The organism is Streptomyces sp. NPDC046900 (assembly GCF_040644975.1).
Lineage (GTDB): Bacteria > Actinomycetota > Actinomycetes > Streptomycetales > Streptomycetaceae > Streptomyces.
This window is the reverse complement of sequence record NZ_JBEYXD010000029.1, coordinates 1-101774: the sequence shown is the minus strand read 5'-3', so window position 1 is coordinate 101774 and position 101774 is coordinate 1. Positions and strand designations below refer to the sequence as shown.

Annotated in this window: 87 protein-coding genes and 7 pseudogenes; 46 read left to right on the top strand and 48 right to left on the bottom strand. The window is 69.3% G+C overall.

What is annotated here, in order from left to right; translation table 11 throughout:
* The 3 genes and pseudogenes from ABZ904_RS26270 to ABZ904_RS26260 all read right to left on the bottom strand — a co-directional run.
* Positions 1 to 249, bottom strand: a 249-nt coding sequence (locus ABZ904_RS26270) for a DUF2975 domain-containing protein (protein ID WP_361825827.1), incomplete at its 3' end; no start/stop codon positions are given.
* Positions 241 to 510: pseudogene (locus ABZ904_RS26265) on the bottom strand (transposase domain-containing protein); the annotation flags it as partial. The gene ABZ904_RS26270 and the pseudogene ABZ904_RS26265, both read right to left, overlap by 9 nt.
* A gap of 261 nt (positions 511 to 771) precedes the next feature.
* Positions 772 to 1863: pseudogene (locus tag ABZ904_RS26260) on the bottom strand (integrase core domain-containing protein).
* Between the two features lie 127 nt (positions 1864 to 1990).
* Between ABZ904_RS26260 and ABZ904_RS26255 the strand changes: the two are divergent.
* Positions 1991 to 2278: a hypothetical protein gene (locus ABZ904_RS26255; RefSeq protein WP_361006032.1), complete on the top strand. Its 288-nt coding sequence runs from the start codon at positions 1991 to 1993 to the stop codon at positions 2276 to 2278.
* Between the two features lie 481 nt (positions 2279 to 2759).
* Here ABZ904_RS26255 and ABZ904_RS26250 read toward each other — a convergent pair whose 3' ends face one another.
* Both ABZ904_RS26250 and ABZ904_RS26245 read right to left on the bottom strand, forming a co-directional pair.
* Positions 2760 to 3665, bottom strand: coding sequence for an NAD(P)H-binding protein (locus ABZ904_RS26250; RefSeq protein WP_359411733.1), 906 nt, complete (start codon positions 3663 to 3665; stop codon positions 2760 to 2762).
* A gap of 364 nt (positions 3666 to 4029) precedes the next feature.
* Positions 4030 to 4200, bottom strand: a complete 171-nt coding sequence (locus ABZ904_RS26245; RefSeq protein ID WP_361825820.1) for an integrase core domain-containing protein — start codon at positions 4198 to 4200, stop codon at positions 4030 to 4032.
* 373 nt (positions 4201 to 4573) lie between these two features.
* On the opposite strand from ABZ904_RS26245, the gene ABZ904_RS26240 reads away from it, so the two are divergent.
* Positions 4574 to 5239, top strand: coding sequence for a DUF2690 domain-containing protein (locus tag ABZ904_RS26240; protein ID WP_361825818.1), 666 nt, complete (start codon positions 4574 to 4576; stop codon positions 5237 to 5239).
* A 79-nt stretch (positions 5240 to 5318) separates the two neighbouring features.
* On the opposite strand, the gene ABZ904_RS26235 is transcribed toward ABZ904_RS26240, so the two are convergent.
* Entirely contained in the window at positions 5319 to 5723 is a 405-nt protein-coding gene (locus ABZ904_RS26235; protein ID WP_361825816.1) for a plasmid pRiA4b ORF-3 family protein, read from the bottom strand.
* Here ABZ904_RS26235 and ABZ904_RS26230 point away from each other — a divergent pair.
* Both ABZ904_RS26230 and ABZ904_RS26225 read left to right on the top strand, forming a co-directional pair.
* Positions 5653 to 5799 (top strand): annotated as a pseudogene (locus ABZ904_RS26230) (IS630 family transposase); the annotation flags it as partial. The gene ABZ904_RS26235 and the pseudogene ABZ904_RS26230 overlap by 71 nt on opposite strands.
* Before the next feature lie 52 nt (positions 5800 to 5851).
* A complete protein-coding gene (locus tag ABZ904_RS26225; RefSeq protein ID WP_361825829.1) occupies positions 5852 to 6109 on the top strand; it encodes a hypothetical protein in 258 nt (85 codons plus the stop codon).
* Positions 6110 to 6216: 107 nt separating this feature from the next.
* Here the strand turns inward: ABZ904_RS26225 and ABZ904_RS26220 are convergent, their stop codons facing one another.
* From ABZ904_RS26220 to ABZ904_RS26210, 3 genes are all read right to left on the bottom strand, one after another.
* Positions 6217 to 6612: an MmcQ/YjbR family DNA-binding protein gene (locus ABZ904_RS26220; RefSeq protein WP_361006377.1), complete on the bottom strand. Its 396-nt coding sequence runs from the start codon at positions 6610 to 6612 to the stop codon at positions 6217 to 6219.
* Between the two features lie 124 nt (positions 6613 to 6736).
* Positions 6737 to 7387 carry a nitroreductase family protein gene (locus ABZ904_RS26215; RefSeq protein WP_361825814.1) on the bottom strand — a complete coding sequence of 217 codons (651 nt, stop codon included), beginning with the start codon at positions 7385 to 7387 and terminating at the stop codon, positions 6737 to 6739.
* A 137-nt stretch (positions 7388 to 7524) separates the two neighbouring features.
* Positions 7525 to 8058 carry a carboxymuconolactone decarboxylase family protein gene (locus ABZ904_RS26210; RefSeq protein ID WP_361825812.1) on the bottom strand — a complete coding sequence of 178 codons (534 nt, stop codon included), beginning with the start codon at positions 8056 to 8058 and terminating at the stop codon, positions 7525 to 7527.
* 332 nt (positions 8059 to 8390) lie between these two features.
* Between ABZ904_RS26210 and ABZ904_RS26205 the strand changes: the two genes are divergently transcribed.
* A complete protein-coding gene (locus tag ABZ904_RS26205) occupies positions 8391 to 8831 on the top strand; it encodes a TetR family transcriptional regulator C-terminal domain-containing protein (RefSeq protein WP_361825825.1) in 441 nt (146 codons plus the stop codon).
* A gap of 239 nt (positions 8832 to 9070) precedes the next feature.
* On the opposite strand, the gene ABZ904_RS26200 is transcribed toward ABZ904_RS26205, so the two are convergent.
* Positions 9071 to 9328 carry a transposase gene (locus ABZ904_RS26200; RefSeq protein ID WP_361825810.1) on the bottom strand — a complete coding sequence of 86 codons (258 nt, stop codon included), beginning with the start codon at positions 9326 to 9328 and terminating at the stop codon, positions 9071 to 9073.
* A gap of 52 nt (positions 9329 to 9380) precedes the next feature.
* Positions 9381 to 9527, bottom strand: a pseudogene (locus ABZ904_RS26195) (IS630 family transposase); the annotation flags it as partial.
* Here ABZ904_RS26195 and ABZ904_RS26190 point away from each other — a divergent pair.
* Entirely contained in the window at positions 9457 to 9861 is a 405-nt protein-coding gene (locus ABZ904_RS26190; RefSeq protein ID WP_361825808.1) for a plasmid pRiA4b ORF-3 family protein, read from the top strand. The pseudogene ABZ904_RS26195 and the gene ABZ904_RS26190 overlap by 71 nt on opposite strands.
* Positions 9862 to 10616: 755 nt before the next feature.
* Here the strand turns inward: ABZ904_RS26190 and ABZ904_RS26185 are convergent.
* The 4 genes and pseudogenes from ABZ904_RS26185 to ABZ904_RS26170 form a co-directional block, all read right to left on the bottom strand.
* Positions 10617 to 11567 carry a hypothetical protein gene (locus tag ABZ904_RS26185; protein ID WP_361825806.1) on the bottom strand — a complete coding sequence of 317 codons (951 nt, stop codon included), beginning with the start codon at positions 11565 to 11567 and terminating at the stop codon, positions 10617 to 10619.
* A gap of 438 nt (positions 11568 to 12005) precedes the next feature.
* Positions 12006 to 12476 (bottom strand): annotated as a pseudogene (locus ABZ904_RS26180) (substrate-binding domain-containing protein); the annotation flags it as partial.
* 1081 nt (positions 12477 to 13557) lie between these two features.
* Complete coding sequence (locus ABZ904_RS26175) at positions 13558 to 14808, bottom strand: hypothetical protein (protein ID WP_361825804.1); 1251 nt, start codon at positions 14806 to 14808, stop codon at positions 13558 to 13560.
* 564 nt (positions 14809 to 15372) lie between these two features.
* The gene (locus ABZ904_RS26170) at positions 15373 to 16200 is read right to left on the bottom strand and encodes a hypothetical protein (RefSeq protein ID WP_361825802.1); all 828 of its coding nucleotides are present in this window, start codon (positions 16198 to 16200) and stop codon (positions 15373 to 15375) included.
* A 158-nt stretch (positions 16201 to 16358) separates the two neighbouring features.
* On the opposite strand from ABZ904_RS26170, the gene ABZ904_RS26165 reads away from it, so the two are divergent.
* The 17 genes from ABZ904_RS26165 to ABZ904_RS26085 all read left to right on the top strand — a co-directional run bounded on the left by ABZ904_RS26165 (position 16359) and on the right by ABZ904_RS26085 (position 39256).
* Positions 16359 to 16493: a hypothetical protein gene (locus ABZ904_RS26165; protein WP_361825800.1), complete on the top strand. Its 135-nt coding sequence runs from the start codon at positions 16359 to 16361 to the stop codon at positions 16491 to 16493.
* 1836 nt (positions 16494 to 18329) lie between these two features.
* The gene (locus ABZ904_RS26160; protein ID WP_361825798.1) at positions 18330 to 20702 is read left to right on the top strand and encodes a lantibiotic dehydratase; all 2373 of its coding nucleotides are present in this window, start codon (positions 18330 to 18332) and stop codon (positions 20700 to 20702) included.
* Entirely contained in the window at positions 20699 to 21877 is a 1179-nt protein-coding gene (locus ABZ904_RS26155) for a hypothetical protein (RefSeq protein WP_359406401.1), read from the top strand. The genes ABZ904_RS26160 and ABZ904_RS26155 overlap by 4 nt, the downstream gene beginning before the upstream one ends.
* A gap of 5 nt (positions 21878 to 21882) precedes the next feature.
* Positions 21883 to 23469, top strand: coding sequence for a hypothetical protein (locus ABZ904_RS26150; protein ID WP_361825796.1), 1587 nt, complete (start codon positions 21883 to 21885; stop codon positions 23467 to 23469).
* Positions 23469 to 25367: a TOMM precursor leader peptide-binding protein gene (locus ABZ904_RS26145; protein ID WP_361825794.1), complete on the top strand. Its 1899-nt coding sequence runs from the start codon at positions 23469 to 23471 to the stop codon at positions 25365 to 25367. Before ABZ904_RS26150 ends, ABZ904_RS26145 begins: the two co-directional genes overlap by 1 nt.
* A 10-nt stretch (positions 25368 to 25377) precedes the next feature.
* Entirely contained in the window at positions 25378 to 27093 is a 1716-nt protein-coding gene (locus ABZ904_RS26140) for a thiopeptide-type bacteriocin biosynthesis protein (protein WP_361825792.1), read from the top strand.
* Positions 27090 to 28334, top strand: a complete 1245-nt coding sequence (locus ABZ904_RS26135; RefSeq protein ID WP_361825790.1) for an amidohydrolase family protein — start codon at positions 27090 to 27092, stop codon at positions 28332 to 28334. Before ABZ904_RS26140 ends, ABZ904_RS26135 begins: the two co-directional genes overlap by 4 nt.
* Positions 28334 to 28906: a hypothetical protein gene (locus ABZ904_RS26130; RefSeq protein ID WP_361825788.1), complete on the top strand. Its 573-nt coding sequence runs from the start codon at positions 28334 to 28336 to the stop codon at positions 28904 to 28906. Before ABZ904_RS26135 ends, ABZ904_RS26130 begins: the two co-directional genes overlap by 1 nt.
* 26 nt (positions 28907 to 28932) lie before the next feature.
* Positions 28933 to 30588 carry a hypothetical protein gene (locus ABZ904_RS26125; RefSeq protein WP_361825786.1) on the top strand — a complete coding sequence of 552 codons (1656 nt, stop codon included), beginning with the start codon at positions 28933 to 28935 and terminating at the stop codon, positions 30586 to 30588.
* Positions 30585 to 31232 (top strand): nitroreductase family protein, encoded by a 648-nt coding sequence (locus ABZ904_RS26120; protein ID WP_361825784.1) that lies wholly within the window; start codon positions 30585 to 30587, stop codon positions 31230 to 31232. The genes ABZ904_RS26125 and ABZ904_RS26120 overlap by 4 nt, the downstream gene beginning before the upstream one ends.
* Positions 31233 to 31282: 50 nt before the next feature.
* A complete protein-coding gene (locus ABZ904_RS26115; RefSeq protein ID WP_361825782.1) occupies positions 31283 to 32974 on the top strand; it encodes a hypothetical protein in 1692 nt (563 codons plus the stop codon).
* A 1-nt stretch (position 32975) separates the two neighbouring features.
* On the top strand, positions 32976 to 34478 hold the full coding sequence (locus ABZ904_RS26110; protein WP_361825780.1) for a hypothetical protein: 1503 nt from the start codon (positions 32976 to 32978) through the stop codon (positions 34476 to 34478).
* A gap of 122 nt (positions 34479 to 34600) precedes the next feature.
* Entirely contained in the window at positions 34601 to 35692 is a 1092-nt protein-coding gene (locus tag ABZ904_RS26105) for a cytochrome P450 (protein WP_361825778.1), read from the top strand.
* Positions 35693 to 35732: 40 nt separating this feature from the next.
* Complete coding sequence (locus ABZ904_RS26100; protein WP_359406368.1) at positions 35733 to 36623, top strand: ABC transporter ATP-binding protein; 891 nt, start codon at positions 35733 to 35735, stop codon at positions 36621 to 36623.
* Complete coding sequence (locus ABZ904_RS26095; RefSeq protein ID WP_361825776.1) at positions 36620 to 37354, top strand: ABC transporter permease; 735 nt, start codon at positions 36620 to 36622, stop codon at positions 37352 to 37354. The genes ABZ904_RS26100 and ABZ904_RS26095 overlap by 4 nt, the downstream gene beginning before the upstream one ends.
* 231 nt (positions 37355 to 37585) lie before the next feature.
* Positions 37586 to 37765, top strand: a complete 180-nt coding sequence (locus ABZ904_RS26090; protein WP_359406362.1) for a thiazolylpeptide-type bacteriocin — start codon at positions 37586 to 37588, stop codon at positions 37763 to 37765.
* 87 nt (positions 37766 to 37852) lie between these two features.
* Entirely contained in the window at positions 37853 to 39256 is a 1404-nt protein-coding gene (locus ABZ904_RS26085; RefSeq protein WP_361825774.1) for a SagB family peptide dehydrogenase, read from the top strand.
* Positions 39257 to 39798: 542 nt separating this feature from the next.
* On the opposite strand, the gene ABZ904_RS26080 is transcribed toward ABZ904_RS26085, so the two are convergent.
* Both ABZ904_RS26080 and ABZ904_RS26075 read right to left on the bottom strand, forming a co-directional pair.
* Entirely contained in the window at positions 39799 to 40926 is a 1128-nt protein-coding gene (locus tag ABZ904_RS26080) for a metallophosphoesterase (protein WP_359406416.1), read from the bottom strand.
* A 752-nt stretch (positions 40927 to 41678) separates the two neighbouring features.
* Positions 41679 to 42762: pseudogene (locus tag ABZ904_RS26075) on the bottom strand (integrase core domain-containing protein).
* 556 nt (positions 42763 to 43318) lie between these two features.
* On the opposite strand from ABZ904_RS26075, the gene ABZ904_RS26070 reads away from it, so the two are divergent.
* Positions 43319 to 44104, top strand: coding sequence for a hypothetical protein (locus ABZ904_RS26070; protein WP_361825772.1), 786 nt, complete (start codon positions 43319 to 43321; stop codon positions 44102 to 44104).
* Positions 44105 to 44327: 223 nt separating this feature from the next.
* On the opposite strand, the pseudogene ABZ904_RS26065 reads toward ABZ904_RS26070, so the two are convergent.
* From ABZ904_RS26065 to ABZ904_RS26045, 5 genes and pseudogenes are all read right to left on the bottom strand, one after another.
* Positions 44328 to 44561: pseudogene (locus ABZ904_RS26065) on the bottom strand (hypothetical protein); the annotation flags it as partial.
* A 150-nt stretch (positions 44562 to 44711) separates the two neighbouring features.
* Entirely contained in the window at positions 44712 to 45155 is a 444-nt protein-coding gene (locus ABZ904_RS26060; RefSeq protein WP_361825770.1) for an IS3 family transposase, read from the bottom strand.
* A gap of 116 nt (positions 45156 to 45271) precedes the next feature.
* Entirely contained in the window at positions 45272 to 45490 is a 219-nt protein-coding gene (locus tag ABZ904_RS26055; RefSeq protein ID WP_361825768.1) for a hypothetical protein, read from the bottom strand.
* Positions 45491 to 45809: 319 nt separating this feature from the next.
* Positions 45810 to 47306, bottom strand: coding sequence for a carboxylesterase family protein (locus ABZ904_RS26050; RefSeq protein ID WP_361825766.1), 1497 nt, complete (start codon positions 47304 to 47306; stop codon positions 45810 to 45812).
* Between the two features lie 122 nt (positions 47307 to 47428).
* Entirely contained in the window at positions 47429 to 48076 is a 648-nt protein-coding gene (locus tag ABZ904_RS26045) for a TetR/AcrR family transcriptional regulator (RefSeq protein ID WP_361825764.1), read from the bottom strand.
* A gap of 359 nt (positions 48077 to 48435) precedes the next feature.
* On the opposite strand from ABZ904_RS26045, the gene ABZ904_RS26040 reads away from it, so the two are divergent.
* The 3 genes from ABZ904_RS26040 (at position 48436) to ABZ904_RS26030 (ending at position 49845) form a co-directional block, all read left to right on the top strand.
* Positions 48436 to 48918, top strand: coding sequence for a hypothetical protein (locus tag ABZ904_RS26040; RefSeq protein WP_361825762.1), 483 nt, complete (start codon positions 48436 to 48438; stop codon positions 48916 to 48918).
* The gene (locus ABZ904_RS26035) at positions 48845 to 49396 is read left to right on the top strand and encodes a PHB depolymerase family esterase (protein WP_361825760.1); all 552 of its coding nucleotides are present in this window, start codon (positions 48845 to 48847) and stop codon (positions 49394 to 49396) included. Before ABZ904_RS26040 ends, ABZ904_RS26035 begins: the two co-directional genes overlap by 74 nt.
* Positions 49397 to 49491: 95 nt before the next feature.
* On the top strand, positions 49492 to 49845 hold the full coding sequence (locus tag ABZ904_RS26030; protein ID WP_361825758.1) for a recombinase family protein: 354 nt from the start codon (positions 49492 to 49494) through the stop codon (positions 49843 to 49845).
* A gap of 71 nt (positions 49846 to 49916) precedes the next feature.
* Here the strand turns inward: ABZ904_RS26030 and ABZ904_RS26025 are convergent, their stop codons facing one another.
* Together ABZ904_RS26025 and ABZ904_RS26020 are read right to left on the bottom strand one after the other, a co-directional pair.
* Entirely contained in the window at positions 49917 to 50126 is a 210-nt protein-coding gene (locus ABZ904_RS26025) for a hypothetical protein (RefSeq protein WP_360995161.1), read from the bottom strand.
* A complete protein-coding gene (locus ABZ904_RS26020) occupies positions 50123 to 50500 on the bottom strand; it encodes a DUF6415 family natural product biosynthesis protein (RefSeq protein ID WP_360995164.1) in 378 nt (125 codons plus the stop codon). Before ABZ904_RS26020 ends, ABZ904_RS26025 begins: the two co-directional genes overlap by 4 nt.
* Before the next feature lie 146 nt (positions 50501 to 50646).
* On the opposite strand from ABZ904_RS26020, the gene ABZ904_RS26015 reads away from it, so the two are divergent.
* Positions 50647 to 50922, top strand: coding sequence for a winged helix-turn-helix domain-containing protein (locus ABZ904_RS26015; protein WP_361825755.1), 276 nt, complete (start codon positions 50647 to 50649; stop codon positions 50920 to 50922).
* Between the two features lie 1234 nt (positions 50923 to 52156).
* Here the strand turns inward: ABZ904_RS26015 and lpdA are convergent.
* Positions 52157 to 53569: a dihydrolipoyl dehydrogenase gene (lpdA, locus tag ABZ904_RS26010; protein ID WP_360995176.1), complete on the bottom strand. Its 1413-nt coding sequence runs from the start codon at positions 53567 to 53569 to the stop codon at positions 52157 to 52159.
* 322 nt (positions 53570 to 53891) lie between these two features.
* Between lpdA and ABZ904_RS26005 the strand changes: the two genes are divergently transcribed.
* Positions 53892 to 54533 carry a class I SAM-dependent methyltransferase gene (locus ABZ904_RS26005; RefSeq protein WP_359400474.1) on the top strand — a complete coding sequence of 214 codons (642 nt, stop codon included), beginning with the start codon at positions 53892 to 53894 and terminating at the stop codon, positions 54531 to 54533.
* 159 nt (positions 54534 to 54692) lie between these two features.
* Here ABZ904_RS26005 and ABZ904_RS26000 read toward each other — a convergent pair whose 3' ends face one another.
* Positions 54693 to 55259: a TetR family transcriptional regulator gene (locus tag ABZ904_RS26000; protein WP_361825753.1), complete on the bottom strand. Its 567-nt coding sequence runs from the start codon at positions 55257 to 55259 to the stop codon at positions 54693 to 54695.
* Between the two features lie 122 nt (positions 55260 to 55381).
* Here ABZ904_RS26000 and ABZ904_RS25995 point away from each other — a divergent pair, with 122 nt between their 5' ends.
* Entirely contained in the window at positions 55382 to 56311 is a 930-nt protein-coding gene (locus tag ABZ904_RS25995) for an SDR family oxidoreductase (RefSeq protein WP_361825751.1), read from the top strand.
* 231 nt (positions 56312 to 56542) lie between these two features.
* Here the strand turns inward: ABZ904_RS25995 and ABZ904_RS25990 are convergent, their stop codons facing one another.
* Entirely contained in the window at positions 56543 to 57760 is a 1218-nt protein-coding gene (locus ABZ904_RS25990; protein WP_361825749.1) for a saccharopine dehydrogenase C-terminal domain-containing protein, read from the bottom strand.
* 133 nt (positions 57761 to 57893) lie between these two features.
* Here ABZ904_RS25990 and ABZ904_RS25985 point away from each other — a divergent pair, with 133 nt between their 5' ends.
* Positions 57894 to 58598, top strand: coding sequence for a TetR/AcrR family transcriptional regulator (locus ABZ904_RS25985; RefSeq protein ID WP_361825747.1), 705 nt, complete (start codon positions 57894 to 57896; stop codon positions 58596 to 58598).
* Positions 58599 to 58846: 248 nt separating this feature from the next.
* Positions 58847 to 60067: a transposase gene (locus tag ABZ904_RS25980; protein ID WP_361825745.1), complete on the top strand. Its 1221-nt coding sequence runs from the start codon at positions 58847 to 58849 to the stop codon at positions 60065 to 60067.
* A 95-nt stretch (positions 60068 to 60162) separates the two neighbouring features.
* Here the strand turns inward: ABZ904_RS25980 and nrfD are convergent, their stop codons facing one another.
* The 4 genes from nrfD to ABZ904_RS25960 form a co-directional block, all read right to left on the bottom strand.
* Positions 60163 to 61218, bottom strand: a complete 1056-nt coding sequence (nrfD, locus tag ABZ904_RS25975; protein WP_361825743.1) for an NrfD/PsrC family molybdoenzyme membrane anchor subunit — start codon at positions 61216 to 61218, stop codon at positions 60163 to 60165.
* Positions 61215 to 62234: a 4Fe-4S dicluster domain-containing protein gene (locus ABZ904_RS25970; RefSeq protein WP_359400495.1), complete on the bottom strand. Its 1020-nt coding sequence runs from the start codon at positions 62232 to 62234 to the stop codon at positions 61215 to 61217. Before ABZ904_RS25970 ends, nrfD begins: the two co-directional genes overlap by 4 nt.
* Positions 62231 to 65521 carry a formate dehydrogenase gene (gene fdh / locus ABZ904_RS25965; protein WP_359400498.1) on the bottom strand — a complete coding sequence of 1097 codons (3291 nt, stop codon included), beginning with the start codon at positions 65519 to 65521 and terminating at the stop codon, positions 62231 to 62233. The genes ABZ904_RS25970 and fdh overlap by 4 nt, the downstream gene beginning before the upstream one ends.
* Positions 65522 to 65618: 97 nt before the next feature.
* Positions 65619 to 66680 carry an NAD(P)-dependent alcohol dehydrogenase gene (locus ABZ904_RS25960; protein WP_361825741.1) on the bottom strand — a complete coding sequence of 354 codons (1062 nt, stop codon included), beginning with the start codon at positions 66678 to 66680 and terminating at the stop codon, positions 65619 to 65621.
* A 101-nt stretch (positions 66681 to 66781) separates the two neighbouring features.
* On the opposite strand from ABZ904_RS25960, the gene ABZ904_RS25955 reads away from it, so the two are divergent.
* From ABZ904_RS25955 to ABZ904_RS25935, 5 genes are all read left to right on the top strand, one after another.
* Complete coding sequence (locus ABZ904_RS25955) at positions 66782 to 67453, top strand: TetR/AcrR family transcriptional regulator C-terminal domain-containing protein (RefSeq protein ID WP_361825739.1); 672 nt, start codon at positions 66782 to 66784, stop codon at positions 67451 to 67453.
* Between the two features lie 171 nt (positions 67454 to 67624).
* Positions 67625 to 68038 carry an SRPBCC family protein gene (locus tag ABZ904_RS25950; protein WP_361825737.1) on the top strand — a complete coding sequence of 138 codons (414 nt, stop codon included), beginning with the start codon at positions 67625 to 67627 and terminating at the stop codon, positions 68036 to 68038.
* A 250-nt stretch (positions 68039 to 68288) separates the two neighbouring features.
* On the top strand, positions 68289 to 68432 hold the full coding sequence (locus ABZ904_RS25945; protein WP_359400510.1) for a hypothetical protein: 144 nt from the start codon (positions 68289 to 68291) through the stop codon (positions 68430 to 68432).
* A 140-nt stretch (positions 68433 to 68572) separates the two neighbouring features.
* On the top strand, positions 68573 to 69817 hold the full coding sequence (locus ABZ904_RS25940; protein ID WP_361825735.1) for a PP2C family protein-serine/threonine phosphatase: 1245 nt from the start codon (positions 68573 to 68575) through the stop codon (positions 69815 to 69817).
* A gap of 451 nt (positions 69818 to 70268) precedes the next feature.
* Positions 70269 to 71510, top strand: coding sequence for an acyltransferase (locus ABZ904_RS25935; RefSeq protein ID WP_361825733.1), 1242 nt, complete (start codon positions 70269 to 70271; stop codon positions 71508 to 71510).
* Between the two features lie 321 nt (positions 71511 to 71831).
* Here ABZ904_RS25935 and ABZ904_RS25930 read toward each other — a convergent pair whose 3' ends face one another.
* Positions 71832 to 73340 (bottom strand): lysyl oxidase family protein, encoded by a 1509-nt coding sequence (locus ABZ904_RS25930; RefSeq protein ID WP_361825731.1) that lies wholly within the window; start codon positions 73338 to 73340, stop codon positions 71832 to 71834.
* A gap of 465 nt (positions 73341 to 73805) precedes the next feature.
* Here ABZ904_RS25930 and ABZ904_RS25925 point away from each other — a divergent pair, with 465 nt between their 5' ends.
* The gene (locus ABZ904_RS25925; RefSeq protein ID WP_361825729.1) at positions 73806 to 74357 is read left to right on the top strand and encodes a DUF4232 domain-containing protein; all 552 of its coding nucleotides are present in this window, start codon (positions 73806 to 73808) and stop codon (positions 74355 to 74357) included.
* A gap of 115 nt (positions 74358 to 74472) precedes the next feature.
* Here the strand turns inward: ABZ904_RS25925 and ABZ904_RS25920 are convergent, their stop codons facing one another.
* The gene (locus ABZ904_RS25920; RefSeq protein ID WP_361825727.1) at positions 74473 to 75390 is read right to left on the bottom strand and encodes an SGNH/GDSL hydrolase family protein; all 918 of its coding nucleotides are present in this window, start codon (positions 75388 to 75390) and stop codon (positions 74473 to 74475) included.
* Between the two features lie 377 nt (positions 75391 to 75767).
* On the opposite strand from ABZ904_RS25920, the gene ABZ904_RS25915 reads away from it, so the two are divergent.
* Positions 75768 to 76772: an aldo/keto reductase family protein gene (locus ABZ904_RS25915; RefSeq protein WP_359400528.1), complete on the top strand. Its 1005-nt coding sequence runs from the start codon at positions 75768 to 75770 to the stop codon at positions 76770 to 76772.
* Between the two features lie 190 nt (positions 76773 to 76962).
* Here ABZ904_RS25915 and ABZ904_RS25910 read toward each other — a convergent pair whose 3' ends face one another.
* From ABZ904_RS25910 to ABZ904_RS25885, 6 genes are all read right to left on the bottom strand, one after another.
* Positions 76963 to 77814, bottom strand: a complete 852-nt coding sequence (locus ABZ904_RS25910) for an NmrA/HSCARG family protein (protein ID WP_361825725.1) — start codon at positions 77812 to 77814, stop codon at positions 76963 to 76965.
* Between the two features lie 184 nt (positions 77815 to 77998).
* Positions 77999 to 78427 carry a universal stress protein gene (locus ABZ904_RS25905; protein WP_360995216.1) on the bottom strand — a complete coding sequence of 143 codons (429 nt, stop codon included), beginning with the start codon at positions 78425 to 78427 and terminating at the stop codon, positions 77999 to 78001.
* Between the two features lie 159 nt (positions 78428 to 78586).
* Positions 78587 to 79525: a nitronate monooxygenase gene (locus ABZ904_RS25900; protein ID WP_361825723.1), complete on the bottom strand. Its 939-nt coding sequence runs from the start codon at positions 79523 to 79525 to the stop codon at positions 78587 to 78589.
* Entirely contained in the window at positions 79522 to 80211 is a 690-nt protein-coding gene (locus ABZ904_RS25895) for a hypothetical protein (RefSeq protein WP_361825721.1), read from the bottom strand. The genes ABZ904_RS25900 and ABZ904_RS25895 overlap by 4 nt, the downstream gene beginning before the upstream one ends.
* 525 nt (positions 80212 to 80736) lie before the next feature.
* Positions 80737 to 82245, bottom strand: coding sequence for a M48 family metalloprotease (locus ABZ904_RS25890; protein WP_361825719.1), 1509 nt, complete (start codon positions 82243 to 82245; stop codon positions 80737 to 80739).
* A gap of 169 nt (positions 82246 to 82414) precedes the next feature.
* Positions 82415 to 82882, bottom strand: a complete 468-nt coding sequence (locus tag ABZ904_RS25885) for a helix-turn-helix domain-containing protein (RefSeq protein WP_360995224.1) — start codon at positions 82880 to 82882, stop codon at positions 82415 to 82417.
* Positions 82883 to 82971: 89 nt separating this feature from the next.
* Here ABZ904_RS25885 and ABZ904_RS25880 point away from each other — a divergent pair, with 89 nt between their 5' ends.
* The gene (locus ABZ904_RS25880; RefSeq protein WP_359400543.1) at positions 82972 to 83466 is read left to right on the top strand and encodes a PaaI family thioesterase; all 495 of its coding nucleotides are present in this window, start codon (positions 82972 to 82974) and stop codon (positions 83464 to 83466) included.
* Between the two features lie 78 nt (positions 83467 to 83544).
* On the opposite strand, the gene ABZ904_RS25875 is transcribed toward ABZ904_RS25880, so the two are convergent.
* The 4 genes from ABZ904_RS25875 to ABZ904_RS25860 all read right to left on the bottom strand — a co-directional run bounded on the left by ABZ904_RS25875 (position 83545) and on the right by ABZ904_RS25860 (position 88372).
* Positions 83545 to 84069, bottom strand: a complete 525-nt coding sequence (locus ABZ904_RS25875) for a GNAT family protein (protein ID WP_359400546.1) — start codon at positions 84067 to 84069, stop codon at positions 83545 to 83547.
* Between the two features lie 80 nt (positions 84070 to 84149).
* Positions 84150 to 86495 carry a glycosyl hydrolase family 65 protein gene (locus ABZ904_RS25870; RefSeq protein WP_360995229.1) on the bottom strand — a complete coding sequence of 782 codons (2346 nt, stop codon included), beginning with the start codon at positions 86493 to 86495 and terminating at the stop codon, positions 84150 to 84152.
* Positions 86492 to 86683: a hypothetical protein gene (locus tag ABZ904_RS25865; RefSeq protein WP_359400552.1), complete on the bottom strand. Its 192-nt coding sequence runs from the start codon at positions 86681 to 86683 to the stop codon at positions 86492 to 86494. The genes ABZ904_RS25870 and ABZ904_RS25865 overlap by 4 nt, the downstream gene beginning before the upstream one ends.
* Positions 86684 to 86839: 156 nt before the next feature.
* Positions 86840 to 88372, bottom strand: a complete 1533-nt coding sequence (locus tag ABZ904_RS25860; RefSeq protein ID WP_361825716.1) for a CYTH and CHAD domain-containing protein — start codon at positions 88370 to 88372, stop codon at positions 86840 to 86842.
* A 326-nt stretch (positions 88373 to 88698) separates the two neighbouring features.
* On the opposite strand from ABZ904_RS25860, the gene ABZ904_RS25855 reads away from it, so the two are divergent.
* Together ABZ904_RS25855 and ABZ904_RS25850 are read left to right on the top strand one after the other, a co-directional pair.
* A complete protein-coding gene (locus tag ABZ904_RS25855) occupies positions 88699 to 90198 on the top strand; it encodes a glycoside hydrolase family 47 protein (protein WP_361825714.1) in 1500 nt (499 codons plus the stop codon).
* Positions 90199 to 90377: 179 nt separating this feature from the next.
* Positions 90378 to 90725: a DUF1330 domain-containing protein gene (locus ABZ904_RS25850; protein ID WP_359400561.1), complete on the top strand. Its 348-nt coding sequence runs from the start codon at positions 90378 to 90380 to the stop codon at positions 90723 to 90725.
* Between the two features lie 57 nt (positions 90726 to 90782).
* Here ABZ904_RS25850 and ABZ904_RS25845 read toward each other — a convergent pair whose 3' ends face one another.
* Positions 90783 to 91568: a polysaccharide deacetylase family protein gene (locus tag ABZ904_RS25845; protein WP_361825712.1), complete on the bottom strand. Its 786-nt coding sequence runs from the start codon at positions 91566 to 91568 to the stop codon at positions 90783 to 90785.
* Positions 91569 to 91817: 249 nt separating this feature from the next.
* Positions 91818 to 92249 carry a MarR family transcriptional regulator gene (locus ABZ904_RS25840; RefSeq protein ID WP_361825823.1) on the bottom strand — a complete coding sequence of 144 codons (432 nt, stop codon included), beginning with the start codon at positions 92247 to 92249 and terminating at the stop codon, positions 91818 to 91820.
* Positions 92250 to 92390: 141 nt separating this feature from the next.
* On the opposite strand from ABZ904_RS25840, the gene ABZ904_RS25835 reads away from it, so the two are divergent.
* Both ABZ904_RS25835 and ABZ904_RS25830 read left to right on the top strand, forming a co-directional pair.
* Positions 92391 to 93797 (top strand): DHA2 family efflux MFS transporter permease subunit, encoded by a 1407-nt coding sequence (locus ABZ904_RS25835; RefSeq protein ID WP_361825710.1) that lies wholly within the window; start codon positions 92391 to 92393, stop codon positions 93795 to 93797.
* Positions 93798 to 93980: 183 nt separating this feature from the next.
* A complete protein-coding gene (locus ABZ904_RS25830; RefSeq protein ID WP_360995249.1) occupies positions 93981 to 94265 on the top strand; it encodes a hypothetical protein in 285 nt (94 codons plus the stop codon).
* Between the two features lie 270 nt (positions 94266 to 94535).
* Here ABZ904_RS25830 and ABZ904_RS25825 read toward each other — a convergent pair whose 3' ends face one another.
* Both ABZ904_RS25825 and ABZ904_RS25820 read right to left on the bottom strand, forming a co-directional pair.
* Positions 94536 to 97076 carry a discoidin domain-containing protein gene (locus tag ABZ904_RS25825; protein ID WP_361825708.1) on the bottom strand — a complete coding sequence of 847 codons (2541 nt, stop codon included), beginning with the start codon at positions 97074 to 97076 and terminating at the stop codon, positions 94536 to 94538.
* Between the two features lie 342 nt (positions 97077 to 97418).
* Complete coding sequence (locus ABZ904_RS25820) at positions 97419 to 98804, bottom strand: FAD-binding oxidoreductase (RefSeq protein ID WP_361825706.1); 1386 nt, start codon at positions 98802 to 98804, stop codon at positions 97419 to 97421.
* Between the two features lie 597 nt (positions 98805 to 99401).
* On the opposite strand from ABZ904_RS25820, the gene ABZ904_RS25815 reads away from it, so the two are divergent.
* Both ABZ904_RS25815 and ABZ904_RS25810 read left to right on the top strand, forming a co-directional pair.
* Positions 99402 to 100043: a DUF3566 domain-containing protein gene (locus ABZ904_RS25815; protein WP_361825704.1), complete on the top strand. Its 642-nt coding sequence runs from the start codon at positions 99402 to 99404 to the stop codon at positions 100041 to 100043.
* 5 nt (positions 100044 to 100048) lie between these two features.
* Positions 100049 to 100546 carry a GNAT family N-acetyltransferase gene (locus ABZ904_RS25810; protein WP_359400582.1) on the top strand — a complete coding sequence of 166 codons (498 nt, stop codon included), beginning with the start codon at positions 100049 to 100051 and terminating at the stop codon, positions 100544 to 100546.
* A 48-nt stretch (positions 100547 to 100594) separates the two neighbouring features.
* On the opposite strand, the gene ABZ904_RS25805 is transcribed toward ABZ904_RS25810, so the two are convergent.
* The gene (locus ABZ904_RS25805; RefSeq protein WP_361825702.1) at positions 100595 to 101707 is read right to left on the bottom strand and encodes a transposase; all 1113 of its coding nucleotides are present in this window, start codon (positions 101705 to 101707) and stop codon (positions 100595 to 100597) included.
* Between the last annotated feature and the right edge of the window lie 67 nt (positions 101708 to 101774).

Sequence of the window (101774 nt, the reverse complement as noted above, 5' to 3'; positions counted from 1 at the left end):
GAAGGCGGCATGGGAGAACACGGTTCCGCGTCGCACCATCGTCACCAGCCGCCATACGCAGACCAGGGCGACCTGGGCCGACACCATGCCCAGGACGGTGATCACGCGCAGCGGCGTCAGCGGGAGCGATCCGTCCTCCGGGTCGTTCCCGCTGACCAACGCCCACACCATCCCTGCCTGTACGAACACGGTGCCGGCGAGCACCACCACGAGCACGGCGCGCAGCGACAGGCGCCTGAGCGGGGGCACGCCGACTCGCCGACGCAGATCTCGAAGTGCCTTCTCTGACGGCTGCGGCACTCTGGCGGCCAGTCCGGCCACGAGCTTGCCCCACACCAGCCCGGCCCCCAGATGCTCGAACAGTCCGAGCGCGAGCACGAAGTACACCTCGACGCGAGAGGGGAGCCTTCGTAGTCGTCGCTCGCGAGCCTCGCTCTCGTGCAGTACCGCATCCACCAACTCGGGCGGGATGACCTGCGTTGACTCACCGATATGACCAGGCGCGAACACGTCATCGGTTCCGCGCGTGACAGACTGAGCCACTGGGCCTCTGTTTTCTCAGGAAGATCTTGGTCGATCCCCTGGATAGCAGAGGCCCTTTCGCATCCCGCCCACGCTTGACACCGCCGCTGAGCTCTTAACTTCGTGGCATTGGACGCTGGACGCGATCCGGTACCTGGTCGCGGGTGGGATCTCCTGGCGGGCGATGCCCGCGGACTTCCCCGGCTGGGGCCGGATCTACTGCGGGTGCCGATGAATCATCCGGTCTGCTCAAGCGACATGTTGGTACTCGTGCAGGGTTCCGCCGAGCCGGTCTCGTCGGCGGACCTCAAGGTGCCTGGTCCGCTCTGGCACGTTGATCGGTGTGGGCAGTGGGCGCAGCGGCGCGGCTTGTGCCAGGGCTCGGTATGGTCGGTGGCAGTTATAGAAGGTCTCGAACTCGCCGAGCGCGCGCAGAAGGTGGCTCTGGTTCCAGATCAAGGTGCGGGCCAGCAGCTCACGTCGGCACGTCTGTATCCAGCGCTCCATGAGGGAGTTCATCCGCGGTATCCGGATGCCGGTGATGACAACGTTCAGCCCGTCGTCGGCCAGGAGGTTGTCGAAAGCGGCCGTGAATTTCGAGTCATGGTCGCGGATCAAGAACCTGGCCCTGCTGCCCGCGTCCTGGAGGTCCATGAGGAGATTACGTGCGAGTTGCACGATTCAATTCGCCGTCGGGTGTGCGGTGGCGCCCAGGATCCGCACGCGCTGGGTGGCGTGCTCGATCACCGCGAAGACGTACAGGCGCGCCCCGGTCAGGGTGCGGACCTCGAACAGATCGCAGGCGAGCAGAGCTTCTGCCTGGCTGCGTAGGAAGTCGGCCCAGGTGGTGCTCTGCCGTTCAGGCGCTGGTGGGATGCCGTGCTTCTTGAGGATCTCCCAGACGGTGGAGGCGGCGACCTTGATGCCGAGTGCCGCGAGCTCGCCGTGGACGCGCCGGTAGCCCCACGAGGTATTCCAGCGCGCCAGACGCACGACCAGGGCGCGGATCGAGCGGACGGTGGGCGGACGGCCCCGGCGCTTGGGCATGCAGGGCGCAGCGTGGTGCCGTTTGAGCAGGTCGCGGTGCCAGCGCGGGAGCGTGTCCGGGCGGACCAGCAACAGGAGGTATCGCAGCTTGTCCATGGGGAGGTGGTTGAGCAGGCGGGCGAGGACAGCGCGGTCGGTGCCGGTGAACGTGGGCGGGCTGACTTGGCGCTGCAGGACCAGCAGTTGGTGCCGCAGTTCCAGGATCTCCACGTCCATCTCTCTGTCGCTCATCGGAAACAGGCGTAGGAGCGCGAAGGTTTGGGTCAGGCCGAGATGCACAAGGCGCAGCAGCACGAAGATCATGATGCCGTCGGTGCCCTGCGCAGGTAGACGCGTCAGGGTGAAGGGAGGCACGGCCGGAGATCGGGGATCAACCGCTTCACCTGGGCGGATGAATTATCGGCACCCGCAGAGTCCACTCGTGACTCGACCGCCTGACTACCTGCACCAGCGGTTCGTGCAGCCGTTCTGGGACAGCATCACACCGACGATCACGGCTCTCGTCGAGGCGGGGCGCATCCCGCGCGTAGCCCCGCGCATCCTCTATTTCGCGATCGTCAGCCCGCCACTGGCGCTGACACAGGACCCGATCGTCGACCGCCTCGACCCCGCCGCCCCACCGACCGCGTCGCGTGACCGCAACGGCATGGCCGACGCGTTGTCGGCCCTGGTCCTGCACGGACTGCTGCCGCCGGCCTCGCGGACATGATCCGGGCGATGCGCTCGTCCACGGGCATCTCCATATGCGCGGCCCCGACACCCGGCGAGCGCACTGCTCGGCAACGCGCCAGCCATCAGAACTTCCGACAGCCACACTGCATCGTAGGTCCGCTCGCTGGTCTTCTGCCATACCTGTGGATCGACGATGGGTGTGGCTCTTCCCGGGCCGGGGCACCATACGCCTTGACAGCCCCAACCCTCATGGGTGCAGCGGAGACCGTCAGAAGATGCCGGCAACACGAGCAATCCCGGTGGAGGGGCCCAGTTTCGCCAGGACCGCAGGGATCGGGGAAGATGGAGCGGCAGGCACGATGTGATCAGCTGGCGTAGACACCCTGATGATCACCACCGCTCTCGTGCCTGTGCTGTTGTTGCGTCAACTCCCGCCACCCGCGGACGATCTACGCGATCCCGGTACTTGCAGCCACCCTGGTGGCCGATGCGGCGGAGTCTGACCCAGCCGGAGCGGCTCAACCGAGGTAGAAGCCCTTGCGAGCGGCCACGAATGCCTCGATGGTCTGCGGAGCTGCGCCCGTCACACGCTCGACGTCTGGGGACGTGCGGTCGTAGCGGTTTTCCTGGTGCAGCCGGCCCATGATGACGACGTGCTGCTCAATGTGCGGCGGCAGGCCCATCTTGGACAACGCTTCCACTTGCCACCGGTCCAGCGGCACGTCCACGTACGACACCGGACGCCCCAGCGCCCGCGAGAACTCCTCGGCCAGCTCCGTCATGTTGACCGAGCGGGGCCCGGTCAGTTCGTAAACGTTCCCAATGTGCGGTACCGGATTGCGAAGCACGGTGGTGACCACCCGGGCGACGTCCTCCACTGCGACCGGTGAAGTGCGACCGGTGCCGAACGGCAGCACGATCGTGCCGTTCTCCTTGATCGTCCGCGCGGGCAGCGTGGTGAACAGGTGGTTGTCCAGGAAGGACGTCGGCCGGATGTGGACAACTGGCAGGCCCGACCAGTTCAGCACCTGCTCCGCCAACCAGTGCAGCCGCTGCTGGTGGGACTCCGCAGTGCTGGTGGCGGTCATCTGCGACACGGTCATCTGCGAGATGCCCACGAGGGCGTCCAGCTCACCGTGCTCCCGCGCCACCGAGGCCACCACGGTCGCCGCCAGGAGGTGGTCCGGCGACAGGGGCATCGCGAAGTACATCCGCTTGACACCCTCCAGCGCAGTCCGAACGGTCTCCGGCCGGGTCAAATCCCCGACAACCACCTCCGCGCCGAGCGCACGTAGCGCAGCGGCGCGTTCGTCGTCGCGGCGGACCATCGCGCGTACTGACACACCCTGCGCGAGCAGGTCCTCGAGGACCTTGCGGCCCACGCCACCGACGCCGGCGATGAGGACGAGATTGTCAGCAACCATCGATCGATCTCCTTCTTGGTATCCAATTGTTCGACAGCTGGGCACTGGCGATGTGAATCGCCATGTTGATCGCAACTCCATCAAGCCAGTTACGAGCATATCAGCCTAAATGGATGAGCAGACCAGCACTCGACCCCAGGGCCCCGGGGAGAGTCGCGTTGGTCCCGTTTGGTCGTGTGACGCCGGGTCGGTCCAGGACGCGGAGCGAGCACGGCACCTTGTGATCATGGAGTTCTCGACGCTTCATGATCCGTGCGCCACGAGGCGCCACTTGCCGTGTGGGGTGAAAGACCGCCGCCGTGGCTTTATCGCAGCAGGGTCGCGATGAGCTGCCCCGGATTTCCTGGAGTCCGCGATCATGTGATCAAGCGGTCTGCGGGGCTTCCTCCAGATGCTCCCAGTACGCCTGCTCGTACTCATCGGGCGGCACGTAGCCGAGGGCGGAGTGGACGCGTTTGCTGTCGTACCACGCGACCCACTGGAACACGGCCCGCTCGACCTCGTCGAAGTCCCACCACGGCCCCTGATGCCGCAAGCCGCCTCGCCGACGCCATATGTACCCCGGGCGTCCTACCGGCCCGTCGGAACATCGTCGCTGGTCAGAGCCCGTGCAGCCATTCTGAAGCGGTACGGGCGGGGACTGGAAACGGAGTGTCACGCGTCACCGCCCCAGCAACATCGGCGGCCAGGGCACGGACCAGGCGGGCGCTTACTCGGCCCGCTAACTCCTTCTGGGCGCGAATGCACCAACTTGGCGCGGAAGCTGGGCGAGGCTGTCAGTGAGACCGCGTCCGGGCCGGCCGTCGATCTTGTCGTTGAGGAATAGTTTCGGTGGGTGGGTGAGCGGCTGGTGACCGGCTCGACGTGCTGATCCTGAAATCTGGGCCGGCGCCGATGCCGGCCCGCGGGTGCTTGATGCTCGTCTCGGCAGTTGCGCTACGCGGGCCGGACAGTCCGTTGGTGGGTCAGCAGCGTGGTGCGAGCGACCACCCGGCACCGATACCGTAACCGGCGGAGGAACGCGGTCTGCCGGCCGCCCACGACGCTGGCTTGCGGCGACGGCGGGTGCGGCCGCACTGGTGGCGGCGGCGTGGGCCACCGTTCTCGCCGCGAGCGACTCCGCTGCGCCTTCCCACACGGTGGCGAAGGCTCTCCTGGCGCGGGACGGGACCGACCCTTACGACGACGGCTGCCGGGCGGATGCCAAACAGCTGGATTGGCAGCCGGTTCAGTGGCCCGACGGGCGAACTTACGGGTCCGTCCTGCTGATGTACTCCCCGGCGTGCAGGGCGGCGTGGGGATACCTGCAGGGACCCGAGTCCCGAACCTGGATCACCCATATCGATGCTCACCGTGACCCGGATCGGGCGTCGGCTCCGTCCCAGTACAGCGGAGATCAGACGCTTCCGGGAAGCTGGGGCAACGTCCTGTCCACTGGTCCCGGTTGTGTGTACGTGGAGGCGTACGTGGAGCAGAGCGGACACCTGGGCGCTCGCGCTCGTACTGCGTGCATGCAACCGGCCGCCCCTGACAGTGCCACTGGAGGGGGACGTAGCGTGACGCGGAGGAGCTAGTGCAGCGCCGCATTGATCTTGCGGGGGTAGGTACCCGCCGTCAGCGGCGACGGGGCTGCTGACGTCGGGCGGTGATGCGTCAGTTCTTGATGAGCACGGTCGCGAGAGGGGATAGCGCGGAGTTGACCTGGGCTGCGTCGAAGGCTGCGGGGTCGAACTGGTCGGCAGAGTCGAGGCCCAGCCATTCCAGGCGGTCTTTGTGTTCTTCGTGGCGGGAGTCGGCGAGAATCTCGACGAGGTAGTCGTATCCCCAGATGCCGCCGCAGTCCTCGGGCAGGCAGGCTCGGCGGCCGGTGAGGCATCGGGGGTAGGCGGTGCCGGCCTCCGGGGCGGTGACGTCCTCGATGAGGATGTCATGTTCCCAGTCGTCGCCGAAGCGCCGCCATCCGACCCGCCCGGTGAAGCCCGGCCAGATCGAGCAGCGCGAGTTCGAGTACCGCCGCCACGGCACCGCCTCCATCATCGCGGCCCTGGACGTGCACACCGGTCAGGTCCTGGTCGAAGACATCGTCCGCAACGACTCGGCCACCTTCATCCGCTTCCTGCGGATGCTCGACCAGTCCATCGACCCGAAGCTCACGATCCACCTGGTCCTTGGCAATGGGTCGTCCCATGTCTGGAAGGCGACCGACCCGGGCCTGGCTGGCAGCACACCCGAGGTTCGCCGTCCACCACACACCCAAACACGCCTCGTGTCTCAACCAAGTCGAGATCTTCTTCTCGATCCTGGCCCGCCGACTGCTGCGGCGCGGTGAGTTCACCTCGCGCCAGGACCTCATCGACCAGATCCGCGAGTTCACTCTCGCCTACGACGATGAGGCCCGACCGTTCCGCTGGACCTACGACGGAACCCCGCTCAAAGCCGCATGACCCTCGCAAGATCAATACGCTGCTGCACTGGCCGCCAGCGGACTCACGCCATGATCCCCACCGGATCGGCGAAGAGCCGGTTTTGTTTTTGTCTGGCGCCGCGTCGGTCAGTCGGCGGACGGCAGAAAGCTGAAAGTGTCGGGGTCGACCGGGCGGCTCTGTCTGGGAAGGCCCGCGACGACGAGCAGGTACGACTCGCTCACGAGGTCGTCCACCAACGCCTGCTCGATATCCGCACCAGGTCTGACGGTGATCCAGTGCTTCTTATTCATGTGGTAGCCGCGAGAGATGCTCGTGTGCGACGCGCGGAGCGTCTCCGCATCTGAGGGATCGGCCTTGAGGATCACGACCGGCTCCCCAGGCATCGATGTCTGCAGCATGAATACCTTGCCGCCGACTTTCCACACCTCCCAGTCGCCGGTGAACTGGTGCGTGTGCTCTGAACCCGGGAGCTCTGCCGCGCGCGCGGCCGCGCGGTTCTGAACTGTCCTGTCTGCGTGCATCTTGGCCTCCTCTAGGTCGGTGGACGTCGACTGTCCGGCGTCCGTCGGGCAACAGGTGCGGATGCCGGACAGTCGAGTCCCCCAGAACCGAGCAGGCGCGCCGATCGCGCGCCCGCTCAGTTCGTCACATGTGGGTGAAGATCTTCTCGGCGTCGAAGCGCGAGACCGGCTGGCGAGAGACGCGCGTCTCGTCCGGGTACCCGAGCGCCATGATCAGCGTTGTGGTGAAGTCGGTGTCGGTGAGGCCGAACGCTTCGTCGATCGCCGCGCGGTCGAACCCTTCCATCGGGGTGGCGTCGACTCCGAGAGAAGCGGCGGCCATCATGGTCGCGCCGACCACGAGGTACGTGTTCTTCTCCAGCCAGTGGAGCACGTCGCCGCCATAGTTCTCCGACTGGATCTCCACGAAGTTGGACGCTCCAGCCTCCCATCCCTTCTGGATCTCCGGGTCCGCGAAGCGACCGTCCGCGCGCTCCTTCGCGAAGATCTCCTGCAAGTGCTCGTCGGGAATCGTCTTGCGGGTCGTGAACACGATCGCGTGCGAGGCGTTGCGCACCTTCTCCTGGTTGTCCGCGAAGCGGCCGACGAGAGCGTCCGCAAGCTTGTCCTTGCCGGCCTGCGACTCCAGCACATGGAAGTGGTTCGGCTGGATGTTGATCGTCGTCGGCGAGGTGCGCAGGTAGCGCAGCAGGAGCTGGAAGGTCTCCTCCGGGATCTTCTTGTTCGGGTCGAAGTAGCGGGTGAGGTGCTTGGTGATCAGATTGTTGAGATCCATGCCTGGTTTTCGTTTCGTGTTCGAAGAGATCGGGTCGGGAGGTGGTTTCTGGGCGTTGGAGTCACGTCAGTACGTGGTGAGCGTCGCTGTCATGGGGGTGCTTTACGTGCCGGTCGACGTGGTTTCGACGTCGCTGGTTACGCGCCCGCACCGGGGATGTCGACGACGGTGTCGTTGACGTTGTTGAGGTAGTTCGTGAGCAGCGTGACGACCACGACGGTGACGATCGCCTGGATCTCCGGGTCGGTGTAGCCGGCCTCGCGGACCGCGGCGATGGCCTCGTCGCCCACCTGACCGCGGGTCTCGATCACCTGCTGGGAGAAGCGAGCCACGGCGGCACGCTTGGGATCGGTGGAGCCGCCGGTGCGGGCCAGCTCGATCTCCTCGGGGGAGATGCCTCCGAGGTTCGCGGAGATGTATCCGTGCAGCGCCGAGCAGTAGTCGCAGTTGTTGGAGTGGGACGTGGCCAGCGCGATGGTGTGGCGGGTCTTCGCGTCGAGGAGCTTGGCGATGCTGCCCTGCAGGCCCATCACGATCTCGAGGACGGTCGGGTTGGCGGCGAGCGTGGTGAACATGCCCGGAGCGAAGCCGAACTGCTTGGCGATGGCGTCGAGCGTGCCCTGCGTCTTGGCGTCGATGTCGGTGAGCTCGGGCGTGCTGAGACGAGACATGGTGGCGGTCCTCGGGTCGGTATCAGTCTGGGCTGTTTGGCCCACTCACAGTGAACGCGACGCGGAATGGGCTGTCAAGCCCAATCCGCGTTCATGTTGGGCCGCTGGGCCCAATCTGCGGGATAGGGTGGTGACATGCAGATGAACGATGGATCGCGTGATCTTCGCGGGCGCACGGGCAAGGGGCCGGCGACGCGAGGTCGCATCCTCGAGCACGCCGCGGACTTGATCTACACGCGGGGGTCCACGCGACGAACAACGAGCTGGTGCGAAGAGCAGCGGGGGTCAGCGGCTCGCAGCTGAGCCACTACTTCGCGAACAAGGAGAGCCTGGTGCGCGCCGTCATCGACTGGCAGGCCGAGAGCGTGCTCGGGTTCCACCGAAGCGAACGGTTCGCCGGCTTCGACACGATCGAGGCGTACCAGGAGTGGGCGGACTTCTTCGTCGTCTCCGGTCGCCCGTTCGAGAACGGCTGTAGCCTCGGATCCCTCGCGAGCGAGATCGTCAAGACCGATCTGGATGTCCGCGACGACCTCACCCGTGTCTTCACCGAATGGCGGGACATCTTCCGAGCGGGACTCGAGCGGATGCAATATGACGGACGACTCGACGCGTCGGCGGATCCGGCGCGACTCGCACACATGCTGATCGCCGCCTACCAGGGTGGCAGCCTGCTCGCGCAGATCGCCCGCGACGTAGCGCCATTGCGTGACGCGCTGTATGCCGCGGTCGAGCGTCTTCGCGCGTACACAACGTCAGACGACGTCGTGTGAACCTGATACGAAGCCCGGGCCTCTTGTTCCAGAGTGTGAACGTCTCGTGACGAGATCGGTAAGACCGTGGCGTCGGTAGACGCTAACGAACTCGCGTGGCAGCGTAGCGGGCCTGACGACCCGTCGTCGGTTGTCAGGCCGCTGATCCCGTGTGGATTACCGGCTCTTCGCCGATCCGGTGGGGATCATGGCGTGAGTCCGCTGGCGGCCAGTGCAGCAGCGTATTGATCTTGCGAGGGTCATGCGGCTTTGAGCGGGGTTCCGTCGTAGGTCCAGCGGAACGGTCGGGCCTCATCGTCGTAGGCGAGAGTGAACTCGCGGATCTGGTCGATGAGGTCCTGGCGCGAGGTGAACTCACCGCGCCGCAGCAGTCGGCGGGCCAGGATCGAGAAGAAGATCTCGACTTGGTTGAGCCACGAGGCGTGTTTGGGTGTGTGGTGGACGGCGAACCTCGGGTGTGCTGCCAGCCAGGCCCGGGTCGGTCGCCTTCCAGACATGGGACGACCCATTGCCAAGGACCAGGTGGATCGTGAGCTTCGGGTCGATGGACTGGTCGAGCATCCGCAGGAAGCGGATGAAGGCGGCCGAGTCGTTGCGGACGATGTCTTCGACCAGGACCTGACCGGTGTGCACGTCCAGGGCCGTGATGATGGAGGCGGTGCCGTGGCGGCGGTACTCGAACTCGCGCTGCTCGATCTGGCCGGGCTTCACCGGGCGGGTCGGAGGGCGGCGCTTCGGCGACGACTGGGAACATGACATCCTCATCGAGGACGTCACCGCCCCGGAGGCCGGCACCGCCTACCTCCGATGCCTCACCGGCCGCCGAGCCTGCCCGCCCGAGGACTGCGGCGGCATCTGGGGATACGACTACCTCGTCGAGATCCTCGCCGACTCCCGCCACGAAGAACACAAAGACCGCCTGGAATGGCTGGGCCTCGACTCTGCCGACCAGTTCGACCCCGCAGCCTTCGACGCAGCCCAGGTCAACTCCGCGCTATCCCCTCTCGCGACCGTGCTCATCAAGAACTGACGCATCACCGCCCGACGTCAGCAGCCCCGTCGCCGCTGACGGCGGGTACCTACCCCCGCAAGATCAATGCGGCGCTGCACTAGGCCTGCTTGATGGCGGGACGTCGGACTCGAGGACGACCTTGTCGCGGACCAGGACTCGTCGCCACCTGTGACAACACCGGAGAACAGCTGGCTGCGCCCCTGCACCCGGGCAACGTCAGCGCCAACGACGCCGAGGTGAACAACGACCTCCTGACCCGCGCGGTGGCCCAACTGCCCTGGTGGCGGCGACAGAAGATGGGTGCAGATCTTCCCAGGGTTGGCCGTGATCGTTGACCAGCAGGTTCGTCGTTGTCGACTTCAGGTGGAGAGGCCGCGTCGCGTCTTTTCGGCGCTGGCACACTCGAGGCGCGGTGCGAGTCGCGCCGACCAGCGGGAACGCCTCCTGGACGAGACGTGCCCAGGAGGGGCGGTGGTGTGACTCCGCAGGTCACGGTGGTCTTGTCTGCGCCCTCAGAAGATCTGCACCCTTCTACGTTGGAGAAGCGCCGGGAAGGGCGATTCGACCGTCCTCCCCGGCGTCGCTACGCGATCACCGACCTCCCCGACGGCCTGACGGGAAGCCGGGACGAGAGCGAGCGATTGTTCACTGTCACTGAGTCGGTTGGACGACCGACCACCGCTCCGGTGTGCGGTAGCAGTTTCGGTCCTGCGCGCGGGCTCCGCACAGTGGGCACGCGGTTTCCGCGGCGCAGGACCAGGTTCAGCGTGTCATCACCTGACGTCGACGTAGTCACCCGCGGCCGAGACGGCCGGGGTGGTGGACGTACCCGCGAAGGAGTAGCGCCAGTAGCCGTCGGCCGTCGCCTTGTAAGTTGTCTTCAGGTTGCCGTGGCTGTCGGTGCTGATGGTTTTGAGGGTCGTGTAGGTGTTGGTGCCCTTCTTCCGGAACTGCAGCTTGACCTTCTGCCCCGTGTAACCGGCGTACGTGTGGGTCTCCCAGTTCGCGCGGGTGAGGCGACCGGTGATGGTGAGCGTCTTGCCCTTCTTGACCGGCTCGGGCGCGGCATTCACGGTGAGCTTGGAAAAGCGCTGGACGGCGGGGGAACGCTGCCCGGTCAACTCAGCGGTGCCGATCTTGCTGACGTCCGAGGGGTTGCTCGGGTTCTGCCCGTTGTAGGCGATGGCCCAGGCCACCGAGTGCCAACTCGTTCCGGCGTCGGCGTTGCGCAGGTCGGACTTCGGGTAGATGTCGACGGTCCCCTTGCAGGTCTCCACGGTGACGACCTTCTCGTACGAGGACTCGGAGGAGGTCACGGTGCACGCCGCCGCCTGGTCGCCGTACAGGTCGGCCGACGGGGAAGTGGCGGAGCCCCGGTACAGGTCCAGGCCGACGTAGAAGTCGGAAGCGGAGACGTCCACGTTGGTCGCGGTGAGGGTGAAGCTGTAGGGCACGTGCACGATGGCGCTGGTGCCCACGGACACGGCGGACTTGCCGCCGGCGACCTTCACGTTCGAGAAGGTCACCGCCAGCGGGTACGGCGTGGCCGCGGTGGCGGATGCCGCGAAGGCGGACTTCCCTGTGGTGGGCGCGGAGTGGCCGGCGAGCTGCCAGGGGCGGGCGGCACCCCGGGTGCCAGCCGCCTGGGCGACCGGGATGGCGGCGCCGGTCAGTGCGGCGGCGCCGCAGACGACGGCGACGGCCGCAGTAGCGCGAATACGCATGCGATCTCCGTTGGAGAAGCGCCGGGAACGGCGATCCGACCGTCCTCCCCGGCGCACAGATTCGGAAAGCCAACCGAGAGGGCTGGCATGTGACAAGGACTCAGACATGCCAAGCCGGGCGATGGTTGTACGTCCCGCGGTCGAGGTTCGGCGTGGCAGATCTGGTCAGAAACGGACACGCACCGACGGAGCGCGCTGATCAAGCACGGGGCACGGCATCGAAGATCATTTCCCGCGCATCAAGATCTTTTCCAGTCGTCGTGATGAGCGAGTCGCTCAACATCGCATGCCTCACCCATCAGGTGCCACGCTGCTTCGCCCGCTGGATGCAGCTCGCTGACAAACCGTGCGCGTCTACTAGCGACTGAAACAGCGCGGCGTCACGAAGGCCAACTCTCCACCGTCCACGCGGCATGCGGTGCCCAGTCGGCCACGCCGTTACCACACCGTCTCGAATCCGCTCACGCGATGCATCACCGATGGGCCGCCCGTGCTGGCTCGCACGGCGAGCCTGTGGTCGACAGTCACCGTCCGCGCCGGAAGCTCCGGGGCTTCCGTCCGGGACGCGAGCAAGGCGAGTGCGGCCTCGGCGATCTGCCGCTTGTCCAGGGTGATGGTGCTCAGGGTCGGTGTGCTGAACTCGCCTTCCTCGATGCCGTCGAAGCCGATCACGGCGATGTCCTCCGGGACGCGCAGACCATGGTCGTGCGCGGCACGCATGGCGCCCAGGGCCAGCAGGTCGTTGAAGCAGAACACCGCGTCGGGTCTGGGGCGCTGCGACAACAACCGGTTCATGGCCTGGGCGCCGTCCGCGCGGTGAAAACTCTCCACGGGAGCCAGCATGGCAGGTTCGACGGACATGCCGTGTTCGGCGAGCGTCTGCCGGAAGCTGTCGAGGCGGAGTTGGGAGGTGGGGTGCGAACCGCGCGGCTGCGGTCTTCGCGGTCACCCCCACCACACTGTTGGTTTGGCATCAACAACTCGTAGCACGCAAATGGACGTACACCCAGCACCGCCGTCCTGGCAGGCCCTCCGCCGTGCCCACGATCAAACGACTCATCCTGCGCCTGGCGACGAAGAATCACACCCGGGGCCACCGCCGGATACAGGGCGAGCTCGCGCGCCTTGGGTACCCGATCGCCCCGTCCACGGTCTGGGGGATTTTGCACGAGACCGCTTGCGACGGGAGGCGTCAGTGTGACGACGGCGCATGAGGTCACGGTGCCGCCTCAGGACCGTCTCCGGCGAGACGATCAGATGTAGCTGCCGCAGCTTCGGCCTGAGGAGGCGGTGGAGAAGCGCGGCCAGGAAAGCGCGGTCCGCCGGAGTGACTCGCGGCCTGTCGATCTGCCGTTGCAGGACAGCCAACTGGTGGCGTGGTGTCAAGATCTCGATGTCCTTGTCCACAGAGCTCATCAGCAGCAGTCGGATGAAGGCGAACACGCTCGACACGGCCAGGTAGGGCAGTTGCAACAGCGCGATCCACCAACCTGACAGGCTTATCCGGGGATCACTGGCCGTTCGCGACAATCTGCAGGCCACGGCCCATGGATGGGGTTTTCGGCACCGCACCGCTCGTGCACCCACGGCGATGACATGACGACCGGTACGAGGCGGAGACGGGGCCGGCGCGCCGCTGGGCTTGCCGACCTGACGCTGCAGGACCGGTACCTGGTGGCGCAGTGTCAGCGTCTTGCTGTTCTCGTCGCGGTCGCTCGTCGGCAGAAGGCGCAGGAGTGCCAGGGTGTTGGTCGTGGCGAGATAGGCCAGCGCAGCAGCACGACAGAATCATGATGGCGTACACGTCTGTGCACGTGAGGAGACTGAGGCACGGCCGGGGAACGGCGATCAAGACCGTGACCTGGGAGGATGATTTATCGGCACCCGCAAGCAGAAGAACCTTGCGCCCGCTGCTCGACCACGACGGGGGACGACGTGCCGCCCCCTCCAGAGATGTCGCGGCCGTGGCGACCTGGGTGGCGTTGGCTTTTCACCGTGTCCAGCCGTGACCGCCGCTGTTATGGGACAGGGCCAGGACGGCGGTGGCCACGATGAGGTACTGGGTGAGGCGGCCTTGCCTGAACAAGGCCGCCAGTGCCCAGGCGACAGCCGCATACCAGGGCATCGTCCAAGGTGCCGTGAGGATCCAGGCGAAGGCGAGCGCGAACGGTGCGGCGACGACGGTGGGAGTGTCCGCCGGGACCCGGCGGCGGAGCGCCCAGGCCAGCGCGAGCATCAGGATGGGCCACAGGACACTGGTGGTGGTTGCGGCCGCACGAGGGCCCAGGAACGCGGTACCCAACCGATCGAACACTGCCCACAACGAGGGTGTAGATACCAGATGCGATGCGGCAGAGAGCGGGGCGAGGGCGTGCAGGCCGTACACGCCATAGAGGATGGCCAGTGCCAGCGTGGCCGCGCATGTCTGTCGGGCAGCCTGTCGCCACGCGCCTGAACGCAGCAAGGGCCATGCCAGTCCGACGCCGAGCAGGGCGGCACTGATCTTGACACCACAAGCCAGGCCGACCAGCCCTCCGACGACCAGGTCGTGGTGCCATCGGGTGGCCCTGCGGACGAAGTGGATCGCACCGACGGTTAGGCAGGCGACGATGGTGTCCTGATGCCCACCCGCGACCAGCACGCCGATCAGGAGCGGGTTGGCGATCCACAGTAGGCCGGCCCGGACCGGATCGTCGGCGGTGCGGAGCAGCAGGTAGCCGGTGCCCAAGAAAACGGCTGCGTTCGCGAGCATCAGCACCCATATCGTCAACCACGGCCGATCACCGCCGACGAACGCCGCGACGGCCTGCCACCACGTTGCGACAGGCCCGTACACAGAGGGGGTGTTCTGCCACCCCACGCTCACCAGCCGTGCGTAGGCCCCTCCCAGTTGGGCGGGGGTCGTTGAGTACGGATCACCGCCGAGCGCGGCGATGCGGCCGTACGCGGCGTAACTGGCCATGTCGGAGGAGCCGACCGGGGTGAGATCGGCGACGACGAGCACGGCGAGTGCACCAGCGCGGAACAGGAGCCGCGGGTTGGGACTCCAGCCCTGTCTGTGGGCGTTGAGCATGCCGAGTGTTCCGAGACAGGACAGCGCGATGGCAGCATAAGTGACCGCCGCGGAGACGGTGTCGGGCATGGCAGGCAATCGAAGCCAGGTGATCGGTGCCCTGAGCGTGTTGTGGTTGGGTGCGCTCGCACCGACCAGCCCGAACAGTGCGATACCTGCCGCGGACATCCATAGGGCTGCGCGTGGCCGAGGCTGCGCAATGACCAGCAGTGCCGGCGAGGGAGCTGTCCGGATCCGAGCCGCAGAACGCAGAGCCCGTCCATCGTTGTCGGTCGTCACGGTCACTCTCTGAGTCGCTGTCGGGTCTTGTGCGTCCGACGTCGAGTGCAGTCGAAGGGACCGCAGACGCAAAGCTACGCGGACCACCGAGGTCCGTACTCGGCCGGGTCTTGGAGCTTGGCAGTGGTGCGCGGACGAATCAAGCCCGGACTCCGGCAACGTCACCGGCTTCGCTTCCGTCACGCTCTCCGGCGTCACCGTGAACGGCAAGCCTCGGGGCTCGTGGCCGCTGTGGACGGGGAACGTCGTCGACATGAGCGGGGTCCAGGATGACACGGTCTTCGCCCTCCCCAACGGCGGCCGTAGGTTCACCGCCGCCGGTGTTGGGAACGGGGGCTACTTCGGCTTGTCCTCCGCGGGCGCGGTGCTCGTCGGCTCGTCATTGAGCTGCCGGGTGACCGGGGTGCGGAAGCCGTTCGTGGAATTGCAGATGGCGTCGGGCTTGTGTGGCTGTCACTCTTTGCCGCCGATGACCGAGCGTTCCGTCCAGCCGTGGGCTTGGCGCGTCGAGGATGCCTCACGGAGCTGCTGGAGTTCATGCGTCAGTCCGCTCCATGCGAACGGCTTACTTGCGCAATGGCTTCCAAGGCCGCCTGCCCGGACGTGTGGGCGGAGTCGTCCTTGCGCAACCACGACCGTATCGTCAGTGGTCAACTCGCCCCTCGGACACTCGCTGTAACGATACGGAAGCGACGGCCTCGACCTTACGGTCGCGGTCCTCGTCGCATGTTCGTAGCTGATGGTGATGCCCAGGGCTTCGTAGAGTGGGCCTTTCTTCTCTGAGTCGGCAACGTGGATGCGTTGTGCGATGTCTCCGAGTCTCTCGGTCATGGCCCGGAGATGGTCGTTGGTGAGCGGTGGTTCCGTGTTCCGGGGGGCGGCGGGCAGCGTGGCGAGCTTGCTCTTTGCCGCTTCCTCGTCTTGTTGTGCTTCGTTGATCCACTCGGTGACGACGGCTGGGTCGGCTCCGGCTTCCAGGGCGGCTTGGTAGTGGGCGAGGCGCCGCTCGCATTGCTTGATTGCCTGCCGAGCTTGGTCCTGTTCGGGGGTCTGCACCTGTGCGGTGCTCGCCGCGATGCTCGCGTGGCTGAGTGCTGTGAGGGTGGCGGTGAGCCGGTCCGGTGCGAAGACACGGGCGATCCACGCATCCAGCGCCTGGCACACGGCGTCTTCGCGCAGGTTGACGGTCCGGGGGTGGTGGAGCCCGGGATGGAGCGCGGCTTCCTGCTCCTTGAATTCGCATCGGTAGTAGACGCGGTCGCGGATGGCGGCGGGCTGCATTTTCCGTCCGCACAGCGCGCACCGCACCCGTCCCCATCACGTCGACGCCGCGATGCGTGAGCTGATCGAGGCCCGGCAGTGGCTGACTGTTTTCCGCTCCCGTCTACACGCCCGACCTCAACCCGGCCGAGGGCGTGTGGGCACATCTGAAGAACAGCTTGGGCAATCTGGCCCCGTGCAGCGTCGACGAGCTCGCCGGGCTGGCCCGCTCCCGCCTGAAACGGACGCAGTACCAACCTGGCCTGCTCGACGGATTCATCGCCGAGACCGGAATCATCCCGGCCCCGCCATGACGTCACCCTGAACCGAAAATCTCAGTAGCTGAGTCTCAGAAGCGATCGCGCGTCCTGGTGCCCAATCCCCTCGCCGGATACGCGCACGCAGAATCTCGACGAGTTGCCGGTACGGCGTGAGCGGGGCGCCGTGATCAATCTCCGCATCCGGATCAATGGCCATAGCTGGAAGCCAGGCGTACCCCTTCGTGGTGGCACTTCGAGATAGGTCTAGAGACGTAGCGATATACCCAGACAGGAAAGGCCCCGACGGTGCGGCGAATACCCCGCCGAGGCGTGGCCGATCGCTGAAAAGGAGCGAACGACAATACGAAGCCTGGTGACACTGACTCTCGGCTTCCTACGGGTCGGCCCCGGAAAGTGCTGGGCGGAAGTGGTGTCGACGGCGCCGATACGAACCCTTCCCGTTCCGTGTTGCTGGCGTGTGGCGGACGTCATCGGGGCGGATTCCGTGCTGCTGGTGAAGCCGTACCTGGTGGCGCACAAAAGGCGCGAGAAGGGCCGGCGGGAGAGGCGGCGTGCGGCAGTACGGGCAGCCGTGCGGCAGGGGTACGTTCCGGCGGTGACCGAATGACGCGCTTTCGACACCTCCCGTTCAACGGGCCGGAAGGCAAGCCCGCGTACATACCTTCCGACAGTCCAGGCGGTCCGCTCTCGCTGTTCGCAGACGCCATCGAGGCGCGACAACTCGAAGTGCATGTAGCGGTGTTGGCGTTGGTGCGTCCCATGCTGGGCGCGACCTTGACTGCTGATGAGGCCATGTACATGTGCGGCGCGCCGCTGAATGCCTCCGCGTTCGCGCTAGACGTGGCGGAGTCCCGTGGTCGGCGGCTAGGCCTGCCGGACCAGCCGCTCTCGGGAACTTCAGCCGAGGTATTGGGCCAGGCACTGAAACGCTCAGTGCCCGACAGCCTGACATGCAGTCAGGGAATGGAGGCGACGTGGGCGCGTAGCGACTCGACCAGTCCTCGAATACACGATGCCCGTAGGCCCCGCGAGATTCGCATGTGTCAACAGGGCAGGCCGCGTTCTCCCCGAACAACTCCGTCTGCAGCGGGTGCGCTACCGACGATGCGAGCCCGACCACGGTCACGATGGGGGCACCAGGTGATCGATGCGCAGGTTTCTGTCTCCACGTCCAGTGCAGTAGTCGGCGGTGCCAGGAAAGCAGGGAGGACAGGTGCCGGGCGAGGGTTGTGGGCATGGCACGGTCCGGCCAGGCAAAGCGTGGCCGGACGCCGAGCCGTCGGCGCAGCACCGCGTTCTCGTGGCGCAGTGCGACCAGCTCGACGTGCTTGGCCTCTTCCGAGCGTGACAGCAGCAGGAGCAGTCCAAGGAGCCGGAGGAGGGCCGGGTAGGTCATGCGCAGCTTCATGCAGCCCGAGCCTGCCGTGATCGCCTGGAGCTGGAAAGTGCCTGATCAGAGGCTGTACGTTACGTCTGGCACCCTACCGCTGCGCCGGCACCGCGACCTGATGCGCCGCCGCCACGCCAAAGCCTCTCTCGCCGAGGTCTTGTGGGGGGTGAGGGCGGCGAGTAGCGTTCCGCCCGTTGATTTCCCAGGGACTCCAGGTGATGACAACGCGAGAATTTCTCTGCAATGGAGTTGACGCAGGTCTTGCGCCCTATGTCCTCATCCGATTCAATCCAATTGCGCCCATTTCCACGAGTGTTTCCCATCATGCAGTGATGGACCGGATCGCCGCACTGAGAAATGAACGGGCGACTTTACGGGAGTCATTGCTCAGGACGCTATTCGACTTCGTGCCAAAGGCCTCGGACCAGGACCGGAAACGGGTGCTGCTGCCCTTCTCCCGTGCGGTGCACAACGATCGGATGCCTTCGGTCGGACTCGCGGCACTCGAGGCCACCGGCCTCAAAACCGCAGAGGCCGCCGCCTGGCTGACGTCCCGTCGTTGTGAAGAACTGCTCCTCAGGGAGCTCGACAGCAAAGTGGCCGCCGCTCTGCTGGCCGACCGTCGCCGACTCCAACGGGTACTCTCAGAACCCGACTTCATGCTGGCCGCGGCTCTTACGAGCCCGTCGCTGGCGAGCGGCGCAATCCGATATGTGCAGCTGGAATCGACGGAGCCCGACAAACAGACCCGCAAGGCCGAACCCAAGTTGGCCCGCTACGCGGAGCGCGCACTCACCAAGACGAGCCCCTTCAGCCACTACACGGTGGCCGCGTTCGGCCGCTGGGGCGAGATCGGCTCAGGTCGGGTGGACACCCGGGAGCGGGCCGTGCGGACAGTCCCCAACCTGCTGTTCGTACTGCGTCTGCTGGACGCTGCCCTGACCGACCCGGCCCTGGCATCCTCCGTCCGCTTCGCTGTGAACAGCGTCGCCAACCTCACCGAGCGCGGATTCGAGTACGAGCTGCTCAAGGACGATCCCGACAGCTCACGGCTCTATCGAACGGCCCGGACCAGGACGACCATTCCCGCGACCGGCGCCGTCCGCCTGGTGGTCCAGGCCGCCGGTGCGAGCGACGACGGGCTCACCTTGGCGGAGCTGGCGGACCGGCTCGCACGGGCGGCGGACCCGCCCATGGAAGTGGCGGCGACCTACCGCTATGTGCACCGGCTGTGGGAGGTCGGGCTGCTGGTTCCCAGGCTCACGGTCCGCGAGCAGGACGAGCAGCCGGCCCTGCGGCTCGCCGAGGACCTGGAGGCCATAGCGGGTGAGGCGGCCCACCGGCTCGCCGGGCAGTTGCGGGAGCTCCATACCTCGACCGTACGGATCGCCGAACTGGGCGGTGTCGAGCGGGTGGCCGCGGTCACGGCGCTCGCCCGAGCCTGGTCCGCCGCGTTCGCGGCATGGGGCGCCGATGTGCCCCCCGGCAGCCCGCTGTTCGAGGATGTGGTCACCACCTCTCCGATCGCGGTTGACCAGGCACGCTGGGCGGAGGTCAGGGCTGACCTGGCGAACCTGTTGCCTGCCCTCGAGCCGTTCAGCATGGACCATCCGGGCAGCTCGCTGATGCGGTTGAAGGTCATCGACAAGATCGGCACCGGCGGGCGGATCCCGTATCCGGAGTTTGCCACCCTCCTGCGGGACATCTTCACCTCCGAGCAGGTGAGCATCGGGGCGATCCTGCGGGAGATCGGCGGCCGGGATCCGGCACTGCTGTCGCTGCTGGAGCTGCGGGACACGTTCGTGCAGGAGATGGCGGAGGCACGGCCGGAGACCCGTGAGGTGGTGATCAGCGATGAGTTGGTCGCCGCCGTCGCTGCCGCGACACCTGGACGTTTCCGTCGTGAGAGCACCTCCGCCGGCGCCTTCCTCCAACCCGTCGCCGGAAGCAAGGCCCGGGTCGAGACCGCGGTGCTGAACGCTCTGCTCGACGGTAACGGGCAGTTCCTCAGCAGGTTCCTGCCGCTGTGGGACGACACGGCCACCGAACTGGTCCGGGAACATCTGCGGGAGACCCTGCCGACCGGAGCAACCGAGCTGCGCCCGGTCCAGGGCTTCAACGCCAATGTGCATCCAGCGCTCCTGGAGCGGGAGTTCGCGATCGACGGAGTGACCAGTCCGCTCGGCGCGACCTTGCTGGGGCCCGACGAACTGACCGTCGTCCACGACATCCAGAGCGATCTGCTGATCCTGGAGGACCCGACCGGAAGCCGGGTCGACCCCCGCTACCTGGGCTTCCTGGTCCCGTACTACCTGCCGTGGGAGCTGACCGGGCTCTACCTCCTCAGCCGCCCGACGCAGTACCGCCTCGACATGGCCGCCGAGTTGGAACGGCGCCTGCCGCCGGAGACCAAGGACGGCATCCGGCATTACCCGCGGGTGCGTTACCGCTCGCTCGTGCTCGGACGGGAACGCTGGTACGTGCCAGCCGAACTGATGCCTCAACAGGCCGCATCCGAGTCGCTCGCCGAATGGCTGGTGCGGCTCGACACCTGGAGGGCACAGCACTGCATCCCGGAGCGGGTCTTCGTCGCCCGGCTCCAGGGCGATCCCAAGGCGGACTCCGCGCTCGGCCCAGCGGACGCACAAGGCCGGCCCAAGCCGATGTACGTGGATCTGCGCTCGCCGCTTCACGCCCGCTGCCTGGCGGCCTGGACCCGGGGGGCCCCGACCCTGCGGATCGACGAGGCCCTGCCCGACCCGGCCGGGGTCCCGGTCGCCGATCCCCATGTCGGACGGTCGGCTGTCGAGTACCTGATCGAGTGCTTTCGCCACGAAAGGGATCCGAGATGAGCGCCACCGATCAGCTGCAGCCCGGCGATCAGGCCGTCGTCGTGAGCCACTACGACGAGGACAAGTCCGCGCTGCTCGGCCGTTGCCTGGTGCCGATCGCGCTGCGACTGCAAGCGGGATACGGCACCGCACCGTGCTATCTGGAGCGGCACTGGTTCCGGGGCCCGCACATACGGCTGGTGGTCCCCGGATCCTTGCCCGGCGGCGTGGTCATGGAGGAGGTTGTCGCGCCGATCCGCGCCTATCTCACTCGGCATCCTTCCACGACACCGCTGGTCACCGAGGACTACCTGCGGCTGAGCGAGGAGCTGGGCCGCGCCGAGCTGGTGCGACCGCCCTACGGGCCGCTCCGACCGGACAACACGGTGTCGGTCGAGGACCAGGCCGCCCAGGCGCAGGCGAGCACCGTCCTGATCGGCGAATCCGGTTACCGCCTGAAGCAGTTGTACCTCACCCAGGCCGTACGGCCGCTCGAGGCTGCTTTGGCAGCGGTGGGCCGGGGAGCCCACAGGGCGGTACCTGCCTTTCAGGCGCTGGTGGCGAACGCCGCCCGGTGGCCGGTCGGAGGGCTGGTCACCGGCCAGCTGAGCTACCGCTCACACCTGGAGGACTTCCTCGCCAACGACGACGGCGACGGCCGGATCAGGGCCCGGTTCGAGGACCAGTTCGGCCGAACCAAGGCGAAGTTCGCACGGGTGCTCGCCGAGTTCCTGGAGAACTCCACGGACGGCGTCTACACCGGAGCGGACCCCTGCCTCCGGGCGTGGACGGACGTGTTCGACACGGTCTGGCCACGCGTGCTGGCAGCGGCCGAGCGGCGTGACTTCGAAGAGGACCTCGGCCCCGGCTATCTCGACCAGGCCGGCCTTTTCGATCCGCAGACGGAGCGTCAGTGGCGTTTCGGCAGCGACCGGCCGTCGAGTGAGTTCCATGCGCAACTGGGGAAGTTGAACTTTCTGGACGAGCGGGTCAACGTGGTGCCGTTCGCTGCCTATCGCTTCTTGACCAACAACCTCACCCGATGGCTGCCGCTGCTCGATGTGCCGCCGATCGAACGGTACTTCCTCTCCTACGCGGTCTCCGAACTGGTCGAATCGCACTTCGGGACCAGCTGGCGCACGCAGTTCGAGCAGATCCGCACCCACGGGCGGCTGGCTCCGGAGGCCTCGTCGTGAAGACGATGGCACTGCGTCCGAGTGCGGCGGTCCAAGTGGTGGACGAGGGACTGCTGTTCTGCGGATGGAGCAGCAGTTCGCTGATGGCATGCGGTGCGGGAGTGATCCGGGTCTGGCAGGCGCTGGAACCGCTGCTCCGGGACGGCACCGACGTCGCCGAGCTCGGCGGCCGGGTGCCGGCGCGGGTTGCGCCGGTGGTGGACACCTTCCTGGAGGTGCTGTCCACCCACGAGATGCTGATGCCGGTGGGTGGGCTCTCCGAGGACGAATCCGAGCCCGCGCGGCGCTACCTCGAACAGTTCGCTCCCGACCCGGGCGAGGCCTCGGCCGCTGTCCGGAGCACCGTCTTCTCCGTGTGCGCCGAACCTGCTCGCGCCGAGCGGATCCGGGCGCTGCTGCGACAGTCGGGGTTGCGCTGCACGACGCCGGGCGAGGCTGCCTCCATGGCCGTGTTCGCGGGTTCGGCCGAGGAGTTCGCCCGCGAGTCGGACAGGCCGGGGCAGGACATCCGGTTGGCCGCGGTCTCCTGCGGCCCGTCGGTGATCGTGGCCGACTGCGCCGAGGGCACCGGCCGTCTGGCGGCGGCGATCGGCCGCCTGACCGCGCAGGGCACGGAATCGACCGGTCCGGGCCCGCTGATCTGGAAGATGGCCTGCAGCGTCCTGGTGGACGCCGCCTTCCACCTGCTCGCCGGGACGGCAGCGACGGATCGATGCCACCTCGTCGACTCTGCAGGGGTGCGTCGGCTGCCGCTCGCGCCGCCGCGGCGGTCGGCAGCACAGTGGGGAGCGCTGGAGGACACCGGAGAGCCATGGCGGCCGAGGGACGACAGCGGCCTGCTCGGCCGCACCGAGCCGGTAGCCGCCGAGGTGATCGGCCCGTTCCCGGCACCCCGTCCGGGCACCCTGGTACAGCACCCCCTCGCCGTCCAGGTCGTCCCCGGGAGCCCCGGAACGCCCGGCGCCGGCCCCGACCAGGCCGCTGCGGGTGCCGATGCGCTGCTGTCCGACCTGCGCCGCTGCATCGCCGCGCAGACGTCGGACACCAACTGGGTCACCGGGCCGTTTCCGGCCGCCGGTGACGGGTGGGCGGACTTCCTGGCAGACGCGGCGGGTCGCTTGCTGGTCGAGCTGTCGGTCGAACCGGCTGATCCCGCACCGGTGACCACCCGTGCAGCACGCCGCTGGGCGGCGGCGTTGACCAGGCTCACCGGGTCGGAACCCACCGTCTGCTCCACGCGGTCCGCATTCTGCCCCGGAGTGGTGCTGGCCCGGGCGGCGGGCGCCGGTGCCGAGTCCTGCGGATACGGGAGCGGCACCGCCACGGCGGTGGAACACGCACTGCGTGGCCTCCTCAAACGAGTGATCACCAGCGGCCCGCCCGATCCGTCCCGAGTGGGCGTCAGCCACCATCCTGCGGCCACCGAGGACCTGCTGGGCGCGGTCCTGGGAGAGCATCCCGAGTTCCTCGGCCCCACCGAGTCGGTGCGGGCGATGGAACGGGCCCTGCCGGGGTTCCGGGTCGAGGTCGCGGATCTGGCCGGCGGGCTCCTGGCCACCGGCATGATGGTGGGAAGGGCGGGAGTGCGCTGATGAGCACAGCCGTGCACGCGGCCGGACCGGTCGTGGTGGAGGGTGACGGATCGCTCGCAGTACGCCTGCGAGCCGCCGTACGGGAGGCAGCCGCGGCGGACCACCGGCAGGCACCGGGGACCGTGCTCGTCTCGGTCCAGTCGGACGATCGCATGGAGGACGTGCTCAAGCGGCAGAATCAGGCGTTCGCCGCCGGATCGGCCTTTCTGCCCTGCCGGGTCAAGGGCACGGTGGTCGAGATCGGACCGCTGTGTGTGCCGGGCCGTCCGGGGTGTGCAGCCTGCGCCCAGGAGCGGCACCGCTCGGTCGTCCATGTCGCTCCCATGCACCAGCGGCTCGCGGACGAGGGCGCGCGCACAGCTCTGCCGGCCCACTGGGAGCAGCTGGTCTGCGATCTGGTGGTGGACCGCCTGGCCACGGGGGTCTCCGACGACACGGTCCATGTGATCGCCCTGCCGCGCGGTGAGGTGACGGCTCACCGGGTCACGCCGGTGCCGGACTGTCCGCACTGCGACACACGCCCCGACGACTCCGCTCAGGCCGCCCGGCTGGCCTTCCGGCCCCAACCACTCAGCGATCCCGAGAAGCTGCGCGTCAAGCCGCTGATGCCGCTGACGGAGCTGCGCTCGGCCCTGGTGGACCACCGCTTCGGTCCGATTCCCCACCTGTTCCGGGAGTCGGCGGCGCCCATGGCGATGACCAGTGTTGAGGTGGCGACCCTGGGGCTGCGCCCCAGAATGTTCGGCTACGGGCGCAGCCCGGACTTCGACGAGGCGCAGCGGGTCGGACTGCTGGAGGCGGTGGAGCGGGAATCAGGCTCCTGGCCGGCGGCCCGGCGGACCGTCGTCCACGGGAGTTACACCGAACTCGCTGCCGACGCACTCGATCCTGCGCTGCTGGGTCTGCCCGACCCGGCGTACGACGGGCATCCGTCCTCACTGCTCGACCCGTACTCGCCGCAGGAGCGCACGGCCTGGGTGTGGGTGCATGCCTTCGACCGCGACGCCCCGGTGCTGGTGCCCGAGCATGTCGCGTACTACGGGATCCCCAGGGGCCCTGGCCGGGCCCGCTATCTGTACGAGTGCTCCAACGGCTGTGCGGTCGGCGGCAGTCTGGAGGAAGCGGTGCTGTACGGGTGCCTGGAGGTGATGGAGCGGGACGCCTTCCTGCTCTCCTGGTACTCGCAGACACCGGGTGTTCGGCTGTCCACGCGTGGTGCCGAGGACGAGGTGTGCGCCGGGTTGCTCGAATGCCTGGCCGGAGAGGGCTATTCGGCGCATCTCTACGACATCACCACCGACAACGGGATGCCGGTGGTCTGGGCCCTGGCCCTCGACCCGGACAACCGCACCGGTGCCAGCCTGTCGGCCGCCGCCGCCCATCCCGATCCGGTGAAGGCCGTCCGCGGTGCACTGGCGGAGGTGACGACCATGGCGGTGTTCGGCAACCGGCGCCAGGACCACCCGTCGGAGGAGTCCCGGCGCGCGATGCTGGAGGATCCGACCCTGGTCCACACGATCGACGACCATGTGGCGCTGTACACCCTGCCCGCGGCCCTGGACCGGCTGGCCTGGCTGATCGACGCGGGTGGCGAACCGGTCGACGTGGACGAGCGGTTCGGCGACTGGCGTGCGCGGTGGCAGCGCGCCGACCTCACCGAGACCCTGGACCTGGTGCTGGATGCGATGGCCACAACGGGAACGCCTCCGGTGGTGATCCGGCAGACGACGGACAGGGACGCCCGGCTGGGTGTCGAGGTCGTCAAGGTCCTGGCCCCGGGCGCCGTGCCGGTGACCTTCGGCCATGTCCACCACCGGACCCGCGGCCTGCCCCGGCTGGATCGTGCTCGCGCCCGCAACGGCGTCACCGGCCCGGTGCTGCCGCACCCGTTCCCGTGAGAGGACTGCCGTGTCCACCTGGTCGTCGCTTCATGTCCACGCGCACGGTGACCGCGACTACAAGGACGAGCTGCTGCTCGACTGCCTCGCTCCGGCAGCCGACCTGATGGTCGCCGAGGGCGCGGCCTCCGGTTGGTTCTTCATCCGCTACTGGGCGGGCAGTCCGCATGTGCGCATCCGGCTGCGGGACGCGGATCCGCAACGGGTGCGGCAGCTGGCGGACCAGGCACGGACCTGGCTGGCCGCACACCCGCTGGACGCCGAACCACTGGATCCGGAGGCGTTCTATGCCACCGTCGGCGGCCGCGCCGCGCTCGAGTCGTACACCTGGCATCCCCATGGCAGCGTTGTGCCGGGTGTGTACGAGCCGGAGTCGGAGCGCTACGGCGGGCAGTTCGCGATGGCGGACGCCGAGGAGCTGTTCATCGTCTCGACTCAGGTCGCGCTCGCCGCGATCCGGTCCTCGCGTCAGGGCGGTCAGCGGCTCGGGGTGGCCTTGAACCTGCTGACCGCCTTCGCCTCGGCAGTGTGTCCCAGTTCGGCGGTGGAGGTGACCATGCTCCGCCGGTATGTGTACAGCAGCCGGTTCAACACGGTGGACGCCCCCCGGGTGGACCTCACCGCGCTGCGTGAGCGAGCGGAGGCGGACTACGCGGCGGGCCGTGAGCGCTATCTGGCGGCGGCGGCCAAGGTACGCGGCGTGCTGGCCCGGGGCGGCACCGGCCGCGGCTACCCGGGCCTGTGGGCCGACCGCGCCGGCGACTACGCCGAAAGGCTTGCGGCCCTGGAGGCCGAGGGGCGGCTCACGGGGCTCGGCAGCCGTTGGACGGTGCTGCTCAGCCAGGTGCACATGCTGAACAACCGGCTGGGGGTGGAGCTGGCCGAGGAGTACCACCTGGCCTGGCTGACCTCGCTGGTCGCCGCCCGGTCGAGCATGGGCGAGGGGTTCCACACACGTGGTCTGGAGACCCCGGCCAGGCGCCTGCACGAGGAGTCTAAGTACTTCGCGGTGAGCATCCGGAACCAAGTCCCGCTGCGGGCAGAGCGGACGGAGCCCCGCGGCGACGGCGGCCGGGTCGTGGAACTCCCGCCGCCGGCTGAGGACTCGCTGGTGCGTCCGGGACTGGTCGACTGCCTCGCTGCCCGCCGCAGCACCCTGGAGAACATCGGCGGGAAGGTCGGTGTGCCGGCGCTGTCGGCGCTGCTGGGATTTGCCGCCGGGCAGCGCCGGATCGAGGTCCCGACGGTCTCCGGCGAGCCGATGAGCGTTGCGGTCCGGCCCCACCCCAGTGCCGGGGCGACTCTGCCCACCCGGATCCTCGTACTGCCCAGGAGGGTGCCGACCGTGGAACCGGCACTGTACGAGTACTTGGCGGACCGGCATGCGCTGCGGACCATCGCTCCGGCCCCGACCGATGACGAACTTGCCCGCAGCTCACCGTACTTCGACCAAGCGCAGGGTGTCGCCATGGACGCCGCCTCAGTGCCGCTCTGGCTGTTCGTGGTCGGCGGCCTCAGCGCGATCACCGAACGCTACGGGATGCGGGCCTACCGCTTCCTGCTTCTTGAGGCCGGTCACCTGGCACAGAACCTGCTGCTGACGGCCACCGCGCTGGGGCAGCGCTCCACCGTCCTCGGCGCGTTCTACGACGACGCGTTGAGCCAGCTGCTCGAACTCGATGGTGTCAACTCGGCCCCGTTCTACGCCATTCCGGTGGGCGCATGAGATCGCCTGGCCGGATCGTGTATCAGGGAGCCCTGCTTTTCGACGGCACCGGGGCTCCCGCGCGCGAGGCCGACGTCTCGGTTGAGCACGGGCGCATCGTCGCGGTGGGCAGCGGCCTCGACGGCGACACTGCGGTCCCACTGGCCGGGTGCACCCTGCTGCCCGGATTCGTGGACTGCCACGTCCACGTGATGGTCAGCAGCACCGATCTCACCACGGTGGCCCGTACCTCCCCTGCCTACCGGTTGCTGCAGGCGACGGTCAATCTGCGCCGGACGCTTGCCGCCGGAGTGACGTTGGCCCGCGATGCCGACGGGGCCGAGGCGGCGCTGCGGGACGCGCTGGCCGACGGGCTGATCACCGGGCCACGGCTGAAGGTCGCGGTGAGCATGATCGGTCAGACCGGCGGACGCTCCGACGGCTGGATGCCTGCCGGTTTCGACTTCCCGGCCTTCGATGTCGGACCCGGGCGTCCCAGCGGGGTGGCCGACGGCGTCGACGAGGTCCGCAGGACGGCGCGGCGGATCATCCGGGCCGGGGCCGACGTGCTCAAAGTGGCGGTCAGCGGAAGCCTGCTGGCCGGTGGCGATCCCACCCGGCACACGCACTTCCGAGCGGAGGAGATCGCCGCCGCGGTAGCGGAGGCCGAGGCCGCCGGACTGCCCGCGATGGCGCATGCCCATTCTGCGGCCGGCGCGAAGGCCGCCGTGCGCGCGGGGGTGCGGTCGATCGAGCACGGCACCGCACTGGACGACGAGACCCTGGAGTTGATGGCCGAACGGGGAACCTGGCTGGTACCCACGCTGGCCGCCACCCGGGCCACGCTGACCGCCCATGAGCTGGCCGGTGCCCCCCGCTCGCGGATCGACCAGCTTGCGGAGACCGTCGCCCGGCACACCGAGTCGGTGACCAGGGCCTGGCGGGCCGGGGTCCGGCTGGCGATGGGCAGCGACAGCGGCGTGACCCCGCACGGCGCCAACCTCCTGGAGCTGGCGGAACTGTCCGCACTCGGCCTGCCTGCGGCCGAGGTGCTGGTCGCCGGTACCTCCTCGGGCGCGGCGCTGCTCGGGGCCGGTGAGGAGGCAGGGACGCTGGAGCCGGGCAAACGCGCGGACATCGTCGTCCTGGCCGGCGGTGTCGAGGACCTGAGCACGCTGCCGGACCGGATTCGTGCGGTGCTGCTCGGTGGGCGTCTGCGCGCGGGGGCGTTCCCCGTCCCGGTCGGCCAGGAGGCGATCTGATGGACCTGCGGAGCGACATCCTGGGTTTGGCGCAAGGGGAGACCGGGTGGGCGATCGCCACCGGGCTCACGAGTGCGGAAGCGGTGCTCGACCTGGATGGGCTGGACGCCGGTGTCCTCACCCGGCGTCTCCCGCAGACGCGTTGGGTCGTGGCGGCCTGTGCTCGCGACCCGGAGGACGGTCTGCTGGAGGTGGCCGGGCGCTGCGAGGAGCAGGACGTCCCGCTGATCGTCGTGGTCCTGGGACCGTACGACCTGCGGATCGGGCCGGCATACGGCCGTCCGCCCCTGGCGTGCTACCCCTGCCGGGTCGAACGGCGCCTGGGCGCCCGGGACCGCGTGGCGCAGCAACTCGCCACGCACTACGGGCAGCACCCGGAGCGGGCACCGATCGGCGGGCTCGGACATCATGTCGAGTTCGCGGTCTGCGCCGTCACGGCTGAGCTCGAATCGCTCTCCGACGCAGCGGGCTCACCTGCGGCCGAGCGGGTCCTCGATCTCTCCCGCAACACGCTGTCCACGCTCCCTGCGGATCCTGCCGCCTGCCGACGGCATCGATCGTCCCTGCACTGACCCGGCCTCATAAGGAGGGAGCTCGGATGCCTCGCATCGGAACCGGGGACTTCGCCAGGTCCGTGGCCCAGGTCGCGTTCTCGGACCCGCACTTCACCGTACCGGCGCGGCCGGCGCTGCGGCCGGAGGTCACCTGGGTGGAGGTCGAGGGCGGTCTGGTCTTCGACGGGGGCGCCGAGCCGTTCCTGGTCCGGGGCGAACGGGCAGCGGCAGCATTCCGGGCGCTGGTGCCCGAACTGCGCGGCCGACTGGACGTGCCTGGATTGGCCGCGGCAGTCGGCCTGCCGCTGCAGGTGGTACGGGAACTGGTCGGCCTGCTGGTCGTCCGCGGACTGGTGCAGGACGGCCCCGGCACCCGGCACGCCGGGCTCCCGGCAGCCGTCGTGCACCACCTGTCCCGAGGCGCGGCGATCACCGGTGCCATGCCGGACGCCCCGGCGGTCGCCCGAGCAGTGGCCGAGGCCTCGGTGGTGGTCCTGGGAGACCCGGCCCTGGCCGGGCCGCTGAACCGCAGCCTCACCGCTGCGGACCTGCTCGGCGAGGTACGTGTCGTCGACCGTGCACACCAGGTGCCGGAGGCGTCATTGGTGGTGCTGTGCGGGTCCGGCGCACCGACGGATGCGGACGAGCTGAGCGAGCTCGTCGAGAAACGCGGGCTGCCGACCCTGGTCGCCGTCTGCCGCGGAACCGCGCTGTGGTGCGGCCCTGTCCTCGACGCCGACTCCGCCTTCTGCCCGGCCTGCTGTCTGGACGCCCTGGGCGAGCCGCCGAGCACCGGGCGGTCCGGGATGACGGCGGTCGAAAGGCAGGCCGCCGCCGGTCTGCTGGCCGGCGAGGTACTGCACACCCTGGGCCGATTCGGCCGGAACCAAGGTGGGACCCGGGTGGTCCGGCACGACCTGCGGACATGGCGCAGCAGCACCCTCGATGTCATCGCCCGCCCAGGCTGTCCTCGCTGCGCCGCGGACGCGGAACCCCCGGATGCCCCGCTGATCCGGCGGTACGAGGCGGCCGTGTCCCTCCCCGCACGACAGTGGCTGGACCCGGCGGTGCACCGGGCGCATTATCGGCCCGGCCACCTGGTGGCACAGCTCAGGTTCCGCGCAGTCGAAGGCGCGCAGGTCATAGGGCTCGCCGACCACGCACTCGACGAGGACGGTCTGGCCGACGGCCCGGTGGCGGAGTGGATCGGCGCTCTACTGCGGCACGGGGTCGGCCTGCGCCGCCGCCCCTCCCCTGGCGAAGCGCCGGACCGATGGGCGGCCAGCGCCGGAAACCTGGGTTCAACCGTCGCATACTGCCTGGTCCGCGATCTGGGACTACCGGACGGCCTGTACCAGTACGACCCTCTGGCACACCAGTTGCTGAGGCTGTCGGCACGCCCCGAGGAGCTCGCCCTCCTGTGGGCCGATGTCGGGAGCGACGGGAGCCTTGCCGTCGTGGTCACGGCGGACCTCGGCAAGCTCGCGGCCAAGTACGGCCTCAAGTCCTTCCGCCTGGCCTGGCTCGAGAGCGGTGTGGCGCTGGCCCAGTTGCGTAGCGCCGCCGGTCTGCTCGGGGTGCCGATGCGGGCCTGGCAGGCCTGGGACGACCGGCTCTGGCAGCACGTCCTGGGCACCTCCGCGCGCGAGGAGTCGGTATGCGCCGGAGCGCTTCTCGGAGTCCCCGGAGGTCCGCGGTGATCCCGCACGAGGAACTGGGCGCTCGGCTCGCTGCCGCACTGGAGGTGCCGGCGTGGGGACCCGGCCAGAGGCCGGCCGGGCAGCTCGGCTCGCCCACCGCCCGGCCCACGGTGGCCCTGGACACCCTGGCCCGCCGACGCAGCGTGCGCGAGTACGGGACCGGCCGGGTGCCGCTGGACGTCCTGGGCCGCGCGATCGACGCCGGGTTCGACGCGGACAGCGCGCTCTGGTCCTCACCCGGGCCGCTCGATGTGCTCGTCCTCGCCACCCGGGTCAGCGGTCTGCGGTCCGGAGTGCTGCATGCGGTGCTCGCCGGACCGGCCTACGAGTCCCTGGGTGCGCTCGATCCGACGGACGCTACGCTCCAGCGCGACCTCGCGGGCGCTGCGGCGCTGTTGATCGTACGGGGCAGGCTGGGCGGCGCAGTCGACGGGGACAGTGCCCGGCAGTACCGACAGCTGCTGACCAGGGCGGGGGCCTGGGTGACGGCCTGTCATCTCGCGGCGATCGAGTACGGCCTGGTCGGCTGCCCGTTCGATGGACTCCTCCCGCACCGGGCCCTGCGCAGCGGGACCGCACCGGAGCCCCTGGTCCTGTGCGGGCTCGCGCTCGGGATCCCGGCAGAGGCGGAGGCCGACGGATGAGGGTGCGGGGCGAACACGATCAACGACCAAGGACAGCAGGAGGACCACCCATGGATGGCTACGTGCGGCTGAGACCGGGCGTCCATGTGGCACCCGTCGGTGAAGGACTGCGGATCACCGGCCGTGGCCGGTCGCGGATCCTGCGCGGCGATGCCCGGACGCTCGACCGGATCTGGCAGCGGATCTTCCCCCGGCTGCACGAGGGCAGCTCCCCGGAGGACCTGGTCTCGCCGCTGCCGGCCACCGATGCCGAGGCGGCCGGCCGCCTGCTCGACCTCTTCGAGCAGCTGGGGCTGCTGCTCGGGCAGCGACCCGTTCCGGACCGGCAACCCTTTTCCGACGTGCTGCGGTACCTGGAGTCGTGCGCGGACGACCCCGCGGCCGCGCTGGACCGGTTTCGATCGTTGGAAGTCTTCCTGTCCGGCACCGGCGATGTCGTGCTCGCGGCCGGACGCGCGCTGCTCTCCTTCGGCCTGGCCCGACTCGTGCTGGTGGAGGTGCCGGAACCGGTCTGCGCCGAGCTGCGGGAGTTGGCGACGGGACGGGGCGGAGCCGAGGTTGTGGTCGCGGACGCGATCGGCTCGGACGGCCTCGTGATCACGGTGGATGCTCCCGCCGTGCCCCGCACGCGCGCGCACTGGCTGGGCGTGGCACGGTGCGGTCAACGTGCCGTGGTCGGTCCGCTGGGCCGCCCTGGCTCGGGGCTGACGCTGGCGGATCTGCCGGACGCCGCCCCGCACGAGGCCGAGCACCTCTCGCCGATGGTCCAGGTGCTGGCCGGAAACCTGGCGGCGCTGGACGCGTTCGCCTTCGGTGCCGGTCTCGCATCCGCTCACGGCTGGCGCGCACACGTGGTTCACACCGACGGCCTGCGGGTCGAACGGACCCTGGTCGCGCGTTCCGATGCGGCACCCTGGTCCGGAAGGCCGGATGCGCCCGTGGTTCCCGGCCTCGGCGTGCTCAACGCCGGCCTTGAGCCCGCGCTGCTTGCCGACAGCGGGCTTCCGATGGCCGTGGCCCAGTGCGAACTGCCGGACGGCCGCGCCGGGTTGGGCTTTGCCGCACCGGAGGACGAGGACCTTGCCGTCGCCGCTGCCCGGCTCGACGCGCTGCGCCGACTCGTTCCCGGAACTCCGCAGGCACTGTGGGACGAGCGTTCCAGTTCCCACCTCGCTGCTCCTGCCGAGGCCCGCCCGGTGGTCGGGAGCAGCGCCGAGGACGCCCTTCGCGACGGCATCCGCCGTCTGCTCTGCGACCCCGCAATGGCGTCCTCGCTGCTGGAGCCCGCGCATCGCGTCGAACCGTCCTCGCTCGACGGGAGCGCTGCCGACCTGTTCAAAGCCCTGGACCGCTTCGGCATCCCCATGGAGTTGGAGGTGGCTGCGCCCGCGGCAGTGCCCGCCGGGCTCCGCGTCGCCCGGGTGAGCACCTACGGGAGGCTGCTGGGCACGGACTGCGCGCCGAGTGCCGACCAGGCACTGGCCGGGGCACTTGGGCAGGCCGCGCTCTCGGTCACCCGCGGTGCCGATCCGGTCCCGACCCACGCCGCGGATGAACGGTGGGATCCCTCGCCGGTGATCGAAGCCCTCCGTGAGCAGGGGCACACCGTGTTGACCGCTCGCTGGACGGGCGCACCGGCGCCGGACATCGATGCGGTCCTCGGCTGGATCACGCTGACCACTGAGTCGTCCAATCCGTCAGCCGACCAGACGCGGCTGCTCCCGGGCAAAAAGGAGAACTGACATGGTCGACGCCGAGTCGGTGACCAAGGACGGAACCGCCGCCGTCGAGGACATCCTGGAGTTCGTGCGCGTTCAAGCGCGGCCCGACCTGGTCTTCTCCCATCAAGGGGGGCGCGGTGCTGCGGCTGGGGCAGCAGACCCGACGCCGATCCGCAGCGTCTCCTCCTCGCCCGTCCCTCTCGACCGGGGCCTGTCCGCACTGCTGGCGGACACCCCGTACCCCGAAGTCGCCGCCGACTCCGCGAAGCAGCCCCGATCGCGCCGACTGCAGTGCCTTCTGCAGCAGGCCGCTGGGTTCCAGCGCTACGAACCCGGCAACGCCTTCAACACTCATCGTGCGTTTCCCTCCGCCCAGTGCAAGTTTCCCAGCGAGGTCTTTCTGTCGGTCGGAGAGGGCACCTGGTACTTCGACGCCGCGCGCCACGAACTCCGTCCGGTCGGGAACGGCGCCGCAGCGCCGGATCTCTGGGCGGCGGTCGATGCCGGGGCACCGGCCGTGGTCATCGTGCTGGGCCGGCCGGGCAGTCTGCCGGGGTACTACCGCGAACTGCGCTGGTCACTCACGCTCTGCGAGGGTGGTCATCTCCTCGGCCTGACCGCCCAGTTGGCGCGGACACTGGGATTCGACGCCCATGTCCTGACCGACTTCGACGACCAGGCGCTACTGCAACGTGCGGGCGCCGAACCGGGCGACCAGTGGCTCCCCGTGGGCCTGGTGGCGCTGGACGGCGCGGACGCGGCGCTCACCCGCACCGACCCCGAGTGGCCGGTCGACCAGGACCCGGTACTGCGCATGGACCGTCACGCGTGGCAGGAGGATGCGGGACCGGACGCGGGGACCGCAGGTGGTCTGCATCCGGCAGTACGGCCGGCGCCGCACCGGGTAGTGGCATCCAGCCGGTCCTGGGGCGACGTGCTCTTTGAGCGTTCCTCGGGGCGCGCGCCAGGCGGATTCACGGCTTCGCCTGAACTGCTGCCCTCAACTGCCGTCCCCGAACTGCTCGATGCGATCAGTGACGCGGCCGCGATGGACTGGGGAGGACTGCTCGGTGGTGCCGAGCCGGGGATCCTCCTCCATCTGGCGGTCGAACGGGCCGCCGGGATCGACGACGGCATCTATGCGTATGACGCGATGACGGGGAAGCTGACGCAGCAGCAGCATGGAGCACGGCTCGCTGAGGTGCAGCAGTCGTTCTTCTACCCGCAGCAGGTCACCCGGGTCGACTCCTGCAACGTGGCGATATTCGGGAGCATCAACTACGCGGGAATCCTGGCCTCCCATGGGCCACGCGCGCTCCGGCTGGCCCAGATCCAGCTGGGCGCCCTGATGCAGGCGGGCGCCCTGGCGTGCGCCGCGTCGGGCCTGTTCCTGCGGCCCTGCCGCAGCTTCAGCCCCGACGGCCTCGGCGCACTGATCGGGCTCGGTGATCAGGAGACGGTTTCCTATCTCTGCCTGGCGGGCAAGAGCCGCTTCGCCGACTTGCTGCTCGACCAGCGGATCTGACGCACGTGCCGCTCACCGGCTCAGCAAAGGGAAGGAGCCAAGTGTCATCGGGTACGGGAATACCGGGCCCCAGGGACGATCCGTACGGGTGGTACGCAGGACTGCGTCGGGAGGGGCCCGCGGTGTGGCACCCCGCGCTCCAGGCGTGGCTGATCCCCGGGTACCGCGAGTGTGTCTCCCTGCTCGCCGACCCGAGGGTACGCAAGGACCGCACCTACGACGAGCTGAGTCCCGAGGCGGCGGCCAGCCCGTTGCTCAGGATGCGTTCGCTGTGGATCTTGATGCGGGACGGCGACTACCATCGCAGGGTCCGTCCGATCGTGGCACGTGCACTGTCCCGCTCCGCAGTCGCCCAGTTGAACGAGATGGTCACGGCGGAGTGCGAGGCGATCACCGCCGGTCTGGCCGGAGGCGGGCAGTTCGATCTCATGAGTGAGGTCGCAGCACCGCTGCCGTTCCGGATTGTCGCCCGGCTGCTGGAGGTCCCACCACGGTTCGACGACTCACTCCGGCTCGCCTCCTCCGTCCTGTTCCGCACTCTGGAACCCGGCGTCACCCCGCAGTTGTGGCAGGCGGCCGAGAAGTCCACGGCCTGGCTCACCGAGCTGTTCACCAGGCACCTGGCAGCCGGCTCATTCAAGCACGGGACCGTCATCGCGGCGATCGCGACCGCGCTGCGCTCCGGCGAGCTGTCACTGGAAGAGGCGGTCGCCACCTGCACCCTGATGTTCATCGCAGGGCACGAGACCACCTCCCAGTTCATCGGCAACGCAGTACTCGCCCTCGCCCACCGTCCCGATCTCCTGGCCGATCCGGGTTGGGACCATGAGCACAACGCGGTCGACGAACTCTGGCGCTACGACACCTCGATCCAGTCGACGGTGCGCATCTGTACCGAGTCACTGGACGTCGGCGATGTACGCATACCGGCGGGGGACAAGCTCATCTTCCTGCTGGGATCGGCCAATCGGGACGAGCGTGTCTTCGCGCAGCCGGACACGATCGACTTTCACCGCGAGCGTCGGCCACATCTCGGGTTCGGCTTCGGCGGGCACTACTGCCTCGGCGCGGGGCTCGCCCGGTTGGAGGTCGCGTCGCTGCTTCGAAGCCTGCGTGCCCGGGGCACCGCATGGAAGATCGATCACCACGCTGTCGAGTGGAGTTCCTCACTCACCGCCCGAGGCCCACGCAGGATCCCGATGGCCCTCGGCTGATTTGCACCTTCAACGGAACAGAACGAAGGATGATCTCTGTATGAACCCAGCCGTGGAGATACAAGGACTCACCAAGTCCTATGGCTCCGTCCAAGCGCTGGACCGGGTTGATCTGACCGTGGCCGCGGGCGAGATGGTCGCGGTGCTGGGCGCCAACGGCGCAGGCAAGACCACCCTGTTCGAGACCGTACTCGGCCTGCGGCGCCCCGACGCCGGCCGTGTCGTGGTGCTCGGCGGGACCCCGCAGCAGACCATCGCCCAGGGCCGGGTCGGTGCGATGCTGCAGGACGGTGCCCTGCTGCCCAAGGTCACCGTCCAGGAACTCCTCACGATGGTCTCCGGCTGGTATCCCGATCCCGAGCCCTTCGACCAGCTGGTCGAGCGGTCCGGAATTTCGGCCGTCCTCAACCAACGGACCGAGACCCTCTCCGGCGGGCAGGCCCAGCGGGTCAGGTTGGCCATGGCCTTGGCAGGCCGACCCGCACTGCTGGTGCTCGACGAGCCCACCGCTGCGATGGATCCCCAGGCACGGCGGCTCTTCTGGCAGGACCAGCGTTCGGTGCTAGCGGGTGGTACGGCCGTGCTCTTCGCCACGCACTACTTCGAGGAAGCGGAGGCCGGTGCGAACCGGGTGGTGGTACTCCATCATGGCCGGATCGTCGCCGATGCATCACCCTCCGCACTGAAGGCGACGGCAGCCGCCACGAGCCGGATCACCTTCACCCTCACCGCACCGGACAGGGCCGGGCTGGCCGCCCTGGACGGTGTGGGCGAGGTGGTGATCGACGGCGACCGGGTGACGCTGGCCTGCACGGACACCGACGCCGTACTTCGACTGGTGGTCAGCAAGTACCCGGATGCACGGGACATCGAGGTCAAGGGCCTCGACATCGAGGACGCATTCTTCGCCCTGATCGGGGGACAGCAGTGAGGAACTACCTGGTCACCGAGACCCGCCGGGTGCTTCGCGATCGGCAGTACCTGCTGTTCGCGATCGGCTTCCCTGTGCTGATCTACACCTTCTTTAGTCAGGTCGGGGTCACCCACGGACAGATCGCGGGGACCGACGGGACCGCTTACTCGATGGTCTCGATGGCAGCCTTCGGGGCCATCAGCTCCACCGTCTTTCTCGGCAGCCGGATTGCCGCCGAGCGAAGGATCGGATGGAACCGCCATCTGCGGATCACCCCTCTGCAGGCCAGCACCTATGTCGTCGTCAAGGTCCTCTCGGGGCTGATCACCGCAGTGCCGTCGGCGGTACTGGTGCTGTTGGCCGGGGCGGCTGTGGCCGGGGTGCGGCTGCCCGTACTGAGCTGGCCCGGAATCGTCCTGGCCTTCGCCCTGGGTGTACTCCCGTTTGCCGCTCTCGGGGTGGCGATCGGCTATGCGACGAGTGGCGATGCGGCTCAACCGGTTGCTGCTGCCACCTACATGACTCTCTCCATGCTCGGCGGCCTCTGGTTCCCGGCCGAGCTGATGCCGTCCTGGATGGCGCAGACGGCACACATTCTGCCGACCTACCACTTGGCCGACCTCGGATGGAGGATCCTCGCAGGCCGACCACAGCGAGTAGCCGATGTTCTCATCCTGGCTGCCTGGGGAGCAGCTTTCGCCGCAACTGCCGTGCTGCTCTACCGGCGCGACACCGAGCGGATGAACTGAGCCCCACTGAATAGAGATAAATTCATGTTCGGATTCCGGGCGGCCGTGCGGTGCGGTCCGGAAATCCGGCCTGCCCTATCCGGGCCGGCGTGTCGCAGAAAAATTCAAAAAATTCTGTTCGCCGGCATCTTGGCTGTCCGGTTGGGTTCCCGATAGCGTTCTGAACGCCAGTCGGATCGACTGACAAACATCTCATCTGCCTTTTTGATCAAGAGGCGGAAAGGGTCTGGCATGCAGAACATCCAGCTCCAGGATCTTGAGAACCTCGACCTGTCCCTCGACCTCGACATCGTCGAGATCAGCTCCGTGCGCGACGCAGTCCAGCTTGCCGAGACCGGAGCCTCCTCCGGTGGAAGCAGCTGCGGTTCGACCTCCTGCTGCGGCTCCTGCTCCTGCTGCTGCTGCATCTGATCAAGAAATGTCACTGTACCCGGGCGGGATTCCCGCCCGGGTACAGCCATGGGAAATCGCAGATAGCCCTCGGAAGGCGCTGCTACTTTGCTGAAAATTTCCTTGAGATTCCCTGAAGAAGTTCGGCTTGGGCGTACCAGCAGCGGTTTCCTGCAGTTGACGGATTCACAACGGCAGAAGATCGTCGGGGCGGCCACTGCGGAGCTTGTGTCGGAGCTTCGGGCGATCGCCTCCGGAAGGTACAGCGAAAGCGTGCTCACCCCCGAATGGGCCGGACTGCGCAACAGCGGCTGGCTGCAGACGGTGATCGAGAGCGGGCAGGGCGTCCTGGTCAGGATCCGGACCTTTGCTCCGCCGGCGCCGAACACGGCTGATCCGACCGCGCCGCTCGCGCTCTCCCGATTCTGCACGATACGGAGAGCGGCACAGCACCTCGTCCTCGAGTCCCCGGCGACTGGGGCGACGGCGGTGATCGAATCACCGGATGTTCTTGCGCTTCTGCTGCTCCTCGCCACATCCAGGCGCCCCGAGGACCTGAAGGGAGTGCTGCCCGACGACGTCCTGAGCGAGCTCCTGAACCGGTTCGCGGCTGTCGGATTTCTGGTCAATTCTCCCGGTACCGAGGAATTGGAGGTGCACTCCCTTCAGTGGGGGCACCATGAAATGCTGTTCCATGCCAGGAGCCGCTGGGGACATCGCAGCATGCCCGAACACGTGGGACCGTCCGATCGTCTGAGAGAGCGGTTTCCTCCGCTTCCGTCCCGGCATTCTTTCGCCGGTGCGGAGATGGTCCCGCTGGCGCGCCCGGGCAGCTCCGATACCGACCTGCGGAAACCCTTCGAGGACGTCCTGGGTGAACGCCGATCGATACGTGTCCAGAACGAGGAGAATCCGATAGGAGTTGACGAGCTGGGAAAGTTCCTCTTTCGATGTGCGCATGTGGGATCAACATTCTCCTACCGGGGAGTCGAATACTCTCGCCGACCGTATCCCAACGGCGGTGGTGGACATGAGATAGAGCTGTACATCTCCGCGAGAAACGTTGCAGGACTCACTCCCGGCTTCTACCACTACAATGCCCACGGGCATCACCTCGAATCGCTCGCGTATTCCCTGGAGCTGGTGGAGAGGTTCTCCTCCGCAGCCTGCCGGGCAACGACCCTGGATATTCCACCCCAAGTCGTGATCGTGCTCGCCGCGAGGTTCGGCAGGCTCCTGCCAGGCTATTCTGGAATGGGGTATGCGACCATTCTGAAAAATGCGGGTGTGCTGACCCAGACCATGTACCTGGTTGCTGAGGCCATGGGGCTGGCGCCCTGCGCGCTCGGCAACGGCGACACTGACGCCTTCGCCCAGGCCACCGGGGTGTCCCCTCGGGAGGAGTCAAGCGTCGCGGAATTCGCCCTCGGCAGTCGCCCCCTCACCGGCACACCCGACCAGGCACCCGCGATCGCGCCCGCAGGTGCCAAAAACTCCGCCGATGGCCAGTGACAGTGCCCTCGAGGATGGGCGGGAGCCGCCCCGAACACGGACGACGGGAGTGCGGCGGCGGCGCGACCAGGCAAGTCCGGGAGAAGCTCTTGCGCCCGTCGGGTCGGGCGTCGGGCAGGGTCGGTACCGCTGGTCCCAGGCCCTGCTTTATGGTGATCAGGTCGTCGGGGTCGGCGAAGGCCCGGTTCGCCTAGGCTGGGTGCGCCGCAGCACGGACCAGACACTCACGACGGACGGGGCTGAGGTCGGTTGCGTAGAGCGGCAGTTGGACGACGGTGAGCCAGTCGCGGTCGGCGCCGTAGCGGCGCATTCCGGCATCGCCGCCGACACTTCGCCGCGGTGCGGTTCAGCGTTGCCGACGGTCTCTGCTTCGGCCGACTCCGGCGGGATTAAGGCGAGCTCGATGAACAGCGGACCGCGTTCGAGCTCCGATCCCGGACCGGAGGTCCGCAATGCGGGCGGTCGGATCGTCCTCGAGCGGCATGCGGGCGCGCTGTCCCGCGGCCGCTTGCCGTAACGCCCCGACCCAGGAGCGGACATGGTTACGCCGTCCGCTCCTCGACCGTCCGCCCCGCCGCACGCAATACCAGGAGTGTGATCTCGCTTGGCGCGAAGATCCGGAACGGTGGCCCCCAGAAACCCGTGCCGCGGCTGGTGTAGAGCTGAGTGCGTCGCCCGTGCCGGGACAGGCCGGCCACCACCGGTTGGTCGATGCGTACCAGGTGATGGAACGGCCACATCTGCCCGCCGTGGGTGTGTCCTGAGATCTGCAGGTCGACTCCGGCCGCGGCCGCCTGTTCCACGAATTTCGGCTGGTGGGCCAGCAATACCACCGGCAGATCCTGGTCCACGCCCTCCAGCGCGCCCTCGAGGTGGGCGCGGTGGCCGGGCAGCCCGGAGTGCTCGGCGGTCACGTCGTCCACACCGGCCACCACCAGCAGGTCACCGCCGCGTTCGACAACCAGGTGGCGGTTGCGCAGGGCGTGCCAGCCGAGCTCTGTCATCCGGTCGACCCAACCCTGTGCCTGGCTGTAGTACTCATGATTGCCCGTCACATATACGCGGCCGAGGGGCGCGTGGAGAGAGCCGAGGGGCTCGGCCTGTGCCCGCCGCCGGTCGGCGGCGCCGTCGGCGATGTCGCCGGCGTGACAGAGCAGGTGCGGATTCAGGGAGTTGACGGCCGAGCAGACCTTCGCCGACCAACGGGCCCGGTCCAACGGGCCATAGTGGGTGTCGGTGATGACCGCCACCCGGGTGCCGTCAAGGCCGGCACCCAGCCGTTCGAGCTCGACGTCGACATGGCGGACGCGGGGTACGCGGCGTGCCTCCCACAAGCCCCAGCTCAGGAGCAGCGCCGACACCGCGAGGACGGTGTACGCCACGATCCTCGCGCGCTGGACCCCGTCGCCGACGCCGCCGAGTACCAGGGCGACGCGCAGGAAGATCCCGACCAGCACCGACCAGGTGAACACCACCCACACCATGCCGAGCAGCGTGTCCCCGACGATCGCCGCCACATCCTCCTGCCGGGGTCCGTGCCCGCGCATCATCGCGTACGGCATGCCCGTCAGCCCGAGTAGCACGAGGACACTGCCACCAGCCTTCACCCAGGCCGGCCAGTCCTGCCCACCGAAGACCAGCACCCACCACGGTACCAGCCACAGGATCATGGGGGCCGCCAGCGGAAATACGCGCCGGACGAGCCGCAATCCACCGGCGCGCGGCCCCGCCTTCACCTCCGCCGCGGGCCCGTCCCCCTCGGTGTCCGCCTCCGGCGCGGGCTCGCGCCCCTCGGCCTTCGCCTCGGTCGCAGGCTCCTCCGCGGCATCCGCGGGCACCACCGCCTGCCCGCGCGGCCGATCGGATCCGACCTGCCGCATGTCTTCGGTCTCAGCCACGGTGCCCTTCCGTCGTTCAAACCTGACCCTGTCTCACGCTGCACACGGTGTGTTCGCCCCCGGTGGACCTCCGGCCCCGGCCGGTCGTCGCGACACCCGTCGGCCCGTCGCCCCCGGACCGTGAACCTGCCGAGGCGCTCGTGCCGATGCCACCGTAGTGCGCACCGCGCCCACCGGGGTCCGGTGGCCCCCAGGCACGGCCGATCGGAAAATCACCTTCACCCCGGCCGCCGACCGCCTGCCAGAACTTCCTGGACCAGCATGGGATCCCCCGGCTGAAGTCCCGGCGGCCGTGAGCGACTGACAAGATCCCCGGCAGGGTCAAGCTTGCGGGGCGGCCCTTGGTTCGTGGGCGACATCGGGGCACGTCGCAGCCCCAAGCCGGGCTGAGGTCGCCCGGCTCACAGCCCCCACCCGCGCAGCACCCCGCTACGCTTCAGGCGGGTCAACTCGCCTGCCGCGAGAAGCCATTCGATAGCCGCGACATCCGCCTCCTGTGCCGTTCGGAAACTCGTCGCCGCTGGTCAGGCCGCATGGCTGTACTCGTTGATGACACCGCCGAGTACTTGGGTGCGGACGAGTCGGCGCGCGGTCGGGTCGGTCCCGTCCGCGGGGTGCGTCTGGGTGAGGAGAGCAAGCTGTCCCCGGCTCTGATGTGGGCGATAGTGGTTGTAGTGCCGGGCGTAGCTGTCCAGGACCTGCCGGGCGTGGGCCTGGTTCCAGATCAGCAGGTGGTCGAGGGGTTCGCGCCGCAGGGTTCCGATGACCCGTTCGCAGTGCGCGTTCATTCGAGGAGCCCGGGGCTCGGTTCTCGGGGCCTCGATGTCGTCGGCTGCGAAGACCGCGTCGATGGACTCGGTGAACTTCGCGTCCCGGTCGCGGATCAGGAACCGGAGAGAGGCGACCCGGACACCAGCTCGAGGGCGGGGTTTCTCGCCTGCTGCACCGTCCACGGCCCGGTCGGATGCGCAGTAACCCCCGCAATGTGCAGTCGGCGCGTGCCGTGCTCGAGGAAGACCGATGCGTACACGCGGCGCAGGTCGATCAGGTCGATGTGCACGAAGTCGCAGGCGATGATGGCCTCGGCCTGCGCGGTCAGGAGCTCGCGCCAGGTGGTCGGTTGCGACGCGGGGCCGGATCGATGCCGGAAGCCGTCAGGATCTCCCAGACCGTCGTTGTGGCGATCGGATGCCCCAGACGAACAAGTTCGCTCTGGATCCGACGGCAGCGCCAACGCGGATTCTCCTGGGCCAGCCGCACCACCAACGCCCTTACCGCGCTCGTGGTCGGCGGCCTGCCCGGCCTGCTCCGGCGCTTGCTGTAGTCCCACTTGCGTGCGATGAGTCTTCGGTGCCACGCCAGAAGGGTCGGGGGCGTGACCGGGAAGACGCGCGCCCACCGACGTCGCGGGATCAGCCCGGACAGTGCCGCGAACCACAGTCGGTCCGCCGGCTCATGCCGCACCGGGCCCGTGAGCTGCCGCTGCAGCAGCGCGTTCTCATGCCGCAGCACCAGCGACTCGGCGTCCTTCGCCGCGCGCCCGCGCACCAGCACCGCCGGGACCGACAGCAGTTTCCGGGCCACCTGGTACACCAGTGAGACGAACATCCGGTCAGGGTTCCAGGAGGCCATCGTGGCGCGCCAGACCTACTCCGAGCAGCAGCGATGAGTCCGCCCGCCCACCGATGTCCGAGACCTCGTCTCGTCTCCGGCCATGAGCACGTGCGCGGATGCGGGAATGCGAGAGCGACCGTCACACGCAGCCGCTTCTCTTCGGGCCGGTCGCGGACGAGTGATTGTGCCCGGGCTGCCGCGGCGCGCGGGCCGGGGAGCAGGTCACCGTGCGGGGCGCGGCTGCGGTCCGGGCCGTTATTCGCGGGCGGGTCGTCCTTCGACGAGCGCCTCTCGTCGGCCCCAGGCCCTGTGCGCCGCCTTTGTCCGGTAGCTCGCTGTCGCGTCACCGGCTGCTGTATAGAGTAACCGCGCCGCCATCGAGCTACTGACTCCACCGAAGGGCTGTGAAGTGCTGTCCGGAACCGGAATACGTGTCCGTCTGAGTAGGCGCCGTGCCGTCGGTGTCGTGTGCGTCGCGACTGTCGTGGCCGTGTCATCCGGATGCTCGGCGCACGACGGCCAGCGGAAGCCGGCGGGACGACACGGCTCCTTGAAAACCACGCAGGCCCAACCGGAGCCGAAGGCCACACGTCCCGGGACCGGGGCCGCCGGCCCGGAGCCGAAGACCGCCGCGCAGTTCGTCGCCCGCGCTCGGCAGACCATGAGGGCCGAGAAGGGGTGGACGTTCGTCCTGCGTGGCAGCGAGTCCGCCATCATGCAAGGGCAGGCGCCGTCCAGCGCCACCTATGCCGCGACCGTACACCGCACCACCAACCCGGCCGCACTCCAGCAGACCGGCACGGTCACCACCAGCAAGGGGGTGCGCAAGCCGGATGTGGTGTACGTCGTCGGAGGGACGGGTTACGTCAAGGACGCTGCCGAGGGTTGGAAGAAGGGGGCGTTGTCTGATCAGGACATAGCCAATGACGTCGAGGATCCCGTGGCCGATCTGGACGCGTTCGCGGCGTACGCCAAGAGTGCCGGGGTGAGTCGTACGGCGACGGGCGTGCGGCTACAAGTCAGCGCATCTGGCTGGCAGTTGTCGGCCGCCCGGAGCCGTCCCGCGCTGAAGCGGGCGGTTCGGGAGGTGGAGCCCACGCTGGATCAGTTGCGCAAGGCCGGGGTGACGGCGACCGACAGCCAGATCACGCTCAAGAGTTTCAGCGAAACGTGGGACCTGGACCGTACGCACGGATATCGGCTTGCGTCGCACCGTTACGCGTACACGTTCCTCGTCCCCTTCCAGAGTGGGGACATCACGGTGAGTCAGGAGGTACGGGCCGACAACGGTGGGGTGTTCGGCGGGAGCGTGGCCTTGCCGTCAGGCGTGAAGTGATCTGTGCGGCGTTGCGGGTGCCGATACATCATCCGGCCTGGTCGCGCGGCGTGGTGGTACTCCTGCAGAGTTCCGTCGAGTCGGTCTCGTCGGCGGATCTCCAGGTGTCTGATGTTCCTCGGTTCCTTGATCGGGTGGGGGAGTAGGCGGAGGGGAGCGGCTTGGCCCAGGGCTCGGTGTGGGTGATGTCTGTTGTACAGCCCCGTATCGCTTCAGAGTGGCTTCACAGCCTGTGAGCTGCGGCTTTGCCGGACGATCGGCTGGCTCGGTGGTACTCATCGATCAGTCCGACGACGGCTTGCCGGCGTTCGATCCGGGCTGGTGGAAGGGGGATGACGTTGGCATCGTCCAGCGGCGCAAGTTGGCCCCGACCTTGATGCGGGCGATGCCGGTTGAAGTGGCGGGCGTAGTCGTGGAGGACCTTTTCGGCGTGGCCGCGGTCGAAGATCAGGAGCCGGTCGGTGCACTCCTCGCGTGCTGAGCGTACGAACCGCTCGGCGTGGGGATTGCAGTTTGGGGGAGCGCGGAGGGATTTTGGTGACGTTGATGCCCTCGCTGGCGAGCACGGCGTCGAAGCCGGCGGTGAACTTCGTGTCCCGGTCGCGGATCAGGTGAGTGCAGTCGGATGCGCGGTTGCGAGTTGCCATATCAGCTGTCGGGCCTGCTGGGTGGCCCAGGCGGCAGTGGCGTGGGCGGTGACCCCCAGGATGTGGACGGTTCGGGTGCGGACCTCCATGACGAACAGCGCGTACGGCCGCTGCAGGCCGACGGTGTCGACGTGGAAGAAGTCGGTGGCGAGGAGGCCGTGGGCGTGGGCCTTGAGGAAGGCGGTCGACTCACCGCGCGCTGATTGTCGGCGAGGGGCCGGCCCGAGGCCGACGGTGCGTAGCATGCGGCGGACGTTGGCCGGGCTGACCTTGTGCCCGAGGCGGCGGAGTTCGCCGTGGACGCGCCGGAAGCCCCATCGTGGGTTCTCGGTGCCGAGCTGGGTGATCAGGTCGCGCAGCTCGTCGGGTACCGACGGGCGTCCCGAAGGGCGGGTTGTGTCCACTTGTCCTTGATCAGACGTTGGTGCCAGGCCAGGAGGGTGCGCGGGGAGACGATTCGATGCTGGCGTAGCGCCCGTGGGAGGAGTCGGGCGAAGGTGGTGAGCAGTGCCCGGTCGGGTCAGGTGGGCTTGGGGGCCGCGACCTGCCGGCGCAGTACCGCGACTTCGTGTCGCAAGATCAGTATCTCGGCCTCCTTCGCCGCGGAGGAACGGGAGAGCAGGACCAGCCACGCGAAGATCCGCGTGGCGACCAGATAGAGCATTCGTACGAGCACAAGGTCCGATGGTGCCCGATCGGCCGGCGGAGCGTCGTCCCAGGTCACGGGCTGTGCAGCCATTCTGAAGCGGTACGGGCATCCCGCCCGCTCGGCCCGATGCGGCGTGCGGGACCCGCGCCGGGTGACGGTCGACTCCCAGCGGCCCGGCGCCTGAGCGCAGCGGGGCTCCCGCCCACGCCGGTGACCGGAGCGCGGGAGGCGCGGACGGCTCCCCACCGACCGGTGCCGCTCACTCAGGCGCCTCGGGGAACCGGGCCCCGCGCGGCGCGTGCTCCGAGGCGGGAACGGGCCCTGGACGGCGCGCTCGTCACCACATCTCGTCAGGCGCGGACGCCGGCGTCATCTCACGTTGCCTGCTGCCCTGTTCGAAGGCGCGGGCTCAACGCAGGCCGTTCCACAGGACCCGCAGCTCGTGGTCCGGATCGTGGGCGATGTCCGGTGACGAGCCGAACCGGCGGACGGCGCGGTCGGATTCACGGTAGGCGGGCCAGCCGGGATCTCCTGTGGTGGCGAAGGAGACCCATGCGGCGTGCATGCTGTCGGCGATGTCCTGCGGCCGGGTGTCGCCGAGCAGGGGAGCGAAGCCGGGTTCGGCCAGGTTGTCGAACACGAAGGGGATCTCGACGGCATGGCAAGCGCCGAGCATGCCGTCGAACGCCGGGGAGGCCCAGTCGAATTCGTACACGAAGGCGCGGGCACCGTGGCGCGTCTGCGCTTCGGCCAGGCGCAGGGCGGGCAGGCGGTAGAACCAGTCGGTGGCGATCTTGGTGTAGAGGTCGCCCGGCGTCGTGTCCGGAAAGGCAGCGCGATAGACGGGCACGCCCTGGCCGGGCGGCAGGCCGTACGCGGCGGCGGCGCGCTCCACGAGCTCGTCGGTCACCAGGCCGTGCAGCCCGGTGGGCACGGTGAACAGGCGGAACTCGTCGCGGGTCCAGCCCACCAGAACATCGATGCCGGCGGCCGTCCCGTCGGCGATCGCGTCGATGGGCGTACGAGGCAGGGTGTCCTGGTCGACCACGGGCTCGAAGGGCATCATGTTGACGGACGCCTCGCCCCACAGCTCCGGGTCGGGGCGGGCCGAGATCTGCGCCCGCAACTGCTGCTGCGCGGCCAGTAGTTGTTCCAGAGGCACGGCGGCGAGGTCCGGCCGGGTGGCGGGGACCTCGAGGATCGCGGCCAGGCGGGTGGCGACGAGGGCGGCGGACGCGGGGGAGAGGGTGTGGTGGGCCGCGCCGCTCTGCAGTACGGCGCGGTGGATCAGCCCCTTGGCGGCGGGCATGGCGAGCAGGGCGCCGATGCTCATGGCGCCGGCCGACTGTCCGAAGACGGTGACGCGCCGCGGGTCGCCCCCGAAGGACTCGATGTTGTCGCGGACCCACTCCAGGGCGGCGATCTGGTCCAGCAGGCCGGGGTTGGCCGGTACCGAGTCGTCCGGGCCGAGGTGGAGGAACCCCTGTGCGCCCAGACGGTAGTTGAGGGTGACCATGACGACGCCGTCGCGGGCGAACGCGGTGCCGTCGTAGCCGGGGACGGAACCGGAGCCGTTGCTGAAGGCGCCGCCGTGGATCCACACCATCACGGGCAGGCGCCCGGCCGGGTCCGGGGTCCAGACGTTGAGGTTGAGGAAGTCGTCGCCGGGGATGTCGGCCTCGGGGATGAGGCGGTCCATCGGTGCGGGGTAAGGGGCCTTGGGGGCGGTGGGGCCGTAGGCGTCGGCGTCACGGATCCCGTCCCATGGCGCCGGAGGTCGCGGTGGTGCGAAGCGCAGTGGCCCGGTGGGCGCGGCGGCGTAGGGGATGTTCCTGAAGCAGGCGATGCCCGCGGGGCCGACGGTGCCTCGGACGGAGCCGTGGCGGGTGGCGAGGACCGGTCGCATGGTCGCTCCTTCACGCAGGGCGGGGCGGGGAGCCCCCTTCGGGTGAGGGCGGTGAAGCCCTCTCAGGCAGGGTAGGGAAACGCCGCGGCTCGGCACACCGGGCAGGTCCGGAGCCAGGGCGCTCAGCGGTCGGGGCTGACCATGCGCAGCGCGAACTTCGCGTACTGATCGGCTACTTGTTCACGCCTACGGTCGAGGGCGGGACCGAACCAATGGGCGACCTGTACGCCGAGGCCGCCGATGGCCGTGACGGCGAGCAGCGGATCGGGGAGGCTGAACTCACCGTTCTTGATGCCCCGTTCCAGGACGTCCGCGAGCAGTCGGCGGCACTCGTCGCGCAGTTGGAGTGAGGGCGCCGCCAGTTCCGGATCGAGGGCGTGGAGCTCGCTGTTGGTGACGACCGCCAGCAGCGGATAGTCGGTGTGGACCAGGACATGGGCGCGGACCAGGGCGGTCAGCTGCCGGGCGGCGCTGTCGTTGCGGGTGCCGTCGGCCGCCTCGGCCAGCCGGGCCCGCATCTCCTCGTGCCCGATGCGCACCAGCTCGGCCAGCACATGCCCCTTGGAGGGGTAATGCGCGTACAGGGTCGCGGAGTTGATGCCGACCATGCGTGCGATCTGCCGGATCGAGGCGCCCGCGAAACCGGACTCGGCGAACAGTTCGAGGCCGGCCTGGAGGATCCGCCCCCGCGTGCCGGGCGGTGTGACGCCGTCGGGCAGGACCGCTGCCATGGCGACGACCCGGCGGGGCTCCCATGCGGGAAGGTCCATGGCTGCTCCTGAGGGTTCGAAGAATTCCAACCAATCGATTGGTTGACACCGTAGCGCAGAAGCCGGATGGTAACTCGCAACGGTCCGGAAACAACCAATCGATTGGTTGGCGACGTGGACATGGAGAACGACGCCCGGGGCAGCACGACTGGTCCAGGCCGCGTGTGCGCGACCTGCTGCCGGCCGTCCGATGCATCGCCGAACGGACGGTGTGAGGGTCATCGGGTCCGGCTTGAGCAGCCCTCTCCGAGGCCGCCCGCACGGGCGGTCCTCGTCATCCCTCCCCCATCACCGGAGTGTGCACATTGAGGTTCCGCTCCCTACGCAGAGCCGTCCAAGGCATCGCCGTCCTCGGTGCCGTGGCTGCTCTGGCCACCGTCGGCCTGGCCGCGCCGGCCCAGGCCGCCACCCCGCCCCTGCCGGAACTGAACATCACCGGCACCTATGTCACCGGAGTCTCCTCGGGCGGCTTCATGGCCACCCAGCTCCAGGTCGCCTACTCCCGGACCTTCGACGGCGCCGGCATCGTCGCGGCCGGGCCGTACGACTGCGGTCAGGGCAATGTGATCAAGTTCGTCACCTGCGACCTGGGGCTGGGCGTCGGCACGCTGGAGCGCCAGGCCGAGGACTGGGCGGCGCAGAGCCGTATCGACCCCGTCGCCGACCTGGCGGGCAAGCCGGTGTACACCTATCACGGCTACCTCGACCCGGTCGTCAACCCGCTGGTCTCCCAGGCCGGCGTCGACTTCTACCAACACTTCGGCGCCGATGTCACCTACCACGACTGGGACCCGGCCGGGCACTCCTGGCCACGCCCGACGGCGTCGTGCCCTGCGCGCTGACCCTGCCGCCGTTCCTGAACAACTGCCACAACGACCCGCAGCGCGAGATGCTCACCGCATGGCTGGGCGGGGTCAACCCGCGCAACAGCGGCGCGCCGCAGGGCACCCTCAGCCACTTCGACCAGACCGCCTATGTCCCCGGCGGCTCCGCCGGGGACTTGTCCATGACACCACCGGGCAGCTCTATGTCCCGCCCTCCTGCGCCGCCGGCGCCCCTTGCAAACTCGTGGTGGCCCTGCACGGCTGCCTGTCCGCCCAGCAACTCCTCGGCACCGCCTTCGCCGAGAAGGGCAACCTCGACACCTACGCCGACACCAACGACCTCGTCGTCCTCTACCCGCAGGACGTCTCCAGCATCTGGCCGGTGAACCCGCAAGGCTGCTGGGACTGGTTCGGCTACACCGGCTCGGACTACGCGGTCAAGAGTGCGCCGCAGATGAGGGCCATCGTCAACGTGGTCCACGCCTTGGGCGGTTGACCCGGCTCGGCGGTCCGGCCCGTCCTCTCGGTGCCCACGGACAAGTACCCACCTAAGGGTGGGGGTGAAAGGGACACACCAGGAGGGTCCGACCAATGGCCACCACAACACTCCGCATCGCCACAGACGTTGCGACCGCTCGGGAGTTCCTGCGGGTCAGCATGGGAAGGGGGCGCACCGCCCGCAGCATCACCGATCAGCACCGGGACAACCTCGTGGCTGAGCAGGACGTCGGGCCGTGGGAGTGGGGCGAGGCGTACACCGACATCGGCTCCGCCTCCAAGTTCGCCACCAAGGCCCGCGAGGACTTCGAGCGGCTGACGGCCGACCTCGCCGACGGCACTTTCGGTGCCTCTGGTGACATCCTCGTGCTGTGGGAGATCTCCTGCCTCGCCCGCGAGACCGGCAAGGACGTCAAGCTCATCGACCTGTGCGAGGCCGGTGGGTGACGCCCTGGACGCGTGATCCCGAGCACGACCGAGCCCCCGAGCGACCAGCCGGGGGCTCGGTGCTGTGTGGGCTACTCGGCTGCGCCCCGGGCACGGGCCAGCAGTACCCGGACCAGGATCGCCGTCGCCGCCGGGTCCGGCCGCACGAGGCTGGCGTGCGCCCGGTGGGCGTAGATGTCCCGCCCCGGCCCGCTGTTGCCCGGCTCGTGCGCGACGAACACCGCGTCGGCCGGGTCGGTGAGCGGCTCATCGCGGTGGCGGCACACCCGGACCGCGCTCACCGGTTCGCCCCGCCCAGGTTCTGCACGTGATCGCACAGCGCGTTAACCGAGCGGGCCAGCTTGGTGACGACGGACAGGCGCAGCCGGTCGTTGTCCCCCTCGCCCAGCCTGAGCCGCATGCGTGCCTCGCCGATGCAGGCGAGTGCGCACGCCCGGGGGATGTCGTCCTTCGGCAGCCGACCGGCGGCCGACTCCACCTCGGGCACGAGCTGCCGGATGTGATCGCGGAGCAGGAGCCCGAGGTTCAACAGCTCCTGCGCTGTGGTCTGTTCGGCGTCTCCGGCCAGGAGCCGCCGGGCCGTGGCCCGCATCGTCTGCAGGTCCAGCGGTGGCGCCTCTGCCATGGTCGGCGGCCGGGATGTACGTTGCGTCATGTCGTCGCTCCCTCGAAGCGTCGGCCAGCCCCGGGACGGTGTCCGCCGTCGCCGGGGTCTTCCGTTGGTCAACGTACTAAGCCATCTAGAGCTATGTATAGCTCTCCCGAGATTCGTGCAGCTCCGGGGCGCCTTACGTTGCATGAGTGAGTGATCGCAGCGAGGTACCGGACTTCAACCCCCAGGGACCGCAGCTCATCTATGTCGCCGTCGCCGACCACATCGAGGCGCGGATCAGGACCGGGGAGCTTCAGCCCGGAGCTCGCCTGCCCGCAGAGCGCGACCTCGCCCAGGAGTACGGCGTCGCCTACCTCACCGTCCGGCGTGCAGCCCAGGTGCTGCGTGAGCGCGGCCTCATCGTGACGGTGCACGGCCGGGGAACCTTCGTCTCCGATCCGCTCCCGCCGGAAGACGGCGCCTAGCCTCGGGACCTCCAGCCGGGTGACCCCCGGACCTGACACGGCTGACGCGTCAGACCGGCCCCCGACCACCCCTTACGGGGGTGGATGGCTGACACGGGCTCTGACAGCCCGGCTGACACGCCTGACACCCGGTTGACGCGGCCGGGCCGACACACCCCCTCGGACAGTCTGTCCGCGCCGGGACGGGGAGCGGACAACGTTCCCGGACGCGAGCTCTCCCGGGACAGCCTGTCCCGGGACACGGGCCGGACAACTGATCCCCCGCGTTGTCCGGTGCCCCGGGACAACTGCACCCGCTTGTGCAGGTGCTGTCCCGGTGCGGGACAGGGCCGGACACCGCTACGCTGCCCGGTCATGAAGTCCGACATCGTTGAGATCAAGCGGTGGAAGACGCCGCAGCCGCAGCGTGACACGGCAAGAAGTCCTGCACCCGCGACTTGGTGGCCGACGTCTACGTGAAGGATGCGGGCAGCCCCCGCATCCACTGGACTGTGTGCCCGCACTGGCTCGACAACGAGCCGGACGTCGCGGCATTCGAGGCGGCCTGCCGCTAGCTGCGGCCGTGAGTCTTGCGCTCCAGCTCGTTCAGGCGGTCGATGGCCAACCGCACGTAGTCCCCGGCGCAGCGACGATTGCCGTCTGCCTGCCGAACCGCCGGTGGTTCTCCCGGTCATTCCGTGAATCCGGGTCCAGCACGCCGTCGAGGAGCCGCGTGGGCGGAGCCGCCGCGAACGCCTCATCCCATGTCTGCGTCACCTTGGCCAGGTGCCCACGCAGGGCGCTGTCCTTCCTGCGCTCCGCCAGATCCTGAATGCGGCGGGCCGTCTCGCGCCGCTCCTCCTGGAACCAGTCGGCGCGGCGCCCCCTGCGCACTGATGTCCTCGAACAGCCCGCGTATCGCAGTCAGGGCCTCGCGCAGCTCGTCGTCAGCGGGACCCAGGGCGACCCTGTTACGGCGCACCCACACACTGCGGGCCCCAGCACCGAGCGTCCACGCGAACGCCAGCCAGCCGGGCAGGAACTTGGGTCAGTCGGCCCACCGGGAAGAAGCAGCCAGTGTCATGCGGGGATTGTGTGGTCTGGGGCCCGGCCCTGAGCAGACCGCTGCCGGCGTTGCTGGGACGCATCGGATCGGCGCGGGTGCTCAGGACGACGGACTTCTCGTTCTGAGCACCCGTGTCCCGCCACACGGCGGGGCCCACCTCGCAGCGAGGGGAGGAGGCCGGACGGTGCCTCACATGTTGATCATGTGGCCGGCCAGGCCGTGCACCGCTTCCTTGACCGCCTCCCCGAGCGTGGGGTGGGCGTGCACATTGCGCGCCACCTCATGGACGGTCAGGTCCCACTGCTGGGCCAGGGTCAGTTCGGGCAGCAACTCGGTGACGTCGGGGCCGATGAGATGGCCGCCGATGAGCTCGCCGTACCTGGCGTCGCTGATCAGCTTCACGAAGCCGGTGGTGTCGCCGAGGCCGTGCGCCTTGCCGTTCGCGGTGAACGGGAACTTCGCCACCTTGACGTCGAAACCGCGCTCGCGTGCCTGGGCCTCGGTGTAGCCGAAGCTGGCGATCTGCGGCTGGCAGTAGGTGGCGCGCGGGATCATCGCATAGTCGAGTTCCATGGTCTCCGCGTCCGCGAGGGTCTCGGCGGCCACCACGCCCATCGCCTCGGCGGCGTGCGCCAGCATCAGCTTGGCGGTGACGTCGCCGATGGCGTAGATGTGCGGGACCGAGGTGCGGCAGCGCCCGTCGATGTCGATGGCTCCGCGCTCGCTGACGCGCACGCCGGTGTTCTCCAGGCCGAAGCCCGTGACGTTGGGCGCGAAGCCGAGCGCCTGGAGCACCTTGTCGGCCTCCAGGACCTGCTGGGCGCCGTCCTTGCCGGTGACGGTCACGCGGACCTGGGGGCCCGACTCGTCGATGGCGTCGACCCGGGTGGACGTGAGCACGTCGATGCCCAGCCTGCGGTACTGCTTGGCGAGTTCGGCGGAGACCTCGACGTCCTCCAGCGGCGCGATGCGGTCGAGGAATTCGACGACGGTGACCTTCACGCCGTAGTTGTGCAGGACGTAGGCGAACTCGACACCGATAGCCCCGGCGCCCGCGATGAGGATCGACTGGGGCAGATCCTCGGCGAGGATCTGCTCCTCGTATGTCACCACGCGCGAGGTCCGGCGGGTGCCGGGCAGCAGCTTCGGGGTGGCGCCGGTGGCGATGATGCAGTGGTCGAACCCGATGGTGCGGCCGGCGCCGTCGTATCCGGCGACCTGAAGGGTGTGCGGGTCCAGGAAGGTGCCGCGGCCGTCGATCTCCGTGATCTTGTTCTTCTTCATCAGGTAGTGGACGCCCTTGACGCGGCCGTCGGCGACACGGCGGCTGCGGAGGAAGGCCTCGCCGTAGTCGAACGTGACCTGCCCGTCCACCTTGATGCCGAAGGTCTTGGCCTCACGGGTGAAGATGTGCGCCAGCTCCGCGTTGCGCAGCAGCGCCTTGGTGGGGATGCAGCCGACGTTCAGGCAGACCCCGCCCCAGTACCTCTCCTCGACGATGGCGACGCGTTTGCCCAGCTGTGCGGCGCGGATCGCGGCGACATAGCCGCCGGGGCCCGCACCGAGTACGACCACGTCGAAGTGCTCGTCCTGCTCGGCCATTTTCGTTCGCCTCTCTCCTGGGCACTGCTTCCGCTGCCGTGGCGGACCCGGCCGCCCGGCTCCGCCCCGCGTAAGGCTACGCGTCGGGTGGGCAGGGCTGCCTCAGCCACCGGGCGGAAGCGGCATGTTTCTGCCTGCGCGTGTCCGCCCCAGCTCGATCTCCAGGTGGCTCCTGCCGGAGTGGAGAGGGCTTCGCTGCCGCGCGAACCCTGCCGCTTCGCGCGGGTCGCGACGCGCACCGGCCTGTCCGCGTGGGCCCGTTGTGGGCTCTGGTGACGGATGCGACGATGCCGGCACGGATGCCGCGACGAAGGGGAGCACCTTGAGTGACGGGGACGAGCGGTCACGGGCGGCCGCGGTGTTCGACGCGCTGGGCGGCGAGTACGAGAAGGCCTTCGCCCGCTCAGCGGCCCACCGCGCGTCGTTGACTTGGCTCTTGCGGCAACTCGACCCCGGAAGCGGGGTGTTGGACGTGGGTAGCGGCACGGGCCGGCCCACCGCGGCGACGCTCGCCGCGGCAGGACACGATGTGCTCGGCATCGACGTCTCCCCGGTCATGGTCGATATCGCCGCTCGCCAGGTGCCGGGCGCCGTCTTCCAGCGCGCCGATGTCCGCGAGTTCCCGCTCGAGGACGCTTCCTTCGACGCGGTCTGCGTCTACTTCGCGCTGCTGCAGATGTCCCGCCAGGAGCAGTCCGCCGTCGTGCGGCGGCTGGCGCGGGCCGTGAAGCCGGGAGGCAGCGTCGCCCTGGCCACCGTGCCGCTCGACGTCGAGGACGTCGAGGGTGTCTTCATGGGACAGGCCGTGCGGGTGACGAGCTTCGCTCCCGCGGACTTCGTCGGCCTTGCCGAGGGGGCGGGACTGACGGTGGTCTCCCAGGAGAGCACGATGTTCGCCCCCGCCCATCCCGAAGCCACGCCTGAACCCCAGCTGTTCCTCCACTGCCGGCGCGACAGGGCATGAACTCCGGGTGCGCCGTGGCGGGGGCGGAGTCCGGTCCCGCGCCACGGCGGCGCGTACGTAGGGCAGATTGACGGGCGCTGAAGGAAGGCCCGCGCGCCAGGAGTTTCCAGTCGATACGGGGTTCGCCTTGCGGGAGTTGATCCCGGAGGCACCCGGGGGTCAGTTGCCCGCCATCACGGCCCTGAGTTCGTCGAGCGACTCCTGGATGAGGTGCCAGAGGTCCCGCTCGTTCTCCTCCTCGATCCAGCGCTCGAACGCGACCTTGAAGACGGCGACCCCCGCCTCGGCGGTCAGGCTCGCCGCCGGCTCGGCGACGCCCCGCAGGCGCAGGGCGTCGGCGAGCGCCGCGGACAGCGACGCGAGTTTGATCAGTTCCCGCTCACGCAGTTCCGCGTTCGCGATGATCGCCTTCTGACGCTCCCGGGCGTATGCGTGGCGCTCCTGAAAGGCGCCGGCGACGACCTCGAGCGCCTGGGCCACGGCGTCGAGCGGCGCCGCGGACTCAGGGGCGCCGGAGACGGTGCTCACGAAGAGGGCCTCCAGCGATGCGGCGCCCGCGAACAGGACTTCCCGCTTGTCGGCGAAGTACCGGAAGAACGTTCGCTCGGTGAGCCCGGCCCGCCTGGCGATCTCCGCCACTGTGGTCTGTTCGAAACCGCGTTCGCCGTACAGCTCGAGTGCCGCCTGCTCCAGGCGCCCGCGCGAGTTCGGTTCCCATCGACCCATGCCCTGATCTTACGTGATGACAGTTACTGACATCGGTGCTACGGTCGATGACAGTCACTGACATCGACCTTCCGTGCGGCCCCCTCGCGCCCAGGACGGTCGACCTACCTGAAGGACTTTCCATGCGGGTTTTCGTCACAGGAGCGTCCGGCTGGATCGGCTCCGCCGTCGTTCCCGAACTCATCGGCGCGGGCCATCAGGTCGTCGGGCTCGCCCGCTCGGACGCCTCGGCCGCCGCACTCACCGCGGCCGGAGCCGAGGTGCGGCGCGGCACCCTCGACGATCTCGACGTCCTGCGCGGCGCGGCCGCCGCGTCGGACGGTGTGATCCACCTGGCGTTCAAGCACGACATCGCCTTCTCCGGCGACTTCCAGGGCGCCGCCGATGCGGACCGCCGTGCCGTCGAGACGTTCGGCGACGCGCTCGCGGGTTCCGGGCGGCCGTTCGTGCTCGCCTCCGGGACGCTCGGGCTCGCCCCGGGACGCGTGGCCACTGAGGAGGACACGGGCCCCGACCTCTCCATCGAGCATCTGAGCTCCGGTCCGCGGACCCGGATGGGTACCGCGCAGCTCGCGCTCTCCCTCGCTTCCCGTGACGTCCGTACGTCCGTGGTGCGGCTGCCTCCCACGGTGCACGGCGACGGGGACCAAGGCTTCATGGCCGCGCTGGTCGGCGTCGCCCGGGCCAAGGGCGTGGCGGGCTACGTAGGCGACGGGACCGACCGCTGGCCCGCCGTGCACCGGCTCGACGCGGCGCGCCTGTTCCGTCTCGCCCTCGAGAACGCTCCGGCCGGATCGGTGCTGCACGCGACCGCCGACGAAGGAGTGCAGATCCGCGCCGTCGCGGAAGTGATCGGGCGGCATCTCGGTCTCCCCGTGGCCTCCGTCCCCCAGGAGTCCGCGGCCGAACACTTCGGCTGGCTGGCCGGCTTCATCGCACTCGACAGCCCGGTCTCCAGCGCCCTGACCCGTGAACTGCTGGAGTGGCAGCCAACAGGCCCTGGGCTCATCGACGACCTCGAGAAGGGTCACTACTTCCACACCACCGCGTAGATCGGGCCTCGCCGGCCGCTGCACACCCGGGGGTGACCGTGCCCGCGGCCCGGCAACGGCGAGTACGAGGTCCCTCGAATCGGCGCCGACCCGCCGCACCACGTCCTCGCCGCCCGGACCCGGACCTCGCCGTCCCCGAAGCCGAGTGGCCGGGGCGGTGCGGCGCCCGTGCGAGACGGGTGAAGTGCCGGCCGCGAACGCGTTCGCGGCCGGCAGTGCCACTCCGGGAGGTCACTGCTCGCGCATGCCCCAGGGCGAGCCGTAAGCCGTCAGCAGCTCCAGGAACGGACGAGGCCGGAAAGCCTCCGGGCCGAGGACGCCCGAGCCGGACCAGGCGCCCGTGGCGAGCAGCTCCAGAGCGATCACGGGGTTGACGGCCGTCTGCCACACCACGGCCTGGCAGCCGTACTCCGCCATGGACCACTGGTTGTCGACCACGTGGTACAGATACACCTCGCGCGGTGCCCCGCCCTTGGCGCCGCGCACCCAGGTGCCCGCGCAGGTCTTGCCGCGCATGCGCTCACCCAGCGTCGCGGGGTCCGGCAGACAGGCCGCGACGACGTCCCGCGGCGAGACTGCGACCGGACCGGCCGGGCCCGGCACCGTCACCGGATCGGTGCGGTCGAGTCCGAGCAGGTGGAGTGTCTTCAGCGTCTCGACGAACTCCCGCCCCAACCCGTACTTGAAGGTGACGCGGCGGGCGTCCACCCAGCGCGGGACCAGCAGCACCTCCTCGTGTTCCACGTTCACGCACTCGACCTCGCCGATGCCCTCCGGGAAGTCGAACACCTCGGGCTCGCTGAACGGTGCCGTGGTGAACCAGCCCCGCCCGGCCTCGTAGACGACGGGCGGGTTGAGGCACTCCTCGATCGTGGTCCAGATGCTGAAGGACGGTGCGAAGTCATAGCCGTCGACGGTGAGGTTCGCGCCGTCGCGGATGCCGATCTCCTCGATCTCGTCGAAGAGTTCATCGGCCGCGTAGCGGGCGAACACGTCCGAAAGGCCCGGCTCCACGCCCATTCCGACGAGCGCGAGCATGCCCTCCTTCTCCCACTCGTCGGCCTGCGCGAACTGGGCGTCGCCGAGCTTGACCCCGCATTCCTCGTAGGGCCGTTCGGGGTGCGGACGGGACAGTGACATCGCCATGTCGAGGTAGGTGGCCCCGGCCGTATGCGCCGCCTGGAACAACGGCATGACGAACCGCGGGTCGGTCGCGTTGACCAGCACGTCGCAGTGGTGCTTTGCCAGCAGTGCGGCCACCGCGGCCTCGTCCCCCGCGTCCACGGACTCCGCGACGAAGCGGCCGTCGTCGCCGAGGGCCGCCACGGCCGCCTCGGCACGGGCCGGGTCATAGTCGGCGACCACCATCGTCTCGAAGAACGCACGCCGGGCAGCGATCCTGGTGATCGCGGTGCCCACGCCGCCGGCTCCCACGAGCAGTACACGCATGGCAAGACTCCCTGTCGGTCTCTGGATGCTTCGGTGTCTCGGATGGCAAGGCGCGCCCTTGGCCGCAGATACAACGCCCGGTGTTCCCGTAAGGTCAATGGCGTTGGCATAAGAGACGACCGAGGAGGATGTGGTGCCGAAGCAGGTGGTGCCCGAGGAGAGGCGGCGACGGCGCCGTCCCACCAAGAGCGGCACCGTGCTGTCAGAGAGCCTGATCGTCGAGACCGCGCTGCGGATGCTGCGCGAGCACGGCAGCTCGGGACTCACCGCACGGCGCCTCGGGACGGCGCTCGACTGCGACCCGAGCACGCTCTACCGCTACTTCCGCGGCATGGACGACCTCACCCTCGCCATCGGCGACGCTCTCATCGGGCAGGCGCTGCGGGGCTGGGAGGCGACGGGGGAGTGGCGTGCGGACCTGCGTGCTGTCGGACTGCGGATCCATGCCGCCTATGTGGCCCATCCGCAGGCGGCCCAGCTGACGGCGAGCCGCGTCACCGGCCGGCCGAACGAGCTGGCGGCCGACGAGGCGGTCCTGGAGGTGCTGCGCACGGCCGGGTTCCCGCTGCCCGACACGGTCCGGATCTACCACGCCTTCATCGACCAGACGCTCGCCTTCGCCGCGCTCGACGCGGCCTCCCTGGCGCTGCCGAGGGCCGCTCTGCACGCCGATGAGGGCATGTGGCGCTCGACGTACGCCCGGCTTCCCGCCGCGACCCACCCGCGCATCGCCGAGGCCGCTCCGCTTCTCGCCACGCGGATGGTCGCCAGCGCCTACCCGACGGCACTGGAGATGCTGCTGGACAGCGCGGCGGCCCGGCTGGCCGCACTGCACTGACAAGCGGGTCCCGGCTCGGCGGCCGGGCCGAGGGCCCTCTCGCCTGGCGTCGCCGTCGGCCGAGCTCACCTGGGACCTCCGAGGGTGCCCCGGCTTTCAGGCCGGGGAGGAATCGGGCTCCTGCGGAGCAGGGCAGGGATAGCCGGATCGCCGCCAGGGCGATCCGGCGTCCACTCCACGTCGGCGTGAGGCAGCCCATAATGATCAAGAGCTCTCAACTGTCAGTCCTCCCGGGTAGGTTCAGGTGCGTGACGACAGAGGCGCACACGGAAGTGTCCGGGCATGCCCGGTACACCTTCCGTGTGCGCCTGTCCGCGACGGCCCGGCGTCAGCTTGAAGCCGAGTGGGACCGGTGCCGGTGGATCTGGAACGAATGTGTGGCGAAGTCGAAGGCCGTGTATCAGCAGGCCAGGGCAACGGGCGAGAAGCTGACGTGTGGCCCGGCGCAGCTCGACAAGATGCTGACCGAGGCCCGCAGGATGACGCCCTGGCTCGCTGAGGGCGCTTCGGTCCCTCAGCAGCAGGTGATACGCGACTTCGCCAAGTCCCGCGCGAAGGCCCTGAAGGACATCAAGGACCGGCTTCCGACACACCGCCGGGCGGGGATGCCCAGGTGGAAGAAGAAGCGGGAGGCGCGGCCGAGCTTGAACTACACCCGGCGCGGCTTCCGGCTTGATGACGGTCGTCTGCACCTTGCGGGCGGGATCGTCCTGACGGTGGTGTGGTCGCGGGAGCTGCCCGCGGATCCGTCCAGTGTGCGCGTGTACCAGGACAGCCTCGGCCACTGGTACGCGTCCTTCGTCCTCCCGACTCAGGTCGAGCCGCTCTCTGAGACCGGCCGCTTCCTGGGCGTGGACTGGGGTGTGAAGGAGACCGCCACCACCACCGATGACGCCTACGACCTCCCGAACGCCGAGCACGGCAAGCGGGCCGCGCAGCGGCTTGCGAAGTACCAGCGGATGATGGCCCGGCGGCGCCGGCCGAAGGGACAGCCCGCATCCGCCGGCTACCGGCAGGCGCAAGCCCAGGCCGCGAAGCTGAACAAGAAGGTGGCTCGGCAGCGGGAGGACACCGCCCGCAGGTGGGCCAAGCGTGTGATGCGCGGTCATGACGGCGTTGCCGTGGAGGACTTCCGGCCGAAGTTCCTCGCGAAGACCACCATGGCCCGCAAAGCGGCGGATGCCGCCATCGCAGCGACCAAACGCGCCCTGCTCGAGATGGGCCGCAAACACGCGCGAGACGTCCGTCTCGTGCACCCGGCGCACACCACGATGGACTGTGCGCAGTGCGGAGCGAGAACCAAGCACGCACTACCTCTCTCCGAACGAACCTATGCCTGCACCGTGTGCGGAGCCGTATCCCCCAGGGATAAGAACTCCGCCCGCGTGATGCTGGTCCGGGCAGGTTGGAACCCGGACGGTGTCGAGGGCGTAAGACCGCCGGGGCCGCTGGCCCATGCGGCAGCCTGAGCCGTAAATCCCCACGCACGCCCGAAGGCGCCCCGCCGGGGGGCGTCCGGCCACCAGGCCGGGCGGGAATCCCCCGCCTTCCGCGGGGGGAGCCTTCAATGTGCGTGTCGCTCGCCGGCCGCGGCGTTCAGGCGTTCACGTTGCGGGACCACGACGTAGGCGGGGTCCTTCGTGGACGCGACTCCCGCCTCGAAGGTGCCGAAGCGCTGCAGGGCGCTGCCGGCGAGCAGCGACAGTCCGGCCGCCACCGCTGCCGCGCGGCTGCGCCGGGCGACCGTCACGGCGGCGAGTGCTCCGCCGAGAGTGAGGCACTCCGATGCCTGGCGCAGACGATGGGCCCGTCCGGTGGTGTAGGCCTTGGGTACCAGACCCGGCCGGCGATCGATCAGCCGGGCCGCGACGAGTTCGACCGCCGCCCCCACCGCGCCCAGTCGCCGGGCGGGGCCTGCCTCGTCCACGGGGGCCACGAGCATCCCCAGACCGCCACCGCTGGCGGCAGCCGACCCGGTGAATACGAAGGGAAGCTCCTGACGGGCCTCATGCCAGGCTGGCACGGCCGTCTGGGACAGCAGTACCGCCGTGTAGGCGGCGAGCGCCGGTGCCATCGCCGCCGAGGACATCCCGGCCGGGCGGGCCGCCTTGTGCAGCAGCCGCCCGGGCAGGCTGCTCCGCAGGGTGGCGGGCAGCAGCTCCGCCGTGGCGGCAAGACTGATGCCGGGACTGTAGGCCATGAGGATCCAGGTGCCGACGGACATCGGTGAACTCGGCTTCGCGACCCGGAGCATGTGGTGGAACCGCTCGGGCCGGCCGAGGTCCGCGATCAGGAAGTAGCTGCTCGCCAGCAGTGCGCCGAAGCCGCCCAGGCGGCACCACCGGCGCAGCTCCGGGCGTCCCGTGACGTCGGCGCCGGCCGCGAGCAGGGCGCCCCCCGCCGAGAGCCCGCCGGCGAACAGATAGGCCGGCACCTTCCACTCCCACACCGGCGGCTTCAGCACCGGCCGGCCGTAGTACGAGCGGAAGTCCGTGCGCGGCACGGCGGACCCCTCGTGGCCCGCGCCGCCGCGGCCGCCCGAGCCGAACGTGAGTGCGCGGGCGTCGTCGGCGTGCGTGTCGCTGCGCGGCTCACGCGGGACTCCGTCCTCTTCGGTCATCGCCCGCCTCCTTTCAGGAAGACGGCGACGGACGCGGCCAGCAGGCCCGAGGCCGCCACACCGGCGTACTTCCACATGGACGGCAGGTCACGCGTGGGTACGACGGGATCCGGTGGCAGGCCGTACACCTCCGGCTCGTCGAGCAGCAGGAAGAAGGCTCCGTCGCCGCCCACGCCGTCGTCGGGGTCCCGCCCGTACAGCCGCGCCTCGCTCACGCCCGCCTCGTGCAGTTGCTCCAGCCGTCGGTCGGCGCGCTCGCGCAGCTCGTCGAGCGGCCCGAACTGAATGGAGTCCGTCGGACAGGCCTTGGCGCAGGCCGGCTCCAGGTCGCCGCGCAGCCGGTCGTAGCACAGGGTGCACTTCCAGGCGCGCCCGTCGTCGGGCCGGCGGTCGATGACCCCGTACGGGCAGCCGGACACGCAGTAGCCGCAGCCGTTGCAGATGTCGGGCTGCACCACGACCGAGCCGAACTCCGTGCGGAAGAGCGCTCCCGTGGGGCAGACGTCGAGACAGCCGGCGTGCGTGCAGTGCTTGCACACGTCGGAGGCCATCAGCCAGCGGAACTGGGTACGGGTCTCCGCACCGGCGGTGGCTCCGGGCAGTTCGAAGGAGGGGAACCCGAGGTCGACCGGGCCGGTGCCCAGCTCGCCGCCGCCGCGCGGGGAGTCGCGCACGGCGTCCGCGACCACCTCCGCGGTGGCCTCGGTGCTGGAGGGGCCCGTGGGAAGTCCGGACAGCCCCGGGTCCTGCCGTCCCAGCGGGCGCTCCTGCTCCACGAACGCGACGTGCCGCCAGGAACTCGCGCCGAGCATGCCGGTGTTGTCGTACGACATGCCGAGCAGCTCGATGCCGTCCTCCGGGACGTCGTTCCATTCCTTGCACGCCACTTCGCACGCTTTGCAGCCGATGCACACGGAGGTGTCCGTGAAGAAGCCCACGCGGGGCGGCGGGTCGCTGTGGCCGGCGTCCGCCGCGGGGTCCTCGAGCGGCCCGTAGAGGCTGTGCTTGTCCGTCATGAGGACTCCTCCGGACGGCCCGGTTCGGTGTGGGCCGGGCTCTGGTCGGCACCGGTCGTCAGGATGCGGGTGCCGGTCGCCGGTGTGATCCCGGCCCGGCGGCGGTACTCCTTCACGTACTCCAGCAGGGCGGGGCCCCGAGGCCGGGGTCCGGGGCGGATGTCGCAGGTCAGTACCTTGCTCTCCTGGATGAGCACATTGGGGTCGGCCACCACGCCGATCAGGTCGTTGACCACGTCGCCGCGAGTGAGCCCCGTGGAGCCCCAGTGGTAGGGCATCCAGACCTGGTGGATGATCCGGCCGTCGACCCGCAGCGGCGCCATCCGGTCGGTGACGACCACGCGGGCGTCCACCGCGGTCCGGCTCGTGATCACATGTGCCCGGTCAAGGTGGCGCAGACCGCGTTCGGAGGCGAGCTCCGGTGACACCTCCACGAAGAGTTCCGGCTGAAGCTCCGAGAGGTACGGCAGTTGCCGGCTCATGCCGCCCGCGGTGTGGTGCTCGGTGAGCCGCGAGGCGGTGAACACGAAGGGGAACACCTCGTGGTGCGCCTCGGGCGGAGCGGGGTTGGACGGGTTGTCGGGACGCCCGTACACCTTCCGCACCGGATTGCCCTGCTGGCCGTAGAGCAGGTTCCGCAGCGGGGACTCCGCAGGCTCGTAGTGGGTGGGCAGCGGGCCGTCGGCCAGCCCGGCCGGGGCGAACAGCCAGCCCTTGCCGTCGGCCATCATGATGAACGCGTCGCTGCCGGAGAGCGCCTCCGGCCCCGATGCCCCCTCCGGCGGTCGGTAGTCGGGCGGTTTGTTCTTCTCGAAGTCCGGAATGTCGTGTCCGGTCCACTCGTGGCGCTCCTCGTCCCACCACACGAGGGCCTTGCGCTTGCTCCAGGGCCGCCCCTGCGGATCGGCGGAGGCCCGGTTGTACAGGACGCGCCGGTTCAGCGGCCAGGTCCAGCCCCACTCCGCGTCGTACGGACCCTGTTCCAGCCGCGACTTGCGGCGGCGGGCCTGGTTGACCTCGTCGGCGTAGACCCCGCTGTAGATCCAGCAGCCGCAGGAGGTGGAGCCGTCGTCCTTGAGGTCGAGGTAGCTGTCGACCGTCCGGCCGGTGCGCAGGTCGATCCCGTTGATGTGGCGCAGCACGTCCGCCGGGGACGGTTCGCCGCCCTCGGTCCGGTAGTCCCAGGCGAGGTCGAGGACCGGGCGGTCGCGTTCGTCGGTCGAGCCGGAGAGCTTCTCCTTGATGCGCAGGCCGAGCTGGTAGAAGAACCACAGTTCCGAGCGCTGGTCCCCGCTCGGTTCGACGGCCTGGTCCCGCCATTGCAGCATCCGTTGCGTCTGGGTGAACGTGCCGGCCTTCTCCACGTGCGAGGCGGCCGGGAAGAAGAACACCTCCGTGGGGCAGCGTTCGGTGACGATCTCGCCGGTCTCGATCTCGGGAGCGTCCTTCCAGAACGAGGCGCTCTCGATCATCGTGAGGTCGCGCACCACCAGCCACTCGAGGTTCGCCATGCCCAGGCGCTGCAGCCGGCCGTGGGCCGATCCGACCGCCGGGTTCTGGCCGAGCAGGAAGTAGCCGAAGACCTTCCCGTCGACCATGTCCATCACGGTGCGGTACGTGCCGTGGTCGCCGTTGATCCGCGGCAGGTAGTCGAAGCAGTAGTCGTTCTCTGCGGTCGCCGCGTCGCCCCAGTACTCCTTGAGCAGGGAGATCATGTAGGAGTCGGCGTTGCCCCAGTACCCCTTCTGCTTGGGGTGGCGGACTCCGTTCAGATAGGTCGCCAGGTTCTCGTGGGTGGTGTCCGGCATCGGCAGATAGCCGGGCAGGAGGTTGAACAGGGTCGGGATATCGGTGGAGCCCTGGATGCTGGCGTGCCCGCGCAGCGCGTAGATGCCGCCGCCGGGACGGCCGATGTTGCCCATCAGGAGCTGGACGATCGCACCCGCCCGGATGTACTGGACGCCGACGGAGTGCTGGGTCCAGCCGACGCTGTACACCAGTGCGGTGGTGCGCTCCCGGCCGGAGTTCTGCGTCCAGGCGCGGCACACGTCCAGGAACAGGTCCTGGGGCACCCCGCAGATCCGCTCCACCATCTCGGGCGTGTAGCGGGAGAAGTGCCGCTTGAGCACCTGGAACACACTGCGGGGATGCGCGAGGTCCGGATCGGACGCGACATCGCCGGAGCATCCCTCGACGGCCGGGCCGCCGGCGCCGTGCTGGTACGGCGCGGACTGCTCCTTGTTCCGGTCGCCCGCGTGCTCCTCGGCCTGGATGCTCTCGTACGCCCAGCTCGACGGGTCGTACGAGGCGGTGTGCGGGTCGTAGCCACTGAACAGGCCGTCCAGGTCCTCGGTGTCCTGATACCGCTCGCTCAGGAGGCATCCCGCATTGGTGTACGCCCTCACGTACTCACGGAACTCCAGGCCGTTGGACAGGATGTGGTTGATCACGCCGCCGAGGAAGGCGATGTCGGTGCCGGCGCGCAGCGTGACGTGCTGGTCGGCCAGCGCACTGGTGCGGCTGAACCGGGGGTCGATGTGGATGACCCTGGCGCCGCGCGCCTTGGCCTCCATCACCCACTGGAACCCGACCGGATGGGCCTCGGCCATGTTCGAGCCCATGATGATGATGCAGTCGGCGTTGATCAGGTCCTGCTGGTAGTCGGTGGCGCCGCCACGTCCGAACGAAGCTCCCAGACCGGGAACGGTGGCGGAGTGTCAAATACGCGCCTGGTTCTCGATCTGAAGCGCACCGAGAGCGGTGAACAGCTTCTTGATCAGGTAGTTTTCCTCGTTGTCGAGCGTGGCGCCGCCCAGGCCCGCGAAACCCATGGTGCGCCGGAGCGTGTTACCGGCCTCGTCGGTGTCCTGCCAGCCCTTGCGGCGCGCGTCCAGCATCCGGTCGGCCACCATGTCAACGGCCGTCTCCAGGTCCAGTTCCTGCCACTCGGTGGCGTACGGGGGCCTGTACCGCACCTTCTGCTCACGCTGCGGGCCGGTCACGAGCTGCTTGCTGGCCGAGCCCTTGGGGCACAGGCGGCCACGCGAGATCGGGCTGTGCGGGTTGCCCTCGATCTGGATGACCCGCTCGTCCTTGACGTAGACGCGCTGCGCGCAGCCCACCGCGCAGTAGGGGCAGACCGAGTCCGCGACCCGGTCCGCCTCGTCGACGCGGGGTCTCAGGCCAGCCGAGCGCTTCGACTGGGCGGCCTTGCCCCGGCCCAGCCGGTCCGCCCCCGTGATCTGGCGGTACACCGGCCACGCTTGGATCCACCGTTCCAGGCCCATGCACCTGCTCCTTCGTGCGGTGGCGGTCACCAGCAGACGCTACCGCCGGGGTGGCCGTCCGCAAGTCGAGGCGCGCGCGGCCGGCCGCCGCAGATACTCAGATACGGTCGCCCGCGGACCGGAGGGTGATCACGAGCTTGCCGCGGGTCCGACCGTCCAGCAGGTGCCGGATGGCCGCGGCGGTCTCGCTGAGCGGGTAGACCCGGTCGATGACCGGTGAGACCTTGCCGCCCTCGATGAGGCCGGACAGGGATGCCAGGTCGTCGGCGTTCTCCGACGCGACGAAGGTGCCGAGGGTCTGAGCGGTCCAAGGGGACAGCAGTTGAGCCCGGAGCTGGCGGTCGACGCCGCCGAGCCAGCGACCGCCGTTCTCGCCCCCGACGATGACGAGGCGTCCCTTCGGCGTCAGAGTGCGGCGGAGATCCGACAGCCGGCGGTTGCCTCCGATGTCGAGGACGACGTCGTAGCGGTGCCGGCCGTCGGCGAAGTCCTCACGGGTGTAGTCGATGACCCGGTCGGCGCGGAGGGCGTGGACCAGGTCGGCCTTGGCGGTACTGCACACGGCCGCGACCTCGGCTCCGTATGCCTTGGCGATCTGCACGGCGAACGTTCCCACGCCTCCCGACGCCCCGACGACGAGCACCTGTTGTCCCGGCCGCACCCGGCCGTGGTCGCGAACGGCCTGCAGGGCGGTGACGCCGGAGATGGGGACGGCGGCCGCCTGGTCGAAGGAGAGAGTCGCAGGCTTGGCGGACTGCCTGTCGGCCCGGACGCAGGCGTACTCGGCGAACGAGCTGTTGCACGTGCCGTACACCTCGTCGCCCGTCGCGACGCCCGTCACGGAGGCGCCCACGGCTTCGACGGTCCCGGCGAAAGCGCGCCCCGGGCTGGGGTTCTTGGGCCTGCGAAGGCCGAACCCTGCCAGCCGGATCGGATAGGGCAGCCCGGCCATGATGTGCCAGGTGCCGCGGTCCACGCCGGCCGCGTGCACCTTCACCAGCACCTCGTCCGGCCTGATCGCCGGCCGGGCGATCTCCGCCGTCCGCAGGACGTCCTCGGGCTCCGGCCCGTACCGGTCCTGCACGATCGACCGCATCGTGGTCGCGCGGGGGGCTGTGGCGGCCGGCCCGCTGGGGGAGTCGAGCGACGTGGGCTGCATCGGGACGCTCCTGGTCCTGGGAGTCTCAGCGTCTGGATCCTTACGTCGTAAGGTTCTTCCTTACCCAGTAAGGTTGTCAAGGTGAAGACGGAAGAACGCCGATGACCCCGCGCACCGGTCGTGACCGGGCGCCCCGTGTCCCCCTCAGCCGCGAGAAGGTGCTCCACGCCGCTGTCGCGCTGGCCGACGAGAGCGGGATCGAGGCGCTCACCATGCGCAAACTCGGCGAGGCGGTCGGCGTCGAGGCGATGTCTCTCTACACGCACGTCGCCAACAAGGAAGACCTGCTCGACGGCATGATCGACCTGGTTTTCGAGGAGATCGAGCTTCCGTCCCCTGAGGGCGACTGGAAGACGGCGCTGCGCCGTCGGGCGATCTCGGTGCGCCTGGTCCTGTCCCGGCACCGCTGGGCGATCGGTCTGATGGAGTCGCGGACCTCCCCCGGCCCCACGACGCTGCGGCATCACGACGCGGTCATCGGGTGCCTGCGCAGGGCCGGCTTCTCCGTCGCGCTGACAGCGCATGCCTACTCCGCCCTCGACAGCTACATCTACGGATTCGCTCTGCAGGAGCGCAACTTGCCGTTCGACACCCCAGGTGAGACGGCTGATCTGGCGCAGGCCATCCTGACGCAGGCCGCCGAGCACTACCCGCACCTGACCGAGCTGGCGACCGAGCACGTCCTCCGCCCCGGCTACGACTACGGCGACGAGTTCGCATTCGGGCTCGACCTGATCCTCGACGGCATCGAGAGGGCCGGTGGCAGGGCGTAGGGCCGCCGTGGAGCGTCCGCGGCACCCCGGGCGACATGGTGTGCCCGTACTGCGGTCCGCCCGCCCGCGGCAGCAGGGGTCCGCGGATGTCGGCCGGCAGCGAAGGCTTCATCTGCGACAGAAAGGGGACTCGTCCCTTCTCTCCGGTCCCGAGACGAGGAGGGGTGCCTGATGTCCGAGTACGAACGTTCACGCACCATGCCGGCACTGCCCGAGAAGGTCTTCGACCAAGCCGCCGACGTCGACCAACTCGAGGACTGGCTGCCGACCGCACTGCACGTGCATGCCGAGGTCCCGCCCGCCGTCACCGTGCATGACGATCTCGCCGAGCGGGACACGTCCGCGCTGCTGAAGGCACGGCCCGAGCAGATGCGCATCGAGTGGGGCACCCGCGACGAGGGGTCCTACGCCGGTTGGCTCCAGGTTGCGGGCATCGGCAGCGGAACCAGTGAAGTGACCGTGCATCTGTCGTTCTTCGACGACCGCCATGACCCGGGCGAGAGCTCCGTGCACGAGGCCCTCGACAGCAGCCTGAGGCGACTGGAGGAGCAAGTGCGGCTGAGGGCCGAGAACACTCCCGGCTGACAGTCCGATCCCGCCGCCGGAATCATCGGCAGCCCCTGGGATCCCACGCTTCTCACCAGCGGAAACGGCATGGCGCAGATCCCAGAATCGCGCCTTGCGCCCGGACCCGCATCCTGACGAGAAGACGCCACCCAATTGGCCTACAAGCTTCCGATTCCCGGCATGCGGAGTACTCCGTTCGGCCCCATGCTGAGGCTGGAACTGTTGCCAATGGAGCGCCGTTCTGATCACTGCTGCACTAGGGGGCACCGTGATCCTCATAGCCCTGCTTGTCCCGGTGATACTCCTTCTGGTCATGTTCGCTCTGGACGCCCTGGAGAATTTCCTCTTCCCACCGCCGGAACAACCGGTCCTGAGAGAAGAGACAATCCCGGAGCAGGCGACATCCGAGTGATCCGGGTATCCGGGCCGTCGCACCGCTGACCGGTGGCAACCGCTGCGACGCACGCGGTTGCCGGCCGAGTTCGGCGGGATCGCTCCGTCGACCGCTCCTTTCACTCGCAAGCCGCTCCACCGTGGTGCACTGTGGGAGGCATGGGCTTGTGGCAGCGAGGCTTTTCCAGCCTCGAGCGGCCGTGGCAGTCGAAAGTCATACTGCTGGTCATTCCAGTGGTGCTCATTGTCCTGATCTCGGTCGCGGACATCATTGCCCCGGCCGACATCGTCCTCGGACCGCTTCTGGTGATCGCGCCCGCCCTCACCGCGTGGTTCGACGGCCCGTGGACGACCGGGGCCGTGGGAACGCTGGCCATGGCCGCGCAGGCGTTCATCGGGTGGCGCTCCCACGCGCTGTTCTCGCGGAACGTGATCGTCGAGGTCATCGCCCTCGGGGTGCTGACGTCCGTGGTCGTGATCATGTGCGTGCTACGCGATCGGCGTGGACGCCAGCTCGCCCAGGTGCGGTCGGTCGCCGAGGCCGCCCAGCACGTCCTGCTGTGGCCGTTGCCGACCCGGATCGGTTCGCTGCACCTCGCATGCCTCTACCTTGCGGCCGAGGACGAGGCCGAGATCGGGGGTGATCTGTACGCCGCCGCCCGCACCGAGGGTGCGGTCCGCGTGATGATCGGCGACGTCCGCGGCAAAGGGCTGCCTGCCGTCGGCGAGGCGGCCCTCGTGCTCGGCGCCTTCCGTGAGGCCGCCCATCTGCACGCCACGCTGCCCCAACTGGCCGCCGCCCTGGAGCGGAGCGTCGCCCGCTACCTCAGCGACTTCGAACCCGACGAGGAGACCGGCGAACGCTTCGCCACCGCTCTTCTGCTGGAGATCCCGGACGACGACCCCGTCATCCGGGTGACCAGTTGCGGACATGTGGCCCCTCTGCTGCTCGGTCCGGGCCGCGCCGTGACGGTCCCGGACCTCACGCCCGCGCCTCCGCTCGGCGTCGGGATGACCGGGGCCGACGTGTACAGCCTCGACGTGCTGCCCTTCGGCCCCGGCGACACCCTGCTGCTCTACACCGACGGCGTCATCGAGGCCCGCGACCGGAACGGCGCCTTCTACCCGTTCGCGGAACGCACCGCCCAGTGGGTCGAGGACGGGCCCGAGGCCCTGCTCCACCACATCAGACGCGATCTGCTCGCGCACACCGCCCGCCGTCTCGGCGATGACGTCGCCCTCATCGCCATCCGTCGTGCCGTCGGCCGGCAGCCCGGCCACCACCTCGGGCGGGTGGTGCGGTCCAGCGGATCGTGCTTCGGCCCCGAAGCGAAGGAAGCGGGTGGCGAGACGGCACACGCCGGCCAGAGCCTCGGCTGGGGCGCGGCCGGTTCCTCCCGGTGACGCGGCGGACCCGGCCTCGGCCGGCATGACCGACAGCGCGGCACCACGGACTCGGCCCGAAGGCCTTCACGTTCCACGGCGCGGAGTTCTGATGTGGCGTGTTTGCTCGGTAATCGCCTGAGTTGGCGGGAGGCCGACCCGGGCGGCGCCGAGTGGTTGCATCGTGAACGTTGTCATCATCGGTTGCAGACCGGTAGGTTCACCTGACCGTTGTGAGGGTACGGGGCGCCGATCGGCAGCGATGGCGGTGGGGGATCGGCGGGCGTTCACGGATCGGGCACGTCTGCCGGCTGAACGGCGGCGTAACGCCGAGCGAAACGTCGGAGGCTGTCGAGGCGAATGTGTCTCCGCCTCGTCAGGATGTTCATTTCTGTTCACCTTCAAGCGGTCGTATGTGAACCGTACGGTGGCCGACGGGCCCGGGCTGGCTTGTGAGGATGGGTAGGTACTGATGCGCGGTGGGGACGAGAGACCGCCGGTGTCCTATGGGGGTTCGCTCATACCCGGACAGAGAACACCGAACGGATTGCAGCAACCACTGCCTCCGCTCTCCGTGGCCGACCGGTCGCCACAGCCCCCGCAGAAATCGACGGCGGCGCAGAAGCGCGCCGCCGGCGACCGCGCGGGACGCCGGCTGTACGCCATCGACGGAATCCGTCTGTTTGCGGCGCTCATGGTGGCGGTCCACCACTATGCCGGTACGAATCGGATGAACCACGAGAACAACCGGTACTGGGGCCGCCCGGTGTCCGAGATCATGCCGACGGTCTTCCGGTTCGCCTCCTACGGATGGATCGGCGTCGAGATCTTCTTCGTCATCAGCGGGTTCGTGATCTGCATGTCCTGCTGGGGGCGTACCCCGCGGCAGTTCTTCATTTCCCGGGTGATCCGGCTCTATCCGGCGTACTGGTTCGCCATCGTGTTCACGACGCTCGTGCTGACGGTGCTGCCGGGTGTCTGGGGGCGGCTGCAACCGCGCGAACTGCTGCTCAACCTCACGATGCTGCAGACGGGTTCTGGCGTCGCGAACGTGGACGGCGTGTACTGGACCCTCTGGTCCGAACTGCGGTTCTACCTGCTCTTCCTGCTCGTCGTCGCCACCGGGCTGACCTACCGGAAGGTCGTCCTTTTCTGCTGCGTATGGGGCGCGGTCGCGATGCTCGCACCGGTGTCCGGGTTCCCGCTGCTGGAGCTGGTCGCCAATCCGGACGGCGCCTGGTTCTTCATCGCGGGGCTGGCCCTCTACCTCATGCACCGGTTCGGTCAGGACCTGCTTCTGTGGGGCATCCTCGGCATGGCATGGCTCATGGGACAGAGGGAGCTGGGGTCCCGGATCGACGAGGTCGAGCACGTCTCCAGCTGGCGGGGGAGCCTGGTGATCTTCACGGTGTTCCTGCTGGTCATGGTCGGCATCTCGCTCGGCATGACGGACCGCGTCCGCTGGAAGTGGCTCGTCACGGCGGGGACGATGACGTATCCGCTCTATCTGATGCACTACGCGGCGGGCACGACGCTGATCAACCGCCTGCGGGACACGATGGACGCCAGGCTTCTGCTCATCGTCGTGATCAGCGGCTTCCTGGTGCTGAGCTACCTCGTCCACCGCTTGGTGGAGCGGCCTGTGGCGCGGCTCATGAAGAAGGGCCTCGACTCGTCCTTCGCGCGACTGCGCAACGCCGGCAACCCGGCCTGAACCAAGGACACGGCCGAGGGGCGCCCGCGAACGCGCGGGGCGCCCCTCGGCCGTCTGCTGCCCGCACCACAGAGCGTGCACCCGAGGCCGTAGGAGCGCCCTTCCGCGCTTCGGTCGACTCGGCGCGAAGCTCCTCACACGGCCGAACTGATCACGATCACGTCCCGGCAGATCGCCCCGGTCCGCTGGGGGGAGGCGGCGGAGCCTGAGGGACTTCGGCACGGTCATCCCGGGCCGCCACCCGCGAGCAGAGGCAACTCCCCGTGCAGGGTGTGCTGCGCAAGCGGGCGGAGGCCGGGTCGGCCTCCGCCCGCCGGGATGTCAGGGTGCGTCGATGAGGCCGTACTTCGGCACGGTCACCGTGCGGGCGCCAGGCGTTCCGCCGAGGACCACCTTGCGGTAGGTGACGTTGTTCGCCGTGCTCTGTTCCTTGAGCCGGTTGTCGGGGTTGGCGATGACCTGGATGTAGTAGGTGCCGTTCGGCAGGTCCGTGATCTCGAAGGACTGACCGGGCCGGATCTGGGTGTAGGTGTCGCCGTTGCCGACATCGAGCACCTCGCGCACCGAGACGGAGGTCTCCTCACCGCAGGCGGTCGCGAGGTCGGTGTTGTACGGGTGCCAGTCGGCGTTCTTCACCGTGTAGTCGATCGCGTCGGTGTTGGCCAGGCAGAAGGCCTCCTTGCCGCTCCGGACGATCTCCTTCTTGTCGGCGCCGAGCAGTCGGTAGCTGGCGAAGTCGCTGAAGTGCCAGTGCTGGTGGCCTTCTCGGGGGTCCCACTCCATGGTGCCGGTGGGCGTGTACCCGACCTGCTTGCCCTTGGCGTCGTAGAAGTACTGGTACGCGTCCATCTTCTCTTTGCCGGGGCTGCGGAACCCGTCGACGACCAGCGGCGAGGGCCCGCCGTTCCAGACGGTGGCGCTGAAGGCCAGGTAGTCCTTGCCCGGGACGTCCCCGTCCTCGCCGTCGGTGATGGCGATGCCGTAGGCGGGCAGGGCGCGGAGATCGGGCTTCGGCGTGTTGGCGGGGATGCCCGCCCGGCCCGCCGGACGCCTGGCGGCCGGCTTCGCGCTCTTGAAGGTCTCCCTGTGGGCGTGGCCGCCACCGGCCGGCCCCTGCCCTTCACCGGTCTGGCTGCGGACCGTCACCTTGACCGTCCGGGACTGCGCGGGGATGCCGAACACGTCACGGTACTTCTTGGCCACCGAGATCGTGGCGGTGTAGACGCCGGGGGAGAGGTCGATCGGCTGCTGCTGCCTGAGTCCCGGGGACGTGGCCGCCGCCCAGCCCTTCTCGACGCCCCACACTGAGCCGAGCGCGAACGGATTGTCGGAACAGCTGTCCGGGAACTTCGAGGTGGACGGTGCGTCGGGCCGGATGCGGCCGGCCCGGGTGTTCGGGCAGAACGACTGCGTCGTGTCCGCCACCTTCGCTCCCGACCGGTCGCTGATGCTGACCTGGAGGAAGTCCGGCAGGCCGGAGAAGTCCTTCACCAGGCCGGTCGGCAGGGCCTTGGTGAGGGTCTTGGTCCCGGAGTGGATGATCTGCGACGCGACGACGGGGTCGTTGTAGGACTTGCGCGTCACCCGTAACTCGAAGGGACCTCCGTCGACGGTGATGTAGGTGCCGAGGTCCAGATAGACCCCCGGTTCACCTTCCCAGCGGTCGACGGTCACCGCGTTCGATGCGGTGATGATTGTGAGCTTCGGCGTGCCGGCCGGGGCGGCCGCTGTGGCTCCCGGTGCGGCGACCGCGCCGGCGGCGGCGACGGTGAGGGCCGCGGCGGCGACGAGCGCCGAACGGCGTACGGCTTGAGGACGGTGTCTGGTCATCGGTTCCTCGTTCTGCGTGGTCCGACTCTGCTGTGTGCCTCGTGCAGTTGCCGCAGTGATTCCTGTGCGGCACTTGTGAAAAGTGTGAGAAGACGCTTTGGGTTGCCTGTCACCCGTAAGTCGCCGTGAATGTCGGGTTGTTACCGTTTCCGGTTCGCTGGAGTCCCATGCGGCGCGTCCATGTACGCCGCGCTCGCCGACGGCCTCTTGAGGTCCCCGATCCCCCTGTAACCGAATCGGGCTGCCGCTCAGGTCCGGCGCCTGCCGTGGGGCGCCTGAGGCAAGGGGCAGGCCGGGTTCCCGGATGGCCGATGGCGGAGCTTGATGCGACGCTGGGAGACGCTGACAGCGGAGGTGGGGATCGAGACGCATGTCGTTCAACGCGTGACGATCCGGTCCCACTCCTCCTTGCGTCGGCCGCCGCAGGACATGGAGGCGGCCCCGTACACCGCGGGAGGACAACCCATGAATCGCACCACGAGAAGTCGCCTGCGCCTGGTCTCTGTGCTGCTGGCGGCGGCCGCGTCCGCGGGCCTGCCGGCGGGCGCCGGCGTTGCGGCCGCAGCGGACGTCGGCGCTCCTCAGCGGGCCTCGGTTCCCTCGTGCACGAGCGCTCAGGTCGTTGCGAACAGTGCGCGGCGCATCGGGGGCACCCAGATCGGGATCACCGTCGTCAACAAGGGTTCGAAGCCCTGCACGCTGACGGGCTTTCCCACGGTGGCTCTGGCGGGCCTGGGCTCACCGGACAAGAACAAGCCCCTCAATGTGATCCGTCAGGGCTCATCGGCGCCGGTGCAATTGGCGGTCGGCGGCCGGGCCTCGACGCAGCTCACCTTCACGCCGGTCCTGGGTGAGGCGGACGGGTACTGCGCCTCCGGCGCCACACCTTTCGCAGCGCCCTCGATCGTGGTGGGCGTCGCGGGTGGCAAGCAGCAGTTGGCTCCGGATGACGGCGGCGACTTCGCGCTCTGTGGCCAGAGCATTCGTGCCACCGCCTTCCGGGCGGCAGGTGCCTGACACGCGCGAGGATCCGCAGCCACCGGCCGGGCGATCGGCCGGTGGCTGCGGATCGGTTTGCGAGTTCCGGCAGACGAACGGCACAGGCCGTGGGTCCACCACGGTGTCGCACCGATCAGTCGCGTCCGCGACCCTTGTCCAGGCGGGCCAGCACGGCACTCGCCATGGCCTGTTCACCCTTGGCGTTGGGGTGCGCGGGGGCCGCCGGCGAGGCGGGCTGCAATGGTTCGATCCAGCGGTCCGCGGGCGCCTTGCACATGTCATGCCCCTGTGTGGGCCCGTAGGTGTCCACGTACTCGGCGTGATTCCACTGGGCCACCAGGCGAAGCATCAGGTTCAGGCGCTTCTCGGTGTCCCGCAGATAGGGAAAGTCCTTCGACGCGAACGGGACCGAGGGATAGCAACCGCTGCCGTCGTCGGGCAGCAGGTCCGGGTAGCCGACGACGAGCACACGGGCGTGCGGCGCCTTGGCGCGCACAGCCCGCAGCACACGGTCGACCTTCGGCGCCGTCTGCACGATGTTCAGCGCCAGCTGGTCGAAACCGGACGTGGCGTAGTGGCGCTGACACGGGTTTCCCGTCACGTCCGTGGAACTGAGGCCCGCGCAGGTGGCGATGATGGAGCCGAAACCGATGTCGTTGCCGCCGATCTGGACGGTCACCAGATCGGTGTCCCGTTGCACCGCGTTCAGCTGAGGGGGATTGGTGCCCTGCGGCTTCCACATGTCCTCGGTCGTCGCTCCGCCGCAGCTCGCGTCCTTGAACGCGGTCACTTCGCGCTCCGCTGCCACGATGGAGGGGTAGTTGTGGTCGGAGCGGGCGCAGGCCGCGTCCACCTGCTGCGGGATGAGGGGGCCCGAGGTGTAGGAGTCCCCGAGTGACACGTACTGCGTGTCACGGCCGTGCCCCACGCCATGCGCCGAGGCGGGTACCGCCGAAGCGGCGACGAGGACGCAGCCGCCGAGCGCCGCCCCCGCCGTGAGCGGCCAGGAGCGACGTCTCGCAGCTTCGCCAGGATGGGTGTCGTTCGCCATGCAGGTCCTCCCCCTGAAGCCAGGCCGGCACGCGGAACCGCACCAAGGACGGCTCTCGCGCGTTCGATTGGGCTTGTATACCGTTCGGTATGTCCCGCGTGCCAGAGTCGTGAACGGGGCAACTGGGCGGGGGTGCCACCCGCACCGACGAGAGGCCGGGTCCGCCGGGACCACTTGAAGTGGGTGACCCTGCGCAGAGTATGTTCAGCAGTAGTAGGCACATGCTGTCGCAGCCGGGCGCGAAGTGATCTGATGAGAGTCGCTGCCGAGTGCCCAAACAGAAGACGCTCCTGGGCTGCCCCGCCCAGGACAGTCCGCGGGGACGTGCACTCGGCGGTGCCGATGGCTCCGCACATGCCCGTAAAGGATTGGCCCGAATGGAATACCGTCACCTCGGCCGCAGTGGCCTGATCATCAGCGAGATCGCCTATGGCAACTGGCTGACCCATGGTTCGCAGGTGGAGGCGGAGGCGGCGACCGCATGCGTGCGCGCCGCGCTCGACGTGGGCATCACCACCTTCGACACGGCTGACGCCTACGCCGCGACTCGGGCCGAGTCGGTTCTGGGCGACGCGCTGAAGGGCGAGCGCCGTGAGGGACTGGAGATCTTCACCAAGGTCTTCTGGCCCACCGGGCCGGGCCGCAACGACCGCGGGCTGTCGCGCAAGCACGTCATGGAGTCGATCGAGGGGTCGCTGCGCCGTCTGCGGACCGACTACGTGGACCTGTACCAGGCCCACCGGTACGACGTCGCCACGCCGCTGGAGGAGACGATGGAGGCGTTCGCCGACATCGTCCACTCGGGCAAGGCCCACTACATCGGTGTCTCGGAGTGGCCGGCGGAGCAGATCCGGCGTGCGCACGCCCTGGCGCGAGAGCTGCGTATCCCGCTGGTGTCCAACCAGCCGCAGTACAACGCCCTGTGGCGGGTCATCGAAGGAGAGGTCGTGCCCGCCTGCGAGGAGTTGGGCATCGGCCAGGTGGTGTTCTCGCCGATCGCGCAGGGTGTGCTGACGGGCAAGTACACGCCCGGTCAGCAGCCGCCGGAGGGCTCCCGCGCCACCGATGCCAAGGGCGGCGCCAACATGATCGCCCGCTGGCTCCGCGATGACGTGCTGGAAGCCGTTCAGCAGCTCCAGCCGCTCGCTGCCGACGCCGGGCTCTCCCTCGCACAACTGGCCGTGGCCTGGGTGCTGCAGAATCCCAACGTCTCGGCGGCCATCATCGGCGCGTCGCGGCCGCAGCAGGTCGCGGAGAACGCCAAGGCGGCCGGTGTCGTGCTCGATGCCGACCTGATGGCCCGCATCGAGGAGGTCCTGGAGCCGGTCGCGGTCACCGACCCCAAGCGGGTCCACGACAACGTGCCCGAGCGTCGCCCCTGAGGCACCGGCGCCCTCACGCTTCGACGTCTTCCCGGCCAAGGGCCGGGAGGACGTCGCGGTGTGCCTGGCAGCGGCTCGTAAGACCACGCCGAGTGGGCGACTTGGCCGGCGTGCCCGCCGCGGCCGGCTCACCACTGCGCGGAACGCTAGGTTCTGTTCCGGCCTGTGGACCGGCTGGGCGGGTTGGCGTTCAGCGGACGGCCGCGAACGCGTCGCCGGCCCAGTCGGCGAACCGCGTCCAGTGGATGTGCGGTGCGGCGGCATGCAGCGCGGGGACGTCCACGCGGTAGCCCGGACCGTTGAGAAACGTCCACATCGCATGCATGTCTGGACTCTCGATCGCCTCGAGCGGTACTTGCTCGTGGCGGACTTCGTGTCCCAGGGCGGCGCTCAGCGCGGCCGCCATCTGTGCGGGCGTGGGTGCGTCACCGGCCAGTTCGATACGCCGTTCCGTGTACGCGGCGGGGCTCAGCAGCACCTCGGCCGCGAAGGCGCCGAGATCGGGCCGGGCGAGCTGCTGCAACGGCCTGTCGGCAGGCAGCGGCAGGTCGAGAATCCCAGTGCGGATGCGTTCCGCTCCGCCCAGGGCGTTGTCGAAGAAATACGTCGGGCCGAGGATCGTGTACGGCACATCGCCGGAAGCCAGCTCCTGCTCGATGCGTGCCTTGCTCTCGAAATGCGGTACGCCGCTGTCCTGGTCGGCCCCGGCCACCGAGCTGAAGACGAGATGCGGCACGCGTTTCTCGCTCGCCGCGGCCAGGATCGCCCGCCCCTGGGCCACCTCGGCCTCCACGCCGGCCTCGAAGGGAGTCGTGAACGCGAAGACCCCTCTGACCCCGTTCATCGCGGCGGCGAGCGACGTGCGGTCGCCAAGGGATCCCGCCACCACGTCGACGCCCCGGTCAGCCAGTTCACGTGCTCTCCTGTGGCCGGTGTCACGGACCAGTGCCCGGACGGGGGCGCCGCGGCCAAGGAGGGCGTCGGTCACGGCTCTGCCCTGACCGCCGGTCGCCGCAAGCACCAGGATGGGTTCGTCGACCATCGGGGGAGTCCTCCTGCACAGGTACGCGCGGCGATGGGTCATGAGCCAGCGGTACCAACGCTATCGCTCGACGTCTGGCGACGTGCACAGCGGCGCGGCAGCCTCACCGCGTACCACCGGGACCCGGCCCGGGAGCGAGGCGCCCGTACCGCGGACCTGTGGCGGCAGGCCCGGCGGCGGGAGGTCAGGCCTCGTCGGTCTCAGGGAGCAGGAGGACGGGGACGTGGGTGGCGTGGCTCACGGCGTCGGAGACACGGGGGTTGAACCAGGCGGCGAAGGTGCTGCGGTGGTGGGGGCTGAGCACGAGCAGGTCGGCGCCCACCCGCTCGGCGGCGGCGGTGATCGCGGGGGCGACCTCGGTGATGAACTCACCGAGCAGTTCGCCCTCGGCGCTGACACCGGCGTCACGCAGAGCTGCGAGGGCCTCGTCGAGCACCTGCTGGGCTTCCTTCTCGTCCTCCAGCGGCATGACGACGGTGCCGACCGGCGCGGTGGTGGCGATGTGGAGGACGTGCACCGTGCTGTCGAACTTCTGGGCGAGAGTGGTGACGGTGTCGAGCGAACCCTGCGGCAGCGGGGTCGGGTCGACGGCCAGCAGAATACGCTGGAACATGCGGGCTTCTCCTTGAGGTGAAGAGACGGCGGGGCACCGACGGTCCGCTCATGGTGGGTGCGACCGCCCATGCCGCAGAAAGGGATCAGCCCCTTGTCAGGGACGGTCCGTTTCCATGGCCCAGTCAATCATGTGCCCCTCGGCTCCTTGAGGGCGAGGTCAGGGCGATCGTGCGGGGTCAGTCTCGGCGGGCCACCAGCCGGTACGCGTTGGACAGCCGCAGCCGGCCTCTTCGGTGAACAGGTAGGCGGTGCCGATGAGGATGCCGACGACCGCTCCGCGTGCGTTCAGCGGAGCGGTGAGTGCGGCGACCATCGCCGCCGACCGCTCGTCATGGACGCCGCCGGCGAAGAACACCTCCACGTCCTGCGCGGTGTTCACCTCCGCGCGGTCCAGAAAGTCCTCCAGGACCGCGAGTTGCGCCTCCCACAGCGGGAAGCTGCCGCGCGGCCCGACATGGCCGCCGCACTCGGATCCCTCGAACACGAACCGGCGTGCGCCGGCCTGGAGGAACTGCCGCAACAGCCCGGGCGAGGGTACGTGCAGGAAGGTGCGGATCCCGTCCCGCTCCAGCGCCTCGGCCTGCGACGGGCGTCCGCCCGCGATGATCGCGTGCGTGGGCCGTACCTCTCGCACGACCTCCAGTTGTGCGTTGCGCACGTCTTCCGGTGCGAAGCCGAGGACGCCGACCCCCCAGGGACGCCCGGCCACCGCGCTGCGGGTCTTCGTCAGCATGGCCCGGGTCTGCTCGCCGTCGGCGAGCGCGAGCGCCAGGAACGGCAGGGCCCCGTCCGCGGCGACCGCGGCGGCGAACGAGGCCTGGTCGCTGACCCGGGTCATCGGCCCCTGCGCCACCGGCAGCCGTGTGCCGAGCGCCCGGCTCATCGCGGAGCCCGGCAGCAGCGCCCCTGCGGGCGTGTCGTCCCGTAACGCATCCCGCACGGCCTCCGCCAAGGCCCGTACCGTCCGCGCGGTGTTGCCCCAGAGCCCGGCGAATCGGGCGGCGAGGAAAGCATCCTGACCGACCGGCAGCAGCTGGGTGGCCGGATCCTGCGCGCCCAGTCCGGCCGCCACCGCCTCCGGTTCGGTGTCCGTCACCCCGGGGGGCGTCCCGGCCGCGGCGGAGCAGGACCCGGTGGCCGGCCAGGACGACGGTCTCCGAACCGTCCAGGGACCGCAGGGCCGCGGCGACCGCCTCGGGCAGTGCCGACTCGGCGAGCAGCGCGAACTGGCTGTCGAGGACGACGCCTGCCGCGCCGCCCGCCACGGCCGCGGCGGCCGATGCCGCCGCAGGCCCACACCGGGAGCTCCACACCGGATGCGGCGAGCAGTTGCTGCAGCAGGACGAAGGTGCTCAACTCCCCGATCCGGCCGCCGCACTCCCTGCCCCGGGCGATCAGCCCGTGCCCCCCGGCGCGGACCGCCTCCCGTGCCTGGTGGAGGTCGGTGACCTCCACCAGGACGCGATGGCGCGCGGCCACATCACCGATCTGCCAGGGCGCGTCCGCGGCGAGGACCACCGTCCCAAAACCCTCGTCGCCGTCCGTCTCCCGTACGAGGTCCGCGGGGACCAGGCGGCAGCGCGGGCCGACGCGTATCCCGAACGCTCCCGGTGCCGGCCGGTGAAGCCGCGCCAGCGCCTCGCGGGATCTTCGGTCGCCGTCTCCCAGGCCGAGTACGCCGAGCCCGCCGGCGCGACTGACGGCCGATGCCAGTCGTGCGTCGGGTTCACCGAACGGGGTGATGCCGATGATCATGTCCTTGGAGCGCACAGCAGACGTCATGGTTCTCCGCATCAACGGGAACTGCACGGTGGGGGGTTCAGGACAGCAAAACGGTGCGTCGGCTTCTACCCGGACAGGGGACACCTGGGAACGCCGATTCATAGCACTTGCTGGAACGGGTTTATAGTCCCGTTATTACTCACTGGTCAACGTTGAACCAGTCGCACGCCGTTAGTGCGCATCGTTTCGGTCAATCGCGGAGGGCCGATCCGATGGCAGAAATCGACGGAATCCGATTCGGGCACGGCGCCGTTCACGCCCGTCTCACATTGCCGAAACCACATGACTGAGCGAATGGGCTCAGGCCGGCTGTGCATGTCCGAATAGAGACGCAATTTGCCGTCGCCCATGGCCGTCTGGGAGATTCCCGGTGTCGGCCGGAGGTGACCGGGAAACACGTGTGAGCAAGTCGTCATCCGTTCAGGGGCCTGTGGCGGGACGGCCTCCGGTCTCCAGGACGAACCAGGTCCTCGTGGAGGTGTGCGCAGACACACCGAACGGAATGCACAAGGGGCCGTGAAGCGGTCACTGTTCCGCGAGTTGGAGTGCGAGGCGAGCGGCGGTGGTGACCGTCGAGTCGAACGCCCGGCAGGCGACAACGGCGTGGGTGACTCCGGTCGCCGTACGGATCAGGTCCAGTCGCATGGTGTGACCCGTAGGCGGGCGTACCAGACGGGCATCCATCCAGATGGTGATGACGCTGACATCCGTGGTGCGGCTGCGCTCGCCGCTCAGCAGACGCGTGTCGCCGTGGACGGCGGTGGTGCGCAGAGCGGGGAGGTCCGCGTCGTCCGCGGTGAGCGTGCCATCCGTGGTCAGTGTCCAGCGGACATGTGCGAGGCGGTCCGCCACGTCCTGCGCCTGGGTGAGTGATCCGGACAGCGGTTGCACGGAGATGACCCGGAGTGTGCGGAACGACCACGTCCGGTCAGGGGTCGGCCGGGCGGTGCCGTGGTCCTCGGACAACCGAGCGTCCGAGAAGGACGGAATCCCTTCGGGGCGGACAGGACGTGGGGGCCGCGAACGGCTGGGGCAGGGTGTCGGTGAGGCGGTCGCCCCGGCCGGAGGGGTGGCGGCGACCCCCGGGCCCTGGTCTCCGGCCTGCTGGGAGGACCCACCGGCAGTCGGCCCGACCGGAAGAAGTCCCACAGCCGGCGCCAGCAAGGGGAGCAGAGCCGAGGCCACATAGGCGGCGCGAGAGAAGGTGTCGGACGGCTGCCCGCGCCATCCCCACAGCCGGGACCATGCGCCGGCGATCAGCGGCCACAGCGCGATGGTGGCCAGCATCGCCCACCACACCGGTCCCGCTATGAGCTGTTCACGGGCGAGCGACACGGCCTTTCGGGTGGCCTCGGCGCGGTAGGAGCCGCCCAGCAGCCGGTAGGCCGTAACGGCACCGAACAGGTCCAGCAGGTTTCCGGCCAGCACTGCCGCGGGCCACAGGAGCACCAACAGGAGCTGGACCGACGGCCGTTCGGTGCGGGAGGCGAACCAGCGGCGCACCCCGACGGGCGGGTGGTACAACCGGGCCAGACCACCCTCGGCGCGCCGGTCCAGGGCGTTCAGCGCCCGCAGGTGCGTGCGCTGTCCGGCGGTCCGGGCGGCGTGGCGGTCGGCGGCCAGTTCCGCCGTCCACAGGGCGCCGACCACGATCAGCAGTACCTTGACCACGCTCAGGACCACCAGGACGATCTCAGCCGGCATCAAGGGCGCGGCCACGTTCCCGGACGCGAACAGCAGCGCCACCGGCAGCAGTCCGAACACGGCGAAGACATACGGCCATGCCCGGACCAGACCGGTGAACGGACTGCCGAGCCCGGCGACATGCTGCTCGCCGTACCGGAGGTGACCGACCTCGTGCAGCAGTACGGCCTCGGCTGCTTGCCGGTCCTGCACCCACAGGTGGATCAGAGGGCTGAAGACTCCGATCCGTGCGGTCCGCCGGCCACCGGGATAGACACGCGCGAGGAGGTCCCGGCGGCCGCTGACACGCAGCTCGGTGCCCGGCGCCTGCTCGGCGAGGAAGCGCCGCATCTGGCCCCGGGGCGGAGGATGCTACGGGGCGCAACGATTCAACTACACTTGATCACGACTTCGTTACCGTTCCGTGTCTCCTGTGGCGGGGCGGGCTGTGGCTCGGCCGGCACCGGGTGGCCGGGCCTGCTCGGCCGGGCGTCGGCGGGCCGCTCCGTCCGGTGCGCGATCAGGGCAGGGCGTGTGCGGAGGCACCGGGCTTCGTGTAGGCCTGCCACGGCGTGAGGGGCCCGTGCTCGTCGGCGCAGACGACGGCGATCTCCAGCGGTCGGCCGCAGTCGCGATGGCGAACCTCCAGGGGTGGTCCCTCCGGGTCCGCGGTGTAGTGGTCGCCCCACTGCTTGAGGGCGAGCATCACGGGCCACAGATCCCAGCCCTTGCGGGTGAGCCGGTACTCGTTGCGGGTGCGCCGGCCCGGCTCGCGGTAGGGGACGGTGTCCAGGATTCCGGCGGCCACGAGCTTGCGCAGCCGGTCCGCCAGTACCGCCTCGGACAGTCCCACGTGCCGGCGGAAGTCCTCGAAGCGGCGTACGCCGTTCATCGCGTCGCGCACCACCAGCAGGGACCACTTCTCGCCGATCAGGTCGAGGGTGCGCTGCACGGTGCAGTTCTCGGGGCTGGTCTCGAGCCAGGTCATACCGACATCCTAGGCTGGCTTCGGCATTGACAGCCAGAGGTGCGACTGGCTAGCTTCAAATGGTGCAGTCAGCAGAGGAAGGGACGTCAATGACCAGGTCGCGCACGTTCGAGTGGGAGGACCCGAGGGTCTCCGCAGCCGCCGTCGGGCAGCAGAGCGGGCTCGACTTCCTGCGCAGCGTGCTGAGTGGTCGTCTGCCCGCCGCGCCCATCGCCGCGACCCTCGGATTCGCCCTGGAGGAGGTCGAGTTCGGCCGCATAGTCTTCGTCCTGGAACCGGGGGAGGAGCACTACAACCCCATCGGCAGCGTTCACGGCGGCGTCTACGCCACCCTGCTCGACTCCGCCGCCGGCTGTGCCGTGCAGTCCGTCCTCCCGGCGGGCATGGGATACACCTCGCTCGACCTCACCCTGAAGTTCCTCCGCCCGATCACCGTCGACACCGGGAAGGTCCGCGCCGTCGGCACCGTCCTCAACCAGGGCCGCCGCACCGCGCTGGCGCAGGCCCAGCTGCTCGACTCCGAGGAGCGTCTGCTCGGCCACGCCACCAGCAGCTGCATGCTCTTCCCCGTGCCGGCGAGCTGAGAGCAGGTCCGCCCTCTTCGGGCTCGCCGGGTGCCCGGCCAGGCCGTTCCACCGCAGCCCCGGCTCGTGCCACAGGCGTCACTCCTGTCCGGCGAGCTCACCGCGCAGCACGGAGTAGATGACCATGTCGCGCCAGGCGCCGCCTCGGAAGCAGGCTCCGCGCAGCACGCCCTCCCGGGTGAAGCCGGCCGACTCCAGCGACCGCTGCTCGGCGACATTGACGATCTCGGTGCTCGCCTCGACCCGGTTCACCTGAGTGTGCGAGAACAAATACTCGGCGAGTCGGCGCTGAGCGAGCGTGCCGAAGCCCTTGCCGCGTTCGGCCGTCAGCAACGCGATACCGATGTTCCAGCACGGCGAGGCCGGGCCCTGCAGGACCTGATGCCACTGCACCTCGCCGACGAAGCGATCGTCGCCCGCGGCGACGGCCAGCCGTCCACCCTGGGCTGAGATGAAGCCCTCGGCCCACTTCCGGCGCAGCTGACCGGGGTTCCGGTGGCCGAAGAAACCGAGTTCCCCGGCCTCCGCCGGGTCTTCGTACAGGCGCTCCAGCAGGCTGAGATCGCGGTCGAGGACGGGACGCAGGTGTATGGGTTCGGACATGGAGTCACACTAGCCAGCGCTTTTGTGCGCTGTGTTGCGGGGTGGCGTCCTCTCCGCGGGTCCCGTTCCGCGCCGTGCGCTCAGTGGGGGCGCTCGGGGCGGCGTCCTGGGGGTTGGGTGGGGCTCGGCATGGGGGTCGGCGGCTTGACTGGCCGGACCAGCGGAGCGTCACGTGACACCGTCAGCGGCTCGCGGTAGTGGGTGAACTTGAAGGTGTCGCCCTCCACGAGGGTGTACTTGGCCTCGGATTCGGTGATCTCGACGCGCAGGCACTTGCCGCGGGCGTGCACCGAGAAGGCGAGACGGGTGAGCCGGTCCGGCAGCCGGGGAGCGAAGTGAAGGGTGTCGTACGTATGACGCATGCCGCCGAAACCGGCGACCAGGGCGATCCAGGAGCCCGCCAGTGAGGCGATGTGCAGGCCGTCGCGGGTGTTCTTCTCCAGATCGTCCAGATCCATCAGCGCTGCCTCGCACAGGTAGTCGTAGGCCAGACGCAGATGGCCGACTTCGGCGGCGATGACGGCCTGGACGCATGCCGAGAGCGAGGAGTCGCGGACCGTGATCGGCTCGTAGTAGGCGAAGTTCCGCGCCTTCTGACCCTCGTCGAAGGCGTCGCTGCGCAGGTACATCGCGAGCACGAGGTCCGCTTGCTTGACCACTTGCTTGCGGTACAGCTCGACGTACGGGAAGTGCAGCATCAGCGGGTAGTCCTCGGGCCCGGTCCGGCTGAAGTCCCAGACCTGGTGGCGGGTGAAGCCCGCGGCCTGCTCATGGATGCCCAGGGCACTGTTGTAGGGCACGGCCATCGCTTTGGCCGCGGCCCGCCACGCGTCGGTCTCCTCCTCGTCCACGCCGAGCGCGGCGGCCTGTGCGGGGTGACGTTCGACGGAGTCGGCGGCGGCCTGCATGTTGGCCTGGGCCATCAGATTCGTATAGACGTTGTCGTCCGAGAGTGCGCTGTACTCGTCTGGGCCGGTGACGCCGTCGATGTGGAAGGTGCCCCGGGAGTCGTGGTGGCCGAGCGAATGCCACAGCCGGGCGGTCTCCACCAGCAGCTCCACGCCTGTGTCGCGCTCGAAGTCCTTGTCACCGGAGACCGCGACATAGCGCAGGACGGCGTGGGCGATGTCGGCGTTGATGTGGAAGGCCGCCGTTCCGGCCGGCCAGTAGCCCGAGCATTCCGCGCCGTCGATGGTGCGCCACGGGAACGCGGCGCCTCTCAGCCCCAGTTGCGCGGCCCTGTCACGTGCTGCCGGCAGCGTGTCCCGACGCCAGTGGAGCGCGGCGGCGACGCTGCGCGGGTGGATGAAGGTGAGCACCGGCAGTACGAACGTCTCGGTGTCCCAGAAACAGTGCCCGTCGTATCCCGAGCCGGTCAGGCCCTTGGCGGGGATGGCGCGGTGCTCGGCCCGGGCCGCGGCCTGCAGGACGTGGAAGAGCGCGAAGCGGACGGCCTGCTGGATCTCCGCGTCGCCTTCGACCTCCACATCGGCCTGGCCCCAGAACCCGTCCAGGTAGGCGCGCTGCTGATCCACCAGGCCCTGCCAGCCGGTGCTGTTCGCACCGGCGAGCGCGGCCTCCGCCTGGTCCCTCAGGGCCGTCAGCGAGCGCAGCGCGGACCAGCCGTAGCAGACGAACTTCTCCAGTCTCAGCGTCTCCCCGGGCTTGAGGTCGGTGATGACGGTGAACCTGGCGACGTCGTCGGAACTCTCACTGAAGGTCTGGGTGGCCTCCGGGCCCTGCACGACATGGCCGGCGGAGACCGCGATGCGCAGCCCGCTGCGCTCGGTGCGGTGGATCAGGCGCAGCCGGTCCCCCTCGGAGTAGTGCTCCTCGGCGCGCAGCGGGGACTCCAGGACGGCGGAGACCCGCGGATCCCCGCTGGCCTGCGGCAAGGGCTCGTTGGCGACGAGTTCGGACTGGATGACGAGCCGCACCTCCTCGTCCAGCGGTTCCACCTCGTAGGCGATCGCGGCGGCGGCCCGATGAGTGAAGGAGACCAGGCGCGAGGAGCGCAGACGGACGGTCTTGCCCACCGGGGAGACCCACTCGCACGTGCGGTGCAGCACGCCCGCCCGTAGATCAAGCACCCGTTCGTGCGCACGGAGCTGTCCGTAGCGCAGGTCGACCTGCTCGTCGTCGACCAGGAGCCGGATGAGCTTGCCGTCGGTGACGTTGATGACCGTCTGGCCGGATTCCGGGTAGCCGTATCCGGCCTCGGCGTAGGGCAGGGGGTGCACTTCGTGGACGCCGTTGAGGTAGCAGCCCGGCAGCCCGCTCGGCTCACCCTCCTCGAGGTTGCCGCGCCATCCGATGTGCCCGTTGGACAGCGCGAACACCGATTCGCTCTGAGCCAGTACGTCCCAGTGGAGCCCGGTCTCGCGCACGCACCAGGGTTCGACCTCGTAGGCGGGATGAGTGATCACGGCGACTCCTCCAGCAGCTCGGCCACGTCTTGCACCACGAAGGTGCCGCGACGCGCCTTGCCTGGCAGCGAGCGCTCGGCGGCGACGCCGTCGATCCTCGCGCCGGGTTGCTCCTCGTTCCCCGCCTGGACGAGAGTGTCGCGGCCGTAGGCCCTGGAGGATGTGTCCGGAAGGCCCAGATTTGCCATAGATGATCCTTGCCCGTTGTGTCCCCCCTCCATGCCATCGGTCCACGGGCAGGACCGTGCAGTCCGGCAAGCGGGCCCCTGGCATGGGGCCCGCTTGCCGCCGCTCACTGCGTCAGGGCAGCAGCGCGCGTGAGGGCTTCCGGGGTCGGCGCGGGGTCACCTGAGTGCCTTGCGCAGACGACGGTCGGAGGCCTGTCGCCACACCAGTGGGAGCTCCTTCTCCTTGGAGCGGGACGCGGCCCGTTCCTGACCGTGGAGCAGACCCCAGGTGAAGCCGGGCTCGCCCGCCACATGCGCTGCGACGGCCATACGCCGGAGCACACCGCGCGCCACCACGCTGTCGTGGTGATCACCACTCACCTGCTGTACCGCCTTGATGCGCTTGGCGATACGCCGGGCGGGCTTTCCCAGGGCCGGGCGGGCGGCCTGAGCGGCGTAGCGCAGCCGCTTGGCCGCCTTGCGGGCCTGGTGGATGGCGGTGTCGCGGTCCGGCCCCGACGGCAGTTCCAGAGCGAGGACCATGCGCCGCTGCAGCCTGCCGTACTCCTTCCCGAGCACTTTGACCATGACCTTCTTAGGCTTGCCTGCGGCTTTGGCGCGCAGTGGCGGCCGTGCGCTCAGCTCGCCGAGGCGGTCCAGCAGCGTCGTGTAGCGGGGCGAGTTGAGTGCGTCCAGGGTGCGTCGGCGGCCCGCGGCCCGCTGCACGACGTCCCATGCCCTCAGGCGCGCGGCGACGGGGCCGAGGAGCAGTTCGCCGGGCAGTTCCCGCACACCTGTGCTCAGGCGGTCGTTCAGCACTTCGTGGTCACGCTCCGCCCCGAGCTCTCCGGCCAGCCATTTCAGTTCCGCGCGGATGGGTTCGGTGACCTCGCGATCGAGGACGGCACGGTAGGCGCGCAGGGTTCCGCGCAGGTGGCGGCAGGTGACGCGCATCTGGTGCACCGCGTCGGGTGTGCTGCGGCGGACCGCAGGATCCAGGTCCACCAGAGCCTGCACCTCGTCGGCCAGATAGCCGGACAGGTACGCACCGGCAGAGCCGGGAGCGGCGGCTCCTTGCGGCTCTCGGTCGACGCCCTCGTGCGGTGCCGTCTCCGCCAGGGCGTGGGCGAGCTTGGACGGACTCCGGTCGCGAGCGACGCCCTTCTTGCCCAGCACCTTGTCGATGCGATTCAGCAGTGCGGGGTCGGCGCCCTCGGCGAGCTCCACCTCCAGCTCGGTCCATTCGGTGTGACCGCCCTCACGCAGCAGTGAGTCGGCACGGACCGTGTCCAGACTCAGCTCAACAAGCGCACCGCCGTCGGCGTCGACCAGGTCGCGCACGGAACGGGTGGTGCGCAGGCGCACCACGGGCCGAAGCGGCACGCCGTGCGTCCGGGAAAGGGTCAGCTCACGCAGCTCCTCCGGTATCTCCTCGGCCAATGGGGCCTGGATCTCCTCCCGGCTGTCGTCGACCAGGGGCAGCTTGAGATGCCAGCCGGCGTCCGTGCCGCCCGTCCTGCGCCGTAGGGTCGCCGAGCTGCGGTTGAGCCGGAGATCGGCGGTGTCGTAGTAGACGGCGTCCAGCTCCTGGATCCCGCGGTCGACCAGCGACTCGACACGATCCACACCGATGAGATCGGGCAGCCACGAGACGTCGTCCACAGCAGGTGCCATGTACTTGCGTTCTGTCTCTATTTTCGACTGGGCCATACAGTGCCCGTTGACACAATCCACGGTCTCAAACACGACGAGGTCCGGGGCGCCCGCTGTCGCGAACCCTCAGCCGGGGCGGAAGGGCGCTGGCCCGCGGGCCGGACAGAGCCGCGAGAGGGCGGCCCCGCAGCGCCTCACCGCCAGGGGACGGCTCTCCCGGGCGGCCGTACGCCGCCGACGGCGATCATTGCCGTACGACACGAGCAGTTTCACCCGGTGGCGGGTCGCCGAGGCGTGATACGGCGTGGCTGTCGCGACAGACAGTGACAAACCGTGCACAATGTGGCGCTCTGTGATCCGCTACGGCCGGAAGGTTCCGTACCATGACGCGCCTCGGGAGGCCCCGTGTGCACGACCCCTTGCGCCGCGGTTTCCTGAGCGCTGTGTCGGCGCTCGCGGGGACCGCCGTCGTGGGGGCGTTGAGTACGGTGCCGCGTGCGACCGCACCCTCGTCCAGGGTCACCGGAGCAGAGCCGAGCATGTCGCCCCTCTCGAAGACGGGGCCTGCGGACCGGCAGAAGGCACAGGAGATCCGGGACGAGTTCCTGCACGCCTGGAACGGCTACCGGACGTACGCGTGGGGCCATGACGAGGTGCTGCCGGTCTCGGGCGGATACCGTGAGTTCTTCTCCAGGCGGTATCCCGTGGGCCTGTCCATCGTCGAAGCCCTCGACACCCACTACGTCATGGGCCTGGACGACGAGGTCGACCGCAGCGTGCGCTGGATCCGATCGCATCTGGACTTCGACCTGGACGCCGACTTCCTTGTCTTCGAATCGATCATCCGCCTGGTGGGCGGCCTGCTGGCCGGTCATCTCGCCACCGGCGACAAGGAGTTGCTCGCACGGTGCGTGGACTTGGCGAACCGGCTGCTGCCCGCCTTCACCAAGTCCCCCACCGGGATGCCCTACCGGAGGGTCAATCTGCGCACCGGCGCGGTGTCGGGTGCCACGGTGCCACTGGCGGAGATCGGCACGAACATCCTGGAACTGGGGGTCCTGTCGCAGCTCACCGGCGACCCCCGGTACTACCTGGCCGCCAAGCGTTCTCTTGCGGCGGCGGTGGAGCGCCGCTCGTCCATCGATCTGATGGGCACCAGCATGAACGTGGAGAGCGGCCGGTGGGTCGACGGGCGGGACGTCGCCCCCAATCCGCCCGTGGACTCCTTCTACGAGTACCTGTGGGGCGGTTGGGCCATGTTCGGCGACCGCGACTGCCTGCGCTGGTTCCGCATGTTCGACGCCTCCCTCAAGAAGCACCTCGCGGAGCGAGTGGGCGGCCTGCTCTGGTTCAAGCAGGTCGACCACCTCACCGCGGCCACGCTGAGCCGCCTGCAGTCCAGCCTGGCCGTCTGCATCCCCTCCGCGGGCGGCGACGATCAACTGGCCGCGGACTACTACTTGTCCTGGACCGCCGTCCAGGACAAGTACATCGTGATCCCGGAGGAGATCGACTACACCCGTCTCACCGTGCGGGTGCCCGACAACGCGCTGCGCCCGGAGTACGCGAACTGCGCCTTCGATCTCTACTGGCGGACCGGGGACCCGTTCTACCGGACCACCGCCTGGCGCTACTTCTCGAACCTCAAGGCCTACCACAGGGTCCCGGGCGGCTACACCATCGTGACCGATGTGACGAAGCGCCCCATGACCAAGGGCGACTACTGCCCCGCGTACGTCTTCGCCGAGAACTTCAAATGGCTCTACCTCACCTTCGCGGACGCCCCGCGTTTCGACTACGACAGCGGCTACCTCAGCACGGAGGCGAAGATCCTCCGCGGACTGCGCCGCACGGTCACCGGCACCCCGTCACCAGCGAAGTGACGCCGGGGCTCTGACCTCGGCAACCACCCGCCGCCGCGCACACCCCGCGTGCGCCGTGCCGGGGCGGCCGCCACCCTGCGACTCGCCCTTCGGCCCGGCTTACTTGCGAGGTAATCGAGCCTGCGCCCTCCGCATGCCACGATCGACGGCGTACGGAGCCGACCGACCGGGAGGACGCCATGCCCGCCTATGCCATCGCCCACCTGCAAGAGGCCGCCCCGCATCCGGAGATCGCCGAGTACATCGAGCGCATCACCGCCACCTTCGAGCCGTACGGCGGCCGTTTCCTCGTCCACGCCGCGCAGCACGAGGTGAAGGAGGGCAGCTGGCCCGGACACGTCGTCGTGATCGCCTTCCCCGGGATCGACGAAGCGCGGTCCTGGTGGGACTCACCGCAGTACCAGGAGATCGCGCCGCTGCGCTCACGGCACATCGAGGGCGACATCATCCTGGTCCCGGGCGTTCCGGACGGCTACGACCCGGCCGGCACGGCCCGGGCGATGCGCGAATCCCTGCCCGCGCAGTAGCCCTCGGACCCCGGTCCGGCCCGGCGGGCTCTTGGAACAGGTCCCGACGAGCCGTGCTCAGCGCACCGGAAAACCGAAGGAGTACCCCTGCTGCCTCAGCCACGGCAGGACCTGGCGCAGGGCGGCAACGGTCTGCGAGCGGTCCCCGCCCGCGTCGTGGAACAGGATGGTCGGGCCGTTGCGGACCTCGTTCCTGACGGTGGCGACGATGGTGTCCGTGCCGGGCCGCTCGAAGTCCTTCGAGTCGACGTTCCAGCCGAGCGGCCGCAGGCCGTGGGAGGCGGCGAGCCGGCGGCTGAAGGGGGTGAAGGCACCGCCAGGGGCCCGGTAGTAGAGCGGCCGCACGCCCCCGGACGCCTCGGTGATCATGCGTTGGGCGTCGAGGATCTGCTGCGACTGGTAGGTCTGGGACTTGGTGTCCATGGCGGTGTCGTGCGACACCGTGTGGTCGCACAGCCGGTGCCCGGCCGCCACCACCGACCTGACCAGATCCGGGTGGGCACGGGCCTGGGTGCCCACCATGCAGAAGGTGGCCCGTACGCCATTCTCCCGCAGCACCTGGAGTACCTGCGGCGTCCAGACGGGGTCCGGTCCGTCGTCGATCGTGATGTTGACGCCCCGGGCGCCGCGGTCCGAGGCATGGACGATGTCCGCCGACACCGCTGCCATCGCGGGGCCCGGGGCGGCCGCCGAAGGGGACTGCGCGACGGCCCCAGGTGCGTGTCGCCCCTCGATGGGCCCGGCCTGTGCTGTCCATACCGAGGTGGCGGCTGCCGCCGCCGTCACTCCGACGGCCGCCGCGAGCACCCGGCCGTACCAACCTCGTCCACCACGCCACCCCATGTCCGCCCCGCCCCTTGCCGTCGTTCCGGTGCTTGTGCACCCGTCAGGACGGAGCCGGCCAGCCGCGGGATGCGTCCCTTACAGAACGCGGACGATTCCGCGGGGATCTCGCGACGCGGCCTCCACCGGCGGAGCGTGACGGGGCGCAGCCCGTACGGGCCTTGGTCCGCTACGTCGCTGCGGGGGACAGCATCCGGGTCTCCGCGGCGCCGGGGGCGCACAGGGACCGTGCAGGCGAGGCGCGCGGCGTCAGGTGGTCGCCTCGCGGATGCGGGCGAGCAACGCCCGCAACGTGGCGCGGTCCTCCGGGCCCAAGGCGGCGGTCGCCTCGGCGAGTGCGAGGCGGTCCGCGTCCTCCGCCTCTCGGTGGCGGCACCGGCCTTCGTCGGTGAGGCGCAGCAGGAATGCCCGGCGATCACTCGGATGGCGTACACGCTCGACCAGACCGTCGCGTTCCAGGCTGTCCACGATGCTGGTCGTGGTCCGTGCCGCCACGCCGGTCATCTCGCTCAGGTCCCGCATCCTCAGGGGCTGTTCCGCCCGGGCGAGCATCCGCAGGGCGCGCAGCCGGGCGACCGACGCTCCGTTGGCCCGGAGCCGGATCTCGACGAACTGGCGCAGTCGATGCGTCGTCTCGTAGAGCTCGTCCACCAGGATGTCGCTGCTGCCGTGCACTGCCATGTCGCTCCCCGCTCCGTCCTTCAACGTCGAATTCTATGAGCAGGACATAGTGAGTATCCTCAGCATGTGCTGCTGCCTCGACGCCCTCCCGCGCCGTCCCTCCCCGCTTTCCGCCTCAGCCAGCGCTTGGCCGTCCCTGTGATGTGCGTCAGCGTGACGTTCATCGCGATCGTCGACGGAGCGATCACCACCGTGGCCCTTCCCTCGATCGCCCGTCAGTTCGGCCTGACCACGGCCGCCCTCGACGGGGTGGTCGTGGTCTACCCGGTGTGCCTGGCCGTGGCCATACCCGCCTCGGCCTGGCTGGTCGAGCGGTTCGGTGCCAAACGCGTCCTGCTCATCGCGCTCGCCGCCTTCCTCGTTTCCTCACTGCTGTGCGGCGCAGCCCCCGATCTCGGCCGGCTCCTCGCGTTCCGCGCGGTCCAGGGACTCTCCGCGGGAGTGCTCTTCCCGGCCTCGGCCGCACTGCTGTTCGCCACCTTCAACTCCGCGGAGCAGGTGCGAATCTCCCGGTACATGATCATCCCGCAGCAGATGGCGCCGGCCGCCGCCCCCGTCCTCGGGGGTCTGCTGGTGGACCACCTGTCCTGGCGCTGGGTCTTCTACGTCAATCTGCCGGTGGGCCTGCCGGCGATGCTGTTCGGGGCGCTGTTCCTGGAACGGCACCGTGGCCACCGGCCCGGCCGGTTCGACCTGGCCGGGCTGCTGCTGAGCGCCACCTCCCTCGGCGCCCTCATGTTCGGCATCTGTGACGGCCCCAACCGCGGCTGGACCTCACCGACCGTGCTGACCTCCCTGGTGCTCGGCGGATTCCTGCTGGCCGCCGCCATCACCTACGAACTGCGCACCTCCGAACCCCTGCTGAGGCTCCGTCTCTTCGCGGACCGGCTCTTCCGGGACACCAACCTGATCAACCTGGTGGGCCTGGTGCCGATCCTGGGCGCCATGTACCTGGGCCCGCTGTTCCTGCAGCAAGGACAGGGCCGCACCGCCCTGGAGTCCGGCTCCAGCACCTTCCCCGAAGCCTTCGGTGTGCTGCTCACCGTTCAGATCGCCGGTGTGCTCTACGCCAGGATCGGGCCGCGGGTCATCGTCGGCTGCGGTCTGGCCGGCGTCAGCGTGGTCCTGCTGCTCTTCGCCGGCTGCGACGAGCACACCGGCCTGTGGACCTTCCGCGGTTATATGTTCCTGCTCGGCGTCGCCATGGGCGGGGTCTTCATGCCCACGATGGTGGCCTCACTGGCAACCATCGCCCGGCAGGACCTGGCCCAGGCCTCCACGCTGAACACCGTCGTACGCCAGACCGGAGGCGCCCTCGCACCCGCCGCGGTGACCACCGCTCTGGTACTGAGCACCCCGGCAGCGGCGGCCGCCGACCCTCCCATCGCCGCCTACCAGCACGCCTACCTGGCCCTGGCCGCGATCGCCGCCGTCACCTCGGTCTTCGCCTTCACCCTGCCCGACGGCCCCGCCCGAGTCGCGGCACGCGGCACCGCTGCCTCAAGCCGGTCCGCTCCGATCCGCCCCCGGCGTGAGAGCGCCCACTGACCACGTCCCGACCCGGCTGCCCGTCTCCTGGTGGCACCTGAACGGACGAGGGCTTGCGGCCAAGGAGGGACGCCCATCACAGAGAGTGCTGCACTCACCCGCTTGGCCGGTGTGAGTAGCCGATACGGACGCATTCCCGTCTCATGGCCTTGACCGCAGCCCCGCTCGTGTGGGAGGTGGCAGATGTACGAGATGCGCGCCGAATGTGTGGCGACGGAGGCCGGGATCGGGCAGCTGTGGCATGTGCTCGACCCCGATGGCAGCGCCCTGTGCGGCCGGCTCATGGGGGAGCGGGCGAAACCCACGCCCGACGGCCTGGGCGACAGCGAGGAGTACTGCATCCCGTGCCTGCGTGCGATCGAGGCGGAGGCGCCGCCTTCGGCCCTGCGGCGCGCCCGGGCGGCAGTGGCCGACTGCCATCCGGGATCCGCCGTCACGGAGGAGGAAGCGGCCAGACCGTCTCGCTGATGCGCCGTGACCGTCCAGGCCGCGGACCGTGGCGCCCGGCATCGGCGGCATCGGCGGAACGCAGGTTCTTGTGCGGCGAGCACGCGGCATGAGGCGTTTGGGACCGGCAGGACCTGCCGACTCTCGCGATGCCGCTCCCGGCCGAACGCGTGGCCCGGCTGGGGCGCGAGGCGCGGTGGCGCGTGACGGAGGGGCTCCGGTCCGGGCAGGCCGGTCCGGAGTCCGTGGTGCCGGCTCGGGACACCTGGTGTCCCGAGCCGGCTTCTTGCGTCAGGGGAACTGGGTGACCTTGGAGGGCACGGTGTCCGTTCCCGAGGTGGGGGAGCCGGTGTCGTTGATCACGTGGGCGTACTGGCCCTTGCCGCCGAGGGAGATGACCAGGAGATCGTGCATCTTGATGCCCGCTTTGACGGGCGCCTGGAAGCCGTGGGCCTGGACGATCGTCGGGTCGGCCGTGAAGTTGCAGTAGCTGCCGAGGCCCCATGCCTCATGGACGTTCACCGTGTCGGCGACCTTGTAGGCCGCGTATCCGACGATGCCGTCGTGGGTGATGGCGGCGGCGTTCGGGGCGTCGTAGGCCTTCTCGTTCTGGAAGAAGATCGTCCGGCCGCGCTCTCCGCTCCAGTAGACGTCGTACTTGTTGAAGTGCTCCACGAACAGGCCCGTGGCCAGTACGTCGTTGCCGTTGACGCGCAGGCCGAAGTCGGCGCGGTTGGTGTCCCAGCCGACTCCGCTGCCGTGGTCGGCGCGCCAGAGCCAGGTGTGGTCGATGATGACGTGGTTGCTGTTGACCACGACCGAGTTGGTGGCCAGACCGGAGCCCGCGCCGCCGATCCGGACGAACACGTCCTGCATCGTCGTGGGGTTGGCCGAGTGGTCGGCGGAGGAACCGGGCGTGCCGATCTGCAGCAGGGTGTCGGAGTTGACGGGGCCCGCGTCGATCAGGAATCCGGCGAGCTTGACCCCGTCGACGTCGGCCACGTGCATCGCGTCGATCCCGTTGTCGGGGACGAGCGTGGCCAGGCCGAGCCCGAGCACCACGGTGTCGGCCCGGGTGACGTCGATGGTCTGGTCGAGGTGGTAGACGCCCGGGGTGAACAGCAGGTTGAGCCCCTGGGCGAGCGCGGCGTTGATCGTCGCGGCGCTCGCTCCCGGCTTGACCACGTAGAACTGGTCGAGCGGAAGCGAAGTGCCGGCGTTCGCGGGCCAGGACACGCCCCGCGCGTTGGTGCGCTTGGCGGGGACGAAGACCTTGTAGGTGCTGCCGTCCAGGTAGAGGAACGGCTTCTCGCGGGAGACAGGCGTGGTGTCCAGCGTGGTGTACGGGCCGGAGTCGAAGTTGGTCGCCGGGGCGCCCTGGACACCCGTGAACGTCATGTTCCACACACCGTTGGTCCAGCCGCCGACCGAACTGTCACGGGTGTACCACTGCTGCTGGGAGTAGGGTCCGACCGTGCCGTCGATCTTCGAGTCGGCGATGTAGCCACCGGAGGCCCAACCGTAGCCATTGGGGGCCAGGTTGAGGCCGCCCTGGACATGTATCCGGCGGAACGGGGCGGCCTGGGCGACGGCCCAGCGGTCGGTCCCGTTGGAGGGCCTGATGGCGAGGTTCTCCGCCGAACGCCAGAAGTTCTGCGTCGCGTTGCCGTTGAACCAGCCCGCGTCGACGGTGATGTCACCGTTGATCTGGGTGTCGTCGGGGTTGAGGCCCAGTCCGGAGATCGAGGTGTAGAAGCCGAGTTGCGCGTTGATGCCGTCGTAGGTGCCCGGCTTCAGCAGGAACTGGTAGCGGCCGGTACCGAACTGGCTGGACTCCTGCTGGGCGAAGACCTGGTCGAACTTCTGCTGGAGGTTGGGCGTCGAGGGGTCCACGACGATGACGTTGGGACCGAGGTCGCCGCCGCCCTGCACGGGGGGAGTGCCGGAAGAGCCGGTGTGGACCGCGACCTCCCACAGTGAGTAGCCGTAGCCCGTCCCACGGACCGTCCCGTAGACACGGAGGTACCGGCCCGAGCCGCTCACGTCGTAGGACGCGGTGCCGCCGGTCGCGCCCGTGACGCTCTTGAGAGTGGTCCAGTTCTGGCCGTCCGTGGAGGCCTGGATCTGGAACTCCTTGGCGTAGGCGGCCTCCCAGGTCAGATCCACCTTGCACAGGCTCTGGACCGAGCCCAGGTCGACCTGGACCCACTGCGGGTCGGAGGCCTGGCTGGACCAGCGGGTGCCGGTGTCGCCGTCGAAGGCGGCGGAGGCGGGGGTGCCCGCGTTCTCCGTGGAGGAGGCCGAGGCCTGCTTGCCCTTGGCGGCATTGGCCGGGTCGCACGAGGGCGAGGTGCCCCCGGCGGTGCCGAAGACCTGGAACTCCCAGAGCGAGTAACCCCATTGGGTGGCTCGGTGGATGCCGTACATCCTGACGTAGCGGCCCTGGCCGGAGACGTCGAGGGAGTCGAGTCCGCCGTCACCGCCGGTGACGGACTTCAGGTCGGTCCAGTTGCTGCCGTCCTGGGAGGCCTGGACCTTGTAGTCCTTGCCGTAGGCGGTCTCCCAGTTGAGGACGACCTTGGTGATCGAGGCCGTGGAGCCGAGGTCGACCTGGAGCCATTGTGTGTCACTGGCGGCCGACGACCAGCGGGTGCCGGTATCGCCGTCCACGGCGTTCGCCGCCGGGGTCCCGGCGTTCTCGTCGGACGACGAGGTGGCCGTCCTGCCCTGGGACAGCGGCGTTTCGGCCGCGGCGGCGGACGTATGGGTGGACGGCAGGGTGATCAGCGCTGCTGCGGCGGCCAGCGCGACACCCAAAGATCTCAGTCTCATGTGGGTTCCTGCGGGTCCGAAGGGTGGGGGTGCCACGACGAGCGGGGGGATCGGATACGTGCCCTGCCCTGTGCACAGACGGCCCCGGGGAGCGGCCTCCTGCGCGGCCCCGATCGGCGTGGAAGGTGAAGTAGCCTGTGAATACGCTTAGTTCACGTCTTGATTTAACTGATGAGTCGTCGCAGTGGGAAGTCCCTGGACAGAGGAATCTTTCAACTCCTGGTCACAAAGGTGGTCTTTCCGTGCGCCCGTGCGTTCAAGAAGTGGCACGGCGGGGGAGACGTCGGACCTGGCTCTGGGCGCCTTCCGCCACCTCGGGGCCGCCCCCGACGGGAACCGCGGTCATGCCTGCCGGGCCGGCTCGATGTTCTGATTGGCGCGGAAGAGATTGTCCGGGTCGTAGGTGCGCTTGATCCGCGCGAGCCGGTCGTAGTGGTTCCCGTACGTGGCCCGTACGCGCTCCTGGCTCTCGCCCGTGCCCATGAAGTTCACGTAGGAGCCGCCCATGGAGTACGGGTGCAGCTCCTGCCAGTAGTCGACACACCAGTGCTTGATGATCTCGGCGTTGTCGGGGTCAGGGTCGACTCCGGCCACGACGCCGGACCAGACGGCGTCCCGGTAGCCCCATGCGGTGTCGTCCGGGCCCACCCGGTGGGCGGCCCCGTCGACCGGGTAGAGGTGCAGGAGCGAGAGCGGCGTGGGGATGTTCTCGCCGTACTTGAGGTGCACGTCCAGGGCGCCATCCGGAATGCGGTCGAAGAAGTCGCCGCGCCAGTACCACTGGTGGCCGGCGGGGAGGAGGGCGTCGAACATGCTCTGCAACGCCGGGTAGGGCATCCGCGTCGTGAAGTGGAAGGTCGGCCGTCCAGGCTCTTGCACCGCCGTGAACGCCTCCTCGAAGCGGCTCGGATCGCCGGTGTGGCAGCCCACGATGCCGCACATCTTCTGTCCGTGGAGCTCTTCGGGGAACGGCGGGACGGGCGGGATCACGAAGGCCGCGAAGAAGGCGTACACGTCCTCGGGCGCCTGCGGCAGGAACTCGCGGTACCACGCCAGCACATCACGGGTGCCGTCGACCGGCCACAAGGTGATCGCGACGCCGACCGTGTCCACCGGATGCAGCCGGTAGGTGAAGGAGGTGACGATGCCGAAGTTGCCGCCGCCCCCGCGCAGTGCCCAGAACAGATCCGGTGTGTCCGTCTCGTTCGCGGTGACGAAACCGCCGTCGGCCAGCACGACGTCCGCGGCCAGCAGATTGTCCACGGTCAGGCCGTGGGTGCGGGTGAGGTAGCCGTGGCCGCCGCCGAGGGTCAGGCCCCCGACTCCGGTCGTCGAGATGATGCCGCCGGGAGTGGCGAGCCCGAAGGCGTGCGCGACATGGTCGAGGTCGCCGAGCAGGCTGCCGCCGCCGACCTGGGCGGTCCGGGCCACGGGGTCGACCCGTACCCAGCGCATCGGGGAGAGGTCGATGGTGACGCCGTCGTCCACCAGACACAGACCCGGGCCGCTGTGCCCGCCACCCCGGACGGCGAGTTCCAGTCCGTTGTCACGGACGAAGTCGACCGCAGCCATGACATCCGCAGCGTCCGTGCACCGCACGAGGGCGGCCGGACGCTTGTCGATCATCGCGTTGTAGACCGTGCGGGCCCGGGAGTACTCGGCGTCCTGCGGACCTATGACCGGTCCGCGCAGCGTGGCCTTCATCGCGTCCAGAGTTGCGGTGTCCATGACGATCTCCTGGTGGCGCACAGCCGGCCCGCCACAGGGCTGACTGGACCAGCGTCCCGCCGGTGACGGCTCGCTGCAATTTCAACGGCCCGCTGCTCCCGGCAGGCTGGACAGGCACGGCACCTCGGTGACCCCGCCGTCGTACCGCCCGCACTCAGAGCAGCCTCGCGTACCACGCAGCGAGCGATGCCCGTACGCCCTTCTGGACCGCACCGAGGTGCAGGAACCCGGGTTCCCGCATAACGTCTGAAGCGCACACAAACGGGACGGCACCCGACGCCACGATGCCGGGTGCCGAACCCGTTCGCCGTGAGAGGCCACCGACCGTGACGCGCTGCCGCCCCGCCCGCAGGGCGTCCATCGGGCCGAGCAGGGCCGACGCGGCGTCGACGTCTCCTTCGGGGTGACTCCGCGCTGGGCACGTACCTGCGGGCCGGGCCCCTTTGAGTACGAGACCGGCCGAACCACGCGCCACCACCTTGCCTCCGTTGCCGAGCGCCCCCCGACCACTCAATTCGACGAGCCACGCCGCACCGCCACGGACGCCCATCTGCCCGGGCGCATCGGACGGCGCCCACAAGGGCCGCTGCGTCAGGCATGAGGAGGAAGGGCATGAGCGAAACCAAGCGCGGTGCCGGTGCCGGAGGTTCCCAGGCCGAGGGGGACAGTGCCGCTGCCCGGCGCCATAGTCGACAAGACGAGCGAATACGCCACTCCGGCGCACCGACGGCAGCGGACGCGGACAGGGCCGGGCCTGCGGCGCCGGGCGGACGACAAGGCCGCCCCGACGACGGCGCCACCGCGCCACATCCCCCGAAAGCGATTCAGCGGACCCCGCCGCGCCGTGGCATGCCACGGGCCCGGAACGCGCGGCTGCGGATATCGAAGGCCGACCCCTGGTCGGTGATGATGACAAGCCTCCTGATGTCGCTCGGCCTGGGCCTGGGCCTCATCGTGACCGTGTTCGCCGCATGGATCACGCTGAACGCGGCGGACCCGGATCAATGGCCGTCCTTCAGCTGGGGACTCGCCCTCGCCGTCGTCATCGTCGTACTGGTGGAAGCCGTGCTGGCCACCGCGCTGGCGACCCTGGCAGCCTTCATCTACAACTGGTCGTCGGTATGCGCCGGTGGAGTCGAGTTGACCATGGAGGAGGACGCCGCGGCTCCGACGGAACGAGATTCCCGCGCTCCGCCGGTCGATGATGTCGGATCAGGCCATGGGCCCTTGAGTGATTGAGACGTATGGTTCTTCTTCCTTTTGACACCGCGCACGCCGCCACGGTGGCCGACTGGCCGGCATCCCTGCCGGAGGTCACCATGTGGTGCGGAGCGCGCGAGTTCCCCGTGCCTGCTCGGACGATTCGTGCATGGCAGGACGAGGCCGACGTGCAGGCGCATGTGCTCGTGGAAGGCCAGACCCTCCTTGGCTACGGCGAATTGTGGTTCGACCCGGCGGAGAACGAGGTCGAGCTGGCCCGGATCATCGTGAGTCCCCACGCCCGGGGCCGAGGGGTGGGCCGTGAGCTGGTTCGGGGCCTGCTCGCCCGAGCTCTGGAAGCGGGCTTTCCCGATGTCTTCATGCGCGTCCACCCGGACAACGCGAGGGCGCTCAGGTGCTACCAGGGTGCCGGCTTCGAGCTGGTCGACGCCGCTCTCGCAGTGGCCTGGAATGCCGGGCAGCCGTTCGACTACGTGTGGCTCCGCGCAGAGCCCACCGCTGCCTCAACGGCGGCGGGCTGACGCCTTCCTGCGAGGCAGGGAGGGCCCGTGGGTGTCGCCAGACCGTTCCTAGCGTTGCTGGCCGGTGTTGGCCAACTCGCCGAAATCCGGACATGAGGTGGCCCGGTGACCTCGCGAACGGTCTTCGAGGTCGGGGAACAGCGTGAGCTGGTCACCTAGGCGCAGTCGGGTCTTGTCGCCTCCGTTTGGCGTGCCCGCTGTCCTGGGTGGGCTCACGGTCCCACGCGTCCTCGGGACGTGCACGGTCTGGCCGGTAGCTCTCCGCTGTCCGATCCTCTGGTCGGGAGCGGTCACACCTGGCCGTCGCCGTGCTCGGTGCCCGAGTGCGCGTCGTCCAATCGTCACGCTGGCGCCGTGATGCCGCGTGACGGTGATCTTCTGGTGCTGCTGCTGGAGTGGATGCTGCCAGTACTGGCCGCCCCAGATCGAGGTGTAGGCGGGATCCACTGCGATCACCACAAGGCCCTGCTGGAAGGCCATGCCCCGGAGTCGTTCACGGAAGCGTGCGGTGGGGATACCCGCCACGGTGCGGCGGAACGTCTTCCCGCGTCCGCCTCGGCCCATGGTCTCCCGGCCCACAGCGCGGGCGTCGTCGAAGCCTAGGTTCTCCACCGCGATCCCGGCGCAGCCGTGCTCCTTGGCGATGCGGATCAGCTCGGTGACTGCGGTGCGGAGCCTTCCGTCCCGTGTCGAGGCGGGGCCGGACAACTCCAGGGGCACGGTGATGGGCTCTCCGATGGGGTTGCCGTGCGGGTCGAGCAGGTAGGCAGCCAGGTGATCGGCGTTCAGGTCGATACCGAGCAGGCGTTCGCCGGATGCCTGGATCTCCTTTGGCGTCGGCAGCACGACAGGATCGCAGGACCACGAGGCATCCAGGTACCAGCGGCCACGCGCGGGGTCGTACACGATGTCGTAGCGGACGGCCCGGTTGGCCATCGCCCGATCCAGCCATTCCTCACGGCGGTGCGAGAAGGCCACGGTGCAGGCCAGGTTGTACCGGCCCCTGGGGGCGTTGGCCAGGTGCCGCAGCGGCTCGGGCAGCACGATCGACACCTGGCCCTTCTCCGGGTGGACGCTGATCGTGTAGTTCCCATAGGGGGCGCCGGATTCTCCATCGGCGGTGAGGAACAGGCGCTTACGGGCTGCCCCGCGATTGATCACGGGGCGTGTTGGCCTGGGGAGTTGGCTGGTGGGTGATTCAGCAGGCGGCTGTGCGGACGGGCACCAG

Coding starts and splice junctions, on each gene's coding strand:
- ABZ904_RS26250 (WP_359411733.1), bottom strand. CDS start 3,665: ATGGTTGCTGACAATCTCGTCCTCATCGCCGGCGTCGGTGGCGTGGGC.
- ABZ904_RS26225 (WP_361825829.1), top strand. CDS start 5,852: ATGTCTGGAAGGCGACCGACCCGGGCCTGGCTGGCAGCACACCCGAGG.
- ABZ904_RS26220 (WP_361006377.1), bottom strand. CDS start 6,612: ATGCACGCAGACAGGACAGTTCAGAACCGCGCGGCCGCGCGCGCGGCA.
- ABZ904_RS26215 (WP_361825814.1), bottom strand. CDS start 7,387: ATGGATCTCAACAATCTGATCACCAAGCACCTCACCCGCTACTTCGAC.
- ABZ904_RS26210 (WP_361825812.1), bottom strand. CDS start 8,058: ATGTCTCGTCTCAGCACGCCCGAGCTCACCGACATCGACGCCAAGACG.
- ABZ904_RS26200 (WP_361825810.1), bottom strand. CDS start 9,328: ATGTCTGGAAGGCGACCGACCCGGGCCTGGCTGGCAGCACACCCGAGG.
- ABZ904_RS26185 (WP_361825806.1), bottom strand. CDS start 11,567: ATGCGTATTCGCGCTACTGCGGCCGTCGCCGTCGTCTGCGGCGCCGCC.
- ABZ904_RS26175 (WP_361825804.1), bottom strand. CDS start 14,808: ATGTCCGCGGCAGGTATCGCACTGTTCGGGCTGGTCGGTGCGAGCGCA.
- ABZ904_RS26170 (WP_361825802.1), bottom strand. CDS start 16,200: ATGCAGCCCGCCGCCATCCGCGACCGCGTCTACTACCGATGCGAATTC.
- ABZ904_RS26160 (WP_361825798.1), top strand. CDS start 18,330: ATGCCTTCGGTCGGACTCGCGGCACTCGAGGCCACCGGCCTCAAAACC.
- ABZ904_RS26155 (WP_359406401.1), top strand. CDS start 20,699: ATGAGCGCCACCGATCAGCTGCAGCCCGGCGATCAGGCCGTCGTCGTG.
- ABZ904_RS26150 (WP_361825796.1), top strand. CDS start 21,883: ATGGCACTGCGTCCGAGTGCGGCGGTCCAAGTGGTGGACGAGGGACTG.
- ABZ904_RS26145 (WP_361825794.1), top strand. CDS start 23,469: ATGAGCACAGCCGTGCACGCGGCCGGACCGGTCGTGGTGGAGGGTGAC.
- ABZ904_RS26135 (WP_361825790.1), top strand. CDS start 27,090: ATGAGATCGCCTGGCCGGATCGTGTATCAGGGAGCCCTGCTTTTCGAC.
- ABZ904_RS26130 (WP_361825788.1), top strand. CDS start 28,334: ATGGACCTGCGGAGCGACATCCTGGGTTTGGCGCAAGGGGAGACCGGG.
- ABZ904_RS26125 (WP_361825786.1), top strand. CDS start 28,933: ATGCCTCGCATCGGAACCGGGGACTTCGCCAGGTCCGTGGCCCAGGTC.
- ABZ904_RS26115 (WP_361825782.1), top strand. CDS start 31,283: ATGGATGGCTACGTGCGGCTGAGACCGGGCGTCCATGTGGCACCCGTC.
- ABZ904_RS26110 (WP_361825780.1), top strand. CDS start 32,976: ATGGTCGACGCCGAGTCGGTGACCAAGGACGGAACCGCCGCCGTCGAG.
- ABZ904_RS26100 (WP_359406368.1), top strand. CDS start 35,733: ATGAACCCAGCCGTGGAGATACAAGGACTCACCAAGTCCTATGGCTCC.
- ABZ904_RS26090 (WP_359406362.1), top strand. CDS start 37,586: ATGCAGAACATCCAGCTCCAGGATCTTGAGAACCTCGACCTGTCCCTC.
- ABZ904_RS26080 (WP_359406416.1), bottom strand. CDS start 40,926: ATGATCCTGTGGCTGGTACCGTGGTGGGTGCTGGTCTTCGGTGGGCAG.
- ABZ904_RS26055 (WP_361825768.1), bottom strand. CDS start 45,490: ATGGCTGCACAGCCCGTGACCTGGGACGACGCTCCGCCGGCCGATCGG.
- ABZ904_RS26050 (WP_361825766.1), bottom strand. CDS start 47,306: ATGCGACCGGTCCTCGCCACCCGCCACGGCTCCGTCCGAGGCACCGTC.
- ABZ904_RS26045 (WP_361825764.1), bottom strand. CDS start 48,076: ATGGACCTTCCCGCATGGGAGCCCCGCCGGGTCGTCGCCATGGCAGCG.
- ABZ904_RS26035 (WP_361825760.1), top strand. CDS start 48,845: ATGTCACCTACCACGACTGGGACCCGGCCGGGCACTCCTGGCCACGCC.
- ABZ904_RS26030 (WP_361825758.1), top strand. CDS start 49,492: ATGGCCACCACAACACTCCGCATCGCCACAGACGTTGCGACCGCTCGG.
- ABZ904_RS26020 (WP_360995164.1), bottom strand. CDS start 50,500: ATGACGCAACGTACATCCCGGCCGCCGACCATGGCAGAGGCGCCACCG.
- lpdA (WP_360995176.1), bottom strand. CDS start 53,569: ATGGCCGAGCAGGACGAGCACTTCGACGTGGTCGTACTCGGTGCGGGC.
- ABZ904_RS26000 (WP_361825753.1), bottom strand. CDS start 55,259: ATGGGTCGATGGGAACCGAACTCGCGCGGGCGCCTGGAGCAGGCGGCA.
- ABZ904_RS25995 (WP_361825751.1), top strand. CDS start 55,382: ATGCGGGTTTTCGTCACAGGAGCGTCCGGCTGGATCGGCTCCGCCGTC.
- ABZ904_RS25990 (WP_361825749.1), bottom strand. CDS start 57,760: ATGCGTGTACTGCTCGTGGGAGCCGGCGGCGTGGGCACCGCGATCACC.
- nrfD (WP_361825743.1), bottom strand. CDS start 61,218: ATGACCGAAGAGGACGGAGTCCCGCGTGAGCCGCGCAGCGACACGCAC.
- ABZ904_RS25970 (WP_359400495.1), bottom strand. CDS start 62,234: ATGACGGACAAGCACAGCCTCTACGGGCCGCTCGAGGACCCCGCGGCG.
- ABZ904_RS25960 (WP_361825741.1), bottom strand. CDS start 66,680: ATGCAGCCCACGTCGCTCGACTCCCCCAGCGGGCCGGCCGCCACAGCC.
- ABZ904_RS25955 (WP_361825739.1), top strand. CDS start 66,782: ATGACCCCGCGCACCGGTCGTGACCGGGCGCCCCGTGTCCCCCTCAGC.
- ABZ904_RS25950 (WP_361825737.1), top strand. CDS start 67,625: ATGTCCGAGTACGAACGTTCACGCACCATGCCGGCACTGCCCGAGAAG.
- ABZ904_RS25940 (WP_361825735.1), top strand. CDS start 68,573: ATGGGCTTGTGGCAGCGAGGCTTTTCCAGCCTCGAGCGGCCGTGGCAG.
- ABZ904_RS25935 (WP_361825733.1), top strand. CDS start 70,269: ATGCGCGGTGGGGACGAGAGACCGCCGGTGTCCTATGGGGGTTCGCTC.
- ABZ904_RS25930 (WP_361825731.1), bottom strand. CDS start 73,340: ATGACCAGACACCGTCCTCAAGCCGTACGCCGTTCGGCGCTCGTCGCC.
- ABZ904_RS25925 (WP_361825729.1), top strand. CDS start 73,806: ATGAATCGCACCACGAGAAGTCGCCTGCGCCTGGTCTCTGTGCTGCTG.
- ABZ904_RS25920 (WP_361825727.1), bottom strand. CDS start 75,390: ATGGCGAACGACACCCATCCTGGCGAAGCTGCGAGACGTCGCTCCTGG.
- ABZ904_RS25915 (WP_359400528.1), top strand. CDS start 75,768: ATGGAATACCGTCACCTCGGCCGCAGTGGCCTGATCATCAGCGAGATC.
- ABZ904_RS25910 (WP_361825725.1), bottom strand. CDS start 77,814: ATGGTCGACGAACCCATCCTGGTGCTTGCGGCGACCGGCGGTCAGGGC.
- ABZ904_RS25905 (WP_360995216.1), bottom strand. CDS start 78,427: ATGTTCCAGCGTATTCTGCTGGCCGTCGACCCGACCCCGCTGCCGCAG.
- ABZ904_RS25895 (WP_361825721.1), bottom strand. CDS start 80,211: ATGACGTCTGCTGTGCGCTCCAAGGACATGATCATCGGCATCACCCCG.
- ABZ904_RS25890 (WP_361825719.1), bottom strand. CDS start 82,245: ATGCGGCGCTTCCTCGCCGAGCAGGCGCCGGGCACCGAGCTGCGTGTC.
- ABZ904_RS25885 (WP_360995224.1), bottom strand. CDS start 82,882: ATGACCTGGCTCGAGACCAGCCCCGAGAACTGCACCGTGCAGCGCACC.
- ABZ904_RS25880 (WP_359400543.1), top strand. CDS start 82,972: ATGACCAGGTCGCGCACGTTCGAGTGGGAGGACCCGAGGGTCTCCGCA.
- ABZ904_RS25875 (WP_359400546.1), bottom strand. CDS start 84,069: ATGTCCGAACCCATACACCTGCGTCCCGTCCTCGACCGCGATCTCAGC.
- ABZ904_RS25865 (WP_359400552.1), bottom strand. CDS start 86,683: ATGGCAAATCTGGGCCTTCCGGACACATCCTCCAGGGCCTACGGCCGC.
- ABZ904_RS25860 (WP_361825716.1), bottom strand. CDS start 88,372: ATGGCCCAGTCGAAAATAGAGACAGAACGCAAGTACATGGCACCTGCT.
- ABZ904_RS25855 (WP_361825714.1), top strand. CDS start 88,699: ATGACGCGCCTCGGGAGGCCCCGTGTGCACGACCCCTTGCGCCGCGGT.
- ABZ904_RS25850 (WP_359400561.1), top strand. CDS start 90,378: ATGCCCGCCTATGCCATCGCCCACCTGCAAGAGGCCGCCCCGCATCCG.
- ABZ904_RS25845 (WP_361825712.1), bottom strand. CDS start 91,568: ATGGGGTGGCGTGGTGGACGAGGTTGGTACGGCCGGGTGCTCGCGGCG.
- ABZ904_RS25840 (WP_361825823.1), bottom strand. CDS start 92,249: ATGGCAGTGCACGGCAGCAGCGACATCCTGGTGGACGAGCTCTACGAG.
- ABZ904_RS25835 (WP_361825710.1), top strand. CDS start 92,391: ATGTGCGTCAGCGTGACGTTCATCGCGATCGTCGACGGAGCGATCACC.
- ABZ904_RS25830 (WP_360995249.1), top strand. CDS start 93,981: ATGTACGAGATGCGCGCCGAATGTGTGGCGACGGAGGCCGGGATCGGG.
- ABZ904_RS25825 (WP_361825708.1), bottom strand. CDS start 97,076: ATGAGACTGAGATCTTTGGGTGTCGCGCTGGCCGCCGCAGCAGCGCTG.
- ABZ904_RS25820 (WP_361825706.1), bottom strand. CDS start 98,804: ATGGACACCGCAACTCTGGACGCGATGAAGGCCACGCTGCGCGGACCG.
- ABZ904_RS25815 (WP_361825704.1), top strand. CDS start 99,402: ATGAGGAGGAAGGGCATGAGCGAAACCAAGCGCGGTGCCGGTGCCGGA.
- ABZ904_RS25810 (WP_359400582.1), top strand. CDS start 100,049: ATGGTTCTTCTTCCTTTTGACACCGCGCACGCCGCCACGGTGGCCGAC.